Consider the following 113432-nt stretch of genomic DNA (forward strand, 5'->3'; position numbering starts at 1 on the left):
GCCGGTTTCAGTCATCAGCCAGTGATCGAGTTGTCCGAGCGCCTGGTGAAAATGACGCCGGAAGGCCTGACACGGTGCTTCTACGCCGATAACGGCTCGTCCTGCATCGAAGTCGCGCTGAAAATGAGCTTTCACTATTGGCTCAACCGCGGCCAGCCGGACAAGAAGCGCTTTGTCACCCTGACCAACAGCTACCACGGCGAGACCATGGCCGCGATGTCGGTGGGCGACGTGCCGCTGTTCACCGAAACCTACAAGGCCCTGTTGCTGGACACCATCAAGGTGCCGAGCCCCGATTGCTACCATCGTCCCGAGGGCATGAGCTGGGAAGAACACTCGCGCAACCTGTTCGCCGCCATGGAACAGACCCTGGCCGAGCATCATGACACCGTGGCCGCGGTGATCGTCGAGCCGCTGATCCAGGGCGCTGGCGGCATGCGCATGTACCACCCGGTGTATCTCAAACTGCTGCGCGAAGCCTGCGACCGCTATGGCGTGCACTTGATCCACGACGAAATCGCCGTCGGCTTCGGCCGCACCGGGACGATGTTCGCCTGCGAACAGGCCGGCATCCGCCCGGACTTCCTCTGCCTGTCCAAGGCCCTGACCGGTGGTTACTTGCCGCTGGCGGCCTGCGTGACGACGGAAGATGTCTACAGCGCGTTCTACGACGACTACCCGACCTTGCGCGCCTTCCTGCATTCCCACAGCTACACCGGCAATCCTCTGGCGTGCGCAGCAGCCTTGGCGACGCTGGATATCTTCGAAGAAGACAACGTCATCGAGAACAACAAGGCCCTGGCCCAGCGCATGGCCAGCGCCACCGCGCACCTGGCCGATCACCCGAACGTTTCGGAAGTGCGTCAGACCGGCATGGTGCTCGCCATCGAGATGGTCAAGGACAAGGCCAGCAAAGAAGCGTATCCGTGGCAGGAACGTCGCGGCTTGAAGGTGTTCCAGCATGCGTTGGAGCGTGGTGCTTTACTCCGACCGCTGGGCAGCGTGGTGTACTTCCTGCCGCCCTACGTGATCACGCCTGAACAGATCGACTTTCTGGCCGAAGTGGCCAGCGAAGGCATCGACATCGCGACCCGTGAAAGCGTCAGCGTGTCGGTGCCGAAGGATTTTCATCCGGGATTCCGCGATCCGGGCTGATTGAATAGCGCTCGTTCCCACGCTCTGCGTGGGAATGCAGCCAGGGACGCTCTGCGTCCCAAAAAGCGGACGCGGAGCGTCCTGTGAGGCATTCCCACGCAGAGCGTGGGAACGATCAAATTAAAGAGAATCCGCATGAGACTGTCCCGCTTCTATATCGACGCCCCCTTGAGCACTGGCGAACACGAGTTGCCCGAGGCCCAGGCCCATTACATCAGCCGCGTTCTGCGCATGGCCGAGGGCGATGCGCTGCAACTGTTCGACGGTTCGGGCCATGAGTTTCGCGCCACGCTGGTGGAGGTCGGCAAGAAGCGCGTGGTCGTGCAGATCGATGAAAGCTTCGCCGGGCAGGTCGAATCGCCCTTGCAGATCCATCTCGGCCAAGGCTTGTCCCGTGGCGAGCGGATGGATTGGGCGATTCAGAAAGCCACCGAACTGGGCGTCACAGAAATCACCCCGATCTTCAGCGACCGCTGCGAAGTCCGGCTGAAGGACGAGCGCGCCGACAAACGCCTGATGCACTGGCGCCAAGTGGCGATCAGCGCTTGCGAGCAATGCGGGCGTTCACGGGTGCCGGTGATTCATCCACCGCTGCTGCTGGCGGACTGGTTGAAGCAGACTCAAGCAGAATTGAAGTTGGTGCTGCACCCAGTGGCCGAGCCACTGGTGAGCCATGCGAAGCCAGAGACTTTGGCGTTCCTGATTGGCCCGGAAGGCGGGTTGTCAGATGCTGAGGTTGATCAGGCCAAAAGTGCCGGGTTCCATGCCGCCCGGCTCGGGCCTCGGGTGTTGCGCACCGAGACCGCGCCGGTGGTTGCATTAGCGGTTGCCCAACAGCTTTGGGGTGACTTCTAGGGCCCTGTGGCGAGGGGATTTATCCCCGTTGGACTGCGCAGCAGTTCTATTTTTGGGACCGCTTCGCAGTCCAACGGGGATGAATCCCCTCGCCACGGGTCTAGAGGACGTAGAACAAAATCGCCACAAAGTGCAGCAAACTCCCCGCAATCACGAACAGGTGCCAGATCCCGTGGGCATGCCGCAAACGATGATCGAGGGCAAAAAAGACAATCCCCACGGTGTACAACACGCCGCCCGACGCCAGCCAGGCGAAACCTGTGCTGCCCAATGCCGCCAGTAACGGCTGGACCGCCACCAGTACGATCCAGCCCATCACTGCGTAAATCACGATCGACAGAATCCGCGCTTCCGAACGCGGTTTGATCTCTTGCAGGATGCCGACCAGCGCCAATCCCCAGACAATCCCGAACAACGTCCACCCCCAAGGCCCGCGTAGCGTCACGAGACAGAATGGCGTGTAGCTGCCGGCAATCAGCAGGTAGATCGAAAAGTGATCGACCTTCTGCATGATCGCTTTCTTGCGCCCACGCACGCTGTGGTAAACGGTCGACGCGCTGTAAAGCACCAGCAAGGTGAACCCGTAAATCGCCACGCTGACGATCTTCCACGGGCTGCCGTCCATGCCGGCGATCACCAGCATCCACACCACCCCGACAACCGCTGCCACCGCCCCGACCAAATGCGTCCAGGCGTTCAGTCTTTCCCCGTGATACATGTGTTGCTCACCTCGAAATCCAATACAACAATGCGCAAGGCCACGCCCAGTTGTTGCAGCAAAAGCTCAACAGCAGGCTGCAGAGTCCCCGGGACGCTCCGCGTCCCATCCAAAGCCGAATGCGGAGCGTCCGTTGAGGCATCCCCACGCGACGGTTCGACGCCTCGACGTGGGAACGATCAGTTGGCTAACCCGGCCGTAACGAGCAACTCCTCCAACGCCAGCAAGTCAGGGACTTTGGCCACCTGCTCCCCCACCTGCACCGCCGCCTGTTCCAGCGAACACAACGGCACATCCACATAACTCAACTGGCTATCAAGCTTGTAAGACCGCGGAATCCCCTGCACCAGCAGTGCAATAAATTTCAAATCAGGCCGCCCGCCGAGAGCATTGAGGATGACAATCCGCGCCCGTTCACCGATGACGATTTTCTGCCCACACGCCGACTCAAAACACAGCAACGGGATCTGCCGGTTTCGCCACATCACCCGCCCCAGATACCAGGGCGGTGTGTCGAGGTCGAAAGCCCCCGGTTGATAGTCGATCAACTCCGCCACAGCGACGTTGGGCAGGATCAGGTTGCGGTCGGCCAAGGGCAGCAGCAGGCCGGTGAGGTTGCTGGTGCGGTGCTCACGCATGGGTTTTGCTCCACAGGGCAATGCTTTCGAGCAGCACCGATTCCTGGTACGGCTTGCCGAGGTAGTCGTTGACGCCAATGGCCATGGCACGGTCGCGGTGCTTCTGCCCGGTGCGGGAGGTGATCATAATGATCGGCAGGTGCTGCAGACGTTCGTCGGCGCGTACCTGGGTCGCCACCTCGAAGCCGTCCATGCGCGGCATTTCGATGTCCAGCAGCATCAGGTCAGGCCTGTGTTCTTCAAGCAGCAGCATGGCGTCGACACCGTCCTTGGCGGTCAGCACGTTCATGCCGTGGCGTTCCAGCAAACGGCTGGTGACCTTGCGCACGGTCACCGAATCGTCGACCACCAGCACCAGAAGCGGTTTATGCGGCTCGACCTCCGCCTCCTGAGTCACTGACTGTTGCGGCACACGGGCCTGCATGGCGCGGATCGGTGCCAGCAAATCGAGAATCAGCACCACCCGCCCATCGCCGAGAATCGTTGCGCCAGACAACCCCTGCACCGCCGCAAATTGCGGGCCGAGGCTTTTGACTACGATCTCGCGAGTGCCGGCCATGGAGTCGACTTGCACGGCAATGTGCCGCTCGTTGCACTGCACCAGCAATACCGGAAGCGGTAGGCTTTGGCCCAGCAGTTTCGGGCGGTGGCTGGTTTTCAGCAGTTCGCCGAGGTAGCACAGTTCATAGTGTTGCCCGGCGTATTTGTAAGTCGGCGGATCAAGCCGGTAATGCCCTTCAAGTTCGTTGGGCAGCACGCGAACGATGCCGTCGATGGTGTTCAGCGGGATCGCGTACTGATCGTCAAAGCACTGCACCATCAGCGCCCGGTTGACCGACACGGTGAACGGCAGGCGAATCCGGAAGTGCACGCCCTGCCCCGGCACAGAGTCGATGCTCATGCTGCCGCCGAGCTGCCGGACCTCTTCGTGAACCACATCCATGCCGACGCCGCGCCCGGAAATCTGGGTGATTTTTTCGGCGGTGGAGAACCCCGGTTGCAGGATGAATTGCAGCACATCGCGGTCGCTGATGTCGCTGTCCGGGGCCAGTAACCCGCGCTTGATCGCCTTGCGCCGCACCGCGTCCAGCGGCACGCCGGCACCGTCATCGCGGATGTCGAAAATGATGTCACCGCCCTCTCGCGACAGGTCGAGGGTGATTCGACCCGGAGCCGGTTTACCCGCGGCGATACGCACCTCGGCCGATTCCAGCCCATGATCCACCGCGTTGCGCAGCATGTGTTCCAATGGCGCGGCCATGCGTTCCAGGACGTTGCGGTCCATCTCGCCTTCGGCATTGCCGACGACGAACTCCACGTCCTTGCCCAGTTCGCTGGAGACCTGACGGACGATGCGCTTCAAACGCGGCAGCATCCGCTCGAACGGCACCATGCGCGTGCGCATCAGGCCTTCCTGCAATTCGGTGTTGATGCGGCCCTGCTGTTGCAGCAGGTTTTCCGCGTCCTGATTGCGTCGGTCGAGGGTTTCCTTGAGGTCGAGCAAGTCGGAGGCCGATTCGAACAGCGCGCGCGACAGTTGCTGCAACTGTGAGTGGCGGTCCATTTCCAGCGGATCGAATTCTTCGTAGCCCAGGCGTTCGGCGTCGACTTGCTGGCGGCTGAGAATTCGCCCCTGGGTTTCCGTGTCGAGACGACGCAACTGGTCGCGCATGCGCTCGATGGTGGTTTCCATCTCGCTCAGGGTCACGCGCGCATCATTGACCTGTTGTTCGATCCGGCCACGGAAGATCGACGTTTCGCCAGCCAGGTTTACCAGGTCGTCGAGCAGCTCAGCCGAGACCTTGACCATGTCACCGCCGGCATCGGGTTGCGGTGCGGACGTCTCGATTTTCGGCGTTGCGGACACCGTGACCGGTGCCGGTGTTTCGGGCACGGCCGGATGACTGAAATTCTTGATCGCGTCGATCAGTCGATCGGCCGGCGGCAAAGGATGACCGGCACGGGCCGCATCGAGCATCTGCGCCAGTCGATCGTGGCTGCTTTGCAACAAGTCGAACAACGCGGCGGTGGGTTGCAGTACGCCAGCCGAGAGGCCTTCGTAGAGGAATTCCAGCTCATGGGCGAGGTCGCCAATCGGTGCGATCTCCACCATCCGCGCACCACCCTTGAGGGTGTGCAGGTCACGCAGCAGGGTTTCCACTTCCTGACGATTCGAAGGCTCGGCCTGCCAGCGCACCAGCGCCGCGCCGGAGTTTTCGATGATGTCGAAACCTTCCTCGAGGAAGATATCCAGAAGTTCCGGATCATGGCCCGGTGAATCCTCGGGCCGGGCAGGTTCGACCGTTTCAACAGCGCTGACATTGCCCTGGCGAAACGCGCGAATGGCCACGATCAGCTCGTCCGGATCGCCCAATGGCTGCTGGTTCTGCAATTGATCAAGCAGCTCTGCGAGCCGTTCATGGCTTTGTTGCAGCAGTTGCGCCAACGCTTCGCTGTAGGCATAGCGGCGGTCCACCAGACCTTTATAAAGGCTTTCCAGTTCATGCGCCAGATCACCGACCGGCTCGACCTCGGCCATCCGCGCGCCACCCTTGAGGGTGTGTAGATCACGCTGTAGCGACAACAATGGTGCGGCGTTATCCGGGTCGCTCAGCCAGCGCTGCAAAGCCTGGCCAGCACTTTCGAGGATATCCACCGCCTCCTCGAGGAAGATCGAAACGATCTCATCGCCCAGTTCAACCTGGGTCGCGGTCTGTTCCAGTTCGGCCGTGGCGCTGCCCAGTTCTCGAATGCTCAGGGTACGGCTGCCGTCACTGCGAATCAGCCCCATCGCCGTCGGATCGAGACTCGCATCCAGCAAACCGCGCAAGGCCCGGACCCGCTCCGGTTGCGGGCTGACTTCCTGGCCCGCGGCCAGTTCGTCGAGCATGTTGATCAGCGCTTCGTGGGCACTTTGCGCCTCGTGGAAAAACGCCTCGCTGACCGCCAGGCTGCTTTCTTCCACGGCACCGTAGAGATCGAGCAACGCTTCGCAAAGCTCATCCACTGGATGCAGGTCAGCCAGGTGGGCGCCCTCGCCCAGGGTGGTTAATTCATCCAGCAGCGCGCTGAGTTCCTGACGCTCGCCGGGATGTTGCTGCCAGCGTTGCAACAGGCTTTCGGCGTCCAGCAGGATGTCCATGCCTTGCGCGAGGAAGTTATTGATCAGTTGCGGATCACGCTTGATGCGCAACCCGGTATTGGGTGCACTCAGGAGGGATTCCAGACGCTCGGCCAGCAATGCCTGGGTTCGCTCGATCAACGAGCGGGCGCCGGGAATCTCGGCCAGTGGATCAGTCTTGAGCTGGCGTAGCCCGAGACGGAACAGTCCTTCGGCTTCGAGCAACAGTTCGACTTCGTCCAGGTCCAGGGCGATCAGGTGCGCCTTGTACTCCCGGGCCAGATGATCCAGTGGGGTCGCCAGCTCGGCAATCGGCAATACGCCGGCCATGGAGGCGCTGCCCTTGAGGGTATGCAGTGCGCGCTGCAACTCGTCGCTGGCCTGCAACGGCACGTGCTCGGCGGCTTGATCCAGGAAGCGGTTGAGGCTGCCCAAGTGGGTTTCGGCTTCGTTGCGGAAGATCTCAAGCAGCAGCGGATCGAGGGCTGCGACGTCCTGTGCGTCTTCATCGAGTATCGATTCATCACCCTTGGCCAAGGCATGGGCGCGTGCGGCCAATTGGTCGACATCGTTGCGCTGGCGCTGGGCATTGGCCGCAAACTCGGCCACCAGTTCCGGTAGCAGATCCAGCGCGTCGCCCAGCAGTTGCTGCACCGCCGCCCCCGGTGGAACGCTGTGTTCCAGTACGCGGTTGAGCAGGTTTTCCATCGCCCAAGCCAGTTCGCCCAGCACCAAAGCGCGGACCATCCGGCCACTGCCTTTCAACGTATGGAACGCCCGGCGCAGTTCGCTCAAGGCGGACTTACTGTCGGGATTGGCCGACCAGCGCGGCAGGTATTCCCGGAGAATTTCCAGGACTTCATCGGTTTCTTCGAGGAAGACTTCCCGCAGCTCATCGTCCACCGGCTCTTCACCGGCGGGTGGCGGCAACAGGCTTCCCGGGGTGGTCAGGGCGGGCGGGTTGATGGAAGACACGGGGCTGGCCAAGACATCGGCCAGTGACTGGACGGTGTCAGGGTCGTCCAGTACCTGCAGGTCCTGCATGACCTGCGCTTCACTCGGGCTGAGCACATCCTCCAGCACCGGCACCTGCTGCTCGCTGGGGAAAAAGCCGAGTGATGCCAGGCTTTTTTCCGCGACGTCGAGCAACTGTTCACCCGGCGCCTCGGGGTCGTCGCTGAGACGCTCCAGGTAATACTCGATGCTGGTGACGACGTCGGCCAGGTTGTCCAGTTCCTGCCAGCCGGGGTGATCCGGATCCAGCAGCAGGTGCTCGCGGATAAAGTGGTTGCACGTTTCGATCAGGCTTGCCGCACGGCTCAACGGAATCATCGCCAGCGCACCGCGCACCTGGGTCAGCAAGGCCGGCAGTGGCTGCAAGTGCTGGCGATCCCAGTCGGCGTCGATGTAATCGACGATCATGTCCTTGGCCTGTTGCAGGCAGATGCGCGCTTCCTTGATCACGATCTGATGGATCTGTGTCAGGTCGATGGTCGGCAGGCGGCTTTCTTCCTGGCTTTCCGGTTCGACGGTGCCGACCATGCCGGCGAGGGTCGCCTCGACGTAGAGCAAGGCACCGGCGACGTCCATGAGGATCGCGTCATTGGGCTCACGCTGGCCCTGGACGAGGCTCAGCACCACCGCCAGTTGATCAATGATGACCTTGCGTGGCTGGCCGAAACCGAGCACCGCCAGGGTGTCGGCGATTTGCCGCAGTGGCGCCAGCAGGCTTTCGAGGTCCGAAGTGTGTTGGCGGTCACTGCGCACGAACAGGTCCAGGCGCTCCTTGACCCGCACCAGCTCTTCGCACAGCGCGGCCAGCACCGAACGCATGGCATCGCGGTCGGGACCGGCCAGCCGTGCTCGTTCTTCGTCGACCATCGCGCTGTCAGGCAGCGCGTCGTCCAATCCGTAGCGATCTTTCATGGTCAGCATCTGCCCGGTGGGATGTTCGGCCTTGGCAATGTAGAACAGCAAACTCTTGAGCAACTCTAGCGGCGCCGGCTGATTAAGTCCGGGCATGCCCTGCTCGAGCAGGCGCTTGAGCTCTTTGTCGGCGTCTTTGAACAAGCTGCGCAACGCCGGACTGTTGGCGATCGAGCCGCTGCGCAGGCCTTCGACCAGCGCCGAGGCGACTTGCCACAACGGGCTCAGGGGTGCGTTGCCGCACAGTCCTTCGAGGCGCGCAAAGACCTTGGTCAGGTAATCGAAGTTGGTTTCGCCATCCTGCTCACGCAGCAATCCGACCAGGGCCATCTGCAACATCTGACGCAACTTGCGCAGCACATTCGGTAAATCTGCCGGCTCGAGCAGCGCCAGCGACGCTTCGTCCAGTGGCGGCAGGTCCGGCAATTGCGGGCTGAACAGGCTGGTTTCCGACAACAGGCTTTCGCCACGGGCGCTGCGCAGATCGTTGATCAGCGGCAGCACCACCAACGGCAGGTCGCGACGGGCGCCTTGCACCCGATCGAGGTAAATCGGCAGCCGCCCAAGCGCCTGCAGCAACAGATGGATCGATTCATCGCGATGACTGACGCGATTCTGCTGCAAGGCGATGGTCAGCTGTTCCATCTCTTCGGCGAGCAGCGCCGCGCCGTAGAACTCGACCATTTGCAAACTGCCGTGAACCTGATGGACGCACGCCAGGCATTCACTGAGGGCGTGCGTCGCCTGCGGGTCATCAAGCAGGGTTTCGATGGCCTGATGAGCCACTTTCAGCGTTTCGGCAATTTCGCCTTTGACCCACTCGAGGGCCACATAGTCGTGCCGATCACCCATAACCACTCCGCTCACTGCTCTACTCAAAAAAAGCAAACGCCCGCGGGCGTTTTACACTTTATCCGCGGCCTGCGCCTTGGCGGCCGGCAAGGTGAAACCGGACACCGAACGCCGCAGCTGGCTGGCCATTTTCGCCAGGTTACCAATGCTCTCAGCGGTGGCGGTGGAGCCGGACGAAGTCTGCGTGGTGATCTGCTGGATCACGTTCATCGTCAGGGAAATCTGACCGGCCGAAGACGTCTGTTGCTGCGCTGCGTTGGAAATACTCTGGATCAACGCAGCGAGGGTCTTCGACACGCCTTCGATTTCTTCCAGGGCCACTCCGGCATCCTGCGCCAGTCGCGCGCCGCGCACCACTTCGGTGGTGGTCTGTTCCATGGAAATCACGGCTTCGTTGGTGTCGGTCTGAATCGCTCGCACCAGGGTTTCGATCTGTCGGGTGGCGGCGGACGAGCGCTCGGCCAGCCGCTGGACTTCATCAGCGACCACCGCAAAACCGCGCCCGGCATCACCAGCCATGGAGGCCTGGATCGCCGCGTTGAGCGCGAGGATGTTGGTCTGATCGGCAATGTCATCGATCAAGCTGACAATGTCGCCGATTTCCTGAGAAGACTCGCCGAGACGTTTGATGCGCTTGGCGGTGTCCTGAATCTGCTCGCGAATATTGTCCATGCCGTGGATGGTGTTGTGCACCACCTCATTGCCCTTGTTGGCGATTTCCACCGAACGCTCGGCCACTGCCGAGGACTCGGCGGCGTTCGCCGAGACCTGGTCGATAGACTGGGCCATGTCGTTGATCGCGGTAGAGGCTTCGGCAATCTGCTGCGCCTGATGTTCCGAAGCCTGCGCCAGGTGCATGGCGGTGGCCTGGGTTTCCTGCACCGCGGCAGCGACCTGGCCAGCGGTGAGGTTGATGGTTGCCACCAGATCGCGCAATTGGTCCACGGAATAGTTGATCGAGTCGGCGATGGTCCCGGTGAAGTCTTCAGTCACCGAGGCGGTCACGGTCAGGTCGCCGTCCGCCAGGTCTTCGATCTCGTCGAGCAGGCGCATGATCGCGTTCTGGTTGCGTTCATTTTTCTCGGCGGTTTCGCGCAACTGACGATTGGTTTCGCGAACCATCACCAGGCCAATGAGGATGATCGACATCAGTGCCAGCAGGCCCAGCACATACCCGCCAATGGTGTCGGTGTTGCGCCCGCCGGCCAGGTTTTCGAAACCGCTGGCCAGGTGCGAGGCTTCGTCGAGCAGGGTCTGCGACAGGGTGAAAATATGGGTCGCCGATTCGCGGACTTTGAACAGCTCCGGCGAGGTTTCGAGGATTTCATCCACCGAGCCCGAAACGAATTCGAACAGCTCGGAAATCTCGATCAATCGCGCGCGTGCGTCACGGTCTTCGACCTGGCTGACCTTAAGCGCCGCATTGCCTTGGAGCATGCCGGTGAGCACCTGACCGAATCGCGCAGCATCGCGACCGAAAGCGTCGGCGGCCTGCTGCGAATTTTCATCGCCGGACAGCACGGTGTTCACAGCACCGAGAATCCGCTCAGCCAAAAGCGTTTGTCGTTGGGCCACGGCGACCTGTGCGGCCGGGGCACCGCGCTGGAGGAGAATTTCGACGACTTTTTCGTACTCGACCTGCAACTGCGGCACAGTTTCGGCCAGGGTCGCGGCGACTTGATGCAACGATAGTACGGTCTGTTCGCTGGAGAGGATCGCGTCAGTGTTTTTCAGCAGGCGTTCCCAGTCCAGTTGCACGGCGCGCATTTCCGGGCGCACGGTGGAAGGCGCCGGCGGCAGGCCGGTGGAGGGATCGCCTTTCTTCAAATAGCCCCAGCGTTGGGCAAAGTCATTGCGCGCATCGCTCAGCAGTTTGAACGCCGCTGCCTTGCCGGCCGCGGCTTCGGTGGCATTCTTGGCAATGCGCTGGGACAGCACGCGCAGCTCACCGGCGTGGCCGATGTACTGTTTATCGTACGTGGCCTGGGTGTTGAGGTAAGCGAAGTTGGCGAACAGCAGCATGATGAAGACGATCAGCGCGATAAACAGCGCGATGATCTGTGACCGGCTGCGCGACCCTTCTGGCTTGCCTGTTTTTGCTTTTGTCATCGGTCCTCGCCTGTTAACCAACTACCTGTGAACCTTGCCGAGAACCCTGTGGGAGCGAGCTTGCTCGCGATTCAGGCGCCGCGGTGTATCAGCAAATACCCCGTTATCGTTCAATCGCGAGCAAGCTCGCTCCCACATGGATTACACCGCGACATGCATAAAGCTTTGTGACTGTGCCAATGCAAACGGGCTGAACACCTGCCAGTTCTGCTCGCGCTGAAACCAGCCTTTGATGAACGGTGCAATCGGGCCGCTCAAGGTATCTACCGGTTCCAGACTGTCCTGGGCAAAGTGCTGCAAGCCGAAAACCTCATCGACCATCAACCCGGCAAACACGTCGTTGTGCTCCACCACCAACACCCGCCGCTGCCTACGCACCGCCGACAGTTCATGGCCAAGCTCATGACCAGAAAAGAAGCCGCACAGATCGATGATCGGTAACAACCGCCCGCGCAAGTTGGCCACGCCCTTGACCCAGGTTCTGACCCCTGGCAGCTGGGTGAACCGCGGCTCATGCAAGACTTCGCTGACTTCGCCCATGGGCGCGACGTACCAGTGCTCGCCCAGCCGAAAGCCGATGCCGCTCCAACTGTCTTGACGGGTCGGCTGGGACGGCAAGTCCGCCGCCAGCACACGGCAACGCTGGTCAATCTGCAGCAGCAGTTCGAAGGCAGTCAGCGACTCGGTCATGGCCGGACGGTCAACCGGCCAGCACGTTGTTCAGGGTCTTGATCAGGGTTTCTTCGTCGACGGGTTTGGTCAGGTAATCCTTGGCGCCTTGGCGCGTGCCCCAGACTTTGTCGGTTTCCTGATCCTTGGTGGTGATGATGATCACCGGGATGTGCCCGGTTTCCGGGTCTTTGGTCAACTGGCGGGTCGCCTGGAAACCGTTGAGGCCGGGCATGACGATATCCATTAGCACCGCGTCGGGTTTTTCCTGACGGGCCAGCGCCACACCGTCGGCACCGTTTTCGGCTTTCAACACTTCATGACCGTGCTTTTCCAGCATGCCGGTCAGTTTGTACATTTCAGTCGGCGAATCATCGACGATCAGAATACGTGCCATGGTCTTCCCCATTCTTGTCGACGCCGGGCCCGCTGGCCGAGCGTCACTGTGCATGTCCTACTGCGGCAAAACGGCGGCGAAGCCCGGTACATGGGCCTGGATCGCGTTCAGCAGTTCTTCCTTGCTGAAAGGCTTGGTCAAAAACTGGTCGGAGCCGACGATGCGCCCCTTGGCCTTGTCGAACAGCCCGTCCTTGGACGACAGCATAATCACTGGCGTGGCTTTGAACGCACTGTTGTTCTTGATTAAAGCGCAGGTCTGATAGCCATCCAGACGCGGCATCATGATGTCGACAAAGATGATGCCGGGGTGATTGTCGGCAATCTTGGCCAGGGCATCGAAACCATCGATGGCCGTGATCACTTCACACCCCACGTTCTTCAACAGCGTTTCGGCGGTGCGGCGAATCGTCTTCGAATCGTCGATCACCATGACTTTCAAGGCGCTGGAATGCTGTTCCATAAATGCTCTGCCGTCGCCTTTGCGAATCAAATTGTCCATTTCCGATAACCGGAGGCTCGAAACCCTTGATGTTCAAGGGCCAGCACGATATGGCAGCCTTTTTAGCACAGTCTCCAAATCCAATCTATCGGGCGACTGGCGCAGTGGTTTTTCCTTGACCGGGAACACGCTCAGCGCCACTCTGACGCCACTTTTACGGGTCACTCCGACCCACCCAATTTCGAGGAAAAACCCATGAGCGTTCGCGTCGGGATTGTCATGGACCCTATCGCCAGCATTTCCTATAAAAAGGATAGCTCGCTGGCCATGCTGCTGGCCGCACAGAAGCGCGGCTGGGAACTGTTCTATATGGAACAGAGCGATGTGTACCAGGCCGAAGGTGAAGCGCGTGCGCGGATGCGTCCGCTGAAAGTCTTCGCCAACCCGCAAAAATGGTTCGAACTCGAAGCCGAGACCGACGCGCTGCTGAGCGACCTGGACGTGATCCTGATGCGCAAGGATCCGCCGTTCGACATGGAGTTCGTCTACTCCACGTACCTGCTGGAGCAAGCCGAACGCGCTGGCGTGCTGGTGGTCAACAAGCCGCAAAGTTTGCGTGACTGCAACGAAAAGCTGTTTGCCACGCTGTTTCCGCAGTGCACGCCGCCGACTATCGTCAGCCGTCGCCCGGATGTACTGCGTGAATTCGCCGATCATCACGGCGACGTGATCCTCAAGCCGTTGGACGGCATGGGCGGCTCGTCGATCTTCCGTCACACCGCTGGCCATCCGAACCTGTCGGTGATTCTCGAAACCCTGACCCTGCATGGCAAACAGCAGATCATGATTCAGGGTTATCTGCCGGCAATCGTTGATGGCGACAAGCGCATCCTGATGATCGACGGCGAGCCGGTGGATTACTGCCTGGCGCGAATTCCTGCCGCCGGTGAAACCCGTGGCAACCTCGCCGCCGGCGGCCGTGGCGAAGCCCGACCGCTGACCGAGAAAGATCGCTGGATCGCCGCACAAGTCGGCCCGACCCTGCGTGAAAAGGGCCTGCTGTTCGTCGGCCTTGACGTGATTGGCGAGCATCTGACGGAAATCAACGTCACCAGCCCGACCTGCATTCGCGAGATTGATAATGCGTTTGGCACCGACATCGGCGGCCTGCTGATGGATGCCATCGATCAGAAGCTCAAGGCCCGTTGATATAGAACAGCCAAGAAACGACCCACATTGCGTTATCATCCGCGGCCTGTGAAAAACGCGATGTTGGTTTTTTTATCATGACAATCCCGTCCGATCTGCCCGCTGAACTCGCCCACCGTGGCGTGCGCCCGGGCGATCGCCTCGGTTTTACCCTGTTTCTCGCGGCGCTGATTCACCTGGCCTTGCTATTGGGCGTCGGGTTTACCATGGTCGAACCCAAGCAAATCAGCAAAACCCTGGAAATCACCCTCGCCACCTTCAAGAGCGAAAAGAAGCCGGAAAAAGCCGATTTCCTCGCCCAGGAAAATCAGCAAGGCAGCGGCACCCTGGATAAAAAGGCGATTCCCAAGACCACCGAGGTCGCGCCGTTCCAGGACAATAAGGTGCAGAAAGTCACCCCACCGCCGGCGGCCAAGCCCGAAGTGAAGGAAGCGGCGCCCAAGGCAGCCGTGACGACCGTCGCGCCGAAGCCGAAAAAAGCCGCCGCCAAAACCGAAGAACCCAAGCCCGTCACCAAACCCGCAGTGGCCGCGCCGACGTTCGACAGTGAACAGCTGTCCAGCGACATCGCCAGCCTGGAAGCGGAACTGGCCAATGAACAGCAGCTGTACGCCAAGCGCCCGCGCATTCACCGCCTGAGCGCCGCGTCGACCATGCGCGACAAGGGCGCCTGGTATAAGGACGAGTGGCGCAAGAAGGTCGAGCGCATCGGCAACCTGAATTACCCGGACGAAGCCCGGCGCCAACAGATTTACGGCAATTTGCGCCTGTTGGTTTCGATCAACCGCGACGGCTCGCTCTATGAAGTGCTGGTGCTGGAGTCTTCCGGGCAGCCGCTGCTGGATCAGGCCGCCCAGCGCATCGTGCGGCTGGCGGCACCGTTTTCGCCGTTTACCGGGGATTTGTCGGATATCGACCGGTTGGAAATCATTCGGACCTGGAAGTTTGCTCGCGGGGACAAGCTCTCCAGCAATTGAACACCACAAATCCCTTGTGGGAGCGGGCTTGCTCGCGAATGCGGCAGCACATTCAGTATTCATGTAACAGACAGACCGCCATCGCGAGCAAGCTCGCTCCCACATTTAATCTATGTCGTTGCCGGGATTTGCGGCATTTCCAACGCATCCCCAGCTTGTCAGTTCGCCCCTCCAACGCCACACTAGCGCTCATGAAGAACGTCAGCCCCAGCTACCTCAAGCATCACTTCCTGATCGCCATGCCTCACATGGTCGACCCGAACTTTGCGCACACCTTGACCTACATTGTCGAGCACACGGCCAATGGTGCCATGGGGCTGGTGGTCAATCGTCCGCAAGACCTCAATCTGGCCGATATCCTCGAGCAACTGCGCCCCGACATCGAACCGCCGATGCTCTGCCAGCATGTGCCGATATTCATCGGCGGCCCGGTGCAGACCGATCGCGGTTTTGTCCTGCACCCCTCGGGCAAGAAGTTTCAGGCGACCGTTGATCTGGAAGGCGACCTGTCCTTGTCCACGTCCCAGGATGTGCTGTTCGCCATCGCCGACGGCGTCGGCCCGGCCAAGAGTGTAATCACCCTTGGCTATGCGGGCTGGGAAGCCGGGCAGCTTGAAGCCGAACTGGCCCAGAACGCCTGGCTGACCTGCCCGTTCAAAGCCGATATTTTGTTCAACACCAGCAGCGAACTGCGCCTGGAAGCAGCGGCCAAGCACCTGGGCGTCAATCTCAGCCTGCTGACCAGCCAGGCGGGGCACGCCTGATGGCCCTGCGCCTGATTTTGGGTTTCGACTACGGCACCAAACAGATCGGCGTTGCGGTGGGCCAGGTGATTACCGGCCAGGCCCGCGAGCTGTGCACCTTGAAGGCACAAAATGGTATTCCCGACTGGAATCAGGTCGAAGCCCTGATTAAAGAGTGGAAGCCCGACGCTGTGGTCGTCGGCCTGCCGCTGAACATGGACGGCACTCCGAGCGACATGTGCTTGCGCGCGGAGAAATTCGCCCGCCGCCTGAACGGCCGCTACAACCTGCCCTTCTATACCCACGACGAACGCCTCACCACCTTCGAAGCCAAGGGCGAACGGCGTGATCGTGGCGGACAAAAGGGCAGCTACCGCGACAACCCGGTCGATGCCATCGCCGCCGCCCTGCTGCTGCAAGGCTGGCTCGACGAAAATACCGCGTTGTTCGAGTCCTGACTGCATCTAATTCTAAAGAGCCGCTGCAAGCGACTCTCTATGCCGAAAACCCGAGCCACCCCTCAAGTGCTTTACCCCAAAAGCAGGGCTCGGGCCCAAGAAGGAGCAACCATGAGCCTGCCCAATCCCGCCGAACTGATCAGCCAGATGGCGATCCGTCTCAAGGCACATCTGGAACACCGTGGCATCAGCGAACCGCGTTACATCGGCATTCGTACCGGCGGCATCTGGGTCGCCCAAGCGTTGCTCGATGAACTGGGCAGCGATTCGCCGCTCGGCACCCTGGACGTATCCTTCTACCGCGACGACTTCAGCCAGAACGGCCTGCACCCGCAAGTACGCCCCTCGGCGCTGCCGTTCGAAATCGAAGGCCAGCACCTGGTGCTGATCGACGACGTGCTGATGAGCGGTCGGACCATCCGTGCCGCGATGAATGAACTGTTCGACTACGGTCGCCCGGCCAGCGTGACGCTGGTGTGCCTGCTGGACCTGGACGCCGGCGAGCTGCCGATCCGCCCGAATGTGGTCGGCGCGACCTTGTCGCTGGCGGCCCACGAGCGAGTGAAACTGTCCGGCCCGGAGCTTGCGCTCGAACTGCAAGACCTCGCCCTTTAATTCGACCTATTGAGAGTCCCCCTCGCGATGACGCCTCTAGATACCAAGCGCCAGCTGCAGCTCAATGATCAGGGCCAGCTGCGCCACTTCCTCTCGCTCGACGGATTGCGCCGCGAGCTGCTGACGGAAATCCTCGACACCGCCGACTCGTTCCTCGAAGTCGGCGCCCGGGCGGTGAAGAAAGTCCCGTTGTTGCGCGGCAAGACCGTGTGCAACGTGTTCTTCGAGAACTCCACCCGCACCCGCACCACCTTCGAGCTGGCGGCCCAGCGGTTGTCGGCGGACGTGATCACGCTGAACGTGTCCACCTCGTCCGCAAGCAAGGGTGAAACCCTGCTCGACACCCTGCGCAACCTGGAAGCCATGGCTGCTGACATGTTCGTCGTGCGTCACGGCGATTCCGGCGCGGCGCACTTCATCGCCGAACATGTCTGCCCGCAAGTGGCGATCATCAACGGTGGCGACGGCCGTCACGCCCACCCAACCCAAGGCATGCTCGACATGCTCACCATCCGTCGGCACAAGGGCGGCTTCGAAAATCTCTCGGTGGCCATCGTTGGCGACATCCTGCATTCGCGGGTTGCGCGCTCGAACATGCTGGCCCTGAAAACCCTCGGTTGCCCGGACATCCGCGTCATAGCGCCGAAAACCCTGCTGCCGATCGGCATCGAGCAATACGGCGTGAAGGTCTACACCGACATGACCGAAGGCCTGAAAGACGTCGACGTGGTGATCATGCTGCGCCTGCAACGCGAACGCATGACCGGCGGCCTGTTGCCAAGCGAAGGCGAGTTCTACCGCCTGTTCGGCCTGACCACCGCGCGCCTGGCCGGGGCCAAGCCGGATTGCATCGTCATGCACCCGGGGCCGATCAACCGCGGTGTGGAGATTGAGTCGGCGGTGGCCGACGGCCCGCACTCGGTGATTCTCAACCAGGTCACCTACGGCATCGCTATTCGTATGGCCGTGTTGTCCATGGCCATGAGCGGGCAGACTGCCCAGCGCCAATTCGAGCAGGAGAACGCCCAATGAAGCTCAGCATTCTCGGCGCCCGCGTCATCGATCCAAGCAGTGGCTTGGATCACGTTACCGATATTCATGTTGAAGCCTGCAAGATCGTCGCCCTTGGCGCGGCACCGGCCGGTTTTGTCCCGGTCGAGACCCTCGACGCCAAAGGCCTGGTGGCCGCGCCTGGCCTGGTTGACCTGAACGTCGCCCTGCGCGAGCCGGGTTACAGCCGCAAAGGCTCGATCGCCAGCGAAACCCGCGCAGCTGCCGCCGGAGGCGTGACCAGCCTGTGCTGCCCGCCGAAAACCAAACCGGTGCTGGACACCTCGGCCGTGGCCGAACTGATCCTCGACCGCGCCCGCGAAGCCGGCAACACCAAAGTCTTCCCGATCGGCGCCCTGAGCAAAGGCCTGGACGGCGAACAGCTTGCAGAGCTCGTTGCCCTGCGTGACGCCGGCTGCGTGGCCTTCGGCAACGGCCTGGAGAGCTTTCGCAACACCCGCACGCTGTGCCGGGCGCTGGAATACGCCGCCACATTCGACCTGACGGTGATTTTCAACTCTCAGGACCATGACCTGGCCGAAGGTGGCCTGGCCCACGAAGGCCCGACCGCCAGCTTCCTTGGTTTGCCGGGCATTCCGGAAACCGCTGAAACCGTGGCTCTGGCCCGGGATCTGCTGCTGGTCGAGCAAAGTGGCGTGCGCGCGCACTTCAGTCAGCTCACCAGCGCTCGTGGCGTGGCCCTGATCGCTCAGGCCCAGGCTCGCGGGCTGCCGGTGACTGCCGATGTGGCCTTGTATCAGCTGATCCTGACTGACGAAGCGCTGATCGACTTCAGCAGCCTCTATCACGTCCAGCCGCCGCTGCGCACCCGTGCGGACCGCGATGGCCTGCGGGCAGCGGTGAAATCCGGTGTGGTGTCAGCCATCTCCAGCCATCACCAGCCCCATGAACGCGATGCCAAACTGGCGCCGTTCGGTGCCACCGAGCCGGGCATCAGCAGTGTTGAACTGCTGCTGCCGTTGGCGATGACACTGGTGGAAGACGGTTTGCTGGACCTGCCAACGCTGTTGGCGCGCTTGAGCACCGGACCTGCCGAGGCATTGCGCCTGCCGGCGGGCAAACTGGCGGTGGGTGGACCGGCGGACATCGTGCTGTTCGATCCGGCGGCTTCGACCGTGGCCGGTGAAACCTGGCTGTCCAAGGGCGAAAACTGCCCGTTCATTGGCCATAGCCTGCCGGGCGTGGTGCGTTACACCCTGGTGGATGGGCGGATCAGTCACCAGGCGTAAAACCGCGTCGACTGCTTTCGCGAGCAAGCCCGCTCCCACATTATTTGGCCTTCAGCGAACACAGAATTTGTGTACGACCGAAATCACATGTGGGAGCGGGCTTGCTCGCGAAGGCTTACTGGAAGGCGCCTCTGTTCTGCGCATTGCGAATCGACACCTGATCATTCAGCGTCCAGAAGTCATACAGCACACCCAGAAAGAACAATCCGCCCGTCACCAGATACAGCAACCCGCTGATCCATTTGCCCTGATACATCCGATGTACGCCGAATACCCCAAGAAACGTCAGCAGAATCCACGCCACGTTGTACTCAATAGGTCCGGCGGTAAAACGCAGGTCTGCTTCGCGATCCATGGCTGGGATCAGAAACAAATCAATCAGCCAACCGATACCCAGCAAACCGAAGGTGAAGAACCAGATCGTCCCGGTCACCGGCTTGCCGAAATAGAAGCGGTGAGCGCCGGTAAAACCCAAAATCCACAGCAGATAACCAATCACTTTGCTGTGCGTGTCTTGCTGCGGAACGGGTTGTTGATAGGTGTTCATGAAGGACCTCGATTCATACGATAGATAAATATTCTTGAATTCTTTGTGACTTTTTTACAGGTGGCCGACATATGGCATCTGCTACCGTGTGTCACGTCAAAGCCTTGTAGTGCCTGACTTGTGTCCGACAATTGCGTCCATTTGCCGCTTATTTGGTTCCGTTGACCTCAAGTTGAATCGACCAACGGCCTCGGAAGGGGCAAAAAAGCTGTTATAAAGTTGCGCGCTAACTTATATGAGCCTTGCCTAATGCGTCCATTTTTCAAGACATGGCTAACCATTTGCCTTTTGATGCCACTGGCCGCCCACGCCACCAATCGTGAGCAACGTCTTCCTAACGTTAATGGTTACACCCAAAAATCCCATGTTTCTGCTCCTTTGAGCAAAAACAAACAGACCGTAAAACGCGCTCCCCAACTGAGCAGCAAAAGCAGCCTGGTTCCGCCGATGGCGACCAAGGAAAGCAGCAACGTGCTGAGCCGCGCAGTGAACGTCCTCGGTACTCCGTACCGTTGGGGTGGCAGCAGCCCAAGCAAAGGGTTCGACTGCAGTGGCCTGGTGAAATACGCGTTCAACGACGCCACGTTTGACCTGCCGCGCACCTCCAACGCCATGGCCAGCGGCCATGGGGAGAAAGTCGATCGCAAGGATCTGAAACCTGGCGACCTGATTTTCTTCAAGCTCAAGAGCCGTCGGGTCAATCACGTTGCCATCTACCTGGGCAATGACCGCTTCATCCACGCACCACGCCGTGGCAAGTCGGTGAGCATCGACACTCTGAAGAAACCTTACTGGGAAAGCCACTACGTGGTTGCCAAGCGGGTTCTCCCGAAAGAGAAGAACACCTTACAGGTTGTTCAGCGCTAACCCGATCGTTCCCGCGCTCTGCGTGGGAACGATTTACTCCCCCTCAGAAATTATCCGGCGAACGCGCCTTCTCCCGCGCTTGCTCGCGGCTGATCAACCCCTTGGTCACCAGCTCCTTCAAGCACATATCCAGCGTCTGCATTCCCAGGTTTCCCCCAGTCTGAATCGATGAGTACATCTGCGCCACCTTGTCTTCGCGGATCAGGTTACGGATTGCTGACGTACCGAGCATGATTTCGTGGGCTGCAATCCGCCCACCGCCGATCTTCTTGATCAGCGTCTGCGACACCACCGCCAGTAACGACTCGGAAAGCATCGAACGGACCATCGATTTCTCGTCCCCCGGAAACACGTCCACCACCCGGTCGATGGTTTTTGCCGCCGATGTCGTGTGCAGCGTGCCAAACACCAGGTGACCGGTTTCGGCGGCGGTCAACGCCAGGCGAATGGTCTCGAGATCGCGCATCTCACCGACCAGAATCACGTCCGGGTCCTCCCGCAGGGCCGAGCGCAGCGCCGTGGCGAAACTGCGAGTATCACGATGGACTTCACGCTGGTTGATCAAGCATTTGCGCGACTCGTGGACGAACTCGATCGGGTCTTCGATAGTGAGGATGTGCTGATGACGGTGGGTGTTGAGGTGATCGATCATCGCCGCCAGGGTGGTGGACTTGCCGGAACCGGTCGGGCCGGTCACCAGCACCAGCCCCCGCGGTGCTTCGGTAATCTTGCGAAATACTTCTCCCATACCGAGGTCGTCCATGCTCAGGACCTTGGACGGAATGGTCCGGAACACCGCGCCGGCACCACGATTCTGGTTGAACGCGTTAACCCGAAAGCGTGCCACGCCGGGCACCTCAAAGGAGAAGTCGGTTTCCAGGTGCTTTTCGAAGTCCACCCGCTGAGTGTCGTTCATGATGTCATAGATCAGCGCCTGAACCTGCTTGTGGTCCAAGGCCGGCAAATTGATGCGCCGCACATCGCCATCGACACGGATCATCGGCGGCAGGCCGGCGGACAGGTGCAGGTCGGACGCTCCTTGTTTAGCGCTGAAGGCCAGCAACTCAGTGATATCCATAGCGCTCCTCAATTCCAGTAGAATGCCGCCAACCTTCAGACCGCTGGCGCCTCTTGATGTCCACGATAGCAGACAACATTCTTCAGGTTAGTACACGCATCCATGCCGCTGCCGTCGCCGCAAAGCGCGATGAAGACAGCGTCCAGCTGCTGGCCGTGAGCAAGACCAAGCCGGCCGAGGCCGTGCGTGAAGCGCATGCCGCCGGGATCCGCGACTTTGGCGAGAACTACCTGCAGGAAGCCCTGAGCAAACAGCTCGAATTGACCGACCTGCCCTTGATCTGGCACTTCATCGGCCCCATTCAATCGAACAAGACTCGCGCTATCGCCGAGCATTTCGCCTGGGTGCATTCCGTGGATCGTTTGAAAATCGCACAACGCCTGTCCGAACAACGTCCTGCCGATTTGCCACCACTGAACATCTGCATCCAGGTCAACGTCAGCGGTGAAGCCAGCAAGTCCGGCTGCACCCCGGCCGACCTGCCAGCCTTGGCCAATGCCATCAGCGAACTGCCACGCATCAAGCTGCGTGGGTTGATGGCAATCCCCGAGCCGACTGAAGACCGCGCCGCCCAGGATGCCGCGTTTGCTGCCGTGCAGCGCCTGCAGGCCAGCCTGAACCTGCCGCTCGACACACTTTCCATGGGCATGAGCCACGACCTCGAGTCGGCCATCGCCATGGGCGCCACGTGGGTCCGTATTGGTACGGCCCTGTTTGGTGCTCGCGGCGCTCAACAAATGCACGGCCAGCCATAACGTGGCTGACGCCTCTCTTTATAAGGACCTGACATGAGCAAGACTCGTATTGCCTTTATCGGTGCCGGCAACATGGCCGCCAGCCTGATCGGCGGCCTGCGCGCCAAAGGTCTGGACGCCGCGCAGATCCGCGCCAGTGATCCGGGCGCTGAAACCCGCGCCAAAGTGAACGCTGAACACGGCGTTGAAGTATTCGCCGACAACAGCGAGGCCATCCAGGGCGCTGACGTCGTCGTACTGGCGGTCAAACCCCAAGCGATGAAAGCCGTCTGCGAAGCAATTCGCCCAAGCCTCAAGCCGAATCAACTGGTGGTCTCGATTGCTGCCGGCATCACCTGCGCCAGCATGAACAACTGGCTCGGCGCCCAGCCAATCGTGCGTTGCATGCCCAACACCCCGGCGCTGCTGCGGCAGGGCGTGAGCGGTTTGTTCGCCACCGCCGAAGTGAACGCCGAACAACGCCAACAAGCCGAAGAGCTGCTGTCGGCCGTCGGCATTGCTCTGTGGCTGAACGAAGAGCAACAACTGGACGCGGTCACCGCCGTTTCCGGCTCGGGCCCGGCGTACTTCTTCCTGCTGATCGAAGCCATGACCGCCGCGGGCGTGAAACTTGGCCTGCCGCCGGAAACCGCTGCACAACTGACACTGCAAACCGCTTTGGGCGCTGCTCAGATGGCGGTAGCCAGTGATGTCGACGCGGCTGAACTGCGCCGCCGCGTGACGTCGCCTGCGGGCACGACCGAAGCGGCGATCAAGTCGTTCCAGGCCGGCGGCTTCGAAGCCCTGGTAGAAAAAGCACTCGGCGCCGCTGCGCACCGCTCGGCCGAGATGGCCGAACAATTGGGTCAATAAGGAGCCTTACATGATTGGATTGAACACTGCAGCGGTCTACGTGCTGCAAACCCTCGGCAGCCTGTACCTGCTGATCGTGCTGCTGCGCTTTGTGCTGCAACTGGTACGCGCAAACTTCTACAACCCGCTCTGCCAGTTCGCCGTAAAAGCCACTCAGCCGCTGCTCAAGCCACTGCGCCGGATTATCCCGAGCATGTTCGGCCTGGACATGTCCTCGCTGGTGCTGGCGATCCTCGTGCAACTGGCGCTGATGGCCCTGACCCTGCTGCTGACTTACGGCACCATCGGCAACCCGCTGCAATTGCTGATCTGGTCGCTGATCGGCGTGACCGCGCTGTTCCTCAAGATTTTCTTCTTTGCCCTGATCATCAGCGTGATTCTGTCGTGGGTCGCACCGGGCAGCCATAACCCTGGTGCCGAACTGGTGAACCAGATCTGCGAGCCGGCCCTGGCGCCGTTCCGCAAGATCGTGCCGAACCTCGGTGGTCTGGATATCTCGCCAATCCTGGCGTTCATGGCGCTCAAGTTGATCGACATGCTGGTGATCAACAACCTCGCCGCCATGACGATGATGCCGGAAATCCTCCGTCTGCTGATCTGACTCTTGGCGCATGATCGTTCCCACGCTCTGCGTGGGAATGCAGCCCGGGACGCTCCGCGTCCCTGCCGAAGCGGACGCAGAGCGTCCATTGAGGCATTACCACGCAGAGCGTGGGAACGATCATGGGTAGTCGCTTGCTGCTAAAGGCAGCGGTCTTTAGACTTACGCCTCATTTCAACGAGAGCAGGGTCGATGCCAACTGCCTTTTCCCCCGATTCTGTTGGTCTGGTGACGCCGCAAGTGGCGCACTTCAGCGAACCCCTGGCCTTGGCCTGCGGCCGTTCGCTCCCAGCTTATGACCTGATCTATGAAACCTACGGCACGCTGAACGCCACGGCGAGCAATGCCGTGCTGATCTGCCACGCCTTGTCCGGGCACCACCACGCTGCCGGTTTCCACAGCCCCGACGACCGCAAGCCCGGTTGGTGGGACAGCTGCATCGGTCCCGGCAAGCCGATCGACACCCACAAGTTCTTCGTGGTCAGCCTGAACAACCTCGGCGGTTGCAACGGTTCGACCGGCCCGAGCAGCATCAACCCGGACACCGGCAAGCCGTTCGGCGCCGATTTCCCGGTACTGACCGTAGAAGACTGGGTTCACAGCCAGGCACGCCTGGCAGACCTGCTCGGCATCAGCCAATGGGCCGCCGTAATTGGCGGCAGTCTCGGTGGCATGCAGGCCATGCAGTGGAGCATCACTTACCCTGATCGCATTCGGCACTGCCTGGCTATCGCCTCGGCACCCAAGCTGTCGGCGCAGAACATTGCCTTCAACGAAGTGGCGCGCCAGGCGATCCTCACCGATCCCGAATTCCACGGCGGCTCGTTCCAGGAAGCGGGCGTTATTCCCAAGCGCGGTTTGATGCTGGCGCGGATGGTCGGGCACATCACGTACCTGTCCGACGACTCCATGGGCGAGAAATTCGGCCGGGGCCTGAAGAGCGAAAAGCTCAACTACGACTTCCACAGCGTCGAGTTCCAGGTCGAAAGCTACCTGCGTTATCAGGGCGAAGAGTTTTCCGGGCGTTTCGACGCCAACACGTACCTGCTGATGACCAAGGCGCTGGACTACTTCGATCCGGCGGCGAACTTCGACGATGACCTGGCGAAAACCTTCGCCAATGCCCAGGCCAAGTTCTGCGTGATGTCCTTTACCACCGACTGGCGCTTCTCACCTGCCCGCTCGCGGGAGCTGGTAGACGCGCTGATGGCGGCCAGGAAAGACGTCTGCTACCTGGAGATCGATGCTCCGCAAGGCCACGACGCCTTTCTGATTCCGATCCCGCGCTACCTGCAAGCATTCAGCAATTACATGAACCGTATTTCGCTTTGAGGAAGACATGAGAGCCGATCTGGAAATCATCCAGGAATGGATCCCCGCCGGCAGCCGCGTGCTCGACCTCGGTTGCGGTGATGGCGAATTGCTGACCTGGCTACGTGATAACAAGCAAGTCACCGGCTATGGCCTGGAAAACGACCCGGACAACATTGCCGAGTGTGTGGCCAAGGGCATCAACGTCATCGAGCAGGACCTGGACAAGGGCCTGGGCAACTTTGCCAGCAACAGCTTCGACGTCGTGGTCATGACCCAGGCACTGCAAGCCGTGCACTACCCGGACAAGATCCTCGACGAAATGCTGCGCGTCGGTCGCCAGTGCATCATCACCTTTCCCAACTTCGGTCACTGGCGCTGCCGCTGGTACCTGGCGAGCAAGGGCCGGATGCCGGTGTCCGATTTTCTCCCGTACACCTGGTACAACACACCGAACATCCACTTTTGCACGTTCGAAGACTTTGAAGCGTTGTGTCGCGAACGTGAAGCCAAGGTCATTGATCGGCTTGCAGTGGATCAACAGCACCGTCACGGGTGGGCCAGTAAGCTATGGCCTAATCTATTAGGTGAAATCGGTATTTACCGCGTCAGCAGCCCCGGGCTGCAAGACCACAAGGTCGCGGTCTGAGTCACGACACTTCGAGGAGAACGATAATGGGTCGTCTAGCGCTGTTTGTACTTACTGCCTGCCTGAGCATTACCACCATGGCCGCCGATGTTATCAAGGGCGAGCGCAAGCAAACCTTTGGCGACGTGACGGTGCATTACAACACCTTCAATTCCACCTTCCTGACACCGGATATCGCCAAAGCGGCCGAGCTGACCCGCAGCAAGAATCAGGGCGTGATCAACGTCTCGGTACTCAAGGAAGGGAAACCACAGACGGCTCAGGTCAGCGGCGCGGTCAAAGACCTGACCAGCCAAAGCATCCCGCTGAAGTTCAAACAAATCACTGAAACAGGCGCGGTGTACTACATCGCCCAGTTCCCGGTGGATCAGCAGGAAATTCGCACCTTTGACATCAAGGTGCAGACTGGCGACAAAACCAACACCATCAGTTTCCAACAAGAGCTTTTCCCCGGCCAATGATCAATTTCACGCAACTCGTACTGGCCAGCCATAACGCCGGCAAACTCAAGGAACTTCAGGCCATGCTCGGCGAATCGGTGCAACTGCGCTCGATCAGCGAGTTCAGCAGCGTCGAGCCTGAAGAAACCGGCTTGTCGTTCGTCGAGAACGCCATCCTCAAGGCCCGCAATGCCGCGCGCATCTGCGGCCTGCCGGCGCTGGCCGACGATTCCGGGCTGGCCGTGGATTTCCTCGGCGGTGCGCCGGGTATCTACTCGGCCCGTTACGCCGACGGCCAGGGCGATGCGGCGAACAACGCCAAACTGCTCGACGCGTTGAAAGACGTGCCGGAAGCCGAACGCGGCGCGCAATTCGTCTGTGTGCTGGCGCTGGTGCGTCATGCCGACGATCCGTTGCCGATCCTTTGCGAAGGCCTGTGGCACGGGCGTATCCTCACCCAAGCCAGCGGCGAACACGGTTTTGGTTACGATCCGCTGTTCTGGGTGCCGGAGCGCGATTGCTCGAGTGCCGAGCTGAGCCCCAGCGACAAGAACCTCATCAGCCACCGCGCCCGTGCAATGGATCTGCTGCGCCAGCGTCTGGGCCTGAAATGATCCACGACTCATCCGCATCGCCGCTGATCTTCGGCGGCGACGCACAATCGCCACGGGCCGCGCTGCCAACGCTGCCGCCCTTGGCGCTGTACATCCACATCCCGTGGTGTGTGCGCAAATGCCCTTATTGTGACTTCAACTCCCACACCGCCAGCCCAGTGCTGCCGGAAGAAGACTATGTGGACGCACTGCTCGCCGACCTCGATCAGGACCTGCATGCGGTCTATGGCCGTGATCTGAGTTCGATCTTCTTTGGTGGTGGCACGCCGAGCCTGTTCAGCGCCGAAGCCTTGGGCCGCTTACTCAAAGGCGTCGAGCAACGTATTCCGTTTGCCGGCGACATCGAAATTACCCTGGAAGCTAATCCGGGGACGTTCGAGCAAGAGAAGTTCGTCGCCTACCGGGCGCTGGGCATCAATCGCCTGTCGATCGGCATCCAGAGCTTTCAGGAAGAGAAACTCAAGGCCCTGGGGCGGATTCACAACGGTGACGAAGCGGTACGTGCCGCTGGCATGGCCCGTCAGGCCGGGTTCGACAACTTCAATCTGGACCTGATGCACGGTTTACCCGATCAGTCCCTGGACGACGCCCTGAGCGACCTGCGCCAAGCTATTTCCCTGAAGCCGACTCACTTGTCCTGGTATCAGCTGACCCTGGAACCGAACACGGTGTTCTGGAACCAGCCGCCGACGCTGCCGGAAGATGACACGCTGTGGGACATTCAGGAAGCCGGCCAGGCGTTGTTGGCCGAGCACGGTTACGCGCAATACGAAGTCTCGGCTTATGCCCAGCCAGGTCGCCCGGCGCGGCATAACCTCAATTACTGGAGTTTCGGCGACTTCATCGGCATCGGTGCCGGGGCTCACGGCAAGCTCAGCCATCCGGACGGACGCATCGTCCGTACCTGGAAAACCCGTCTGCCGAAGGACTACCTCAACCCGGCCAAAAGCTTCAAGGCCGGGGAGAAAGCCCTGACCAATGAAGAGCTGCCGTTCGAGTTCCTGATGAACGCCTTGCGCCTGACGGCTGGCGTTGAATCGCGGCTGTATGCGGAGCGCACCGGGCTTGCATTGGAAAGCCTCGCCGAAGGCCGCCGGGTCGCCGAACAAAGTGGCTTGTTGCAGGTCGAACCGTCACGTCTGGCGGCCACCGAGCGCGGACAACTCTTTCTCAATGACTTGCTGCAGACATTTCTGAGCTGATTTCAGCCTTAAGGGAAAACGAATGGATTTGATACTCGACCTGCTCGCCACCGTCTCCCGCTGGAGCCGCAGCAACCTCTCGGAAATCTCGCTGGCGCTGGTGGGTTGTTTGCTGGTGCTGTTCGGCGCGGACATCAAAGGCTGGGTCGACCAACGCCTGGGCAGCATCGCCGGCGCCTTGCGCGTCCCGCTGATGGCCCTGCTGTGCATGGTCGGCAGCGGCGTGGCGCTGATCTACGCCACACCGTGGATCATCAAAGGCCTGAGCCAGTTCAACAACTACAGCCTGGCGCCGGTGTTGTTGGTGGTGTTGGTACTTATCGGCGTAGTCGCTGACCGCCGCTGAGGGCTGATGATCGTTCCCACTCCGCGTGGGAACGATCAGTGACCGGTTAAGACTGTTTTTCGAACTTCAGGTCCCATACCCCATGCCCAAGTCGTTCGCCGCGGCGTTCGAACTTGGTGATCGGGCGTTCGGTCGGGCGCGGGACGCATTTGCCGTCTTCGGCCAGGTTGCGGTAACCCGGCGCAACGTTCATCACTTCCAGCATGTACTCGACGTACGGTTCCCAGTCGGTGGCCATGTGCAGCACACCGCCGACCTTCAACTTGCTGCGCACCAGTTCAGCGAACGACGCCTGAACGATACGACGCTTGTGGTGACGGCTCTTGTGCCATGGGTCCGGGAAAAACAGCATCAGGCGATCGAGGCTGTTGTCGGCTACGCAGCGGTTGAGCACTTCGATCGCATCGCAATCGTAGACGCGCAGGTTGGTCAGGCCTTGAGTCAGCACGCCATTGAGCAGCGCACCCACACCCGGACGGTGCACTTCCACGCCGATAAAGTCCTGTTCTGGCGAGGCCGCGGCCATTTCCAGCAGCGAATGGCCCATGCCGAAACCGATTTCCAGGGAGCGCGGCGCTGAACGGCCGAACACCTGATCGAAGTCCACCGGCGCATCGGCCAGCGGCAGGACGAACAGCGGCGTGCCTTGCTCCAGGCCTTTTTGCTGGCCTTCGGTCATGCGTCCGGCGCGCATCACGAAACTCTTGATGCGGCGGTGTTGGCGCTCTTCGCCTTCTTCCGTCTGGATAGGCGTGTCGTTTGATTCAGTCATCAATGGCTCTTACTTGATCAGACCATCCAGCGGCGAGGATGCGCTGGCATAGAGTTTTTTCGGCATGCGGCCGGCGAGGTAGGCCAGGCGGCCCGCGACGATGGCGTGTTTCATGGCTTCAGCCATCATGATCGGCTGCTGGGCATGGGCGATGGCCGAGTTCATCAGCACCGCTTCGCAACCCAGTTCCATCGCGATGGTGGCGTCGGAAGCGGTACCGACACCGGCATCCACCAGCACCGGAATCTTGGCTTCTTCGAGGATGATCTGCAGGTTGTACGGGTTGCAGATCCCAAGGCCTGTACCGATCAGACCGGCCAGCGGCATCACCGCGATGCAGCCGATTTCCGCCAGTTGACGGGCGATGATCGGGTCATCGCTGGTGTAAACCATCACGTCGAAACCTTCCTTGACCAACACTTCGGCGGCCTTGAGGGTTTCGATCACGTTGGGGAACAGGGTTTTCTGATCCGCCAGCACTTCCAGCTTCACCAGGTTGTGGCCGCCGAGCAGCTCACGGGCCAAGCGACAGGTGCGCACAGCCTCGGTAGCGTCGAAGCAACCGGCGGTGTTAGGCAGGAAGGTGTAGCGATCCGGCGACAGGACTTCGAGCAGGTTCGGTTCGCCCGGGTTCTGGCCGAGGTTGGTGCGGCGCACGGCGAAGGTGACGATCTCGGCACCCGAGGCTTCGATGGCCAGGCGGGTTTCTTCCATGTCGCGGTACTTGCCGGTACCTACCAGCAAACGCGACTGGTAAGTACGACCGGCCAGGACGAAGGGCTTGTCGCTACGAACGATGCTCATGGGAAATCCTCTGTAGGGGTGAGGTTCTTGCAGAATTCTGTGCCCTTGCGGGCCGGGCGACTAGCCGCCGCCGATGGCGTGTACCACTTCGACATTGTCGCCGTCGTTCAGCGTGGTGTCGGCATGCTGGCTGCGCGGGACGATGTCCAGATTGAGCTCGACCGCCACCCGGCGTCCGGTCAGATCCAGACGGGTCAGCAGGGCCGCAACGGTTTCGCCGTCGGGCAGTTCAAGGGATTCGCCGTTCAACTGAATGCGCATACCGAATGCCGCCATCATTTTTAGGGGCTGGCATTCTAGCCCGATCAGTCTTGGTGACCCAAGCCATTCGTCATGAAATGGACTGCTCGGTCAGCTCAACCGCCAGGCGGCGCTCGCAGGAAGGGCCAAGGGCGCACTTCAAGGGCACGGACTAACTCTGCAACAACTTCACAGTTCAAGCCGTCCCCTTACCTTCTATATTCCTCGTCTCGCGTCGAAGTCGCACCAAAAGTCTCACGCACGCAAGGAAGGTCTGTGTCCAGCGTCCAATCAACACCGAATATTCCCGCTATTGACGGCCTGCGCGCTGTCGCTGTCCTGAGCGTGATCATCTTTCACGCCGACTTCCTGAACGTACTTCCCGGCGGTTTTACCGGTGTAGACATCTTCTTCGTGATCTCGGGCTACGTCATCAGCCAGTCGCTTTCTGCTCGCTCCGACAGGGGCTTTGTAGCCTATCTGGCAGACTTCTATCGCCGGCGACTCCTGCGCATCGTGCCGGCACTGCTGCTGGTTCTACTGGTATGCAGCCTGCTCTCAACAATGTTCGTGCCGCAAGCCTGGCTCAGCATGCAAAATGACCGTACCGGCCTGGCCGCTTTTTTTGGTATGAGCAACTTTGTGCTGGCCTGGAACACCGACACCTATTTCTCGCCTTCCGCCCTGCTCAACCCTTATACCCACACCTGGACCCTGGCCATAGAAGAGCAGTTCTACCTGATATTCCCGCTTATCTACTTCGCCTGGTTGCGCTACAAGGAGCGAAGCCGGCTCATCTGGTCACTCCTGCCCCTGCTCGCGCTGATATCACTGGCGCTCAGCGCCCTTCAGACATGGAACAACCCGCTCGAAGCGTTTTACCTGCTGCCCAGTCGATTCTGGGAGCTGGCCGCAGGGGCAATCCTCTACCAGTTGATCGGAACAGGACGCTGCACACCGTATTCGGCTGCCGCAACCCGAACCATGCTTCTCGGCGGACTCGCATTGGTCATCGGCGGACTGTTCCTTGCCGACGAAAACCAGTTCCCTTTCCCTTGGGCACTCGTCACCGTTTCCGGCACCTTGCTGATCATCACCGCCCTGGTACAGAAAACTGACACTCCATCCCTACCCCAGCGCCTGCTGCAATCGTCACCCGCGACCTATATTGGCCGGCTGTCCTACTCGTTGTATCTCTGGCACTGGCCAGTCCTGGTGTTTCTTCGCTGGACCACCGGGCTGGAGCAGCTCGCCGTGCAATTGGCCTACCCCGTCATCGTCACCGCACTCGCTGCTGCCTCCTACCATGGGGTCGAGACACCGTTGCGCACCGGCAATTCGCTCCTTCAACGCCGTGCCTGGATCGCGATCGCCTCGTGCCTTGCGGCGATCGGCCTGTCTTGGTCAAGTGCGCAGTGGGTGTCCGAGAATCCCGAGGCGCTGTCGCTGAGCAAGACCAGCGATACCTATACCTGGTTTTCCAGACGGTTGCCGGTACGCTCGGCCAGCGAACCGATCAAGGACCTGCAATGGCAGGGCCGTCAGCTGTTTGTTATCGGCGATTCGCATGCAGCGGCCTATCGCACGATGTTAAGCCTCGCATCGCAGCAGCTGGGTATTAAGGTCGTGGAATACGAGCGCGGCGGCTGCGCGGTGGTCAATCTCATCACACCGGACCCGCAAGGTGCCTGCACTCGATCCCGGGAAAAAGCCCTGCGCAATATTGAAGCGCGGGCAAACCCGGGAGACATCGTCTTCCTCGCCTCATTGCGAATGCCAGAGCTGGCAGGGCGCGAGTGGGCACGTGGAGAAGAAGAAGTGTTCAACGAAGTGCTCGCTGAATTCACACCCGAGCAGATTGAAGGCGCCCAAGCCTCCGCTGAAGCGGTCCTGACGCGCTTGATGGCCGCCAGAGTGCAGGTGCTGATCGATGCTCCCAAGCCTCTATTCAAGGCTCCACCCTATCGCTGCTCGGACTGGTTCAACCAGATGAACCCGATCTGCAAGCCTGGGTTCACCATGGAACGAGAACAACTTGAGCAGCTACGCGCCCCACAAATGGCGCTGATCGACCGGTTAACCCGCCAGTATCCGATGCTTCAGGTCTGGGACCCGCTACCGCTTTTGTGCCCGGGCCGAACCTGTTCAGCCTTTGACGACGATAAACCGCTTTTCCGCGACGCCGACCACCTCAGCGGATACGGCAACCGCGTCCTTGCGCCGACTTTCACACAGGCACTGCTGAACGCCTTGAAAAACGCGGGCTGATGAAGCCAGAAAATCACTCGGCTTCATGATCACGACTGCGCGCCGTCAACTCAAGCGCCAAGCGGCAAGGCCTAGGCAGAACCAGCCGATCAGGAACGCTACACCGCCAAACGGCGTGATGATGCCCAGCTTGCTGACGCCGGTCATGGTCAACAGGTACAGACTGCCGGAGAACAGCAGTATGCCGATGACAAACGATGCACCCGCCCACGTGATCAGGCGACCGGGAATCTGCGTGACCAGCAATGCCACGCCCAGCAAGGCCAAGGTGTGCACCAATTGGTAGGTCACGCCGGTGTGGAAAATCGCCAGGTACTCAGGCGTCAGGCGGTTTTTCAGGCCGTGGGCGGCGAATGCGCCAAGGGCAACGCCGGTGAAGCCGAAAAAAGCGGCCAGCATCAGAAAGCCACGCAACATGAAGAACTCCAGTCAGACTCGATCAACAGGGTCTGTATAATGGCCCGCTCAACGGGTTCGGCCAAGCCATCTCTATGCTGCGTTTATTTTTGCGACGATTCACGAAGGCCCTTCTCTGGTTCGCGGGGGGCAGCGTATTGCTGGTTCTGATTTTTCGCGTGGTACCGCCACCGGGGACGGCCTTGATGGTCGAGCGCAAGGTCGAATCCTGGTTCGACGGCGAACCCATCGACCTGCAACGCACCTGGAAACCCTGGGATGAAATCTCCGACGACCTGAAAGTCGCGGTGATTGCCGGCGAAGATCAGAAATTCCCGGAGCATTGGGGTTTTGACTTTGGCGCGATCCAGGCCGCACTGACCCACAACGAGCTCGGCGGATCGATTCGCGGCGCCAGCACCCTGAGTCAGCAGGTCTCGAAGAATCTGTTTCTGTGGTCCGGCCGCAGCTGGTTACGCAAAGGCCTGGAAGCCTGGTTTACCGGGCTGATCGAAGTGCTCTGGCCCAAGCAGCGAATTCTCGAGGTGTACCTCAACAGCGTTGAGTGGGATGACGGTGTGTTTGGCGCCGAAGCAGCGGCCAGGCATCACTTTGGCGTCGGCGCTCGCTCGCTGTCCCGGCAGCAGGCCAGTTTGCTGGCTGCGGTACTGCCTAACCCGCGCGTTTGGAGTGCCGGTCATCCAACCAACTATGTCGCACGGCGAGCGGGATGGATTCGGCAGCAGATGAGTCAGTTGGGTGGCGACAGCTATCTGGTGGGGATCAACGATTCACGCCGGGCACCTTGGGCTCAGTAACGCCGCAAATCCCCTGTGGGAGCGGGCTTACTCGCGAAAGCGTCGTGTCAGTCAACATCATTGCTGGATGACACACTGCTTTCGCGAGCAAGCCCGCTCCCACATGGGTTATGTGTTGGGCATAAACAAAAACGCCCCGATCAATGATCGGGGCATTTTTTATTGCCGGTTCGCAGCTTATGCAGCAATCGATACCTTGAGCTTGTTCATCGCGCTCTTCTCGAGTTGACGGATACGCTCGGCCGACACGTTGTACTTCTGCGCCAGGTCGTGCAGCGTAGCTTTTTCTTCTGCCAGCCAGCGCTGGTAGAGGATGTCACGGCTGCGGTCGTCCAGCACTTCAAGCGCTTCGTGCAGGTTGTGGTTCGAGTTGTCGCTCCAGTCAGCATCTTCCAGTTGACGGGCCGGGTCGTACCGGTGGTCTTCCAGATAGTTGGCCGGCGATTGGAAAGCGCTGTCATCGTCCGCTTCCGCGGCCGGGTCGAAGGCCATGTCATGGCCAGTCAGGCGACTTTCCATCTCGCGCACTTCCCGAGGCTCTACACCGAGGCTTTCCGCCACACGGTGGACTTCCTCGTTGTTCAGCCACGCCAGACGCTTCTTCTGGCTGCGCAGGTTGAAAAACAGCTTGCGTTGAGCCTTGGTGGTCGCGACTTTCACAATGCGCCAGTTGCGCAGAATGAACTCGTGGATTTCCGCCTTGATCCAGTGCACGGCAAAGGACACCAGGCGTACACCCATTTCCGGGTTGAAGCGCTTCACGGCCTTCATCAGGCCGACGTTGCCTTCCTGGATCAGGTCGGCCTGAGCCAGACCGTAACCGGAATAGCTACGAGCGATATGGACAACAAAACGCAGGTGGGCGAGCACCATCTGCCGAGCCGCCCCCAAATCCTGCTCATAATAGAGACTCTCGGCCAGTTCACGCTCCTGCTCCGGTGTCAGCAATGGAATGCTGTTCACCGTGTGCACATAGGCCTCCAGGTTCGCACCCGGGACCAGAGCATATGCAGGTTGCAAAGAATTGGTCATATGAAAAAACCTCCGTTTTACATAACTCGTGCAGTTCAGCACTGCGAAAATTGACCGGAAACCGAAATACAAGTTCCCATAAACGCTGAAAGGTCAATACGAGCAAAATGAAACTACTTAGGCGCAAGCTCCCTCAGGTGGCGTGCGACTGCAATCCATGCACCGATATACCCCAACAGCACCGCGCCAAGCAAGAGCGACAGACCATCGGCAACTGGCACTCCGGCCAGCGCGAAATCACTGCCGTACAAACCGGCCAGCCCCACTACCGCGTCGTTCAGCCAATCAAGGCCAAACGCCAATACGCCCCAGGAAAGAATCCCCGCACCGAAGCCATAAAGCGCACCCATATACAGAAAGGGCCTACGCACATAGCTGTCAGTGCCGCCGACGAGTTTAATCACTTCTATCTCTGTGCGGCGGTTTTCAATATGAAGACGAATGGTATTGCCTATCACCAAAAGTAATGCAGAAACCAAAAGCACGGTCAGACCGAAGACAAAACGGTCGCCCAGCTTGAGGATCGCTGCCAGACGCTCGACCCAGACTAGATCAAGTTGTGCCTGTTGTACCTTGGGCAACTCGGAAAGTTTTTGTCGTAATGCTTCAAGGGCGGGCTTGTCGACTTCATTCGGCGTCACCAGAACCACGCCTGGCAGCGGGTTCTCCGGCAATTCCTTAAGTGCCTCGCCCAGACCGGACTGCTGCTGAAACTCTTCCAGCGCTTGATCGCGGCCGACATATTCAGCATCGGCAACGCCGGGCATCCCCTTGATCTGCTCGCGCAGCGACTCACCCTCAGCGGGGCTGGCCTCGATTTGCAGGTACAGGGAAATCTGCGCCGCACGCTGCCAGGAACCGCCGAGGCGCTCGACGTTACTTAGCAAAAGTGACAGGCCCATAGGCAAGCTCAGAGCCACCGCCATCACCATGCAGGTAAAGAAGCTACCGATTGGCTGCTTGCCCAAACGACGCAAGCTATCGAGCAGGCTGGCCCGATGACTCTCGACCCAGGCACGAAACAGCGTGGCGAAGTCCGGACCGTCATCATCGTCGCGTTTTTTCTTCTGCGGCTGCGGGTCGGCGGCCTTTGGGGCCACGCGCTCGGAAACCTTGGGGCTGCGTGTCGCACTCATACGCCAGCCTCCCCGTCGCCGATCAATCGGCCGCGCTGCAGCGTCAGCATGCGGTGACGCATACGGGCGATCAGCGCCAGGTCGTGACTGGCGATCAGCACGCTGGTGCCCAGACGGTTGATGTCTTCGAACACGCCCATGATTTCAGCCGCCAGACGCGGATCGAGGTTACCGGTCGGTTCATCTGCCAGCAGCAAGGCCGGACGGTGAACGATGGCGCGGGCGATGCCGACGCGCTGTTGCTGACCGGTGGACAAGTCGCCGGGGTACAAATCGGTCTTGTCCGAGAGCGCTACGCGCTCCAGGGCCGAATCCACGCGCTTGGCGATTTCGGCCTTGGACAGCCCAAGGATCTGCAAGGGCAGCGCGATATTGTTGAACACCGTGCGATCGAACAGCAACTGATGGTTCTGGAACACCACACCGATCTGCCGCCGCAGGTAAGGAATCTGCGCATTGCTGATGGTGCTCAGGTCTTGACCGGCCAACAGCAATTTTCCGGTGGTCGGGCGCTCCATCGCCAGCAGCAGGCGCAATAAGGTGCTTTTACCGGCGCCAGAGTGCCCGGTCACAAACAAAAACTCGCCCCGACGGACTCGAAAGCTCAGCTCATGCAAGCCGACGTGACCGTTCGGGTAGCGCTTACCGACTTGCTCGAAACGAATCATGAACGCTCCCGCTCGGCAAACAGTGCCTGGACAAAGGGTTCTGCTTCAAAAGTGCGCAAATCATCGATGCCTTCACCGACGCCGATGTAGCGAATGGGCAAGCCGAACTGCTTGGCGAGGGCGAAAATCACTCCACCTTTGGCGGTGCCGTCGAGCTTGGTCAGCGCCAGGCCAGTCAGTTCGACGGTCTGGTTGAATTGCTTGGCCTGGCTAATCGCGTTCTGCCCCGTACCGGCATCGAGCACCAATAGCACCTCGTGAGGCGCGTCGGCGTCGAGTTTGCTGATCACCCGGCGAACCTTCTTCAGCTCTTCCATCAAATTGTCTTTGGTGTGCAGACGACCGGCGGTGTCGGCGATCAGCACGTCGATGCCACGGGCCTTGGCCGCTTGCACGGCATCGAAGATAACCGAAGCCGAGTCAGCGCCGGTGTGCTGGGCGATGACCGGGATCTTGTTGCGTTCGCCCCAGACCTGCAATTGCTCGACGGCGGCGGCGCGGAAGGTATCGCCGGCCGCGAGCATGACTTTCTTGCCTTCAAGTTGCAGCTTTTTCGCCAGTTTGCCGATGGTGGTGGTCTTGCCGGCACCGTTGACGCCGACAACCAGAATCACGAACGGCTTGCTCTGCGAAATGATTTTCAGCGGTTGCTCGACCGGCTTGAGCATCGCCGCCAGTTCCGCTTGCAGGGATTTGTACAGCGCATCGGCATCGGCCAGTTCTTTACGGGCGACTTTCTGGGTCAGATGCTGAATGATCACCGACGTTGCCTCGACGCCAACGTCGGCGGTCAGCAGGCGGGTTTCGATGTCTTCGAGCAGCTCGTCATCGATGATCTTCCTGCCCAGAAACAGGCTGGCCATGCCTTCGCCGATGCTGGCGCTGGTCTTGGACAAGCCTTGTTTCAGGCGGGCGAAGAAACCGGCTTTGGTTTCTTCGGTACGCGCAGGCTCGGCAGGCGTTTCGACGGGAGCGACAGGTGCGGCGGCAACGGGAGCGACAACCGGTGCGGGTACGGGTGCTGGAGCAACCAGAGCGATAAATGCAGGAGCGACAGGCTCCGGGACCACCGGCGCAGGCTCGGCCATGATAACTGGCGCGACAACCGGCTCAACCACTGGCGCTTGAACGGGTTCAGGAGCAAACGCGGTCGGCGCTGGAATCGATGGCGCAACGTGCGGCGCCAGCTCATCTTCGACCAATGCCACCGGCTCTTCCGCCACAGGCAAGGTCAGCCACGGCTCTGCGGTTGGCGCCAGCGGCAGCTCAACCACGAGTTCAGTTTCAGGCTCAGCCTCGACTATCGGCTGCAGCACCGGCTCAGCGATCGGCAAGACAACCGGCGCGGGCTCTTCTTCTATGACCGGCGCAAGCGTTGGCTCAGGAAGTGGCTGTGGCTGTTCGACGACGGGTTCCTGCGGCTTTTTGCGCAGCCATCCGAACAGGCTTTTCTTCTCACCAGCCGCAGCTGGGGCTTTCTTGTCGTCGTTGGAACCAAACATGGAGGACGGCTATCTCACGGTAGCGACGCGCCAAAGGGCGCCTCGGCAAATAAATATTCGATGCAGAACAGACTGCGATTGACCCAGCTTGTTCACGCGCAACATTTTGTCGAGGTGCAAACAGCACCTCAAAGGTTGACTAATACGAAGGACTGGAACGACATCGTCGGCGAAAACGCAGAGTTTAGCTGACAAACTCAAAGTTTCCGCAGGTAACCCATGCAACCTTCCGACCCATCAAAGGCCTGATAGGCGTGGCCGCCAGTAAAACGGACCAGTATCCTAGGGCGTGTCATCAATCATTACCAGTACCGCGTGGCCGCCTGAAAACGGGCCAGGCAAGGCGCAGGCCGCAGGGAATGTGCTTTCCTTCCCAAGGACTGCAACGCAGCATGGCCCGTTTTCAGGCGCCACCCGGAGGGCCGGGCCTGATAGTGTGCAGGGCTGCGTTGCTCGGAGTTTATTTGGAATGACCAAACTACACTCCTCGCGCCTTGCCCTGCGCACTATCAGGCTCCGGCGCGGTACTGGTAATGATTGATGACACGCCCTACCTCTCGCCCGCCGACGCTAAGACCAAGCGGGCAGCTCAACAGGTTTAAAAACGAATGAATGCTTTAGCCCGCCGCGCTGCTGGCCTGCTGCTCAGCACAGTTTGTCTGCCCCTCTCGGCCCTGGCTGCCGATCCACAACCGACTCACGAATTCACCCTCGATAACGGCCTGAAGGTTGTCGTGCGCGAAGACCATCGTGCGCCGGTGGTGGTTTCCCAAGTCTGGTACAAGGTCGGCTCAAGCTACGAGACGCCGGGTCAGACCGGTTTGTCCCACGCCCTGGAACACATGATGTTCAAGGGCAGCGAAAAAGTCGGACCCGGCGAAGCCTCGCTGATCCTTCGCGACCTCGGCGCCGAAGAGAACGCGTTCACTAGCGACGACTTCACCGCTTATTACCAGGTGCTGGCCCGCGACCGTCTGGGCGTGGCCTTCGAGCTGGAAGCCGACCGCATGGCCAGCCTGCGTCTGCCGGCCGACGAGTTCGCCCGCGAGATCGAAGTCATTAAAGAAGAGCGTCGCCTGCGCACCGACGACAAGCCAATGTCCAAGGCCTACGAACGCTTCAAGGCCATGGCCTACCCGGCCAGCGGTTACCACACGCCGACCATCGGCTGGATGGCGGACCTCGACCGCATGAAAGTCGAGGAGCTGCGCCACTGGTATCAATCCTGGTACGTGCCGAACAACGCCACGCTGGTGGTGGTCGGCGACGTGACCCCGGACGAGGTCAAAACCTTGGCCCAGCGCTACTTCGGCCCGATCGCCAAACGTGATGTGCCACCGGCGAAAATCCCGCTGGAACTGGCCGAACCCGGCGAGCGGCAGATCACCCTGCACGTGCAGACCCAACTGCCAAGCCTGATGCTGGGTTTCAACGTGCCAAGCATCGCCACCGCTGAAGACAAACGCTCGGTCAACGCCTTGCGCCTGATCTCGGCCCTGCTCGACGGCGGCTACAGCGGACGCATCCCGACGCAACTGGAGCGCGGCGAAGAGCTGGTGTCCGGCGGTTCGTCGAGCTACGACGCCTACACCCGTGGCGACAGCCTGTTCACCTTGTCGGCAACGCCCAATACCCAGAAAAAGAAAACCATGGCCCAGGCCGAAGCCGGTTTGTGGAAGCTGCTTGAACAGCTGAAAACCACCGCGCCGTCCGCTGAAGAGCTGGAACGCGTCCGCGCACAGGTCATCGCAGGCCTGGTCTACGAGCGTGACTCGATCACCAGCCAGGCCACCGCCATTGGCCAACTGGAAACTGTTGGCCTGTCGTGGAAGCTGATGGACACCGAACTTGCCGACCTGGAAAGCGTAACCCCGCAAGACATCCAGAACGCCGCCAAGCTGTATTTCACCCGCGAACGTCTCAGCGTCGCCCATGTATTGCCAGAGGAGACGACTCATGAGTGAGCGTAAAAAACCGCGCCTGGCGCTGATTGGCCTGATCGCTGTCGCAGTGATCGGTTCTGCAGCTTTTTACTTCTCGAAGACCGACGAATCCAAGGCCAGCGAAGCCCTCGACAAGGCCAAGGCCAGCCAGAAGCTGCAATCGCTGGCAGAACTCGACGGCAAGGCGCCAAGTCACCGCACCCTGGACGTGCAGACCTGGAAAACCGCCGAAGGCGCCAAGGTGCTGTTTGTTGAAGCCCGGGAGCTGCCGATGTTCGACATGCGCCTGATCTTCGCCGCCGGCAGCAGCCAGGACGGCAACGCACCCGGTCTTTCCGTGCTGACCAATGCCATGCTCAACGAAGGTGTGGCCGGCAAAGACGTTGGCGTCATCGCTCAGGGCTTCGAAGGCCTGGGCGCTGACTTTGGCAACGGCGCGTTTAAAGACATGGCACTGGCGTCCCTGCGCAGCCTCAGCGCCGCGGACAAACGCGAACCGGCCCTGAAATTGTTCTCTGAAGTCGTTGGCAAACCGACCTTCCCTGCCGATTCCTTTGCGCGCATCAAGAACCAGATGCTCGCCGGTTTCGAATACCAGAAACAGAACCCCGGCAAACTGGCGAGCCTGGAACTGATGAACCGTCTGTACGGCGATCACCCGTATGCGCATTCCAGCGACGGCACGGCGAAAACCGTTCCGGCGATTACGGTGGCGCAGATGCGCGCGTTTCATGAGAAGGCCTATGCGGCGGGCAACGTGGTAATTGCGCTGGTGGGCGACCTGTCTCGCGCCGAGGCGCAGGCGATTGCTGCACAAGTCTCCAGCACGCTACCAAAAGGTCCTGAGCTGGCGAAAATCGCGCAACCGGAGGAACCGAAAGCCAGCATCGGCCACATCGAGTTCCCGTCCAAGCAGACCAACCTGATGCTCGCGCAACTGGGCATCGATCGTGACGACCCGGACTACGCGGCACTGTCCATGGGCAACCAGATACTCGGCGGCGGCGGCTTTGGCACCCGTCTGATGAGCGAAGTGCGCGAGAAGCGTGGCCTGGCTTACGGCGTGTATTCAGGTTTCAGCCCGATGCAGGCGCGCGGCCCGTTCATGATCAACCTGCAAACTCGCGCCGAGATGAGCGAAGGCACGCTGAAACTGGTGCAAGACGTGCTCGCCGACTACCTTAAAACCGGCCCGACCGCGAAAGAACTCGATGACGCCAAGCGTGAATTGGCCGGCAGCTTCCCGCTGTCCACTGCCAGCAACGCCGATATCGTTGGTCAGCTCGGCGCCATGGGTTTCTACAACCTGCCGCTGAGCTATCTGGATGACTTTATGCGTGAGTCCCAGAGCCTGACGGTCGAGCAGGTCAAAACCGCACTGAACAAACACTTGAGCACGGACAAAATGGTCATCGTCAGCGCTGGCCCGACCGTGCCGCAAAAGCCGTTACCGGCCCCTACTGATAAACCTGCCGAGCAACCGCTCGGGGTCCCGGAGCATTAATGGCCACTCGTCCTAAAAAACCCGTTCACAACGTGCACAACGGTGTGAACCAACTGCGCATCATCGGCGGTGAATGGGGCAGCCGAAAGCTGAGCTTCCCTGACGCACCGGGCTTGCGCCCGACCCCGGACCGGGTGCGTGAAACCTTGTTCAACTGGCTCGCGCCGTACGTTGCCGGGGCCAAAGTGTTTGATCCGTTCGCCGGCAGCGGCGCGTTGTTCCTCGAGGCGTTGTCCCGTGGCGCGGCCATGGGTCAGGCGCTGGACGCCAGCAACATCGCGGTCGCCAGCATCAAAGAGCATCTGGGCACGCTGCGCTGCACCACCGGCCAGATTCAGACCGCCGATGCCTTGCGCTACCTGGAAACCCAGACAGCGACCGCGTACGACGTAGTGTTCCTGGACCCGCCGTTCAACCAGAACCTGTTGCCGACCGTCTGCACGCTGCTTGAAGAGCGGCAATGGCTGGCCAACGAGGCCTGGATCTACACTGAAAGCGAAAACGCGCCATCGATACTCGGTCTGCCAGGCAACTGGCGCCTGCACCGGGAGCAGAAATCCGGGCGGGTTTACTACGCGTTGTGGCAACGTATGGCAGAGATCGCCGGTTAATCGACCGGCCTGAAAAAGGTGCGCGCCTCAAGCGAGGCTCGCACCGCTGCATCGAGAAATAAACGTGTCCTATCCGCCACAACGCTTCACCCCGGCCTTCGGCCTCGGCAATCCGCACTTGCAAACCTTGTGGGGACCGCTGTGGCGCAAAACCACGCACATCGAACGCCAACGCGAACGCCTGTGGCTTGAGGATGGTGACTTTCTCGATCTCGACTGGCATGGCCCGCACAGCGCCGATGCACCACTGGTGCTGGTGTTGCACGGCCTGACCGGCTCTTCAAATTCGCCTTACGTGGCCGGGGTGCAGAAAGCGCTGAGCGCGCAAGGCTGGGCCAGCGTCGCGCTGAACTGGCGCGGCTGCTCAGGCGAGCCGAATCTGTTGCCGCGCAGCTACCACTCCGGCGCCAGCGAAGACCTGGCCGAAACCATCAAGCACCTGCGGGCCAAACGCCCTCTGGCGCCACTGTATGCGATCGGCTATTCCCTGGGCGGCAATGTCTTGCTCAAGCACTTGGGCGAATCCGGCAGCGACAGCGGCGTGGTCGGTGCGGTGGCGGTGTCGGTGCCGTTTCGTCTTGATCAATGCGCCGACCGGATCGGCCAGGGTTTCTCCAAGGTCTATCAGGCGCATTTCATGCGCGAGATGCTGGCCTACATCAAGAACAAGCAGCGACAGTTCCAGCATGACGGGCGCGAGGATGGACTGGCGGCATTGGCTGCACTGGGCTCACTGGAGAACATGCGCACGTTCTGGGATTTCGATGGCCGGGTCACGGCGCCGCTGAATGGTTTTGCCGATGCCAAGGATTACTATCGCCAAGCCTCGAGTCGCTATTTCCTTGGCGAGATTCGTACGCCGACCCTGATCATTCAAGCGGCCGATGACCCGTTTGTCTTTCCTCATAGCCTGCCGCAAGCCGAGGAATTGTCCGCCTGCACTCAATTCGAACTACAGCCCAAGGGTGGGCATGTCGGCTTCATCGACGGCTCGTTCAGGCAACCGGGTTACTACCTGGAACGCCGCATCCCGCAGTGGTTGACCGGCAATGGTCGCGAGTAATGGGTTGCGAGCAAGCCCGCCTCCACATTTAGATGGGGGATTACTCGCCGATGGCGATGCCATGCGCAGGATCGTTGATCCACTCGCTCCACGACCCGGCATACAACGACCCCAACGGATACCCGGCCAGACATAACGCAAACAGGTTGTGGCACGCCGTCACGCCAGAACCGCAGTACGCCACCAGATCGGTCGGCGAACGATGACCGAGTTTCGCGGCAAAACGCTGCTTGAGCTGATCCGCCGGCAGAAAACGCCCGTCGCTGCCCAAGTTGTCAGTGAACGCCGCACATTGCGCGCCGGGGATGTGCCCGGCAATCGGATCGATCGGTTCTACTTCGCCTTTGAAGCGCGGCAAGGCGCGAGCATCGAGCAAGGTCAGCGCGGGCAGGCCGAGACGTTGCTGGAGCTGTTCGGCGCTCAAGATCAGCGCATTGTCCGGCGTTCCAGTGAAGGTGCCACGTTCAATCTGCGGCGCATCAAGACTCAGGGGCAAACCGGCCGCGTGCCAGGCCTTGAGCCCACCATCGAGTATGAACACGCTGTCACGTTTACCTAGCCAGGCCAGCAACCACCAGGCCCGCGCCGCGTAGGCACCCGGACCGTCGTCGTACAAAATCACCTCGCTGTCGGCGTTGATGCCCCACGATTGCAGACGTTCAATCACGTCTTCAGGTTCTGGCAACGGATGGCGCCCGGTCACACCCTTGACCACGGTCCCGCTCAAATCACGCTCAAGATCGGCAAAGCTCGACCCGGCGATATGCCCTTCGGCATAACTGCGCTGACCGTAATCCGGGTCTTCGAGGGCAAAACGACAATCCAGAATCACCAGCCCCGGCTGTTCCTTTTTCAGGTCCAACGCTTGTGGGCTGATCAGTTGCGCAATGGGCATAACGGACTCCTGTGATTTTGGCGATGTTTGATCCTACTTCACTTCTTCCAGCGCTTGGGCCAGCGGCACGTAAAACTCATCGAACAACGCATTCACCGCGGCGCGAGACTGATCCGTGACAAACCCGGCCTCAAGCACCAGCACCTGATACACGCCGCGTTTAATCGCCTGTTCGCTCAGGTGATTGGAGTTTTCACGCGTGGTGCACAGAAAACGCACCCAAGACGTCAGGATGATCCAGGCATTGAGCGTCAGGGATTCAATCTGAACCTTGTCCATTTGCAGGATGCCGGCCTCAACGAAGCCGGCGTAGATGTGCGTGCCATGGATCAGGCAGCGTTGGGAAAAACGCCGATAACGGGCGGCCAGCTCCGGATCGCTATCGAGCAAATGCTCCAGATCGCGGTGCAAAAACCGGTAGCGCCACATCGCGGCCAGCAACTCCTGGAGGTAGACGCGCTTGTCGTCAACCGTGGCGGCGCGACCCTGGGGCGGGCGCAGGAAGCTGTCCACCAGGCTTTCGTACTCACTGAACAGCACGGCGATGATCGCCTGCTTGTTGGGGAAGTGGTAGTACAGGTTGCCCGGGGAAATTTCCATGTGGGCAGCAATGTGGTTGGTGCTGATGCTTCGCTCACCCTGCTGATTGAACAGCTCCAGGCTGTTCTGCACGATGCGCTCGCTGGTTTTGATCCGAGGGGCCATGGCTTGGGCTTTAATTCAGAGTGCGTTGACGGGCATCTTACGACCTAACGGGGAGTGGATAAAACAACGCTGCACCAGGATGTCATTTGACTTTCTAGAGCATGGACTCTAAAAAGTCCCTTATTACAATAAAACCGGAGCCGACCATGACTGCTGACATCGCCTACCTGCAGAATCTTCTGCAGCCCCTGGAAGAGCTCCAGACCCTGTTCGACGCCCAACGCGCGGCGTATGCAGCCAACCCGATGCCGCCCGCTGCCCAGCGCCAGCAATGGCTAAAAGCCCTGCGAGATCTGTTGAGCAATGAGCGTCAGGCACTGATCGATGCCATCAGCCAGGATTTCAGTCATCGCAGCGCCGATGAAACCCTGCTCGCCGAACTGATGCCCAGCCTGCATGGCATTCACTACGCCAATCAGCACCTCAAAGGCTGGATGAAGGCGTCGAAGCGCAAGGTCGGGATTGCCTTTCAACCCGCGGCAGCCAAAGTCGTTTATCAACCTTTGGGTGTGGTCGGGGTGATCGTGCCGTGGAACTACCCCCTGTATCTGGCCATCGGACCATTGGTAGGCGCGTTGTCGGCGGGCAATCGGGTGATGCTCAAACTCAGTGAGTCGACCCCGGTCTTCGGTTTGTTGCTCAAAGAATTGCTGGGCCGAATCTTCCCGCAAGACCTGGTCTGCGTGGTGCTGGGCGAAGCCGATATCGGTGTAGCGTTCTCTAAACTGCGTTTCGATCACCTGCTGTTCACCGGTGCCACCAGCGTTGGCAAACACGTGATGCGTGCGGCGGCCGAGAACCTGACTCCGGTGACCCTCGAACTCGGCGGCAAATCCCCGGCCATCGTGTCTCGCGACGTGCCGCTCAAGGACGCTGCCGAACGCATCGCCTTCGGCAAGACGCTCAACGCCGGGCAGACCTGCGTGGCCCCGGACTATGTCCTGGTGCCGGAAGATCGCGTCGGTGCGTTCATTGAGGCCTATCGTCAGGCGGTTCGCGGTTTTTATCCGACCCTGACCGACAACCCGGACTACACCGCGATCATCAATGACCGACAATTGGCGCGCCTCAACGGCTACATCAGCGACGCCACCAGCAAGGGGGCGCTGCTGATTCCTCTGTTCGACCAGGGCCAGGGGCGCCGCATGAGCCATAGCCTGCTGCTCAATGTCAGCAACGACATGATGGTGATGCAGGACGAAATATTCGGCCCGCTGTTGCCGATCGTTCCGTACAAGGACCTGGATCAAGCCTTTGCCTACATCAACCAACGACCTCGTCCGCTGGCCCTGTATTACTTCGGCTACGACAAGCGTGAGCAAAACCGCGTACTTCACGAAACCCATTCCGGCGGCGTGTGCCTGAACGACACCCTGCTGCACGTCGCTCAGGACGACATGCCATTCGGCGGTATCGGCGCCTCGGGCATGGGCCATTACCACGGCCACGAAGGTTTCCTGACCTTCAGCAAAGCCAAAGGTGTGCTGATCAAACAGCGGTTCAATGCGGCGAAATTGATCTATCCGCCGTACGGCAAATCCATTCAGAAGCTGATTCAGAAGCTGTTTATCCGCTAACGATCACCACCACCGGGTAATAACAATAATGAGCCCAAGTCTGTCCAATGCACCCGCGCTGTCACGGCGCGGCTTGCTTAAATTCAGCCTGGGTGCCAGCGCCTTTCTCGCCACCGCGGGTTTGGGAGCGAGCCTCAGCGGCTGCTCGTCGAGCATTCCGGCCAGTGGTTTCGCGGTTCTGCGCAGCGGTGACTTGCTGTTTCTGCGGGCACTGATTCCGGTGCTGCTCGACGGCGCCGTGGCCGTCGAAAAAATGCCGACGGCCGTCGATGGCACCCTGCACTGTCTGGATAACAGCCTGAATCACCTGTCGCCGGAAATGCTCAAGCTGACCCAGCAGTTATTCGATGTGCTGGGAATGGCCGTGACTCGCGGGCCACTGACCGGGATCTGGGGCAGCTGGGAAAACGCCAGTAGCGAGGAGATTCGGCACTTTCTGGATCGCTGGGAAAACAGCTCGTTAAGTTTGCTGCGCATGGGCCACAGCTCGCTGCAGCAGTTGGTGATGATGGCGTGGTACAGCCGCGCGGAGTCGTGGGCGCATTGCGGGTATCCCGGACCGCCCGCCGTCTGAGATCAGCCCATTCACACCCCGAAAATAAAAAGAGAACCTGAACATGCCCGTACCCGATCCGTTCCGCGAAGGCCTGGCCCGTGGCTGGAAAACCTATAACGGTTCGCAACTGACCCAGGACCTGACCCTCGAAGCGGACGTGGCGATTATCGGCAGCGGCGCGGGTGGCGGGACCACCGCCGAAATTCTCAGCGCCGCGGGCTACAAGGTGTTGCTGATCGAGGAAGGCCCGCTCAAGACCAGCAGCGACTTCAAGATGCTCGAAGACCAGGCCTACACCAGCCTCTACCAGGAAGGCATCGGCCGCATGAGCAAGGACGGCGCGATCACCATTCTCCAGGGGCGGGCGGTGGGCGGCACCACGCTGATCAACTGGACCTCAAGCTTTCGCACGCCGGAACCGACCCTCGACCACTGGGCCAAAGAACACGACGTCAAAGGCCACACGCCGGCCGAGATGGCGCCGTGGTTCGAGAAAATGGAACAACGCCTGGGCGTCGCTCCCTGGATGATCCCACCCAACGCCAACAACGACGTGATCCGCAAAGGCTGCGAAAAACTTGGCTACGCCTGGCATGTGATCCCGCGCAACGTGCGTGGCTGCTGGAATCTCGGGTACTGCGGCATGGGTTGCCCGACCAACGCCAAGCAATCGATGCTGGTCACGACCATTCCGGCGACCCTGGAAAAAGGCGGTGAGCTGCTCTATCTGGCCCGCGCCGAAAAGCTCTTGATCAGCGGCGACAAGGTCACAGGTTTGCAATGCGTAGCGATGGATGACCGTTGCGTCGCTCCCATGGGCAAGACAATCACGGTCAAGGCCCGGCATTACGTGCTGGCTGGCGGCGGGATCAACAGCCCGGCGCTGCTCATGCGCTCCGAGGCGCCGGATCCTCACAAGCGGCTGGGTAAAAGGACTTTTCTACACTTGGTGAACATGTCGGCCGGGCTGTTCGACGAGGTGATCAACCCGTTCTATGGCGCGCCACAGTCGATCTATTCCGACCATTTCCAATGGCAGGACGGCACCACCGGGAAAATGTCTTACAAACTCGAAGTGCCGCCGCTGCACCCGGCGCTGGCGACCACGCTGCTCGGTGGCTTCGGTAAGGAAAACGCCCGGCACATGGAAAACTTGCCCCATACCCACGCTATGTTGGCGTTGCTGCGGGATGGTTTCCACCCGGACAGCCCGGGCGGTAGCGTCGAGTTGCGCGGTGACGGCACGCCAGTGCTCGACTATCAGGTTTCTCCCTATGCCTGGGACGGGTTGCGCCGGGCGTTCCACAGCATGGCCGAGATCCAGTTCGCTGGCGGTGCCAAGGCGGTGATGCCCATGCACGCCGACGCTCGCTACGTAAAAACCCTCGCCGAAGCGCGCACGCTGATCGACGGCCTGAGCCTTGAGCTGTATCGCACACGCCTTGGCAGTGCCCATGTGATGGGCGGGTGTGCCATGGGTGAAGAGTCAAAAAACGCCGTGACCGACAGCCTCGGCCGCCATCATCAGATAAGCAACCTGTCGATTCATGACGGCTCGCTGTTCCCCACCAGCATTGGCGCAAACCCGCAATTGTCGGTCTACGGGCTGACGGCGCAGTTGGCAACTTCTTTGGCCGAACGTTTGAAAAACCCATGAAAACGGAGAATATTCCAATCGTCTATAGTGCTTTCTTACCCAAAAGGCGACTTGGCCGACCGGGAAGGCTGCGATACCATCCGATTCCCCAACGGACTCCCGCCAGGACGACGCGATGAACCGAGTGTTGTACCCAGGTACCTTCGACCCTATTACCAAGGGCCATGGCGATCTAGTCGAACGCGCCGCGCGCCTGTTCGATCATGTGATCATCGCCGTCGCCGCCAGCCCGAAGAAAAACCCGATGTTTCCCCTGGAACAGCGTGTGGCGCTGGCCCGCGAGGTCACTAAACATCTGCCCAACGTTGAAGTCGTCGGCTTCTCGACGTTGCTGGCGCACTTCGCCAAAGAGAAGAACGCCAACGTGTTCCTGCGTGGTTTGCGTGCGGTGTCGGACTTCGAATACGAATTCCAGCTGGCCAACATGAACCGTCAGCTGGCGCCGGATGTGGAAAGTCTGTTTCTTACCCCGTCCGAGCGTTATTCGTACATTTCCTCGACGCTGGTTCGTGAAATCGCAGCCCTGGGCGGTGATATCACCAAGTTCGTCCACCCTGCGGTGGCGGATGCCCTGAACGAGCGCTTCAAGAAGTAACAACCGCTCAAGCGGCGCCCGCGTGCACTGCGGGCGCCAATGCGGCACAATTGTGCGCATTGGTTTATTGCGCCCGGGCCTTCCGCCCTGGCTGGAGTTAGCATGTCCCTGATCATCACCGACGATTGCATCAACTGCGACGTCTGCGAACCCGAGTGCCCGAACGCCGCCATTTCTCAAGGCGAAGAGATCTACGTGATCGACCCGAACCTGTGCACACAGTGTGTGGGCCACTACGACGAACCTCAGTGCCAGCAAGTTTGCCCGGTGGATTGCATTCCGCTGGACGAGGCGCATCCAGAGACTGAAGAGCAGTTGATGGCGAAGTATCTGGTGATTACTGGTAAGGCTTGATTCATTTGGCGCCCGTGATGGCGCTATCGCGAGCAAGCTCGCTCCCACAGTAGATCTTCGGTGTATGTCATAACGCAAATCCCCTGTGGGAGCGAGCTTGCTCGCGATAGCGCCATCAGCCACACCAACGAAGTAACTGACTTCACTCCCGCTGCTCAAACCCCTCCCCGATACACCCCAGACACCGCACGAACGCCGCTTTCGCCGGGTCGACCACCAACGCCTGCCCCGCATCGCCAACGCCGCCACCCAGCGCGGTAAACGGCAATGACACCACAAATGCCCCCGCACCGATCACCGTCGCCACGACCAGCAAGGGTCGGGCAATCAGCAAGTCGCCGAGCATGGCGTACGCTGGGGGATTCTGGATGGTGTAACGCGGGTCACCGCTGCCGGTGTTTGCCGCCAGCACTGGCGCGCCGACGCTCAGCAGCAACGCGACGACAAGGGTTCGAAACAGGTTCATGACACGGTCCTTCGGCTAGGCAGTGAGCACTGACTATAGACCGCGTGAGGTATCAGCTCTGACAGCGCGGGCAAAAGACGCTGGCGCGCTGCCCAAGCTTCACGTCCCGCAACTCCGTCCCACAGACCTTGCACGGCTTACCGCCGCGGCCATACACGAACAGTTCCTGCTGGAAATAACCCGGCTGACCATCACCGCCTATAAAGTCGCGCAGCGTGGTGCCGCCGCGTTCAATAGCGGCAACCAGGATGCGTTTGATCTCGATCGCCAATTTCAGATAACGCGCCCGAGAGATGCCCTTGGCCTCACGACGCGGGTCGATACCTGCCGCGAACAACGCTTCGGTTGCGTAGATATTACCCACGCCGACCACCACCGCGTTGTCCATGATGAACGGTTTGACCGCCATGGATCGACCGCGGGACTGCTGGAACAAGCGCTCACCGTCGAACAGGTCGGTCAATGGCTCCGGCCCCAGGCGAATCAACAACTCGTGGTTCAGCGGGTCGAGGCTCCAGAGCATCGCACCAAACCGTCGCGGGTCGGTGTAACGCAAGGCCAGGCCGGATTCCAGTTCGATGTCCACATGCTCATGCTTGGCCACCGGTGAGCCAACTTCCACCAGACGCAGATTTCCCGACATGCCTAGATGGCTGATCAGCGTGCCGACTTCGGCATTGATCAGCAGGTACTTCGCGCGTCTTTCCACCAGCACGATGCGCTGACCCGACAGCCGCACATCCAGATCTTCCGGAATCGGCCAGCGCAAGCGGCGGTCACGCACGATCACCCGGCTGACGCGCTGGCCTTCAAGGTGCGGCGCAATTCCTCGACGAGTGGTTTCGACTTCAGGCAGTTCCGGCATGGTGCTCTCTAGTCAGGCTGTGCAACGCTCAGCGGTGAGTGCCAAGGTCGCGAATCGTTTGTTTGAGGGTCTCGAAGTCGTAGTCCGAGAGGCCGACATAATCGAGAACCAAAGGCGCGATGCTGTTCCACTCGTGGTCCTCGGTCTGGTTGCCCAGTACCCGGTAGGACGCACAAATGTGCTCGGCCATCTTCAGGATCGCCAGCAGATTTTTCAGCTGACTGTTGCGCAACGACTCATCGCTGAAGATCGCCAACGCATTGTGGTGATTGGCGATGGCGGCGGTTACATGCTCCGGCAGGCGCCAGGATTTGGCGGTGTAATAACCCACCACCGCGTGATTGGTATTGAACACCCGATTCTCCGTATCCACCACCCGGCATTCAGCGCTGGCGCTGGCATAGGCCTCTTCCAGAACGGTCATGTAGGTGGGAAAACGCTGGAGCATCAGTGGCACGCCGCAGTCATGGAACAGACCCAAAGCGTACGCTTCATCGCCTGCCTGGGCGCCGATGCGCTTGGCCAGGGTCAGGCAGGTCATCGCCACGTCCTGAGCGGTGTCCCAGAAACGATTCAAGGTGACGATGGTGTCGTCGTTCATCTCGCCCTTGATCGACTGGGCGTTGATCAGGTTGATAATCGAACGGCTGCCCAGCAGATTCACCGCACGCTGAATCGAGGCAATCTTGTTGCTCAAGCCGTAATACGGCGAGTTGACGATTTTCAACAAAGCGCCAGAGAGGCCCGGGTCCTGGGAGATCAGCTTCGCGATCACCTCCAGATCCGGATCGGGCATGTACTGTTCCATCTGCAAATCCACCATGATCTGCGGCTGGGCCGGCACGCTGATGCCTTGCAGGGATTGTTGAATCTGTTCGCAAGTCAGCTCTTGGGCCATAAGTACACACTCTGGGACAGGCGGCGATTCTAACCCTTATAAAGTTGGATCCGACACACCGGCCGGTCTACCGGACAAAGTTTCATGTCGGCGTAGCATTCGAAATCCCTTTCGCGGGCAAGCCTCGCTCCTGCGTCATCAGCGTTTCATCGCCCTCCAAGCCCGCCGCAACCCTCAACACGCTATACTCCCGCTCTTTTTTCCGGAGCGACGTCATGTCCCTGCCTAGCCTGCGCCTCAAAGCCAACGCCGACCGTCGCCTGCGAAACGGCCATTTGTGGGTCTATAGCAACGAAATCGATGTAGCCGCCACCCCGTTACACGGTTTCAAGGCCGGCGACCAGGCGATCCTCGAAGCTGCCGGCGGCAAGCCGCTAGGCATCGTTGCCATGAGCCCGAACAACCTGATCTGCGCCCGTCTGCTGTCGCGCGACATTAAGTTGCCGCTGGACAAGTCACTGCTGGTGCATCGCCTGAACGTTGCCCTGTCCCTGCGCGATCGTCTGTTCGACAAGCCGTTCTATCGCCTGGTCTACGGTGACTCCGACCTGTTGCCAGGCCTGGTGGTTGACCGTTTTGGCGACATTCTGGTGGTACAGATCGCCTCGGCAACCATGGAAGCCCATAAAGAAGACGTGATCGCAGCGCTGACCCAAGTGCTCAAGCCAAGCGGCATCCTGTTCAAGAACGACTCCGCGGCCCGTGATGCCGAAGGCCTCAATCGCTACGTCGAAACCGTGTTCGGCCTGGTGCCGGAGTGGGTCGCGCTGGAAGAAAACGGCGTGAAATTCGAAGCACCGGTTATCCAGGGACAGAAAACCGGCTGGTTCTACGACCACCGCATGAATCGCGCGCGTCTGGCACCTTATGCCAAAGGCAAACGCGTGCTGGACCTGTACAGCTACATCGGTGGCTGGGGCGTGCAAGCGGCTGCTTTCGGCGCCAGTGAAGTGTTCTGCGTCGACGCGTCGGCCTTCGCCCTCGACGGCGTCGAGCGCAACGCCGCGCTGAACGGTTTTGCCGACAAAATGACCTGCATCGAAGGCGACGTGTTCGAAGCCCTGAAAGAGCTGAAAGCCAGCGAAGAACGCTTCGACGTGATCGTTGCCGACCCGCCGGCATTCATCAAACGCAAGAAAGACATGAAGAACGGTGAAGGCGCCTACCGTCGCCTGAACGAGCAAGCCATGCGCCTGCTCAGCAAGGACGGCATCCTGGTCAGCGCTTCTTGCTCGATGCACCTGCCCGAAGACGATCTGCAGAACATCCTGCTGACCAGCGCCCGTCACTTGGACCGCAACATCCAGATCCTGGAGCGCGGCGGTCAGGGCCCGGATCACCCGGTTCATCCAGCCATCGCCGAAACCCGCTACATCAAGAGCATCACCTGCCGTCTGCTGCCAAACAGCTGATGACGCCGGTTTGACGGGGGGCCAACCGGCTCCCCGTTCTATTATCTGTTGTTGAACTCTCCAACTTCCTACTCCCGCTGTCTTACTGACTTGCAGGACGTTTCGCGCTGTCTTTTATTTTAGCGGACAAAACTTACAAGATTCATCCATCCCCAAGATTGATCCGACAAAATTACTGGAACATTCCTACCCAATATCCCCTTGATAAGAACCCATTACAAACTATGCTTAAGTTGTCACAAAGGAGTGACACTCACTATCACTTACAAGGAGTTCAAAACATGAAAGCAATTACTCTGGAAGCAAACAAAATCGCCAACCTGTCTTTTCTGGTTGCTCCAAAAGCCCGCTAAGTAAATGAGACGCTGGGGAGTGCCGGCTACCCAGCGTTTTCTATAGCACGGACCAGAGTGAGTTGCCAAACATGCAGATTAACCCTTATATATTCATACTGCCTCGTTCGCCCGGCCAAATAGTCTGGGATTACAAAAACCACAAACAATTCGAATTGAATCTCGAATATTCAACCCGTCTCGCACACCTTATCGACAATCCCGAAAAATTTGATAAAAACAATACAATAGACAATCAATTTGTAAGCGCAGGAATACTAACACCCTTGATACAAAACCCTATTGAATGGGGCTGGGATGAACTGTCGAAAATATTTCACATCGGCACCAAGAACATTCCTTGTGAATATGTCCCCCAAGATATTAATGAATGGTCGAGACACTATCTGGACCATTGCGCCGAAGTACTGGCCACCCCTGCTCCAGAGAGCAGACTCACGGAGCGCCCGACAAGCGAGCGGATTACCCTGCCCCAACCTTCCTGCTTCCCGGTAAACGCTCTAGTAAAGACGTTGATCGAGCGAAAGACCTGTCGCACCTTCACGGGTGAAAGGGTTTCCCTCGATGATTTGAGCACGCTCCTGTATTTGTCCCTTGGCTAGCTGCGTGAGCGCGAAAACGATGTCGACGAAACCATCGCAGAAGGTCATGGCGCCCGGCGTAGCAGTCCGTCCGGTGGTGGACTGAATGCCTGCGAAGGTTTTCTTCATGTTCAGAACGTCAGCGGCCTGAATCCCGGTCTCTACGCCTACCACCCCACCGAACATGCGTTGAGCTTCCTCAATCCGCTGCCTGACTCGCCCTTGGGGCAGTTGTTGTGTGGGCAGCATTTCATCAACAACCTTCCAGTCGGCCTGTTCATCACCGCCCGCTTCGACAAACTGTGGTGGAAATATGAACACTCGCGGGCGTACCGAATGGCTTACGTCGAGGCAGGCCATATTTCCCAGACCTTTCAACTGGTGGCCACCGCACTTGGGTTGAGCACCTGGTTGACCGGTGCGTTGGCGGACGATCAGGTCGAAATGTTGCTGGGGATCGAGGACAGCGCCGAACAACCGTTGTTTTTTGTGGGCTGTGGCCAGAGTGACGGACAAGCAATGTGCAAAGAATTGAAAGCGCTGCTGAACAGCCGAGGCTCACACCAATGACCGAGCCCAGCACAGACGACCTTTCCCTTCCCGACGCCTGGGCCCAGCGCTTCACCCTCGGCGACTGGAACACTCGAGCCTCGGTACGAACCAGCGAGCACTGCTATCAATTGCCATCAGACCTGGAACGGCAACTGGAAACACGACACTGGTTCCCGCCGGCCTTCCTGCCCTACCTGAGCCACCCGGCAATCGAAGCAGCAGGCAGCGCGATCGTCCATCGATTATCGGCCAATCATCTGGTGTACTTCCTCGACTACACCACCCGGCTCGAGCATCGGATCGTCAACCGCTCCGTGGAAACCATCGTCCACGATGAGCTCGGTGCGTCCATCCCCCGACGAATGAAAACGGCCGCCCTCCAGCTCTATACCGATGAGGGTTATCACGCCCTGTTTTCCAATAGCCTCGCCGAGCAGATAGCCGACCTCTACGGCATGACCCAACGCCCAGTGATGCCGCACCGCATTACACGACTGAACGCCCTCATCGACCACACCCCCGACAGGCATAAGGCACTGGCCTGGTTTCTCGTCGGCTTCGTGTCCGAGACAATCATCGCCAGAGAACTGCTCGAGGTTTGCCGCAACGGGCTGGTGTCCAGCGTCCAGGAAATGCTCAGGGACCACCTCACCGACGAGGCCCGACACAGTCGCTACTTTTCCGAAGTGTTTCATTATCTGTGGCTGACACTGAACAGCAGCCAACGCACCTTCGCCGCAAAGTTGCTGGTAGACGTCATCCCGATGTTCTTTGGGGTCGATGAGCGATGGCTGAAGGAAAGCCTGAACAGTGTGGGACTCGGCGAGAATTGCGTCGCAGAAATCCTCAGTGCCCTGACAGGCTCGCAAGCCTGCCTTCAGCGCTCCCGATCGGGTGCAGGCGCGACGTTTCAGGCAATGGAAAAGGCAGGGTTCTTCGACTTGCCTTCCAACCAGCAGCTCTTCGTAAAGGCAGGACTGGTCGATGGATGAAGGAAAATCTGCGGTCAGTTTCAAAAACCGTCGGGCCACGGTCATTCTGTTGATGACCATGACACTGCTCGGTGTCTTCCCCCTTGATGTGGTGCTCCCGTCCTTTCCCGTTCTTTCTGACTACTTTCAGACTTCACCGTCCGAAATTGCCCTGTCCGTCAGCGTGTTCGCCATTGGTCTGGCGTTGTCCGTGGTGCTGGTCGGACCGTTGTCAGATTTGTGGGGGCGCAAGAAGCTGCTGCTGGCAGGTATCGCAATCGCAGTGGTCGGTGCGACGGGTTGCCTGGCGTCCAGCGAGTACAGCTGGTTTCTGTTCTTTCGCGTGATCCAGGCGGTTGGTTGCGGATCGTTCGTGCTGTCACAGGCACTGGTTCAGGATTTGTTCGTCGGCAAAGAACAGGAGCGAATCAGAATCTGGATGGTGACGGGCGGCGGGGTGTTCATATCGATTTCGCCCCTGCTGGGGGCCTGGTTGCAATCGCAGCTAGGCTGGCAGGGCAGCTTTTATGTGTTTATCACGCTGGCCGTCATTGTCTGGCTCAACGCCTGCTTTCTGCTCAAGGAAAACCCGCACCGTCATACGGCGTCGCACGGACGATTTTTCAGTGCCTATTGGCGGGTATGCTCGGATATACGCTTCATGGGTTACTGGCTAATTTCAGCGTTGGCCTTTGCCTGCCATTTTTCGTTCATCGTCATTTCACCGATTATTTTCATGGAGCGTCTGGCGCTTTCGTCGTACGAATTTGCCTGGACGTTATTGCTGTATGGCTTGGCCTATGTGCTCGGCGGGATTCTCGCCAGCGCCCTGCATCGGCACCTGCAAGCCAACACGCAGATAGCTATCGGTCTGGGTCTGATCGCTTTGTCAGGGTTGATCATGCTGTGGTTGGCGGATCAGTTCGGCCTCTCTGCTGCCGTGGTACTGATACCCATGCTGATTTGTACAGCAGGCACCACCATTGCCAGACCTATCGCCAACTCCAAAGCCATGAGTCTCTATCCACAGAACGCCGGAACGTCTACCTCGGTCGGCGGCGTGCTGATTTTCATGTTCGGTGGCGTGATCAGCGTGGTGATCAATCTTGCGTACGACGACCTGACCACGGCGCTTGCCTTGTGTTTCCTGACCTTAAGTGCCGCGGGTCTTGGCTTGAATGTATTGATCACACGGCGGAATCTGGCGCTGAAGGTGGGCTGATACCTGCCGGTCGTCATCCCGTACGTTGTGTCACCACTGGATCGACACTTCCCGGCATTCCCTCCTGACGCCAGCCGTGTAGAATCGCGACATTCATCGCCAGTCATCCCCCGGCGGGTTTATGAGCTCAAGCTGAAGCGCGCGGCGATCCCGCAAAGTTATCGGCAACTTCCGGACACACGGCCATTTCTGAGTGTTCCAGACGTCAATAGAAGCTCACTTCCCTTTTGATACCTGATTAGCCGCCCGGAGTGCTTCATGCCTGATTACCGCTCGAAAACATCCACCCATGGCCGCAATATGGCCGGCGCCCGCGCACTGTGGCGTGCCACGGGGATGAAAGATGACGACTTCAAAAAGCCGATCATCGCCATTGCCAACTCCTTCACCCAGTTCGTACCGGGCCACGTCCACCTCAAGGACCTGGGCCAACTGGTCGCCCGCGAAATCGAACGCGCCGGCGGTGTAGCGAAAGAATTCAACACCATTGCCGTGGATGACGGCATCGCCATGGGTCACGACGGCATGCTCTATTCGCTGCCGAGCCGCGAGATCATCGCCGACTCCGTCGAATACATGGTCAACGCCCATTGCGCCGATGCGATCGTCTGCATCTCCAACTGCGACAAGATCACCCCAGGCATGCTCATGGCAGCCCTGCGCCTGAACATCCCGGTGATCTTCGTTTCCGGCGGCCCGATGGAAGCCGGCAAGACCAAACTGGCAAGCCATGGCCTCGACCTCGTCGACGCCATGGTGATCGCCGCCGACTCCAGCGCTTCTGACGAGAAAGTCGCTGACTACGAGCGCAACGCCTGCCCGACCTGCGGTTCGTGCTCCGGCATGTTCACCGCCAACTCGATGAACTGCCTGGTCGAAGCCCTCGGTCTGGCATTGCCGGGCAACGGTTCGACCCTGGCCACCCACAGCGACCGCGAGCAGCTGTTCCTGCAGGCTGGTCGCACCATCGTAGAGCTGTGCAAGCGCTACTACGGCGAGAACGACGAGTCGGTGTTGCCGCGCAACATCGCCAACTTCAAGGCGTTCGAAAACGCTATGACCCTGGACATCGCCATGGGCGGTTCCACTAACACCATCCTGCACTTGCTGGCCGCGGCCCAGGAAGCCGAGATCGAGTTCGATCTGCGCGACATCGACCGTCTCTCCCGTCACGTGCCGCAACTGTGCAAAGTTGCGCCGAACATCCAGAAGTACCACATGGAAGACGTGCACCGTGCCGGCGGGATCTTCAGCATCCTCGGCTCGCTGGCCCGTGGCGGCCTGCTGCACACTGACCTGCCGACCGTGCACAGCAAAACCCTGGCCGAAGGCATCGCAAAGTGGGACATCACCCAGACCAGCGACGAAGCGGTGCATCACTTCTTCAAGGCCGGCCCTGGGGGCATCCCGACGCAAACCGCGTTCAGTCAGTCGACCCGCTGGGAAACCCTGGACGACGACCGTGAAAACGGCTGCATCCGCAGTGTCGAACACGCCTATTCGAAAGAAGGCGGCCTGGCCGTTCTGTACGGCAACATCGCGCTGGACGGCTGCGTGGTGAAAACCGCCGGCGTCGACGAGTCGATCCACGTCTTCGAAGGCAACGCGAAAATCTTCGAAAGCCAGGACAGCGCCGTACGCGGCATCCTCGCTGACGAAGTGAAGGCCGGCGACATCGTGATCATCCGTTACGAAGGCCCGAAAGGCGGCCCGGGCATGCAGGAAATGCTGTACCCGACGTCGTACCTGAAATCCAAAGGCCTGGGCAAAGATTGCGCCCTGCTCACCGACGGCCGTTTCTCCGGCGGCACTTCGGGCCTGTCCATCGGCCACGCTTCGCCAGAAGCGGCGGCGGGCGGCGCAATTGGTCTGGTGCAGGAGGGCGACAAAGTGCTGATCGACATTCCGAACCGCTCGATCAACCTGTTGATCAGCGACGAAGAAATGGCTGGGCGCCGTGCCGAGCAAGATCAGAAAGGTTGGAAGCCTGTGGAAAAACGTCCACGCAAAGTGACCACCGCACTGAAAGCCTACGCCCTGCTGGCGACCAGCGCCGACAAGGGTGCTGTGCGTAACAAGGCAATGCTCGACGGGCTGTAAGCGTCAATTGCAGAAACAAAAATGCCCCGCCAAGTGCGGGGCTGATCGTTCCCACGCTCCCGCGTGGGAACGATCATTTTCGCGTTACTGAATCTCTTCAGGCTTGACGATCACCCAGTTCTTGTCCGCCGTCACCGGCAACCCTTCCTTGGCCTGAGCCGCAGCGTTTTTGGCCATCATGCCGTTAATCTGGGTCATGTATTTGTCTTTGCGGTTGACCCACAAGTGGATGCCCCCCTTTGCCACGTCGACGCCGTGGAACAGCATGAAACCATCGCTGGTCGGTGTATCGCCGCCGACCAGAACCGGTTTTTTCCACTCATCGATGTAGGTCAGGATCGCCGCGTGCTTGCCGGCCATCCAGGTCGCCGGCGTCCACAGGTACGGCGTCAGTTCGAGGCCGAGGTTAGCCTTCTCGTCATACTTGCCAGCAGTGATTTGCTTGCGCGCGGTGGTCAACTCACCGGACTTGGGATCCTTGAGCAGCAAGCTTACGCCAATGACGTTTTGCGGTTTGACGTTGTAGCCGTACTTCGGATCGGAAGCGACCATGCGCACCAGCTCTTCGGAGGCGGCGGTCATCACGTAGACCTCGATGCCGTTCTCCATCAGTTTGTTGTAGAGCTCTTTCTGGCCGGTGAAGATTTTCGGCGGGTTGACGTCGAGGTTCTTCACCACGTCGCCTTCGTAATACGTCGCTGGCACCGGTTTACCGGAAGCCATCAACTCATCGACGTAGCCTTTGAGTTCCTGGAGGGTGAAGCCGGAGAACACTTGGGCGACCCATGGATAGCAGACCATGTCGTCGAGTTCGCAAAGGCGATAGTAGTAGCTGAACAGGCTTTCCTTATGGTCGGCGGTGTCTTTGAACGGCATCAGTTTCAAGGAAGGGTCGAGCTTCTCGCGGGTGATCAGGCCTTTGTTTTCCATGAACGGCAGCAACGACTCTTCGAGGTCGTAGCGGTAACTGGTGTTGTCCATGTCGAACACCGCGTAGTTACCTTTGTTGGCGTTGGCGGCGATCATCGCGTCCAGCGCCTTGGCCTGATCGGCTGGCCAGTGTTTCAAATCCGTAGCGAATACCTGGCCGGCGAGGCTCAGGCCCAAACCCAATCCCAGTGCAGCAACCAAAAATTTCCGTGCGAGCTTCATCGGCATGCTTCCCTTATTAAAAGACCCTGATTCAAAGATATCGACGCTAACAAATTAGTGTGACGGTTCCCGTCTGCCTGCGACCGCTCACGTCCCTATTGCGCCAGTTGCATCTCTGTCAGCGACACTCGCTTATTCCAAAAACGACAGTATTCAGATGTTTTTGGTATTAATTCATTAGATATCAAGCTGTTACGCTCACCGGTTCGCGGCTGCCCCGGAAGGTAGCCGGCACACGTCATTATCGGAGTTCCAATGAATCTGCCGCTGATCCTCAATCTGCTGGTGTTCCTCGCCCTGCTCTTTGGCTTGGCGCAAACCCGCCACACCACGTGGAGCCTGGCCAAAAAAGTCCTGCTCGCGTTGGTGCTGGGCGTGGTGTTCGGTGTTGCTCTGCACACCGTTTACGGTGCCGGCAACCCGGTACTGAAAACCTCGATCGGCTGGTTCGATCTGGTGGGCAACGGTTACGTGCAGTTGCTGCAAATGATCGTGATCCCGCTTGTATTCGCCTCGATCCTCAGCGCCGTGGCCCGTCTGCACAGTGCCTCGTCCCTGGGAAAGATCAGCTTCCTGACCATCGGCACGCTGCTGTTCACCACGGCCATTGCGGCGTTGATCGGTATCGGCTTGACCAACCTGTTTGGTCTGACCGCTGAAGGTCTGGTCGCCGGCACTCAGGAAATGGCCCGCCTGCAAACCATCCAGACTGACTACGCGGGCAAGGTCGCTGACCTGAATGTGCCGCAGTTGCTGCTGTCGTTCATTCCGCAAAACCCGTTCGCCGACCTCGCTCGGGCCAAGCCGACCTCGATCATCAGCGTGGTGATTTTTGCTGCGTTCCTGGGGGTCGCGGCGCTGCAACTGCTGAAAGATGACGTCGAGAAAGGTCAGAAAGTGATCAACGCCATCGACACCCTGCAAGCCTGGGTGATGCGTCTGGTGCGTCTGGTGATGAAGCTGACCCCGTACGGTGTATTGGCGCTGATGACCAAAGTGGTCGCCGGCTCCAACCTTCAGGACATCATCAAACTCGGCAGTTTCGTGGTGGTGTCCTACATCGGGCTGGGCCTGATGTTTGTGGCCCATGGCCTGCTGGTGTCGGCCGCAGGGATCAACCCGCTGCGCTTCTTCCGCAAGATCTGGCCGGTGCTGACATTTGCCTTCACCAGCCGCTCCAGCGCCGCGACGATTCCGCTGAGCATTGAAGCGCAGACCAGCCGTTTGGGTATTCCACAGTCCATCGCCAGTTTCGCCGCGTCGTTCGGCGCGACCATTGGCCAGAATGGCTGTGCCGGTCTGTACCCGGCGATGCTGGCAGTGATGGTCGCGCCAACAGTGGGCATCAATCCGCTGGACCCGTTGTGGATCGCGACATTGGTGGCAATTGTGACGCTGAGTTCGGCAGGGGTGGCCGGCGTCGGTGGTGGCGCGACGTTTGCCGCGTTGATCGTGCTGCCGGCGATGGGGTTGCCGGTGTCACTGGTGGCGTTGCTGATTTCGGTCGAGCCGCTGATCGACATGGGACGTACGGCGTTGAACGTGAGTGGTTCGATTACCGCCGGTGCAATCACCAGCCAGATCATGCAGCAGACGGATAAAGAACTGCTGGATGCGGCTGAGCATGCGCAGTTGGCTCACGCTTAACCCGTACTGATCGTTCCCACGCTCCCGCGTGGGAATGCCTCAAGGGACGCTCCGCGTCCAGTGACGCGGAGCGTCACGGGCTGCATTCCCACGCAGAGCGTGGGAACGATCTCAGGTGCGCTCCCAAACCTCGAAGTTGTACGCAGGCTTGTCGCCTTCCGCCGGATTTGGCACGTTCGACACCAGTTTCCACTGCCCCAAATCAAACGCCGGAAACCACGCATCCCCTTCCGGGCTCAGCGCCACGCGCGTCAAGTACAGCCGATCAGCCTGCGCCAACCCCTGCGCATACAACTGCGCCCCGCCAATCAGCATCACCTCATCGACGCCCTGCTCGTTCGCCCATTCCTGCGCCCGAACCACTGCCGCTTCAAGCGACGGATAAACCTCCGCGCCTTCGAGTTGCAGATCCGCCTGACGGCTGACCACGATGTTCAACCGGCCCGGCAGCGGGCGACCGAGGGAATCCCAGGTCTTGCGACCCATGATGATCGGCTTGCCGAGGGTGGTGGCCTTGAAGTATTTGAAGTCCCCCGGCAAGTGCCAGGGCATGCTGTTGTCGACGCCGATCACACGGTTTTCACCGAGGGCTGCGATCAGGCTGAGGGGGAGTGATTTAGTCATGCCGGCGAGGATACCAGAGCCTCCCGTACCCCGATAAGCGCCACAGCGGTTATGCTCACCGTTCAATTGATCGACGGGATGGCGCGTGACGGAACTGACTCCACTGCAAAACCTCTGGCTGACCGAGACGGTGCGCCTGCGTGAAGAACACGCCGGTCCCCTGGATGATCTGGAAGCCAACCGACTGGCCCGCAGCGCGGGCGGCGATCTGCCGACACGCATTCAACGCCGCGCCCTGTGGCTGGCCGAGCGCGATGGACTGAGCAGCGCCCTCAAGCATTGGCTGCAAGGTGCGCGGCTGGCACTGTTGGTGCTGGCTGTTCTCGCCGTCGCCAGCGGCGCCGGCCTGGCGTTTGCCGCACTGGGCGACGGACAAACGCCGGTCAATGTGTTCTGGGCCTTGGGCAGTTTGCTCGGACTGAACCTGATTCTATTGCTGAGCTGGGCATTGGGCCTGGTCTTCGCTGGCGAACACGGCGCCACCCTCGGACGCTTGTGGTTATGGCTCAGCGACAAATTCGCTCGCGATGCCAACGCCGCGCAACTCGCCCCGGCCCTGCTGCTATTGCTGCAACGACAGAAACTCAATCGCTGGGCGATCGGTGTACTGGTCAACGGTTTGTGGCTGCTGGCGATGCTCAGCGCCCTGGTGATCCTGTTGATGCTGATGGCGACCCGGCGTTATGGCTTCGTCTGGGAAACCACCCTCCTCAGCGCAGACACCTTCGTCGTCATGACCCAAGCCCTCGGCGCCCTGCCGGCCGTGCTGGGTTTCAACGTACCGACCGTGGAAATGATCCGCGCCAGTGGCGACGCCGCATTGAACATTGAAAGTGCCCGGCAAGCCTGGGCCACCTGGCTGGTCGGCGTGTTGGTGGTCTACGGCGTTTTGCCACGGCTGTTGCTGGCGCTGTTTTGCCTGTGGCGCTGGAAAACCGGCCAAGCAGCATTGCACCTGGATTTGAACCTGCCCGGTTACGCCCAGCTGCGTGAACGACTGATGCCGACCAGTGAACGCCTGGGCATCAGCGACGCTGCGCCAGAGCAACTGCATCGTATTGAAAACGGTGTCAGCGACCTGCCAAGCGATGGCGCGCTGCTGGTGGCCATCGAGCTCGACGGTCAACGCCCGTGGCCGCCGACACTGCCGAAAACCGTGAGTAACGCCGGCATTCTCGACACTCGCGAATCGCGGCACAAACTCCTCGAACAGCTGAGCCGTTTTCCTCCTGCCCGTCTGGCCATCGCCTGCGATCCGCGACGTTCGCCGGACCGCGGCAGTCTGGCACTGATCGCCGAACTGGCTCGCAGCGCCAGCGCCACTCGCGTCTGGCTACTGCAAGCACCGCCGGGCGAAGCGCTGGATGCCGAAAGGCTGGGTGACTGGCACGTGGCGCTGCAGCAGCTGGACTTGCCGTTCGCCGATTGCGCGCCGTTGAACTGGCTGGAGACCGGTCATGACTAATCCGTGGAAACCGCCCTTGAAGCTCGCCGTGGTCGGCCACACCAACGTTGGCAAAACTTCGTTGCTGCGCACCCTGACCCGCGATGTCGGTTTCGGTGAGGTGTCTCATCGCCCCAGCACCACACGACACGTCGAAGGCGCGCGGTTGTCGGTGGACGGCGAGCCTTTGCTCGATCTCTACGACACCCCCGGCCTGGAAGATGCCATCGCTCTGCTCGACTACCTCGAGCGTCTGGAACGGCCGGGTGAACGCCTCGACGGCCCGGCGCGTCTGGCGCGGTTTCTTGAGGGCAGCGAAGCACGGCAACGTTTCGAACAGGAAGCCAAGGTGCTGCGGCAACTGCTGACCTGCGACGCCGGTCTCTACGTGATCGACGCCCGGGAACCGGTGCTGGCCAAGTACCGCGACGAACTGGAAGTGTTGGCCAGCTGCGGCAAACCGTTGCTGCCGGTACTGAATTTTGTCAGCAGCGCCAACCACCGCGAACCGGAGTGGCGCGAAGCGTTGGCACGCCTCGGCTTGCATGCGCTGGTGCGTTTCGACAGCGTCGCACCGCCGGAGGACGGCGAACGTCGGCTCTATGAAAGCCTCGCGCTGCTGTTGGAAAACGCCCGCCCACAACTGGAACGCCTGATCGCCGATCAGCAAGCCCAACGCCAGGCCCGGCAACAAAGTGCGGCGCGGCTGATTGCAGAATTATTGATCGACTGTGCCGCCTACCGGCGCAGCGTGGTCAGTGAAGCCGAGCAAGAACAGCAGGCCATCAACGAACTGCGCAAAGCCGTTCGACAACGGGAGCAACGCTGCGTCGAAGCGCTGCTCAAGCTCTACGCCTTCCGTCCACAGGACGCGGCGGCCAGTGATCTGCCGCTGCTTGATGGCCGCTGGGGTGACGACCTGTTCAACCCGCAAACCCTGAAACTGCTGGGCGTGCGAGTCGGTGGCGGTATCGCTGCCGGCGCGGTAGCCGGGGCCGGCGTCGACCTGTTGGTGGGCGGGCTGACCCTTGGCGCAGCGGCACTGGCCGGGGCGATCGCTGGCGGAGCTCTGCAAACCGCCCGCAGTTATGGCAGTCGTTTGCTGGGCAAGATCAAAGGCCAGCGGGAGCTGACCGTCGATGACAGCGTGCTGCGGCTATTGGCATTGCGTCAGCGGCAACTGCTGCAAGCGCTCAATGCGCGAGGGCATGCGGCGATGGACAGCATTCAGGTGGCCACGCCCCAGGACAAAACCTGGCGCGAAGGTAAACTGCCCGAACCACTGAACAAGGCGCGGGCGCATCCGCAGTGGTCATCGCTTAATCCTCATCCGAAGTTGAATCAGGCGGAAAGGCAGGAGCAGGTTGAGGGGTTGGCGCAGCAGCTTTAGATCTGCGGTGTTGGGGCCCTTCGCGAGCAGGTTCGCGAAGGGCCGCGACTTGGTCGCGTGGAGTGATCGCTACCAACCAACCTTCAAAAATTCTCGCACCAGCGAAGCGACTCGTCGCCGATCCGTGCGATCCGACCGCCCGTCATTATCTACATCCGAACTTAATATCAACTCGAAATCCCCATCGTTATCAAGGTCACGGGCAGCTGCTTTATAGGCAATCGTCAGCCCTTCATGAAAATGCAGCCGCACCGTTTCCGGCGTGGCATCACCGTTGGGATTTTCCGAGAAGATCCGTAAATGGCGCTCCTCGCCTTGCCCCTCACTGAACCAGGCACACTTCAAATACGTCTTGCCGAAGTTCTTGAGCCATCGAAGTTCAGCGTCCGTTGCCGCGCGCTGCAAATGATCACTCTCAAAAAACTGGTAACGCACGATTCCGGCCTGCCCTTGACTGATAGGCTCCTGGGCGATCACTTTCAAGTAGCGCGTCCTCGCGCTCACTTCCATTTGAACTTCAGGTAAGTGGCGCTCAGCAACGATACCAACTCACGGTCCACGGCATCAGTATCGCCATCGTTATCCACATCAAAGTGGATCGTCCAGTCCAGTGTGCCGTTGTTATCCGTGTCGTAGGCAGACGCAGTGTAGGCCAGCGTCTTGTCAGTCGGTTTCCCATTGCCTTCGTGAAAGTGCAAACACACGGTATCCGGGCTGCCATCTTCGGCAAAATCCTCGACGAAGATTTTCAGATAACGTTTTGTGCCAGCACCAGGATTGAACCAATTGAGTTTAAGACAGGCATTGCCGAAGGTCTTCAGCAGACGCTGGTCAACACTGTTTTCCCTGCCGTCATTAGTGACGTCGCCCATCTTGTAATCGACGTTGCCATCGGCATCGAAATCCAATGCGAAGGCTTTGTTGACCAGGACATCTTCGCCTGGCGTACAAGCAGATTCATAGAACTGCAGCAAAATAGAATCCGGCCGACCGTTGCCGACTCGATCCTGAACGGTGACTTTCAAATAGCGCATGAGCATTCCCTGGCAATTAAAGAAGCTCAAACACTAGCGGCTGGAAAGCCCCGTAGCCATGGGCCGACTTCGCCGTGACAAGTAGGGCATTTCGCTAAACACCCGCCGCAAAAGATGTCTCCGTTGAAGGGGACGTGCTCTTGGCCAGCAACGCCGATGCTTTTGCCTTCAATATCTGAAGATCGATCACCGGCACCCACACCTCCTTGGCCAATTCATCCCAGTGGCGCATGCGCAAACTGACCGTATACAACGGATCTTGCTCGAAGGCTTCAGCCTCGGATTCGGTCATCACCCACCCTGATATTCCAAGGTCCGGCGACTGGCTTCGCTCAATCGCTCGTAGTACCCAGGCTCTTTTAGCGTCAGATAACGCTTGGCCTGAACGTGGTATTCCACCAGCCGCGCCATACGTTCGCTGAAACCTGCCCGACGCAGGTAATCGGCACCCAGCCGCTCGTGGCTGACCACGCCGAAGCCACCCATGTTTTCGGCACTGTCAGCGCAGATATGGCCGATGTCGTGGAAGAACGCTGCCAGCACCACTTCATCATCAAAGCCCTCAGCCATGGCCAGTTCGGCCGCCTGGGACATGTGTTCGATCTGCGACACCGGCTCGCCGATGTAATCGCTGTTGCCAAAGCGCTCGTACAAACCGAACACCTCGGCAATCACTTGTTCATGACGCGCCATCAATCTTCCCCCAACAATTGATCGACATTACGTTCAGCCATCGCCGGCCCGACGCTCATGCCGACGCCCGTGTGCATCAGTGCCACGCTCACTCCCGGCATTGGACGCAGGAACGAGAACGGCCCCGGCCCCCGAGAACCATAGACACCCTGCCAGCGCTCCACCACTTGCACCTTGCAACCCAGGGTGTGTTCCGCGAGCTCAATCATCCAATGGTCCACCTGCTCGGCATTGAACGGCGACGGATCGCGGCCGTAATGGTGGGAGTCGCCGATGATCAATTCACCGTGAGGCGTCGGGCTGATCAGCAGGTGAATGCCGTTTTCATGCAGATGCGGTTCCTCTCGCAGGATTTGCGCGTGCACCGCCGCCGCTTCCGGCAGATCGGCGAAGGCGCCGTAGTGCACGCAGCTCAAACCGGTGAGCAAGGCGTGTTGCAGGTTGAGGTTGATTTTCGGTCGGGCGCGGAGCATTTGCAGGCGACAGATTTGCGGGTTGAGTTCGGCGATCTGCTCGGCCAACAGCGTCTGATAATCGTGACCGGAACAGACGATGATCTGTTCGGCGCTGAAGGTTCCGGCGGTGCTGTGCAGGCGACCCGGCTCGATGTCGCGCACCAGAGTGGAGAAGTGAAACGCGACGCCAAGCTCGCGGCGCAGGTAGTCGATCAGCGCCGGAATCGCTTCGCGCGAATACAACTGCTGATCGTCCATCCCGTGCAATGCCGCGCGATGATGGCTGAACTGACCGCCGTAGACGTCGCGTAACGCAGCACCGCGCAGCAGGTCGACGCGGTAACCGTGTTCCACAGCGCGACCGGCGCAGAAGGCTTCCAGCAGGTGTTCTTCCGCTTCGGTGCGGGCAAACAGGTACGAGCCGTTGCGCTTGAGTTGCAGACCGGCGAGCTGCGCCCATTGGCCCCAGATCTCGCGGCTGGCCTTGGCCAGTTCGAGCATCGGACCGGGTGGTTGGCCGGTGACCAGTGCCTGGCCGAAGTTGCGTACCGAGGCGCCCAAAGGCGTTTCGCTGCGCTCGAAAACCGTGACCTTGAGACCGCGTTTGGCGGCGGCGTAGGCGTGGGACAGACCTAAAATGCCGGCGCCGACGATCAGCATGTCGTTGTGTTGTGTCATGAAGTTTTGTCCTGAACTCAGGACCGCTATCGCGAGCAAGCTCGCTCCCACATTGGATTTGTGATCGACGCACATCCCCTGTGGGAGCGAGCTTGCTCGCGATGAGGCCCTGTCAGCCTACGAAGATTTACTTGGCAACCACTTTCTCGGACTTGCCGTCATAGCGCTTGCGCCATTCGGTGAGGATTTCATCGCGATTCTTCGACGCCCAGGCGAAGTCGTTCTTGATCAAACGCTGCTCATAATCCGCCGGCAATTCGGTCTGCGGCTTGGCAATACCTGGCTGAGCGAGCACGGCGAAGTTCTCCTTATAAAGCTCCATTGCCGCCGGGCTGGCGGAGAAGTCAGCCAGTTTTTTCGCCGCGTCTTCATGCGGTGTGCCCTTGATCACAGCCGTCGCTTCGATCTCCCAGCCCAGGCCTTCTTTCGGCAGGATGATGTCCAGCGGCGCGCCTTGGCGTTTCAGCTGAACGGCGGGGTATTCAAAGGAAATACCGATCGGGAATTCACCCGCCGCCGCCAGCTTGCACGGCTTGGAACCGGAGTGAACGTACTGGCCAATGTTCTGGTGCAGGTCGTCCATGTACTGCCAGCCCTGCTTCTCGCCGAAGGTTTGCAGCCAGGCGCTGACGTCGAGGAAACCGGTGCCGGACGAGGCCGGGTTGGGCATGACGATCTTGCCTTTGTACTCAGGCTTGGTCAGGTCCTGCCAGCTCACGGGTTTGCTCAAACCCTGTTTCTCGGCCTCAACCGTGTTGAAGCAAATGGTCGCGGCCCAGACGTCCATGCCGACCCAGGCGGGTGGGTTAGCAGCGTCGCGGTAGTTGCCGCCGATCTTGCCCAGGTCTTTCGGCGCATAGCTTTGCAGCATGCCTTGCTCATCGAGGATCGCCAGGCTCGAGGCCGCCAGGCCCCAGACCGCGTCAGCCTGCGGTCGAGCTTTTTCGGCCAGCAGCTTGGCGGTGATGATGCCCGTGGAGTCGCGCACCCACTTGATCTCGACGTCCGGGTTGGCCTTTTCGAAGGCTGCTTTATAGGTCTTGAGTTGTTCGGCTTCGAGGGCGGTGTACACCGTCAACTCGGTTTTCGCAGCGTAAGCGTTCAGGCTGAAAGCGGTGAGAACAGCAGCGGCCAGGGCCAAGGGCTTGAACATGATCTTTTCCTGTTTGAGTTGAAGGCTTTTGGGTTGATGAGCAGGGAATCAATTGCCAGGCGCGGTCTGCCGCCAGGCCTGGGAGCGGCGCAGCAACCCGCGCGAAGCCCAGGCCAGCAGCAGGGACACGCCCGCCGAGGTGAACAGAATCAGGGTCGACATCGCCGCCGCGCCGCCGACATTGCCGGCGTCGTCCATGTTCAGCACCGCCACTGCCGCGAGGAGGGTGTCGGGGCTGTAGAGGAAGATCGCCGCCGAGACGGTGGTCATGGCCGAGACGAACAGGTAGCGCACGATGTCCAGCAGTGCCGGCAGGCAAATCGGCACGGTGACGCGCAGGTAGTGCCGATACAGCGGCGCCTTGAGCGACAGCGCGGCGGCTTCGAACTCGGCATCGAGCTGACGCAGCGCGGTGGTGGCGGTCATTTGCGCGGTGGTCAAATAGTGCGCAATGGTGCAGACCACCAGCAGGGTCATGGTCCCGTAGAGCACATGCAGCGGGTTGCCGGTGAGGTTGAAGAAGAAGACGTAACCCAGGCCCAGCACCAGACCCGGCACCGCCATCGGTACGAAACTGAGCATGCGCAGCGTCAGATTCAGCCCGCGCTGACCCTTGGTTTTTTCCATCAGGTAGGCGCCGGTGAAGATCAGCACGCTGCCGATCAACGCCGTGCACAGGGCCATCTTCACGCTGTTGCCGTAGGCCAGCCAGCCACCGCCCGCCGTGTCGTTGAACTGATAATGGTTGAGCGACAGCGACAGGTTGTACGGCCAGAATTTCACCAGCGACGAGTACACCGCCATGCCGAACACCAGCAGCAACACCGCGCAGATCAGCAACACGATGGCCAGGTAGCAGCCATCCCGCATCTTCGACGGCGCCGGTTGAAACACCTGCGCCCGACCGCTCATGGAATCGCCATGCCGCCGACGCAACCAGGCATCGACACCGAAGCTGAACAGCGCCGGCAGCAGCAGGACCATGCCGATCAACGCGCCGCGACCGAACTGTTGTTGGCCGACCACGGCTTTGTAGGCTTCCAGCGCCAGTACTTGATAGTCGCCACCGACCACCACGGGTACGCCGAAGTCGGTGATGGTCAGGGTGAACACCAGACAGAACGCCGCGAACACCGCCTGACGCGTCGCCGGCCAGGTGATGCTACGGAAAGCTTTCGCCGGACTGGCGCCCATGCTGGAGGCCGCATCGAAGAGTCGCGCATCCGCCAGGGACAACGCCGACAGCAGAATCATCAAAGCGTGTGGGAAGGTGTAGATGACCTCGCCCAGAACAATGCCCCAGAAGCCGTAGATATTGTCCGAGAGCAAACCGCGCAGCATGCCCTGGTTGCCGAACAGATAGACCAGCGCAATACCCGGCAGCATCGACGGTGCCATCAGCGGCAACAGCGACATCCCACGCCAGATGCCCTTACCCGGAATCAAGGTGCGTTGCAGGGCGTAGGCAAACAGGTAGGCCAGCGGTACGACAATGGCTGCGACGCTGAGGGAAACCTTCAGGCTATTGCCCAGCAACCAATGGAAATTCGCACTGGTGACCAGTTCTCGTGCAGCGACCAGGCCACCCCCCTGCCCGGCTTCAGAGCTGAAACCGCGCCAGAAGATCGCCAGCAACGGCATCAACACCGCAACACCGAGTAACACCAGCAAAAGGATTTTGCCGCCGACCACGAACACCCGGTCGCCGATCTCGGCACGGGAGGTCTGCCGAACCTGCTTGTGCGGTATCGGCAGCGCGATGTTCGCGCTCATCAGGCGAACACCTGCAGGCTGCGCGGTGGCAAGGCGACCATGATCTGCTGCGCGCCGAGACGCGGCATCGCTTCTGGCGCGAGTTCCGCCAGCAATGCGTGGCCTGGCAGTTGATCGAGTTCGAAGCTCATGCGGCAGCGGTTGCCGAGGAAGGTGATCTCGCGAACCTTGGCCGGGAACAGGTTCTCTTCATGCACCGGCGGGTTGACGTTGATCGCTTCGGGGCGACAGAACAAACGACCCGAGGCGGCGTTGCCCGAATCGGCGGCCAGGCGAATGTTCATCCCGCCGACCTGAGCGTGGCTGTCGCTGCTGCGGCGGAACGGCAGCCAATTGCCTTGGCCGACGAACTCGGCCACAAACGGTGTTGCCGGACGGTCGTAGATTTCCTGCGGCGTGGCGTACTGCTCAACCTTGCCGTTGTTCATCACGGCGATGCGGTCGGCCATTAGCATGGCTTCGTCCTGATTGTGGGTGACCATCAGGGTGGTGACGCCAAGGTTGCGCTGCAGTTGGCGCAGTTCTGTGCACAGATGCTCGCGGACCCGGGCGTCGAGGGCCGACATCGGTTCGTCGAGCAGCAGCAACGAAGGTGCCGGCGCCAATGCCCGAGCCAGCGCGACACGCTGCTGTTGGCCGCCAGACAATTGGCCGGGGTATTTTTTCTCACTGCCGATCAGGCCGACCAGTTCCAACATCTGACCGACGCGCTGGCGCACTTCTTCGCGACCACTGCCAGCGAGGCCGTAGGCGATGTTCGCTTCGACAGTGAGATTGGGGAACAGCGCGTAGGACTGAAACAGAATGCCGTAGTCCCGAGCCTGGGGTGCCAAGTGGGAAACGTCGCGATTGCCGAGGTACAACTCGCCGCTGTCTTGCTTCTCCAGACCGGCGATGCAGCGCAATAAGGTGGTTTTGCCGCAGCCCGACGGACCGAGCAAACACACCAGTTCACCGGCCGCCACGTCGAGGGAAACGTTATCCAGCGCGGTGAACGCGCCGAAGCGTTTCTGCACGCCGCGCACTTTCATCGGGGCGCCGGGGTTGGTCAGGGCAGTTGCGATCGAGTGGTTCATGGACAGGCCTCATCAAGCAGATGAAGGCCATCCTAGATTTGTAATGCGTCCGTCATGTGGCAGTGAGGCAAAAACGGCTGATAGTGGTATTCAAGGATTTGGGTTCACCGCCGATCGTTCCCACGCAGAGCGTGGGAACGATCATTTAGGCAGGGGCCATTTCCTGCGCCAAACCCAGAAACGCCGCCGGCAACCGCGCGCCTTTTCGTTCCTTGAGGCAGTACAAATACTCCGGAATCTGCGGCGCATTCTCGATGGTCAGCACGCGCAATTGCGGATCGTGCGGCACTTCCTGCCGGGCAATGATGCTGATGCCGATGTTGCGCAGCACCGCCTCACGGATCGACTCACGGCTGCCAATCTCCAGCAAAGGCCCGAAACTCACCCCGGCGCTGGCCAACAATTCTTCGGTCAAACGCCGAGTAGTCGAGCCCGACTCACGCATCAGCAAGGTATGCCCGGCCAACGCACTGAGCGGTACAGGGTCGTGGACCGCCAACGGATGATTGCGATGCACCGCCAGCACCAGCGGATCACTGCCGAGCACGCGGCGGATCAGCCGCGCATCGTCGAGCAACTGCGACGACGCCGCGATGTCCACACGGTACTCCTCGAGCGCCTCCAGCACTTGCTGAGAGTTGCCGATTTCTACCGACACCTCTACGTGCGGCAAGCGCTCGCGAAAGGTCTTCACCAGGTCGAGGATGTAGTAAGGCGCCGTGGCCGCAATGCGCAACGTGCCCTGGACCTGACCGCTGTTGCGCAGGAAAAACTCGATGTCGGCTTCCTGCTGCAACAGCGCCTTGACCATCGGCAACAACCGCGCGCCTTCATCGCTGACACTGAGACGGCGGCCGCCACGGTAGAACAACTCAACCGAGTACTGACTCTCCAGATGCCGAATCTGGGTCGTCACCGTGGGTTGACTCAGGCCGAGTTTTTTCGCCGCCAGGGTAATGCTGCCCAAGCGGGCCACCATGTAAAACGCCTTTAGCTCGGCACTCAGCACACCCGTCCCTCATCGTCTATTTGCGCAACAGGCGCAAACCGTTAAACACCACCAACAGGCTCACGCCCATGTCGGCGAACACCGCCATCCACATGGTGGCGATCCCGGCGAAGGTTACCCCAAGAAAGATCGCTTTGATGACCAATGCCAGGGCAATGTTCTGTTTGAGGATGCGGGAAGTCTGCCGTGACAGCCGGATAAAGGTCGGGATTTTGCGCAGATCGTCGTCCATCAGGGCGACATCGGCGGTTTCGATGGCGGTATCGGTGCCCGCCGCCGCCATGGCGAAACCAATCTCCGCGCGTGCCAGCGCCGGAGCGTCGTTGATGCCGTCGCCGACCATGCCGACGTGATGGCCCTGTGCATAAAGGGCTTCGATGGCTTGCAGCTTGTCGGTCGGCAACAGATCGCCCTTGGCCTCGTCGATGCCCACTTGCGCGGCAATCGCCTGAGCGGTGTGGACGTTATCGCCGGTGAGCATCAGGGTTTTGATGCCCAGGTCGTGCAGCTGCTGGATCGCCTCGCGGCTGGACTCTTTGACCGTATCGGCGACGGCGAACAGCGCCAACGGGCCGGACTTGTCGAGCAGCAGCACCACGGACTTGCCCTGTTTCTCCAGGGCAAACAGCTTCTCCTCCAGCGCTGGAGAGCACAGGCCCAGTTCTTCCACCAGGCGGTGGTTACCCAAGTGATACGTCTGACCGTTGATTTCGCCACGCACGCCACGGCCGGCCAGCGCCTCGAAGTTATCCACAACGAGCGGCGCGAATTGTTTATCCACAGCCGCATTGGCGATGGCCAATGACACTGGGTGATCCGAGCGACCAGCCAACGCCGCCGCAATCGCCGGGGCTGATTCATCGACGGTCGGATCGAGGGACAAGTAATCGGTCTGCACCGGTTTGCCGTGAGTGAGGGTGCCGGTCTTGTCTAGCGCCAGGTAATCAAGCTTGTACCCACCCTCCAGGTACACGCCGCCCTTGACCAGAATGCCTTTGCGCGCCGCGGCTGCCAGGCCGCTGACGATGGTGACTGGCGTAGAAATAACCAGTGCACATGGGCAGGCGACCACCAGCAACACCAACGCCCGGTAGATCCAGTCGAACCATACGGCGCCCATGAACAGTGGCGGAATCACTGCAACGGCGAGGGCCAGGATGAACACCGCCGGTGTGTAGATTTTCGAGAAACTATCGACGAAACGCTGGGTGGGTGCCCGCGCGCCCTGGGCTTGTTCCACGGCGTGGATGATCCGCGCCAGGGTCGAATTATTGGCCGCCGCGGTCACAGCATATTCCAGGGAGCCGGCCTGGTTGATGGTGCCGGCGAAGACTTTGTCTCCGACTGTTTTCTCAATCGGCAGGCTTTCACCGGTGATCGGTGCCTGATCGATGGTCGAACTGCCCGACACCACTTCACCGTCCAGACCAATCCGCTCACCGGGACGCACCCGCACTCGCGCGCCCAGCTCGATGGTTTTGACGTCCCGCTCGATCCAACTTCCGTCGGCCTGCTGCACCGTGGCCTGCTCCGGGGTCATCTGCATCAACCCGCCGATGGCGTTGCGCGCACGGTCCAGGGACTTGGCTTCGATCAACTCGGCCACGGTGAACAGGAACATCACCATCGCCGCTTCTGGCCACTGACCGATCAGGATCGCGCCGGTCACCGCGATGCTCATCAGCGCATTGATGTTCAAGTTGAGGTTCTTGAGCGCGATCCAGCCTTTCTTGTAGGTGGTCAGGCCACCGCTGAGGATCGAAATCAGCGCAATGATCGCCACCACCCAAGTCGGTGCGGCGTCAGTGAAGTGGATAACTTCGGCGGCCAGTGCGCCAACACCGGCCAGTGCCAAGGGCCACCAGTGCTTTTTCTCGGGGATTGGCGCGGGCGCTTCTGTGCCCTGCTCCATCGACTCGGCTTGCATGCCCAGGGATTTGATCGCGTCGATGATCGGCGCGGTGCTCGGCAGGTCATGGGTGACGCCCAACACGCGGTTGATCAGGTTGAATTCCAGTTGCTGCACGCCCACGAGTTTGCCGAGTTTGTTCTGGATCAGCGTCTGCTCGGTCGGGCAGTCCATCGCATCGATGCGGAAACTGCTCAGCCGCGTGCCGGCGGTCGGCTTGGCATTCAACTTGATCAGCGATGGCGCCGCCACTTTCGAAGAACAGCAGGAATCCCCGTGTCCGCCATGCTCGCGGCTTACATTGTCATGCTGGGGCACAGTTTGCAGCGTGTGGCTGTGATCGTGATCGTGATCGTGATCGTGATCGTGATCGTGATCGTGATCAGCCTCGGGTTTGTGCGTGTGAAGGGAATCGCTCATGGGGTCGCGTCCAGAAAAGTGCCTGTTGCCAAGTAAAGACCCTGTAGCCACTATAGGGTCAAGCACCCTTTTGGAGATTGCCGTCATGAAGATCGGAGAATTGGCCAGACTCACCGGCTGCGCCGTGGAAACTATCCGCTACTACGAGCGCGAAAACCTGCTGCCGGAACCGGCCCGCAGTGACGGCAACTACCGCGTCTACACCCAGGCCCACGCCGAGCGCCTGACCTTCATCCGCAACTGCCGCACCCTCGACATGACCCTGGAGGAGATCCGCAGCTTGCTGGCCCTGCGCGACAGTCCGCAGGATCAGTGTGAAAACGTGAACGCGTTGATCGACGAGCACATTCATCACGTGAAGGCGCGGATAGACGGCTTGCTGGCTTTGCAGACACAACTGCTCGACCTGCGCCAACGCTGTGGCGAAGGGCCGGAAATTGATCAGTGCGGGATTTTGCAGCGGCTTGAAGTGAGCGGCGGAGTGGTGGCGACGGAGGTTAAGCATTCCCATGTCGGCCGCAGTCACGGACATTAGCGGCCATGATCGTTCCCACGCTCTGCGTGGGAATGCAGCCATGGACGCTCCGCGTCCACTGTGACGCAGAGCGTCACGGGATTCATTCCCACGCAGAGCGTGGGAACGATCAGAGCGGTGTCAGACCGCCATCGGCGCGGTCATTGGGGCGTGGTGCTCGTAACCCTCAAGCGAGAAATCACTCGGCTCGATCAACTCCAGCCACTCCGGCTGGTAAACGCCAGTCTTGGCAAACTCTGGCACACGATCACTCATCACCAGTTTCGGCATCGGGAACGGCTCGCGCTTGAGCTGTTCGTTGAGCATGTCCAGGTGGTTTTCGTAGACGTGGGCATCACCGATGAAATAGGTGAACCAGCGTGGCGTGTAGCCGGTCAGGCGACCGATCAGGCTGAGCAGCGCGGCGCCTTCGGTGAGGTTGAACGGCGTGCCCAGGCCCAGATCGTTGGAGCGGATGTAAAGGGTCAAAGAAATCTCTTTGGTCTCGACATTCGGGTGGAACTGATACAGCAAGTGGCACGGCGGCAGGGCCATTTCATCGAGCTGGGCGACGTTCCAGCCGTGGAACAGGATGCGGCGGCTGCCCGGGTCTTTGATGATGGTGTCGACGCACTGGCGGATCTGGTCGATCGCCTTGTACAACACCACGTAAGCCTGACCGTCCTCTTCACCTTCGGCAATCTGGCGATAGCCTTGGCTCAGGGTCTGCTCGATGGCGGCCTTGTTGCTGACCGGGATCTGCTTGTACGCCGGCCATTTGCGCCATTGCACGCCGTAGATTTCGCCGAGGTCGTCTTCGCCCTGACGGAACGGATTGGCCAGCCACTGCGCGTTTTCATTAGCGTTCTGATCCCAGACCTTGCAGCCCAGCGCACGGAATTCGGCGGCGTTGTTCACCCCGCGCAGAAAACCACACATCTCGCCGATGGCCGATTTGAAGGCCATCTTGCGCGTGGTGATCGCCGGGAAACCTTCCTTCAGGTCATAACGCAGCATCGCACCAGGGAAACTGATGGTGTTCACGCCGGTGCGGTTGGCCTGCTTGGTGCCGTTCTTGATGACGTGGGCGACCAGTTCGAGATATTGCTTCATGAGTTACCTGTGTCCTTGAACCCGGGGCCGTCGCCCCGGGGTTCGAATTTAAAGCGCAGCGTTCGCCGGGGTAGCCGGAGCACGGTGGTATGCGAACCAGATCAGGAACAGCCCGCCAACGATCATCGGTACGCACAGTACCTGCCCCATGGTCAGCCAGTTCCAGGCCAGATAGCCCAGTTGCGCGTCCGGCACCCGGAAGAATTCGACGATGAAACGGAAGATGCCATAGAACAGCGCGAACATCCCGGACACCGCCATGGTCGGCCGCGGCTTGCGCGAGAACAACCAGAGAATGGCGAACAGCGCCACGCCTTCGAGCGCGAACTGATACAGCTGCGACGGGTGGCGCGCCAGTTGCGCCGGATCGGTCGGGAAGATCATCGCCCACGGCACGTCGGTCGCCTTGCCCCACAACTCGGCGTTGATGAAGTTACCGATGCGCCCGGCACCCAAGCCGATCGGCACCATCGGTGCGACGAAATCCATCAGCTGGAAGAACGACTTGCCGTTCTTTTTACCGAACCACAATGCTGCCAGCATCACCCCGATAAAGCCGCCGTGGAACGACATGCCGCCCTTCCAGACCTCGAATATCAGCGTCGGGTTGGCCAGATAAGCATTCAGATCGTAGAACAGCACGTAGCCCAGACGCCCGCCGACGATAACGCCCATCGACATCCAGAAGACCATGTCGGAGAGTTTCTCCTTGGTCCAGGTCGGGTCGAAGCGATTCAACCGGCGCGACGCCAGCAGCCAGGCACCGCCGATGCCGATCAGGTACATCAAGCCGTACCAGTGGATTTTCAGCGGACCGATGGCCAATGCCACCGGGTCGATCTGCGGGTAAGGCAGCATTGCGACTCCTTGTTAGAGTTGAAACCAAAATTCCCGGGCGACACTGCCACGCCAGGATTAAGCCAGGATTGCGGTACGCGTCAGAGCAAAAAGCTCAGGCCCACGCAGAACAGCAAAGCGGCAAACAGTCTTTTCAGCAACTTCGGCGACAGGCTGTGGGCCAGTCGCGCGCCGAGGCGGGCGAAGACCATGCTGGTCAGGGCGATCCCCAGCAGCGCCGGCAAATAAATAAAACCCAGACTATGGGCCGGCAGCAATGGATCGTGCCAGCCCAGAATCATGAAAAATAATGCACTGGACAAGGCGATCGGCAGACCGCAGGCAGATGAAGTCGCCACCGCTTGCTGCATCGGCACGCTGCGCCAGGTCAGGAACGGCACCGTCAGCGAACCGCCGCCAATCCCGAAAATCGCCGAGGCCCAGCCAATCACACTGCCGGCCACGGTCAGACCGACTTTACCGGGCACCGTTCGGCTGGCGTTTGGTTTGAAGTCCAAGGCGAGCTGAACGGCGATGATCAGTGCAAATACGCCGATGATTTTCTGCAAGTTTGGCCCGGAGATCGCCTCCGCCGTCAGCGCGCCGAAACCGGCACCGATGAGAATACCGAGGGTCATCCAGGCAAAAATCGGCCAACGCACAGCCCCGCGACGGTGATGTTCACGGATCGCATTGATCGAGGTAAATATGATTGTCGCCAGGGACGTGCCGACCGCCAGGTGCGTGAGGATGGACGCATCGAAACCCTGCAAGGTGAAACTGTACACCAGCACCGGAACGATAATGATCCCGCCGCCGACCCCGAACAGCCCGGCCAGCACACCTGCACAGGCGCCGAGCGCCAGATAGAGCAAAAATTCCATGCGCATCCCCAAATGAGAGCGGCATGGTAACGGATGCATGGCCTCAAGCTCCACTGGATGGCGATGGATACCCGCACGATGACTGAGTAGAGTGGGCAGAAAACACACAAGGACCACCTTATGTGCCTGATTGTTTTTGCTTGGCGACCGGGTCACGCCCAGCCGCTGATCGTGGCGGCCAACCGCGACGAGTTCTACGCCCGGCCCAGCCTGCCTCTGGCGCAATGGCCCGAAGCGCCGCACGTTCATGCCGGTCGCGATCTGGAGGCGGGAGGCACCTGGCTCGGTGTTGGCGCCAATGGACGCTTCGCCGCGCTGACCAATATCCGCGATCCGCATCAGCCACCCGCGCGCAAGTCACGAGGAGAGCTGGTGGCGCGATTTCTTAGCGGGGATTTGCCGATAGATGACTATTTGAGCGACGTTGTCGCACGTTCGCTGGAATATGCCGGATTTAATCTGCTGATCGGTAATGCCAACGAACTGTGGCACTTCAATGCCCGGGAGACTGAGGCGGTGATGCTGCCACCGGGGGCTTATGGGTTGTCGAACGCGGGGCTGGATACGCCGTGGCCGAAACTGCTCAAGGCACGGGCAGCGCTGGAGGAAGTGCTGGAAGATCCGCAGCCCCAGGCGCTCCTGGCGTTGCTGAATGATCCGCAGACGGCGACGTTTGCCGAACTGCCGGATACCGGGGTCGGGTTGGCCACCGAGACGTTGCTGTCGAGTGTGTTTATTGCCAGCCCGACTTATGGGACGCGGGCGAGTACGGCGTTGATTGTGCAGGCAGATGGGACGCGGTGGATGGTTGAACGGAGTTTCGGACCGTATGGGGGGCATCTTGGAGAGGTGGAGGTCAGGGTTTAGATCGTTGTCGTCAGATCGGGCCTCATCGCGAGCAAGCTCGCTCCCACAGGAGAACGCGGTCAACTGTGGGAGCGAGCTTGCTCGCGATGGGGCCATAAGCGTTTTAGAGGGTTTTAGCCGAAGCCGGATTGATCATCCGCGCCAACCCAAGGTTCTTCAGCGCCAATTGCAGCGAGCTGTGGATAACTTGCGGATTGTCGATGGTCATCAGCTCGGCCAGCAATTCCTTGGCCTTGCTCAGGTTGATCTGACGCAGCATCCACTTCACTTTCGGCAAGTTGGTGGCGTTCATCGACAGGCTGTCGAAACCCATCGCCATCAACAGCACCGCCGCCGCCGGATCGCCGGCCATCTCACCGCAGATACTCACTGGCTTGCCTTCGGCATGAGCGTCACGCACCACGCTCTGAAGGGCTTGCAGCACCGCTGGGTGCAGGTAGTCGTAGAGGTCGGCTACACGCGGGTTGTTTCGGTCCACCGCCAACAGGTACTGGGTCAGGTCGTTGGAGCCGACCGACAGGAAGTCCACTAGCCGCGCCAGTTCCTTGGTCTGATAAACCGCCGCCGGAATTTCGATCATCACGCCGATTGGCGGCATCGGCACATCGCAGCCTTCGTCGCGGACTTCACCCCAGGCCCGGTGAATCAGGTGCAGGGCTTCTTCCAGCTCGTGGGTGCCGGAGATCATCGGCAGCAGAATCCGCAGGTTATTCAGGCCTTCGCTGGCCTTGAGCATGGCGCGAGTCTGGACCAGAAAGATTTCCGGGTGGTCGAGCGTGACGCGAATACCGCGCCAGCCGAGGAACGGGTTGTCTTCCTTGATCGGGAAATACGACAGCGACTTGTCACCGCCGATGTCCAGGCTGCGCATGGTCACGGGCTGCGGGTGGAACGCGGCGAGTTGTTCGCGATAGATCGCCAGCTGCTCTTTTTCGCTCGGGAAGCGCTGGTTGATCATGAACGGCACTTCGGTGCGGTACAGACCGACGCCTTCAGCGCCACGCTTCTGCGCCCGTGCCACATCCGCCAGCAGACCGGTGTTGACCCACAGCGGCATGCGGTGACCATCGAGGGTCACGCACGGCAAGTCCCGCAGCTTATCCAGACCGAGGGACAGTTGTTTCTCTTCCTCGACCACCTCGGCGAACTGCTTGCGCAGCACTTCGCTGGGGTTGGTGTAGACCTCGCCGTGGTAGCCGTCGACGATCATCTGGATGCCGTCGACCTTGGAATACGGCAGGTCGACCAGGCCCATGACCGTCGGGATACCCATGGCGCGAGCCAGGATCGCGACGTGGGAGTTGCCGGAACCGAGGACTGACACCAGGCCCACCAGCTTGCCTTCCGGCACCTCGCCGAGCATCGCCGGCGTCAGTTCTTCGCTGATCAGAATGGTGTTGTCGGGGTAGACCAGGGTCTGCTGGCGTTCTTCCTGCAAGTAAGCCAGCAAGCGCCGACCGAGGTCCTTGACGTCGGAGGCGCGCTCACGCAGGTAGGCGTCGTCCATCAATTCGAAACGGTTGACGTGTTCGGTGACCACCTGACGCAATGCGCCCTGGGCCCACTGGCCGGTCTTGATCACGGTGGTGATCTCGCTGCCGAGCGAGGCATCGTCGAGCATCATCAGATAGACGTCGAACAGCGCGCGCTCTTCGGGACGCAACTGGTTCGCCAGCTTGGCGGACAAGGCGCGCATGTCGGCGCGCACGCCTTCGATGGCGGTCTTGAACAGCCCAAGTTCTGCGGCAATGTCGGTGATGGTTTTGTCGGGCACCACATCCAGATCGGCCGGCGGCAGCATGACCACCGCGGTACCGACCGCCGCACCCGGCGAACCCGGTACGCCGACGAACTTGGCTTCCTGGATGCCCTTGCCCTGACGGCCCAGCCCCCGGATCGAACCGGTGGCTTCGGCGTGGGCGATAACGCCGGCGAGCTGTGCGCTCATGGTCACGAGGAAGGCTTCTTCACCTTCATCGAACTGACGACGTTCTTTTTGCTGAATGACCAACACGCCGACGACGCGGCGGTGGTGAATGATCGGCGCCCCGAGGAACGAGGCGTAGCGTTCTTCACCGGTCTCGGCGAAGTAGCGGTAGCGCGGGTGATCCGCGGCGTTTTCGAGATTCAGGGGTTCTTCACGCGTGCCGACCAGGCCGACCAGACCTTCGTTGGGTGCCATGCTGACTTTGCCGATCGAGCGCTTGTTCAAGCCCTCGGTGGCCATCAGCACGAAGCGGTTGGTCTCAGGGTCAAGCAGGTAGACCGAGCAGACCTGGCTGCCCATGGCCTCTTTGACGCGCAACACAATAATCCCCAACGCCGCCTTGAGATCCTTGGCGGAGTTAACTTCCTGGACGATCTTGCGCAGCGTATTGAGCATGGCTCGGGGTCGAACTCCGTCGTCAGTCGCGCGTTAAAAGGCGCGGGGCAAGCTCTTTGAGAGCGCGTCGATACACCTCGCGCTTGAATGTCACCACCTGACCCAACGGATACCAATAGCTGACCCAGCGCCAGCCATCGAATTCCGGTTTACCGGTCAAATCCATCCGCACCCGCTGCTCGTTGGAGACCAGGCGCAGGAGAAACCATTTCTGTTTCTGGCCAATGCACAGCGGTTGGCTGTGTGTCCTGACCAGACGTTGCGGCAAACGATAGCGCAACCAGCCCCGGGTGCAGGCGAGAATTTCAACATCTTCGCGCTCAAGACCCACTTCTTCGTTCAACTCGCGGTACAAGGCGTCTTCCGGCGTCTCCTGGGGGTTGATCCCGCCCTGTGGAAACTGCCAGGCATCTTGATTGATACGGCGAGCCCATAGCACCTGCCCGGCATCATTCGTGAGAATGATCCCGACATTGGGGCGGAAACCATCGGGGTCGATCACGGCAACAACCTCGCAAACGCATGTCGGCGCATTGTTCCACAAAGGTTGTGATAGCAGCAACGAGCCGGCCTACCTTATGTGCACTCTTGTGAAAAGTCCGTATTCTGGACGCCTTTCTACAGACTTTTCAGCGAGTAACTGCAATGCGGCTGGCTTTATTCGACTTGGACAACACGCTCTTGGGCGGTGACAGTGACCACGCCTGGGGGGATTACCTGTGCGAACGCGGCTTCCTCGACGCCGTCGCCTACAAGGCGCGCAACGACGAGTTCTATCAGGATTACCTGGCCGGCAAGCTGGATAACGACGCCTACCTGAACTTCTGCCTGGAAGTGCTCGGCCGCACTGAAATGGCCACGCTGGATCAATGGCATCTGGATTACATGCGCGATTGCATTGAGCCGATTGTGTTGCCCAAGGCTATCGAACTGCTGGCCAAGCACCGTGCGGCCGGCGACAAACTGGTGATCATCACCGCCACCAACCGCTTTGTTACCGGACCGATTGCCGAGCGCTTGGGCGTTGAAACCCTGATCGCCACCGAATGTGAAATGGCTGATGGCCGCTACACCGGGCGCAGCACCGACGTGCCGTGCTTTCGTGAAGGCAAGGTGACGCGGCTGAACCGTTGGCTGGAAGAGACAGGGTATTCGTTGGAGGACAGCTATTTCTACAGCGACTCGATGAATGATTTGCCGTTGCTGGAGCAGGTGGCGCATCCGATCGCTGTCGATCCGGACCCGAATCTGCGCGCTGAAGCCGAGAAGCGTGGCTGGCCGGTGATGTCGTTGCGCGACTGAAATTGCCTTCGCGAGCAAGCTCGCTCCCACAGGGGATTTGCATCAATCACACATCCAATGTGGGAGCGAGCTTGCTCGCGATGGGGCCAACGAGGTCCAACGCCTTAAACCGGCTTGGCGCCCATCAACCCCGCAATCGCGATGAAACAGACGAAGCTGAACAGTGCGAGGGCAAAGGTGAACTTGCCGTTTCCACCAGGCGCCTTGCGCAACTTGTTAAGCCGCACCAGCAACCAGAACCAGCCCAACGCCGCGACGGTGTAAAGCACACTGGAGGCCAGCAACCAGGTCTGCCCCAGCGGCCAGCCCACCAGATGCACCATCCACCAGCCGGTAAACGGCATGCTCAGCAGCGCCAGCCCCATCACCAGCCAGATAAACACTCGTGGCCGTTGCAACGTGCGCGTGTGAGCCGTCGCATCACCGTTACGGCGCGTACGCCAGACCCAAATCGCCAGACCCAACGCGCTGATCAACAGCAGCACTGTTGCCACGATGTGAGCCATTTTCAGGGCGGTTAACGTTTCCATTGTTCGATCTCCTTATGGCTTGCCCATCAGCGTAGCCGCTCAGCCGAGAAACAACTGATAGGCCGGGTTGTCGCTTTCGTCCCAGTATGGGTAGCCGATTTCTTCCAGCGCAGCGGGCACCAGATGGCGTTCATCGTGAGGCACTTGCAGGCCCGCGACCACACGGCCATCCGCCGCGCCATGGTTGCGGTAGTGGAACATCGAGATGTTCCAGCGCCCGCCGAGCTTGTTGAGGAAGTTGAACAGCGCGCCCGGACGCTCCGGGAACTCGAAGCGCAGAATCACTTCATCGACCACGTGAGCCGCACGCCCGCCGACCATGTGGCGGATGTGCAGCTTGGCAAGTTCGTTGTCGGTCAGATCGAGCACCGGAAAACCCTGCTCGGTCAGGCTGGCAAGCAGCGCACTGCGCGGATCACTTTCCGGATGCGTCTGCACGCCAACGAAAATGTGCGCTTCGCTGCCCGTGTTGTAGCGGTAATTGAATTCGGTGATCTGGCGCTTGCCGATGGCTTCGCAGAACGCCTTGAAGCTGCCCGGTTTCTCGGGGATGGTCACGGCGATGATGGCCTCGCGACCTTCGCCCAGCTCGGCGCGTTCAGCGACGTGGCGCAGGCGGTCGAAGTTGACGTTGGCACCCGAATCGATGGCCACAAAAGTGTGACCGGTGACGCCGCGTTGCTCGACGTACTTCTTGATACCGGCCACGCCTAAAGCGCCGGCAGGTTCGGTGATCGAGCGGGTATCGTCGTAGATGTCCTTGATCGCCGCACAGATCTCATCAGTGCTGACGGTGATCACTTCATCAACATAGTCTTTGCAGATATCGAAGGTGTGCTGACCAATCTGCGCCACTGCGACGCCGTCGGCGAAGAGGCCTACGGTCGGCAAGATCACCCGCTCGCCAGCGGCCATCGCAGCTTGCAGGCAGTTGGAATCATCCGGCTCGACGCCGATGATTTTGATTTCCGGGCGCAGGTACTTCACGTACGCCGCGATCCCGGCAATCAGCCCGCCACCGCCCACCGGGACAAAAATCGCATCCAGACGCCCAGGGTGCTGACGCAGAATCTCCATCGCCACCGTACCCTGCCCGGCAATGGTGTGGGGATCGTCGTACGGATGGATGTAGACGTAGCCTTTTTCGTCGACCAGTTTCAGCGAGTAGGCCAGGGCTTCCGGGAACGAATCCCCGTGCAGCACCACTTTGCCGCCGCGCGAGCGCACGCCTTCGACTTTGATTTCCGGGGTGGTCTTGGGCATGACGATGGTCGCTTTCACGCCCAACACCTTTGCCGCCAGGGCCAGGCCTTGCGCGTGGTTGCCCGCCGACGCGGTCACGACACCGCGAGCGCGCTCTTCATCGCTCAGCTGGGTCAGCTTGTTGTAGGCGCCGCGAATCTTGAACGAGAACACGGGCTGCAAGTCTTCGCGCTTGAGCCAAATATGATTGCCCAGCCGCTCGGAGAGCTGGCGGGCAGTTTGCAATGGGGTTTCTACGGCAACGTCATAAACGCGCGAGGTGAGGATCTTTTTGACGTACTGTTCGAGCATCGGAAAGCATCACTGAGCGGGTTGGGCAGGGCCAAGGAGTCTAACCCGGCTTTTGCCTGAGCGACCACACGAATCAAGAGGTTTTAGCCCGGCATGGAGCTATAATGCCGGCCTTTCCGTTCTCCCCTTGCCCGCTTCGGAGCCCGCATGACCCAGGATCAACTCAAACAGGCAGTGGCTCAGGCCGCCGTCGACTTCATCCTCCCGAAACTCGACGACAAGAGCATTGTCGGGGTCGGCACCGGCTCCACCGCCAATTGCTTCATCGACGCACTGGCCCGGCACAAGGGCGCATTCGACGGCGCGGTTGCCAGCTCCGAAGCCACCGCCGCCCGCCTCAAGGGCCACGGCATCCCGGTGTATGAGCTGAACACCGTCAGCGACCTGGAGTTTTACGTCGACGGCGCCGATGAAAGTGACGAGCACCTGAACCTGATCAAGGGCGGCGGCGCAGCCCTGACCCGCGAGAAAATTGTGGCGGCCGTGGCCAAGACCTTCATCTGCATCGCCGACGCCAGCAAACTGGTGCCGGTGCTCGGGGCGTTCCCGCTGCCGGTCGAAGTCATCCCGATGGCCCGCAGCCACGTGGCCCGCGAGCTGGTGAAGCTCGGCGGCGACCCGGTCTACCGTGAAGGCGTGCTGACCGACAACGGCAACATCATCCTCGACGTGTTCAACATGCAGATCACCAACCCGGTGGAGCTGGAGACGCAGATCAACGCCATCGTCGGCGTGGTCACCAACGGTTTGTTCGCGGCACGTCCCGCGGACCTGTTGCTGCTGGGCACCAGCGAAGGCGTCAAGACCCTGCGCGCAAAGTAAGCCGTACACAAAACCTGTGGGAGCGAGCTTGCTCGCGATGGCGTCTTAACATTCAACATGGATGTTGGCTGTTAGATTGCTATCGCGAGCAAGCTCGCTCCCACAGTGTTTTGTGGTGTTATTTAGGGTTGTGCAGGTTTTTTGAAGACATAGAACAGGTTCGGCTCGCTCACCAGGTACATCGTACCGTCGTCATCCATGGCGATCCCCTCCGCTTGCGGCACCGTCTTCTGCAACCCCTGACGGCCCTTGCTCAGTGACAGGGTGCTCAGCGGACGCCCGTTTACATCCAGCTCCAGAATCAGCCGCGACTCATCCGACAACGCCAGCAAATGGCCGCTGCGCTCGTCGTATTGCAGGCTCGACAGGTCCGTCACGAACATCCCGGCATCGCGCTTGGGGTTGTTCACCACGTGCACCGCGTAGGATTTTTCCGGGTTGTAATGCGCAAAGCCCTGCACTTCATAGATCAGCATCGGGTCGCGTTCCTTGGCGACAAACAACCGCTTGCCCACCGAGTCGTAAGCCAGACCTTCGAAGCCCTTATTGCTGCTCATGTGCACGCCAAGGGTCATCTGCTCCGCATCCGCTGCGTCGAGAAACGTCGTGTCCTTCTCCAGATGGATCTTGATCAGCCGCTGCTCGCGCTCGTCAGTGATCACGTACGTGTCGGCGCTGATGAACTCCACGGCTTCCGGATCGCCAAACCCGACCAGCGCAATGCGGCGGATAACCTGACCGTCCAGAGACAGCTCGATCAGCTCAGAGTTTTTGTTGGTGACGGTGAACAGGCTTTTGCGCACTGGATCGAAGGTCAACGCCGAAACATCGTCATCCAGCCCTTCAATGACTCGCGCCTCGACCGTCACCTGATAGTGATCCAGAGCGATGGACTGATCGTTCGTCGGCTGCCAGAGCGTGTGCAGATTGAACCAGCCGCGCTCGAACAGGCGCAAGTACTGGCCGACCGCAATCAGCGCGATCAAGGCAATCACTGACAGGATCAAAATCAGGGGTTTGGGACGGGCAAGTCGGCGCATTCAGGCAAGCTCGAGAACAGAACAGGCGGATGAAATACCACGCCAGCCTGAATTGAAGCTTAATGGCCAGTGGCCGCGCAGGTTTACCCCAACAAGCGACCGCGCGCCACCCTCACGACGGTCTTATTTCTGTTTTTCGAAACGGTAGAACAGGTTCGGTTCGCTCACCATGTACAGCGTACCCGCATCGTCCATGGTCACGCCCTCGGCGCGAGGGATGGTTTTCTTCAGACCATTGAAGCCGCCCAGCAAAGTCATGAAGCTGACCTGCTCGCCCTTCTCGTCCAGCTCCAGCAGCAAGTGGGAGTCGGCGGACAACACCAGGGTATGACCGGTGCGCGGGTCGATGGCCAGGGCCGAGAGGTTGCGGATGTCCAGTTCGTCATTGGCGAGTTTCTGCTTGTCGCCGGTGAGTGTTTGGCCATCGTAGCTTTTCCAGGTGAACAACACCGGTGGACGCTCTTCACCCAACAACATTTGCTGATTGCGCAAGTCCCAGACGATGGCTTCGAAGGCCTTGTTCTGGTCTTTCGAAGGGCCGAGGTCGTATTTCGGGAAGTTGGCGATATTCAGCTCGCGGGTGTCGGCGTCAACCTTGACGATGGAGAGCATGTGCTCGCGCTCATCGACGATGGCCAGCAGGCCGTTGCCCATCACGGTCACACCTTCCGGGTTGCTCCAGCCCACCAGCGGCATTTTGCGCAGCACGTCGCCCTGCAAGGTCAGCTCGACCAGGAACGGGTGCTTGCCCATCACCGAGAACAGGGTTTTGGACTGCGGATCGTAGGCCAGGTCGGACGCTTCGTCCTTTTCCATCCCCGGCAATGGTTTGGCATCGATCACCGCCCGATAATCCGGTAGCCAGATGCTCTCCTGACGTTCGGCCGGGCTTTCGAAACGCTCCAGCACCCAGAGCACACCGCGGTCATCCCAATGCATGGCGAACGCGAGGCCATATGCGGCAGCGACCACCAGCAAAAGCCAGGAATACCAACGCATGACAAAGCGCGCGCGGTGGGCAGTTTTAAGTTTGGGCAGTGGTTGGGTGACCATCGAGGGATGCGTTCCAGAAATTCAGGCTATGGGTAATAGCACAATTGGGACCGGCTCAGACGCCGCAAGTCCCGGAATTATCCGGACGTGATGTGAAAAAAACGGCAAATGGCGCGATTGCCCTACACAGTGATCGTTCCCACCAGAGCGTGGGAACGATCATTTGGCGTGGACTAGCGGACGCTGCTGGTGAAGCTGCTGGCGCCTGGCAATTCCAGCACCAGTTCATCACCGACATTCAGCGGACCGACGCCAACCGGCGTACCCGTCAGGATCACGTCACCGGCCTGCAGCGAGAAGCAGCCGGCCATGTGCTGGATCATCGGCACGATCGGGTTGAGCATCGCGCTGCTGTTGCCGTCCTGGCGGACTTCACCATTGATGGTCAGGCGGATGCCGATGTCGGTCAGGTCAGCGAACGTGCTGCCGGACACGAAGGGCGCAATCACCGCCGCACCGTCGAAGGACTTGGCGATTTCCCACGGCAGGCCCTTGGATTTCAGCTCGGCCTGCTTGTCGCGCAGCGTCAGGTCCAGAGCCGGAGCGAAGCCGGAGATAGCATCGAGTACTTCTTCATGGTTTGGCTTGGTCGACAATGGCTTGCCGATCAACACCGCGATTTCCGCTTCGTAATGCACCGAGCCACGTTCGGTCGGAATGCTGAAACCGCCTTCCAGCGGCACTACGCAACTGCCCGGCTTAATGAACAACAGCGGTTCTGTAGGCACCGGGTTGTCCAGTTCCTTGGCGTGTTCGGCGTAGTTGCGGCCGATGCACACCACCTTCCCGAGCGGAAAGTGAATACGCGTACCGTCGACATACTGGTGCTGATAGCTCATTACCGACTCCTGTTTCGTAGCTCTTAAATTCAAAAGTCAAACAGCGAAAATCTTGCCCGGGTTCATGATGCCGTTCGGGTCGAACACCGCTTTGACGGCTTTCATGTACTCGATCTCAATCGGCGAGCGGCTATAGGTCAAGTAGTCACGCTTGGTCATGCCCACGCCGTGTTCGGCGGAAATCGAGCCGTTGTACTTCTCGACGGTTTCGAACACCCACTTGTTGACGGTCACGCACTTGGCAAAGAACTCGTCCTTGCTCAGGTTTTCCGGCTTGAGGATGTTCAAGTGCAGGTTGCCGTCGCCGATGTGGCCGAACCAGACGATTTCGAAATCGGGGTAGTGTTCGCCGACGATCGCGTCGATTTCCTTCAGGAACGCCGGGACTTTCGACACAGTGACCGAAATGTCGTTCTTGTACGGCGTCCAGTGCGAGATGGTCTCGGAGATGTATTCGCGCAGCTTCCAGAGGTTCTGCAGCTGGGTTTCGCTCTGGCTCATCACGCCGTCCAGCACCCAGCCCTGCTCGACGCAGTGCTCGAAGGTTTCCAGGGCGTGGTTGGCCACTTCTTCGGTGGTCGCTTCAAATTCCAGCAGCGCGTAGAACGGGCAATCGGTTTCAAACGCCGCCGGCACGTCGCCGCGAGCCATCACCTTGGCCAACGCTTTGTCGGAGAAGAATTCGAAGGCGGTCAGGTCGAGCTTGCTCTGGAACGCGTGCAACACCGGCATAATCGAGTCGAAATCGGCCGTGCCGAGGACCATGGCGGTGAGGTTTTTCGGCGCGCGGTCCAGTCGCATGGTGGCTTCGACCACAAAACCGAGGGTGCCTTCAGCGCCAATGAACAACTGACGCAGGTCGTAGCCGGTAGCGTTTTTGATCAGGTCTTTGTTCAGTTCCAGCAAATCGCCTTTGCCGGTCACTACTTTCATGCCCGCTACCCAATTGCGGGTCATGCCGTAGCGAATGACCTTGATCCCGCCGGCATTGGTGCCGATATTGCCGCCGATCTGGCTGGAACCTGCCGAAGCGAAGTCCACCGGGTAGTAAAGGCCTTTTTCTTCGGCGACGTTCTGCAGGTGTTCGGTGACCACGCCTGGCTGGCAGACCGCTGTGCGGTCGGTCAGGTTCACGTCGAGGATCTGGTTCATGTAGTCGAAGGACACGACGATTTCGCCATTGGCCGCCACGGCAGCAGCGGACAGACCGGTGCGACCGCCGGACGGCACCAGCGCAACGTTGTGCTCATTGGCCCAACGAACAATGGCCTGAACCTGTTCGGTGGTCTTGGGGAACACGATGGCGGTTGGGGCCGGGGCGAAATGCTTGGTCCAATCCTTACCGTAAGCATTCAGGGAGTCGGCATCGGTCAGCACCTTGCCAGGCTCAACCAGGGTCTTCAGCTCTTCAATCAGGGCAGGATTGGTCATCGACAGAACTCTCGAACAATTCATGGTCATCCTGAGAACGCTTCACGTCGCAGGAATGAGTGTTTAGCGGGGTGCATATGCTAGCATACCGACCCCGCAGCATAGTGCCCAACGGCTGTTCTGCGGCGACGGCCTTCTTGTCGTCCGGGTCAGCGTTCTGTGCCCTGCCTTATACGTACGTTCCTCTTTTGACGAGTGGCTGTTGTCGTCAAGCAAGGCGCCGCGACGAGCCATAGCCCGCTATGGCGAGGAGCGGCAACGCAGCATGACGGCAACAGACGCCGTCAAAAAGGAACAGTACGTGTAAGGCAGGGCACCCTGACTATTTCCTGCCATTTTTCTCCGGGATACAGGTTTACGCAGATGAGCAAGACTTCTCTCGATAAGAGCAAGATCAAGTTCCTTCTTCTCGAAGGCGTCCACCAATCGGCTGTCGACGTCCTCAAGTCGGCGGGCTACACCAGCATCGAGTACCTTACAGGTTCTCTGCCGGAAGCCCAGCTGAAGGAAAAGATCGCTGATGCGCACTTCATCGGCATTCGCTCGCGCACTCAACTGACCGAAGAAATCTTCGATCAGGCGAAGAAACTGGTGGCTGTCGGCTGTTTCTGCATCGGCACCAACCAGGTCGACCTCAACGCGGCTCGCGAACGCGGCATCGCGGTGTTCAACGCACCGTACTCCAACACGCGTTCCGTAGCGGAGCTGGTGCTGGCCGAAGCGATCCTGTTGTTGCGCGGCATTCCTGAGAAGAACGCTTCCTGCCACCGTGGCGGCTGGATCAAGAGCGCGGCCAATTCCTTCGAAATCCGCGGCAAGAAGTTGGGTATCGTTGGTTACGGTTCGATTGGCACGCAATTGTCGGTCCTGGCTGAAGGCTTGGGCATGCAGGTGTATTTCTACGACACCGTGACCAAGCTGCCATTGGGCAACGCAACGCAAGTTGCCAGCCTGACCGAGCTGCTGGGCATGTCCGACATCGTCACCCTGCACGTTCCGGAAACCGCTGCGACCCAGTGGATGATCGGCGAGAAGGAAATCCGCGCGATCAAGAAGGGCGGCATCCTGATCAACGCTGCTCGCGGCACCGTGGTCGAGCTGGACGCCCTGGCGGACGCGATCAAGGACAAGCATTTGATCGGCGCGGCCATCGACGTATTCCCGGTGGAGCCTCGCTCCAACGATGAAGAGTTCGCAAGCCCGCTGCGTGGCTTGGACAACGTGATCCTGACCCCGCACATCGGCGGTTCCACCGCTGAAGCGCAAGCCAACATCGGTCTGGAGGTGGCAGAGAAGCTGGTCAAGTACAGCGACAACGGTACGTCGGTATCGTCGGTGAACTTCCCGGAAGTAGCGCTGCCGGCTCACCCTGGCAAGCACCGTCTGCTGCACATCCACGAGAACATTCCGGGTGTGATGAGCGAGATCAACAAGGTCTTCGCCGAAAACGGCATCAACATTTCCGGTCAGTTCCTGCAGACCAACGAGAAAGTCGGCTACGTCGTGATCGACGTCGACGCCGAATACTCGGACCTCGCGCAAGAGAAACTGCAGCACATCAACGGCACCATTCGTTGCCGCGTGTTGTTCTGATAGCGACTTGAGCGACAAAAAAGGGAGACCCTCGGGTCTCCCTTTTTCATGCGCGCGACAACGTCACTTGACGTTGACGGTGATTTTTTTCGAAACGATTGGCGGATCGAACGGCAGGTGACCGCTGTCGCCCAGTTCGAGCTGCAAAGTATGCTTGCCTGGCGGCAGCTTGATGGTGGCCTCGGTTTGCGCCTTACCAAAATGCATATGGCTGGCATCCGTCGGAATCGGTTGCCCTGCAGCAGGCAGCTCTTTAACGTCAATCAGCAAGTGATGGTGGCCGGTATTTTTGGTGACATCGCCCGCCGGGGCCAATGAGATGTCCTTGACGCCAAATTTAACCTTGAATTCCTGTGGCACCGTGGCCCCGTCTTCCGGGGAAACAATGAACGCTTCTGCCCCCTCGGGAGCCGGCGTTGCAGCCGTCGCCAACATCGAAGCACCCAGCAACAGGCCAGCCAATGCTGCACGTGACATAAAGGTTTTCATTCTCTTCTCCAGTTTTTTCGTAAAATCCGCGTGTCCATGACAACTTCACGGCCATTCGTTGTCGAAAGCTTTCGACAACCATAGCAAAGCGAGCCTGAACCAGAGCATCGCGATAATGAATTCAAAGGAGTGACCATGCGTTTTTTGCCTGGCCTGATCTGCCTGCTACCCCTTTTGAGCCCTTTGGCTCATGCCGAACTGATTGACGATGTAAACGACCGTGGCGAATTGCGCATCGCTCTTGAGGCTAATACACCGCCGTTCAATTTCAAGGACGATGGCAATCTAACGGGCTTCGAGGTCGAATTGGGCCAACTGCTGGCCAACGAACTGGATGTACGGGCAGACTTCGTCATTACCGATTCCAGCGATTTGCTGCAAGGTGTTGAGACCGGCAAGTACGACGTCGCCATCAATCACATAGCAGTGACCCCGGACCTCAAGGATCGTTTCGACTTCAGCGAACCTTACAGCTACACCCATGCGCAATTGATCGCGCAGAAGGAAGAGCAACCGCGCTCGATGCTGCTAGTGCAAGCCTTGACGGAAGAGAAGCCGAAAGTCGGCCCGCCCGTGAGCCTGGCGATTCCGTTTCAGAAGGGTAACCCGGCGTTTCATGCCAGCCTGGAAAACGCGCTGCAGCGGATCAAGGCGGATGGACGACTGGAGGCGTTGTCGCAAAAGTGGTTGGGGGCGGATACGAGTGTGCCGCCCAAACCGTGATCTCAGGCTGACGACTACCCCTGTGGGCGCGAGCTTGCTCGCGATGGGGCCATACCAGCCAACATTGATGTTGAATGTTAGCCCGCTATCGCGAGCAAGCTCGCTCCCACAGTGGTTTTGTGTAGGGCGTTAATTCAGGGTTGCCAAGGCTGCCACCGCTTTTGGCAACTCCAACTCACTGAAGACTTGAACGCCATGGCGCTTGAGCAACGCCGCCGTCACCCCTTCACCACTCACCTTCACACCACTAAACGTCCCGTCATAGGTCAACAAGTTCCCGCAAGACGGGCTGTTGGCCTTGAGCACGGCGATCCTGATGCCGTGCTTTTGCACCCGTTCCAACGCCTGATAAGCACCCGAGAGAAACTCGGCGCTGACGTCCTCGCCCTCGGTGGTGATCACAGAGGCGTGGCCATCAAGCACTTCACCACCCTGCCCGCCCGGAATCTCCGCCGCTGCCCTCGGCGTCGGCAAGCCACCGGCAACCTCCGGACACAACGGCACCACCCGACCTTCATCAAGCCACTGCTGAAGTTGATCGAAAGGCCCGCTGGCCCCGCCGTCGTAACGTACGCGGTGGCCCAGCAGGCAGCGGCTTACCAGAATTTTCTGCATGATCAGAACGGCTCGTTGCCACGACGCCGGAACCAGCCGGTCAACGACAGGCGATCTCGGGTCGCGGGCAGGACTTCGTGGGGCACCTCGCCCGACAAGAACACCACCAGGCATCCGCCGGTAGGGACCACATCGTATTCGACGCCTTCATCAAGGTACATGCGCAACTGGCCGCCGTGCTCGGGCAGCCAGGCGTCATTGAGGTAAACCACCGCCGACACCGTGCGCCGGTCATCGTCACGAAAGCGGTCGACATGCTTGAGGTAGAAAGCGCCGGGGGGGTACAAGGCGAAATGACTTTCGAAATCTTCCAGGCCCAGAAACAAACCGCGATTCATCGCCTGGCGCAGGCTGTCCATCAATTCCAGATAGCGGTCGCAAGCATCGGCCTGGCCGGGCTCGATCCACTGGATATGGTCGCCGCGAATCCCCTCGCGAATTTCGGTTGTCGGCCCGCGCCCCACGGCGGCCGGGGTCAATTCGCCCTCGGCAGCACGTTTACGGCACTCAGCCGCCAGTTCCAGGGTCAGAGCCTTGGGCAGGAAAATATTCTGCTGCGACCAGCCGTGTTCTGCCAGGTCGTCGACGATACGTAACAGCAGCGGGTGATCAGAGGGTATTGGCATGGCGCGCATAGTATTCCTGTGCCCGAAAATCCGACAGAGCCGCGCAGCAGGTTGATACGAATTCTCGACAAGGACGAATGCCACACGGAGAATAGTCGCCTGCTGACAGGAGTCCCTATGCGCCGTTTGCTTTTCTCAATGCTGATGTTCTGCGTTATGCCCGCTTGGGCAGACGGCCACGACCAGTTGTACAAGGTCGCCGGCTGGCCAGAACAACGCGCGCATTTCAACGACGCTCTCTCGGCCGCTCAGCAGCGGTATCAGAACAGCCTGCCACCGGCCGTTTACCAGGCGTTGGTGAATAACAGCAATCAGCGCTTTGCCCCCCAGGCCGTGGACCAGCGCGCCGAAGCGCAATTGCGCAAGACCCTTGCCGATCCGAAACCCGCGCTGGCGTTCTTTCAATCGCCCTTGGGCAAGAAAATTGTCGCCGCCGAATTGCTCGCGACCCGTCGTGATCAACTGGCAAAAAACGCCAAGGGTTTACCCAAGATCCAGGCCAGCGACAGCCGCCTGTTGATCATCGGCCATCTGGCTCAGGCCCTGCCCGCTCGCGAGGCTGGCGCTGAAGTCAGCCTGGCGATTGCCGGTGTCGCGGCCGACAGCCTCAGTTCGATGATCCCCGGCCTGCTCGGCGGTGGTCAGGCTCAAGGCATGTTGAACGGTCAGCGTCAGCGCTTGATGGACCAGATAGGCAGCGATCTGAACAACACGCTGTTGTATGTCTATCGCGACCTGTCGGATAACGAACTGGAAGAGTTCGCCACGTTTGCCGAGTCTGATGAAGGCAAGGCTTATTATCAGGCAGCGTTGGCGGCGATTCGGGCGGGGTTGGCGGTGGGGCAGGATACTTCCAGTCTTCGGCAGTAATTTTCGGCGTCTTTAGGATCGCTTTCACGCCCTGAGCCTTTCCGTCAACACGGTTTTGCTGTGTCCGGCTCGCTGGTCAACCGTGAGCCGTGCCGGAGCAAGGCTTGTAAATAAACCTTTTCGTCGTACACGGTGCTGCTCTTCCAGCACCGATAAACGATCCGGATCCACTTGAACGCCAGAGCCCTGAGGGCTGCTTGGTAAGAGCTGCCTTTGGCCCTTTGCTGGCGATAATACGCCTCTGCCCACACCGATTGATTGATGCTGTGGGCAGCCCACTCAACAAAGGTCTGGCGCAAAAAAGTTGCGCATTGATAGCGCCAGTGGACGACTTTTTTCTTGCCACTGCGTTCGGTGACCGGGGCAATTCCGGCATATCGCTGCACCGCACTGGCATCCTTGAAGCGATCACGCTGCTCACCAAAGGCGACCATCAACCGTGGGGCAAGCTGTTGTCCCGCGCCGGGCAAGGCCTTGAAGAGTCGGTAGTCGGCCAGGGTGTTGGCAGTTTTTTCGATCTCCCGATCAAAGTCTTTGATCGCCGTGATAACCCCTTTCAGTTGCGAGACCAGGGCCAGCACATACAGCGCTGAAGGACTGACCACGCCTGGATCTTCAGTCAACGGCATGGCTTTGGCGATCAATGCCAAACGCCGCTGATTGAGCTCAGCATGGCGAACATTATGCGCGTGAAGGAACTTCAAAACGCTGGCTGGCCGAGCGTGCTTAAGCACTTCAAATGTCGACCAGCGCGCCAGAAATTCACAAAAAACCAGCGTGTCATGGTCATGAAACAGCTCCAGGGCCAACGGGTAGTACTGTTTGAGCATGCAGACCAGACGGTTGCTGATCTTGACCCGGTCATCGACCAACCCGCGGCGATGTTCGGTCAGGCTGGCGAGCGAACGCATGGCGGAGCTTTGCTGGACCAGTTGAGGAAACCGTTCGGGATGATTCAGCAACAGCTCAAGCGCCCATTGAGCATCCGTTGGATCATCCTTGGCGCCACTGGGGACGAAGGTTTTACGGTGCCGGGCCAAGGTGCTCGGATTGATCGGAAAGATACAAAAAAACTCATATTTTTGCAGAGCCGCTATCAGTGGGCCTTTGTTCAACTCCACGGCGATCGCGATCGGGCCACCGTAACGTTGATGCAGCGACCTGGCCCAGCGATCAATCGACTCGGGCTTGTGGTCGATGACCTCGAAACTCCGCTGAGCCTCTCCAGCTATCTGCAAACAGATGTCGTGCTTGGCGTCTGCCCAATCAATTCCGATATAAGCAGTGAAACTCTGAGACAGGAGCGTTTGCATGGAACACCTCCACAGACGCTAAAGTACATGCAGGGACATGCATGCTTGCGTCCAGCGAAGGCGATATAGAGAGCCGTGTCGGGCTTTCCCTGAGAATTCGTTAGAGGGCGCAAGCGCACCTGTGGACTCGAAGGTGAAAGCGTAATCATCGAGTGCTGCGCGAGCATATTCGTAGCCCGCAGGTGCATGTTCCTTCCTCGCCGACAACCGACTTCCAGCGAATATCAGTATGGAAGAGAAAGGAACGGACTACCTATATCGCGAGCAGGCTCGCGAAGAGGCCCTCACTACCGCTAAAGATTCCGGCCTTTAATTCGCTTGCTCAAAAACCCGAAATACTCCCGCCGCATCGCCAACGTCTCATTCGCCAAATGATGTCGAGCCTGCGGCAACATCAGCACCTGCGGTCGATCGAACTTGCCCCGCAACACCTCAAGGTTATGCTCCCAATCCACGGTCATGTCCGCCTTCCCCTGAACAATCAGCGGCCGCCGCGTGCTGTCCGGTGCGGCTTCGATGCGTTTGATCCAACGCGCCAATGCACCGACCCAAGCGGTCGGCAAACGTAGCGGCTGCAATGGATCGGCTTGCAGGAAGGGCAAAAAATCCGGGTCGTTGGAGTTTTCGTTGAAGCGCCGGGCGATGGCTTTGACGAAAGGCTTGAGCAGGTAATAGCTGAGCTGCGACCACCCCCAGGCCCGCGGTCTCACCAGCGGTGACAACAGGATTACCTGACCCTGGGCCGGACTGCTGGCGCCTTGATTGAGCACATGATCGATCACGATCGCGCCGCCAGTGCTTTGCCCGCACAGGTGCCACGGCTGCGGCAGATCAAGGGACAACGCCTCGGCGAACAATCCTTGCAGCGTGTCCTGATACTCGGCGAAATCCTTGATGCTCGCCCGTTCACCACTGGACAGCCCATGCCCCGGCAAGTCGCAGGCAATCACCGCAAAACCCTGGTCCAGCGCCCACTCGATCACATGCCGGTAAAGTCCGGTGTGATCGTAAAAGCCGTGGAACAAAAACAGCGTCGCGTTCGCCCGCTCGGGCCACCAGACCTGGCTGACCACGTCATAATCAGCGACCGCGAAACGCCCAAGGCTACTGCGCACATTGCGCCCCGCAAAATCCAGCCCGTAGAACCGCTGGTAAGCCAGCGCTTCCACCGACAGCGGCTGCCTGTCGGCCAGTGGCCGCAGGCTGGCGCGCAGATGATCGGGGTCGAAAGTGGCAGGCATGAGCAATTCCAAAACGCGAAACGGACTTTATGGACCTGCGATATTCATCTGTCGCGGCAAGCATGGCAAGCTAGCCGACCTTCGAGGATTGAAACCCATGCGTTCGCCCTACCGCGCCACACTGCTTGCCAGCCTGCTCGCCCTCGTGTGTGCCGGCGTGCTGTGGGTTGCTTACGACTGGTTTCAGGCCCGCTACCTGCGAGCGTTCAGCGAGCACACCGCGGTGTTCTCCGGTGACCCGCTGCGCCTGCCCGACAACCTCGCCGGCCCCGGCGCCATCCGCCTCGTGCACTTCTGGGACCCGGCCTGCCCGTGCAATGTCGGCAACCAACAACACCTGAGCGAACTGGTTGAGCACTATGCACCGCAAGGCGTGGAGTTTTATGCGGTACAAAAGCCTGGCAGCCACGGTCAGTTACCGAGCACTTTAAGCCGCCTGAAAAGCATCACCGTCCTCCCAGGTTCCGAACAGATCCCCGCCAGCCCGGCCGTGGCGATCTGGGATCGCAGCGGCAAGCTGGCGTATTTCGGCCCGTACAGCGAAGGCCTGACCTGCAATTCGAGCAACAGCTTTATCGAGCCGATTCTGCAAGCGTTGAACGAAGGGCGCGCGGTGAATGCCACGCACACGCTGGCGGTGGGTTGTTACTGCCCGTGGCCCGTCGACACAACGAAGTAAGGCTGACAGGAGACGCGAATACCTCCTAAGTGCGATGGCCTTATCGCCAAGCCGTGCTAAAACAGTGCCGCCAAGGAACTGCTGCCACCATAACAACAAGGAATCACCATGAAACGTAGCTTGACCGTTCTTGCCCTGCTGATTGTCGCGCTCGCTGCAGGGGCCGGCGGGTACGTCTTCAGCAAGCAGCCGACACGCCAGGGCATGGTGGAGCTGCAACACCTGCAAGGTTCGGTCACCGTGCGCTACGACGAGCGCGGCATCCCGCACATCCGCGCCGAGAACGAAACCGACCTGTACCGCGCCCTCGGGTACGTGCACGCCCAGGACCGGCTGTTTCAGATGGAAGTCCTGCGCCGCCTCGCCCGCGGAGAGCTGGCCGAGGTACTGGGCCCGAAACTGCTCGACACTGACAAGCTGATGCGCAGTCTGCGCATTCGTGAACGCGCCGACACCTACCTGGCGAGTCTGGACCAACAGTCGCCGACCTTTATCGCCATGCAAGCCTATCTGGACGGCATTAACCAGTATCAGGACAGCCATCCAAAACCCGCAGAGTTTGACGTTCTGGGCATCCCCAAACGCCCGTTCACTGCTCAGGACACCATCAGCATCGCCGGCTACATGGCTTACAGTTTTGCCGCGGCGTTTCGCACCGAACCGTTGCTGACCTACGTGCGCGATCAACTGGGCGCCAACTACCTGAACATCTTCGATCTCGACTGGCAGCCCAAAGGTGTGCTCAACGGCAGCACGCTGCCCCTGGCCAGTACCGACTGGAAAGACCTCAATACCCTCGCCCGCCTTAGCGAACACGCACTCGCCGACAACGGTTTGCCGCAGTTCGAGGGCAGCAACGCCTGGGTCGTCTCTGGCGGCCGAACCAAAAGCGGCAAACCGCTGTTGGCCGGCGACCCGCATATCCGTTTTTCCGCGCCGTCGGTGTGGTATGAAGCGCACCTCTCGGCGCCGGGCTTTGAACTCTACGGCCACTATCAGGCGTTGATGCCGTTCGCCTCCCTCGGGCTGAACCGCGATTTCGGCTGGAGCATCACCATGTTCCAGAACGACGACCTCGATCTGATCGCCGAGAAGGTCAACCCGGACAACCCCAATCAGGTCTGGTATCGCGGCAAGTGGGTGGACATGGTGACCAGCGAACAGCAGATCGCGGTCAAGGGCCAGGCGCCGGTGACACTGGTGCTGCGCCAGTCGCCCCACGGTCCGATCGTCAACGACGCGCTAAGCAGCAGCGTCGGCAAAACACCGATCGCCATGTGGTGGGGGTTTCTAGAAAGTCAGAATCCGATCCTTGAAGGCTTCTATCAGCTCAACCGCGCCGACACCCTGGCCAAGGCGCGCAGTGCCGCGGCGAAGGTTCAGGCGCCGGGGCTGAACATCGTCTGGGCTAACGCCAAGGGCGACATCGGCTGGTGGGCAGCAGCGCAATTGCCAAAACGACCGGCGGGTGTGCGTCCGGAGTTCATCCTCGACGGCAGCACCGCTGAAGCTGACAAGGAAGGCTTCTACCCGTTCAGCGCCAACCCACAGGAAGAGAACCCGGCACGCGGTTACATCGTCTCGGCCAACTTCCAGCCGGTATCGCCGACCGGCATGGAGATTCCCGGTTACTACAACCTGGCCGATCGAGGTGAGCAGCTTAATCGCCAGCTCAGCGACAAAACCATCAAGTGGGATCTGGACGCCAGCCAGAAGCTGCAACTGGGCACCACCACTGCCTACGGCCCGCGCCTGCTGGCGCCGTTGCTGCCGGTATTGCGTGAAGGGGTGAGCGATCCCGCCGAGCTCAAACTGGTCGAGCAACTGGCCCAGTGGAAAGGCGACTACCCGCTCGATTCCACCAGCGCCACGCTGTTCAACCAGTTGCTGTTCAACCTGGCTGACGCGACGATGCACGATGAGCTAGGCAATGACTTCTTCGAAACATTGCTGTCGACCCGGGTGATTGATGCGGCATTACCACGACTGGCCGCGACCTCCGATTCGCCGTGGTGGGACAACCGCAACACCCTCGGCAAGGAAACCCGCGCCGATACGGTCAAGGTTGCGTGGCAAGCCAGCATCGCCCACCTCAAGACCACCCTCGGCACCGATTTCGCGCAATGGCAGTGGGGCAAGGCGCACACGCTGACGCATGGCCATCCGCTGGGGCAACAAAAGCCCCTGGATCGTCTCTTCCATGTCGGCCCGTTCGCGGCGCCAGGCACCCACGAAGTGCCGAACAACCTTTCGGCGAAAATCGGTCCGGCGCCATGGCCAGTGACGTATGGTCCGTCGACCCGCCGCCTGATCGACTTCGCCGACCCCGCCCACAGCCTGACCGTCAACCCGGTCGGCCAGAGCGGCGTGCCGTTCGACAGCCACTATGACGACCAGGCTGAGGCGTTTATCGAAGGGATTTACTACCAGGCGCATCTCAATGAAGAAGAAGTCACGGCCAATACGCGGAGCACGTTGAAGCTGTTGCCGGCGCGGGCTACACCTTAAAAATCAAACCATCGCCGCAAAGTTCAGCCTGAACTGCTGCGGCGTCACCCCCAGCCTGCGGTTGAACACACTGCGCATGTGCTGGGCATCGCGAAACCCGCACTGATAAGCCACGGTTTTAAGCGGCGAATTTGTGCTTTCAAGCAGCACCCGCGCCGCATCCACCCTGGCCCGTTCGACGAATTCCGCCGGGGTGATTTTCGCTTCTTTGGCAAACACCCGTGAAAAGTTGCGGGCACTCATGTTGGCGGCGTTGGCCAGGTCGGCAATCGTCAAATCGCCCGTCAGGTTGGCCAACACGTAGAGCTTCGCCAGTGCCACAGCAGAAGTGGGTTCGGCGTGTGGCGTGAGGAATGGGCTGAACTGTGACTGCCCGCCGGAGCGCTGAGTGAACACCACCAATCGTTTTGCCACACTCAATGCGACTTCCGGCCCGTGATCCCTGGCCAGCAAGTACAGCGACAGGTCAATCCCCGCCGTGACACCCGCCGAGGTGTAGAGGTCGCCGTCCTCCACGTAAAGGCGATCAGCTTCGACCTGAGTCAACGGGCACAACTGCGCCAGCGCCGCGGCGTCGCCCCAATGGGTGGTCACCGTTCGCCCTTCCAGCAATCCGGCCCGGGCGAGCATGAACGCGCCGTTGCAGATCGAGCCAAAGCGTTGCGCCAGCGCGCAGGCATCGCGCAGCCAGGCATCGAATGCCGCACCGAAATCCATGAACGGCAACTGCGGCCCACCGGCCACCAACAGCAAGTCATAGGCCGCCAGCGCTTCGCTGAAATGCCGATGGGCATTGAGTGTCAAACCGTTGGAACACGGCATAACCCCGCGCTCGACGCCGATTACCTCCAGTCGATAGTGATCGTGCGGCTCGAGGAAACGGTTGGCTTCTGAAAACACATCCATGGGACCGGTGACGTCCAGGGACTGAACGCCTGTGAACACCACGATGGCAACGGTTTTACTCATGGCTCAACTGCCTCTATGGATCACACTTACCTGTGGCGAGGGGATTCATCCCCGTTGGGCTGCGAAGCGGCCCCAAAAAGCCTGGGAGCGCTGCGCACTCCAACGGGGATAAATCCCCTCGCCACAAAAGCTTATTCACCGAGACCAACCCTAGTCAATCCTCGCGCAACAAGCGAGGTTGGCGCGATGTGCCTGCTTATTGGCAGGGATCGCAGCCATGGATCGATTGTCCGGTTTCGGGTGCGCGGACAGACTGAACCCATCAGCGCCGCCACGGCGTTCCCCAAAGGAAAGCACCATGAGCAGCACCATCGCCGGTATCAAAATCCCCGACAGTGCGTTGGCCAAGGCCACCACGGAATACATTCGCGACGTCGAATCAGACCTGCTGTATCACCACTCGCGTCGGGTATTTCTGTTCGGCGCATTGAGCGGTGAACGCAAGCACCTGGCCTACAACCCCGAACTGTTGTACGTCGGCGCAATGTTCCATGACTTGGGTCTGGTGGAAGGTCATCGCACTGACGACGAGCGCTTCGAAGTCGATAGCGCCAACGCTGCCAAAGCGTTCCTCAAACCCTACGGTTTGTCCGACGACGATATCGAACAGGTCTGGTTGTCGATTGCTCTGCACACCACACCGGGTGTGCCGCAACATCTGCGGCCTAACGTAGCGCTGGTCACCGCCGGTGTCGAGATGGATGTGTTAGGCATCGATTACGCGGCGTTCCCCAGCGCGCAACGCGAAGAAGTGGTGCATGCCCACCCCCGTGGCGAAGGGTTCAAGGAGTGTATCCTGTGTGCGTTCGCCAACGGCTTCAAACACCGGCCGGACACCACGTTCGGTACTGTAAACGCTGATGTGCTGGTCGACAGCGAGCCAGGCTTCAAGCCGATGAACTTTGTCGAGATCATCCGCAAGTCGCCTTGGGTGGCTTGACCTGATCGTTCCCACGCTCCGCGTGGGAATGACTCTATGGACGCTCCGCGTCCACTGTGACGCGGAGCGTCACGGGCTGTATTCCCACGCGGAGCGTGGGAACGATCATCATGTGTTACTTAAGCCGCTTCCGGCGCCGGGGCGCGACGAGCGTCCGGTTGTTTCCAGGAGTCGGCAGCACCTTCTTCGATCGCCTGCTGAATCGCACGCTTGCGCGCTTCTTCGGCACGGCGACTGAAGAACCAGACCAGGAACGTCATCAGCGATACCGCCAGCAGAATCAGGCTGGCCACGGCGTTGATCTCGGGCTTCACGCCCAGACGCACCGCTGAGAACACTTCCATCGGCAGGGTCGTGGAACCCGGCCCCGAGACGAAGCTGGCCAACACCAGGTCGTCCAGGGACAGGGCGAAGGACATCATGCCGCCGGCACCCAGCGAGGGCGCGATCATCGGAATGGTGATCAGGAAAAACACCTTCCACGGCCGCGCACCGAGGTCCATGGCCGCTTCTTCAATGGATAGGTCCAGCTCACGCAAGCGCGCCGACACCACCACCGCCACATAGGCTGAACAAAAGGTCGTGTGGGCGATCCAGATGGTGACGAGGCCGCGTTCCTGCGGCCAGCCAATCATCTGCGCCATCGCCACGAACAGCAGCAACAGCGACAGACCGGTGATCACTTCGGGCATCACCAGCGGTGCGGTAACCAAGCCACCGAACAGCGTGCGACCCTTGAAGTGAGTGATCCTCGTCAGCACGAAGGCCGCCAATGTACCCAGCGCCACCGCCGCAATCGCCGTGTAGCAGGCAATTTCCAGCGAGCGCACCACCGAGCCCATCAGTTGCGTGTTGTCCATCAAGCCGACGTACCACTTGATCGACCAACCACCCCACACCGTCACCAGTTTCGAGGCGTTGAACGAGTAAATCACCAGGATCAGCATCGGCGCGTAGATGAACAGCAAGCCCGCTATCAGCATGAAACTCGAGAAACGGAAGCGCTTCATTATCTGCCCTCCATTTCTTTGGCCTGGCTACGGTTGAACAGGATGATTGGCACAATCAGGATCAGCAACATAACCACTGCCAGGGCAGACGCCACCGGCCAGTCGCGGTTGTTGAAGAATTCTTGCCAGAGCACTTTACCGATCATCAGGGTTTCCGGGCCGCCGAGCAGTTCCGGGATCACAAACTCGCCCACCACCGGGATGAACACCAGCATGCAGCCGGCGATGATGCCGTTCTTGGACAGCGGAATGGTGATCTTCCAGAAGCTGTTGAAGGTGCTCGAACCCAGGTCCGATGCAGCTTCCAGCAGACTGTTGTCGTGCTTCACCAGGTTGGCGTAGAGCGGCAGGATCATGAACGGCAGGTACGAATACACAACCCCGATATACACCGCGAGGTTGGTGTTGAGAATCTGCAGCGGCTCGTCGATCCAGCCCATGGTCATCAGGAAACCGTTGAGCAGGCCGTTGTTGCTGAGGATGCCCATCCACGCATACACACGGATCAGGATCGCGGTCCAGGTCGGCATCATGATCAGCAGCACCAGCACCGTTTGCATCTCTTTGCGGGCGCTGGCGATGGCGTAGGCCATCGGATAACCGATTGCGAGACAAAGGATGGTGCTGATCAGCGCCATCTTCAACGAGCCGAGGTAAGCGGCAATGTACAGTTCGTCGCCGGCCAGCATCGCGTAGTTGCCGAGGTTCAGCAGCAACTGCAGTTTCTGTTCGGCGAAGGTATAGATCTCGGTGTACGGCGGAATGGCCACGTCGGCTTCGGCGAAGCTGATCTTCAGGACGATGAAGAACGGCAGCATGAAAAACAGGAACAGCCAGATGAACGGAACGCCGATGACCAGCTGGCGACCACCGGGAATTAGTCGGTTGAGGCGGCGTTTGAATTTGCGCAGGTTCATGAGCGAAGTACCACGCCGCTGTCGTCTTCCCACCACACGTAAACCTGGTCACCCCAGGTCGGACGCGCGCCACGGCGCTCGGCGTTGGCGACGAAAGACTGGACGATCTTGCCGCTCGGCAGCTCGACGTGGAACACCGAGTGACCGCCGAGGTAGGCGATGTCATGCACCTTGCCACTGGACCAGTTGTACTCGCAAGTCGGCATGTCCGGGGTCACCAGCAGCTTTTCCGGACGGATCGCGTAGGTCACGGATTTGTCCTGCACCGAGGTGCTGATGCCGTGACCGACGTAGATGTTGCGGTCCAGATCCTTGCAGGTGATCAGCGCATGGCCTTCGGCGTCGTCCACCACTTCACCGTCGAAGATATTGACGTTGCCGATGAACTCGCAGACCAGACGGCTGGTCGGGGTTTCGTAGATGTCGATCGGGCTGCCGATCTGGGCGATCCAGCCCAGGTGCATGATCGCGATGCGCTCGGCCATGGTCATGGCCTCTTCCTGGTCGTGGGTCACCATGACGCAGGTCACCCCGACCCGCTCGATGATCTCGACCAGCTCCAGCTGCATTTGCGAACGCAGCTTCTTGTCCAGCGCACCCATCGGTTCATCGAGCAGCAGCAGCTTCGGTCGCTTGGCCAACGAACGCGCCAGGGCCACACGCTGACGCTGACCGCCGGACAATTGATGCGGCTTGCGCTTGGCGTACTGGCTCATCTGCACCAGTTTGAGCATGTCGGCCACGCGAGCATCGATTTCCGCGCCGGAAAGCTTGTCCTGCTTGAGGCCGAAGGCGATGTTCTGCGCCACGGTCATGTGCGGGAACAAGGCGTAGGACTGGAACATCATGTTGATCGGCCGCTCGTACGGCGGCATGTCCGTGATGTCGACACCATCGAGGAAAATGCGCCCCTCCGTGGGCCGTTCGAAACCTGCGAGCATGCGCAGCAAGGTGGATTTGCCCGATCCCGAACCGCCGAGCAGGGCGAAAATCTCGCCTTTCCTGATTTCCAGGGACACATCGTCCACGGCAATCGTCTCGTCGAACTTCTTCGTGACCCGGTCGATTTTGACCAGCACCTGTTTAGGTGACTGGCCGCCCTCGAGGGCTTTCTTATAGGCGCCGGAGGCAACTGCCATTTACGAAACTCCCAACAAAATTTGCAGTTCGCCCCAGGTGAGCGAACCTTGGATAGTTTGAGCCTTGCAGCTATTTACCCGACTTGACCTTGGTCCAGCTGCGGGTCATCAAACGTTGAATGTTTGGTGGTAACTCGATAGACACGTAAGTCTTGTCGAGGACTGCTTGCGGTGGATAAACCGATTCGTCAGTGCGAATGGACTGCTCCATCAATTTGTCCGACCCTGGGTTAGGGTTGGCGTAACCCACGTAATCACTGACTTGGGCGATCACCTCGGGTTTCAGCAAATAGTTGATGAAGGCGTGGGCCTCCTTGGCGTTGGCCGCATCCTTGGGGATCGCCAGCATGTCGAACCAGAGCGCGCCGCCCTCTTTCGGAATCGAGTAGGCGATGTTCATGCCTTTGCCGGCCTCGGCCGCGCGGGCCTTGGCCTGGAACATGTCGCCGGAAAAACCGATCGCCACGCAGATATCGCCGTTGGCCAGGTCCGCGATGTATTTGGAAGAGTGGAAGTAGGTCACGTAAGGCCGCACTGCCAGCAACTTGGCTTCGGCCTTTTTGTAGTCTTCGGGGTTGGTGCTGTTGGCGTTGAGGCCCATGTAGTTGAGGACCGTGGGCATCATTTCATCGGCGGAGTCAAGGAACGCCACGCCACAGCTGTGCAGCTTCTTGATGTTCTGCGGCTCGAACACCACATCCCAGGAATCGATCTTGTCCAGGCCAAGTACCGCCTTCACTTTGTCGACGTTGTAACCGATGCCGTTAGTGCCCCACAGATAGGGCACGGCGTACTGGTTACCCGGATCGTTTTGCTCCAGGCGCTTGAGCAGCACCGGGTCGAGGTTGGGATAGTGGGTCAACTTAGACTTGTCGAGCTTCTGGAAAGCGCCCGCCTTGATCTGCTTACCGAGGAAGTGGTTGGAGGGCACGACCACGTCGTAACCGGTACGCCCGGCCAGCAACTTGCCTTCCAGGGTTTCGTTGGAATCGAAGACGTCATACACCGGCTTGATGCCGGTCTCTTTCTGGAAGTCAGCCAGGGTGGTCGAACCGATGTAGTCCGACCAGTTATAAATATGCACAGTGCCAGCCGCCTGGACACTAACGGCAAGCGTCAGTCCGGCGCCGACCAGCAGTGCATTGCGCAATAAAGAAAAAATAGGCACGTGGAGGTCCTCTAAAATTAGTTGGGCCCAAGTTGCCCCGCGTTACATGACAGCCATGGCTGCTTGGCAACAAAACCGGCGCGCAACTTACTCTCGAAAAACCGTTCCAGCAAAACTTTTATGCAAAGACCTGTAGCAGCTGCCGAAGGCTGCGTTCAACGGCGAAGCCGTTGTGCTGTCGAAAAGCGGAGGTCCTCGGACCTCAACGCAGCCTTCGGCAGCTGCTACAGGGTTTTACTTATTTACCGGATTTAATCTTGGTCCAACTGCGAGTCATGATCCGCTGGGCGGCGGCCGGCAAGTCGGCAATCGCGTACAGCTTGGCCAGCACGTCCGCTGGCGGGTAGATGCCTGGGTCGGCGGTGATTTCTTTATCGACCAATGCGGTGGCGGCCGCGTTTCCGTTCGGGAAGCGTACGGCGTTGGTAATTTCAGCCATGATTTCCGGCTTCTGCAGGAAGGTCATGAACTTGTAGGCGCCTTCGACGTTTTCGGCATCTTTAGGGATGGCGACCATGTCGTAGAAGCTGCCCGCACCTTCTTTCGGAATGTTGTAGCTGACTTTCACCTTGTCACCGGCTTCAGCCGCGCGGGACTTGGCCTGGTAGATGTCGCCCGAGTAACCGACGGCGACGCAGATGTTACCGTTAGCCAGGTCAGAGATGTACTTGGACGAGTGGAAGTAGCCCACCGAAGGACGAATCTTCAGGAACAGTGCTTCGGCTTCGGCCAGTTGTTTTTTGTCCTGGCTGTCGGTTGGATAGCCCAGGTAGTGCAACGCCACCGGAATCATCTCGGTTGGCGAATCAAGGAAACTGATACCGCACGACTTCAACTTGGCGGCGTTTTCAGGTTTGAAGATCAGGTCCCAGGAATTGGTGGGCGCATCGGCACCCAGTGCAGCCTTGACCTTCTCGGCGTTGAAGCCGATACCGATCGAACCCCACATGTACGGGAACGCGTGTTCGTTGCCCGGGTCACTCACCGATACCGCTTTAAGCAGGTCAGGGTTCAGGTTCTTCCAGTTAGGCAGTTTGGACTTGTCCAGCTTCTGGTAAACACCGGCCTTGATCTGCTTGGCCAGGAAGTTGTTCGACGGTACGACGATGTCGTAGCCGGACTTGCCTGCCAGCAACTTGGCTTCCAGGGTTTCGTTACTGTCGAATACGTCGTAAACAACCTTGATCCCCGACTCGGCTTCGAACTTCTTGACGGTGTCCGGTGCGATGTAATCGGACCAGTTGTACACGTGAAGAACCTTGTCGTCCGCCTGAACTGCGCCCGCCATCACGCCCATCAGGGACATGGCGAGGAGGGTCTTGCCAGCTATCTTCATACCTAATGCCTTCATGGGTAATGCTCCAATTTTTCTTTTTAACCACGTTCTTGTTAACCAAGAGCCAGCGGCCTATTCCTGGGCAACTAAAACAACCGGTAGTCTGGCAAGATCCGAGGCAGGCTTTCAAGGAAAGACCCATCCTTTGTTTGCGCTGAGCGAAATGCGAACTTCGCACCCCGCTCAGAGCCTAGCACTTAGCCCTGCAACGCACTCAGGGTCAGGTCCAGACACTTGCGTGCCTTGGTCACCAACTCATCGATTTCAGCCGGTGTAATCACCAGTGGTGGAGCAATGATCATGGTGTCGCCGACGGCGCGCATGATCAGGCCGTTTTCGAAGCAGAACGTGCGGCAAATCATGCCGGCGCCCTTGCCTTCGTAACGCTTGCGCGTGGCCTTGTCCTGCACCAGTTCGATCGCCCCCAGCAGCCCCACGCCGCGGACTTCCCCCACCAACGGGTGATCGCTCAGTTCCCGTAGACGCTTTTGCAAGTAGGGTGCCGTTTCTGCATGAACGCGCTCGATAATTTTTTCTTCGCGCAGGATACGGATGTTTTCCAGTGCCACCGCGGCGGCCACCGGGTGCCCGGAATAGGTGAAACCGTGGTTGAAATCGCCGCCCTCGTTGAGCACCGCAACCACTTCGTCACGCACGATCAGGCCACCCATAGGGATGTAGCCGGACGTCAGGCCTTTGGCGATGGTCATCATGTCGGGTCTGAGGTCGAAGAAATCGCTACCGAACCACTCACCGGTACGGCCGAAACCACAGATCACTTCGTCAGCCACGAATAGGATGTCGTACTTGGCGAGGATTTCCTTGATGCGCGGCCAGTAGGTGTCTGGCGGAATGATCACGCCGCCGGCGCCCTGGATCGGCTCGGCGATAAAGGCACCGACGTTGTCCACGCCGACTTCCAGAATCTTCTCTTCCAGCTGATTGGCCGCCCAGGTACCGAACTCTTCCGGCGTCATGTCGCCGCCTTCAGCGAACCAGTACGGCTGCGCGATGTGGACGATGCCCGGGATCGGCAAATCGCCTTGTTCGTGCATGTACGTCATGCCGCCCAGGCTCGCGCCGGCCACGGTGGAACCGTGATAACCGTTCTTGCGGCTGATGATGACTTTTTTCTTCGGCTGGCCCTTGATCGCCCAGTAGTGACGAACCATCCGCAGCATGGTGTCGTTGCCTTCAGAGCCGGAACCGGTGAAGAACACGTGGTTCATGCCTTGCGGCGCGATGTCGGCGATGGCCTTGGCCAATTCCAGCACTGGCGGGTGAGCCGTCTGGAAGAACAGGTTGTAGTAAGGCAGTTCGCGCATTTGTTTGCTGGCGGCATCGGCCAGTTCATCGCGACCGTAACCGATCGCCACGCACCACAGGCCGGCCATGCCGTCGAGAATCTTGTTGCCTTCACTGTCCCAGAGGTAAACGCCCTTGGCGCTGGTGATGATCCGCGGGCCTTTCTCTTTCAGCTGCTTGAAGTCGCTGAACGGGGCCAGGTGGTGATCATTGCTCAGGGTTTGCCATTCACGGGTTTGCGGATTGTTGCTGGTCATGCGAATTCTCCTAAGATTTGCAGTGACGGCGCCGCCAAAATCAGCGGCGCCCGGCGTATCAGACGGCGAAGAGCAGGAATTCCCGCTCCCACGAACTGATCACGCGCTTGAAGTTTTCATGCTCGGCCCGCTTGACCGCGACGTAGCCAGTGATGAATTTCTTGCCCAGGTATTTCTCGATAGTCGCGCTGTGCTCCATGCGTTCCAGCGCGTCTTCGATAGTCAGCGGCAGGCGCAGGTTGCGGCGTTCATAGCCACGCCCCACCACCGGCGCACTCGGGTTCAAGCCTTCAACCATGCCGATGTAACCGCAGAGCAGGCTCGCGGCAATCGCCAGGTACGGGTTGGCGTCGGCGCCCGGCAGGCGGTTTTCCACCCGACGGTTTTGCGGCCCGGCATCCGGAACCCGCAGGCCCACGGTGCGGTTCTCTTCGCCCCACTCCACGTTTACCGGTGCCGAGGTGTCCGGCAGGAAGCGGCGGAACGAGTTGACGTTAGGCGCAAACAGCGGCAACAGCTCGGGGATCAGTTTCTGCAAACCACCAATGTGGTTCAGGAACAACTGGCTCATGCTCCCGTCTTCATTGGAGAAGACGTTCTTGCCGGTTTCGATGTCGATGATGCTCTGGTGCAAGTGCATCGCACTGCCCGGCTCGCCGGTCATGGGCTTGGCCATGAAGGTGGCTGCCACGTTGTGCTTGAGCGCGGCTTCGCGCATGGTGCGCTTGAACACCAGAATCTGGTCAGCCAGGGACAGGGCATCGCCGTGACGGAAGTTGATTTCCATCTGCGCCGTGCCGTCCTCGTGGATCAGCGTGTCGAGGTCCAGCTCCTGCAATTCGCACCAGTCGTAGACGTCTTCGAACAACGGATCGAATTCGTTAGCCGCTTCAATCGAGAAGGACTGGCGACCCGTTTCCGGGCGACCTGAGCGGCCAATCGGCGGTTGCAACGGGAAGTCCGGGTCTTCGCAACGCTTGGTCAGGTAGAACTCCATTTCTGGCGCCACGATCGGCTGCCAACCCCTGTCGGAATAGAGTTTCAGAACCTTTTTCAGCACGTTGCGCGGCGACAGCTCGATCGGGTTGCCTTGCTTATCGTAGGTGTCGTGAATCACTTGGGCAGTCGGTTCGATAGCCCAGGGCACCAGGAACACCGCGTTCTGGTCGGGACGGCAGATCATGTCGATGTCGGCCGGGTCGAGCAGTTCGTAATAGATGTCGTCTTCGACATAGTCGCCGGTCACGGTCTGCAACAGAACGCTCTCGGGCAGGCGCATGCCTTTTTCGGCAATGAACTTGTTGGTCGGCGAAATCTTGCCCCGGGTGATCCCGGTCAAGTCGGCGATCATGCATTCGACTTCTGTGATCTTGTGGTCTTTCAACCAATCGGTGAGCTGGTCGAGGTTGTTACTCATAAATGCCTCTTAGGCTTGGTTTCCTGACTCTTATAAGTCAGGCGTTGTTTGACGCATCGGCGTCGCGTGATACAGATTGCCACTGCAATTGCCGCGCACAAATACCCGCCCGGGCAGTGGCGCGGGTCAACGAGAGCATAGTGGTACGTGCAGAATCATGAGCAGGAACTGACGCATTGGCTGGGCCGTTACAGTGAAACAGTTCTATATTGGAAGGAGAGCGAGTAAAGAGAATGCAATCCGGGCCGTCCAGAATATCGGACGGGGCCAGCAGAACCGCCGGGGAAGGAAGAGTCAACGGCACGCCTTTGGCAATGAAGGCCCCAGCGTGAACGCAACGATCGCCACTGATGTGATAAGCATGCAGACCGATCTGCCTAGAGCAGATGGTGACGCCGATTAACGGCAGGCGAGACATGAAGCACCCCGGTATTATTGCTGTTATGGGTTTGAATCGAGCTTAGCCTTGTTCATTTTTTTACACAACACCCCCGTAAAAAATACAACACGGCCCGCTCAAACCCGCGGGCGCCAAAGCGCTCAAAGGCATAAAAACGCCCCAAACTGCCTCAAAAAAGCCCTACGGGCGCTTTTTTAGGGCAAAAAAGGCCTCGCTTGACTTCGGCATGCCGTTCGGGTTGACTGAAACCCGAAGAGATCAATGATTGATATTTTTAACAACAAAGGTGTTGCATCATGTCGGTACCCCCGCGTGCCGTTCAGCTTAACGAAGCGAACGCGTTCCTTAAGGAACATCCTGAGGTTCTGTACGTTGACCTTCTGATTGCGGATATGAATGGTGTGGTGCGCGGCAAGCGCATTGAACGCACCAGTCTCCACAAGGTTTACGAGAAAGGCATCAACCTGCCGGCCTCTCTATTTGCTCTGGATATCAATGGCTCGACGGTGGAAAGCACCGGTCTGGGCCTGGACATCGGCGATGCTGACCGAATCTGCTATCCAATCCCTGACACCCTCTGCAATGAGCCCTGGCAGAAGCGCCCTACCGCGCAACTGTTGATGACCATGCACGAACTCGAAGGCCAGCCGTTCTTTGCTGACCCGCGAGAAGTGCTGGCCAATGTAGTGCGCAAGTTCGACGACATGGGCCTGACCATCTGCGCCGCGTTCGAACTGGAGTTCTACCTGATCGACCAGGAGAACGTGAACGGTCGTCCGCAACCGCCACGCTCGCCGGTGTCCGGCAAACGCCCACACTCGACACAGGTTTACCTGATCGACGACCTCGACGAATACGTCGACTGCCTCCAGGACATTCTGGAAGGTGCGAAAGAGCAAGGCATCCCTGCCGACGCGATCGTCAAGGAAAGTGCCCCGGCGCAGTTCGAAGTGAACCTGCACCACGTGGCCGACCCGATCAAGGCCTGCGACTACGCAGTTCTGCTCAAGCGCCTGATCAAAAACATCGCCTACGACCATGAAATGGATACCACCTTCATGGCCAAGCCTTACCCGGGCCAGGCGGGTAACGGTCTGCACGTCCACATCTCGATTCTTGATAAAGACGGCAAAAACATTTTTGCCAGTGAGGATCCCGAGCAGAACGCCGCACTGCGTCACGCGATCGGCGGTGTGCTCGAGACCCTACCGGCGCAGATGGCTTTCCTCTGCCCGAACGTCAACTCCTACCGTCGTTTCGGCGCACAGTTTTACGTGCCGAATGCACCGTGCTGGGGTCTGGACAACCGTACTGTTGCGGTGCGCGTGCC

104 protein-coding genes and 3 pseudogenes (2 of these 107 cut by a window edge) are annotated in these 113432 nt (G+C 59.8%); 49 read left to right on the forward strand and 58 right to left on the reverse strand.

Annotated features, from left to right (window positions below):
- A protein-coding gene (locus ACYZTR_RS26450) for an adenosylmethionine--8-amino-7-oxononanoate transaminase (RefSeq protein ID WP_461975081.1) crosses the window boundary here: on the forward strand, positions 1-1155 show its 3' portion. 252 nt of this gene lie to the left of the window's left edge; 1155 of the gene's 1407 nt are visible here — the last part of the coding sequence; the start codon falls outside the window, past its left edge; it ends in the stop codon at positions 1153-1155.
- Between the two features lie 135 nt (positions 1156-1290).
- Positions 1291-2010 (forward strand): 16S rRNA (uracil(1498)-N(3))-methyltransferase, encoded by a 720-nt coding sequence (locus ACYZTR_RS26455; protein WP_461975083.1) that lies wholly within the window; start codon positions 1291-1293, stop codon positions 2008-2010.
- A gap of 100 nt (positions 2011-2110) precedes the next feature.
- Here ACYZTR_RS26455 and trhA read toward each other — a convergent pair whose 3' ends face one another.
- The 7 genes from trhA to pilG form a co-directional block, all read right to left on the reverse strand.
- Positions 2111-2728, reverse strand: a complete 618-nt coding sequence (gene trhA / locus ACYZTR_RS26460; RefSeq protein WP_461975085.1) for a PAQR family membrane homeostasis protein TrhA — start codon at positions 2726-2728, stop codon at positions 2111-2113.
- A 179-nt stretch (positions 2729-2907) separates the two neighbouring features.
- Positions 2908-3366, reverse strand: coding sequence for a chemotaxis protein CheW (locus ACYZTR_RS26465; RefSeq protein ID WP_461975087.1), 459 nt, complete (start codon positions 3364-3366; stop codon positions 2908-2910).
- Positions 3359-9265, reverse strand: coding sequence for an Hpt domain-containing protein (locus ACYZTR_RS26470; protein WP_461975089.1), 5907 nt, complete (start codon positions 9263-9265; stop codon positions 3359-3361). Before ACYZTR_RS26470 ends, ACYZTR_RS26465 begins: the two co-directional genes overlap by 8 nt.
- Before the next feature lie 51 nt (positions 9266-9316).
- Complete coding sequence (locus tag ACYZTR_RS26475; protein WP_461975091.1) at positions 9317-11374, reverse strand: methyl-accepting chemotaxis protein; 2058 nt, start codon at positions 11372-11374, stop codon at positions 9317-9319.
- 141 nt (positions 11375-11515) lie between these two features.
- On the reverse strand, positions 11516-12064 hold the full coding sequence (locus ACYZTR_RS26480) for a chemotaxis protein CheW (RefSeq protein ID WP_461975093.1): 549 nt from the start codon (positions 12062-12064) through the stop codon (positions 11516-11518).
- 10 nt (positions 12065-12074) lie between these two features.
- Entirely contained in the window at positions 12075-12440 is a 366-nt protein-coding gene (pilH, locus tag ACYZTR_RS26485) for a twitching motility response regulator PilH (protein WP_008068134.1), read from the reverse strand.
- 57 nt (positions 12441-12497) lie between these two features.
- Positions 12498-12902, reverse strand: a complete 405-nt coding sequence (pilG, locus tag ACYZTR_RS26490) for a twitching motility response regulator PilG (protein ID WP_461979897.1) — start codon at positions 12900-12902, stop codon at positions 12498-12500.
- A 234-nt stretch (positions 12903-13136) separates the two neighbouring features.
- On the opposite strand from pilG, the gene gshB reads away from it, so the two are divergent.
- The 7 genes from gshB to ACYZTR_RS26525 all read left to right on the forward strand — a co-directional run bounded on the left by gshB (position 13137) and on the right by ACYZTR_RS26525 (position 19183).
- Complete coding sequence (gene gshB, locus ACYZTR_RS26495; RefSeq protein ID WP_461975095.1) at positions 13137-14090, forward strand: glutathione synthase; 954 nt, start codon at positions 13137-13139, stop codon at positions 14088-14090.
- Between the two features lie 77 nt (positions 14091-14167).
- Positions 14168-15067 (forward strand): TonB family protein, encoded by a 900-nt coding sequence (locus tag ACYZTR_RS26500; RefSeq protein WP_461975097.1) that lies wholly within the window; start codon positions 14168-14170, stop codon positions 15065-15067.
- A 191-nt stretch (positions 15068-15258) separates the two neighbouring features.
- Complete coding sequence (locus ACYZTR_RS26505) at positions 15259-15831, forward strand: YqgE/AlgH family protein (RefSeq protein WP_461975099.1); 573 nt, start codon at positions 15259-15261, stop codon at positions 15829-15831.
- Complete coding sequence (gene ruvX, locus ACYZTR_RS26510; protein ID WP_005792259.1) at positions 15831-16268, forward strand: Holliday junction resolvase RuvX; 438 nt, start codon at positions 15831-15833, stop codon at positions 16266-16268. Before ACYZTR_RS26505 ends, ruvX begins: the two co-directional genes overlap by 1 nt.
- A 111-nt stretch (positions 16269-16379) precedes the next feature.
- A complete protein-coding gene (gene pyrR, locus ACYZTR_RS26515) occupies positions 16380-16883 on the forward strand; it encodes a bifunctional pyr operon transcriptional regulator/uracil phosphoribosyltransferase PyrR (RefSeq protein ID WP_461975102.1) in 504 nt (167 codons plus the stop codon).
- 27 nt (positions 16884-16910) lie between these two features.
- Positions 16911-17915: an aspartate carbamoyltransferase catalytic subunit gene (locus ACYZTR_RS26520; RefSeq protein WP_461975104.1), complete on the forward strand. Its 1005-nt coding sequence runs from the start codon at positions 16911-16913 to the stop codon at positions 17913-17915.
- Positions 17912-19183, forward strand: coding sequence for a dihydroorotase (locus tag ACYZTR_RS26525; protein WP_461975105.1), 1272 nt, complete (start codon positions 17912-17914; stop codon positions 19181-19183). The genes ACYZTR_RS26520 and ACYZTR_RS26525 overlap by 4 nt, the downstream gene beginning before the upstream one ends.
- Before the next feature lie 115 nt (positions 19184-19298).
- On the opposite strand, the gene ACYZTR_RS26530 is transcribed toward ACYZTR_RS26525, so the two are convergent.
- Positions 19299-19730: an NINE protein gene (locus ACYZTR_RS26530; RefSeq protein WP_461975107.1), complete on the reverse strand. Its 432-nt coding sequence runs from the start codon at positions 19728-19730 to the stop codon at positions 19299-19301.
- A 249-nt stretch (positions 19731-19979) separates the two neighbouring features.
- Here ACYZTR_RS26530 and ACYZTR_RS26535 point away from each other — a divergent pair, with 249 nt between their 5' ends.
- Positions 19980-20597, forward strand: a complete 618-nt coding sequence (locus tag ACYZTR_RS26535) for a C40 family peptidase (RefSeq protein ID WP_461975109.1) — start codon at positions 19980-19982, stop codon at positions 20595-20597.
- Positions 20598-20640: 43 nt separating this feature from the next.
- On the opposite strand, the gene ACYZTR_RS26540 is transcribed toward ACYZTR_RS26535, so the two are convergent.
- Positions 20641-21675: a type IV pilus twitching motility protein PilT gene (locus ACYZTR_RS26540; protein WP_461975111.1), complete on the reverse strand. Its 1035-nt coding sequence runs from the start codon at positions 21673-21675 to the stop codon at positions 20641-20643.
- 56 nt (positions 21676-21731) lie between these two features.
- Between ACYZTR_RS26540 and ACYZTR_RS26545 the strand changes: the two genes are divergently transcribed.
- From ACYZTR_RS26545 to ACYZTR_RS26585, 9 genes are all read left to right on the forward strand, one after another.
- Positions 21732-22430 carry a YggS family pyridoxal phosphate-dependent enzyme gene (locus ACYZTR_RS26545; protein ID WP_461975113.1) on the forward strand — a complete coding sequence of 233 codons (699 nt, stop codon included), beginning with the start codon at positions 21732-21734 and terminating at the stop codon, positions 22428-22430.
- 33 nt (positions 22431-22463) lie between these two features.
- On the forward strand, positions 22464-23282 hold the full coding sequence (gene proC / locus ACYZTR_RS26550; RefSeq protein WP_461975115.1) for a pyrroline-5-carboxylate reductase: 819 nt from the start codon (positions 22464-22466) through the stop codon (positions 23280-23282).
- A gap of 10 nt (positions 23283-23292) precedes the next feature.
- Positions 23293-23883, forward strand: a complete 591-nt coding sequence (locus tag ACYZTR_RS26555) for a YggT family protein (RefSeq protein ID WP_461975117.1) — start codon at positions 23293-23295, stop codon at positions 23881-23883.
- A 192-nt stretch (positions 23884-24075) separates the two neighbouring features.
- Entirely contained in the window at positions 24076-25215 is a 1140-nt protein-coding gene (metX, locus tag ACYZTR_RS26560) for a homoserine O-succinyltransferase MetX (RefSeq protein WP_461975119.1), read from the forward strand.
- A gap of 7 nt (positions 25216-25222) precedes the next feature.
- On the forward strand, positions 25223-25843 hold the full coding sequence (gene metW / locus ACYZTR_RS26565; protein WP_149628312.1) for a methionine biosynthesis protein MetW: 621 nt from the start codon (positions 25223-25225) through the stop codon (positions 25841-25843).
- A 26-nt stretch (positions 25844-25869) separates the two neighbouring features.
- Positions 25870-26304, forward strand: a complete 435-nt coding sequence (locus ACYZTR_RS26570) for a DUF4426 domain-containing protein (RefSeq protein ID WP_282382293.1) — start codon at positions 25870-25872, stop codon at positions 26302-26304.
- Entirely contained in the window at positions 26301-26897 is a 597-nt protein-coding gene (rdgB, locus tag ACYZTR_RS26575) for an RdgB/HAM1 family non-canonical purine NTP pyrophosphatase (protein WP_461975121.1), read from the forward strand. The genes ACYZTR_RS26570 and rdgB overlap by 4 nt, the downstream gene beginning before the upstream one ends.
- Positions 26894-28099 carry a radical SAM family heme chaperone HemW gene (gene hemW, locus ACYZTR_RS26580; RefSeq protein WP_461975123.1) on the forward strand — a complete coding sequence of 402 codons (1206 nt, stop codon included), beginning with the start codon at positions 26894-26896 and terminating at the stop codon, positions 28097-28099. The genes rdgB and hemW overlap by 4 nt, the downstream gene beginning before the upstream one ends.
- 22 nt (positions 28100-28121) lie before the next feature.
- The gene (locus ACYZTR_RS26585) at positions 28122-28445 is read left to right on the forward strand and encodes a DUF3392 domain-containing protein (RefSeq protein WP_084322429.1); all 324 of its coding nucleotides are present in this window, start codon (positions 28122-28124) and stop codon (positions 28443-28445) included.
- Positions 28446-28491: 46 nt separating this feature from the next.
- Here ACYZTR_RS26585 and trmB read toward each other — a convergent pair whose 3' ends face one another.
- Genes trmB through thiS form a run of 3 tightly spaced genes read right to left on the reverse strand, consistent with a single transcriptional unit; the run spans position 28492 to position 30282 of the window.
- The gene (gene trmB / locus ACYZTR_RS26590) at positions 28492-29217 is read right to left on the reverse strand and encodes a tRNA (guanosine(46)-N7)-methyltransferase TrmB (protein ID WP_461975126.1); all 726 of its coding nucleotides are present in this window, start codon (positions 29215-29217) and stop codon (positions 28492-28494) included.
- Between the two features lie 9 nt (positions 29218-29226).
- Positions 29227-30021: a thiazole synthase gene (locus ACYZTR_RS26595; RefSeq protein ID WP_007897902.1), complete on the reverse strand. Its 795-nt coding sequence runs from the start codon at positions 30019-30021 to the stop codon at positions 29227-29229.
- A 60-nt stretch (positions 30022-30081) separates the two neighbouring features.
- On the reverse strand, positions 30082-30282 hold the full coding sequence (gene thiS / locus ACYZTR_RS26600; protein WP_167394879.1) for a sulfur carrier protein ThiS: 201 nt from the start codon (positions 30280-30282) through the stop codon (positions 30082-30084).
- A gap of 255 nt (positions 30283-30537) precedes the next feature.
- Here thiS and ACYZTR_RS26605 point away from each other — a divergent pair, with 255 nt between their 5' ends.
- Positions 30538-32529 carry an acyltransferase family protein gene (locus ACYZTR_RS26605; protein WP_461975128.1) on the forward strand — a complete coding sequence of 664 codons (1992 nt, stop codon included), beginning with the start codon at positions 30538-30540 and terminating at the stop codon, positions 32527-32529.
- A gap of 45 nt (positions 32530-32574) precedes the next feature.
- Here ACYZTR_RS26605 and ACYZTR_RS26610 read toward each other — a convergent pair whose 3' ends face one another.
- A complete protein-coding gene (locus ACYZTR_RS26610) occupies positions 32575-32946 on the reverse strand; it encodes a DUF423 domain-containing protein (protein ID WP_461975130.1) in 372 nt (123 codons plus the stop codon).
- Positions 32947-33020: 74 nt separating this feature from the next.
- Here ACYZTR_RS26610 and mtgA point away from each other — a divergent pair, with 74 nt between their 5' ends.
- Entirely contained in the window at positions 33021-33743 is a 723-nt protein-coding gene (gene mtgA / locus ACYZTR_RS26615; RefSeq protein WP_461975132.1) for a monofunctional biosynthetic peptidoglycan transglycosylase, read from the forward strand.
- A gap of 177 nt (positions 33744-33920) precedes the next feature.
- Here mtgA and rpoH read toward each other — a convergent pair whose 3' ends face one another.
- The 4 genes from rpoH to ftsY form a co-directional block, all read right to left on the reverse strand.
- The gene (rpoH, locus tag ACYZTR_RS26620) at positions 33921-34775 is read right to left on the reverse strand and encodes an RNA polymerase sigma factor RpoH (protein ID WP_150746650.1); all 855 of its coding nucleotides are present in this window, start codon (positions 34773-34775) and stop codon (positions 33921-33923) included.
- A 113-nt stretch (positions 34776-34888) separates the two neighbouring features.
- Positions 34889-35911 (reverse strand): permease-like cell division protein FtsX, encoded by a 1023-nt coding sequence (gene ftsX / locus ACYZTR_RS26625; RefSeq protein WP_282383183.1) that lies wholly within the window; start codon positions 35909-35911, stop codon positions 34889-34891.
- Positions 35908-36579, reverse strand: coding sequence for a cell division ATP-binding protein FtsE (ftsE, locus tag ACYZTR_RS26630; RefSeq protein ID WP_008152655.1), 672 nt, complete (start codon positions 36577-36579; stop codon positions 35908-35910). Before ftsE ends, ftsX begins: the two co-directional genes overlap by 4 nt.
- A complete protein-coding gene (ftsY, locus tag ACYZTR_RS26635) occupies positions 36576-38081 on the reverse strand; it encodes a signal recognition particle-docking protein FtsY (protein WP_461975135.1) in 1506 nt (501 codons plus the stop codon). The genes ftsE and ftsY overlap by 4 nt, the downstream gene beginning before the upstream one ends.
- Before the next feature lie 608 nt (positions 38082-38689).
- On the opposite strand from ftsY, the gene ACYZTR_RS26640 reads away from it, so the two are divergent.
- The 4 genes from ACYZTR_RS26640 to ACYZTR_RS26655 all read left to right on the forward strand — a co-directional run bounded on the left by ACYZTR_RS26640 (position 38690) and on the right by ACYZTR_RS26655 (position 43202).
- On the forward strand, positions 38690-40045 hold the full coding sequence (locus ACYZTR_RS26640; protein ID WP_461975137.1) for a M16 family metallopeptidase: 1356 nt from the start codon (positions 38690-38692) through the stop codon (positions 40043-40045).
- Positions 40038-41528 carry a M16 family metallopeptidase gene (locus tag ACYZTR_RS26645; RefSeq protein ID WP_461975139.1) on the forward strand — a complete coding sequence of 497 codons (1491 nt, stop codon included), beginning with the start codon at positions 40038-40040 and terminating at the stop codon, positions 41526-41528. The genes ACYZTR_RS26640 and ACYZTR_RS26645 overlap by 8 nt, the downstream gene beginning before the upstream one ends.
- A complete protein-coding gene (gene rsmD, locus ACYZTR_RS26650; RefSeq protein WP_282383173.1) occupies positions 41528-42139 on the forward strand; it encodes a 16S rRNA (guanine(966)-N(2))-methyltransferase RsmD in 612 nt (203 codons plus the stop codon). The genes ACYZTR_RS26645 and rsmD overlap by 1 nt, the downstream gene beginning before the upstream one ends.
- A 64-nt stretch (positions 42140-42203) precedes the next feature.
- Positions 42204-43202: a hydrolase gene (locus ACYZTR_RS26655; protein ID WP_461975141.1), complete on the forward strand. Its 999-nt coding sequence runs from the start codon at positions 42204-42206 to the stop codon at positions 43200-43202.
- A 40-nt stretch (positions 43203-43242) separates the two neighbouring features.
- Here ACYZTR_RS26655 and ACYZTR_RS26660 read toward each other — a convergent pair whose 3' ends face one another.
- Positions 43243-44097: a sulfurtransferase gene (locus ACYZTR_RS26660; protein ID WP_461975142.1), complete on the reverse strand. Its 855-nt coding sequence runs from the start codon at positions 44095-44097 to the stop codon at positions 43243-43245.
- Positions 44098-44130: 33 nt separating this feature from the next.
- Complete coding sequence (locus tag ACYZTR_RS26665; protein WP_283189338.1) at positions 44131-44802, reverse strand: TetR/AcrR family transcriptional regulator; 672 nt, start codon at positions 44800-44802, stop codon at positions 44131-44133.
- Between the two features lie 146 nt (positions 44803-44948).
- Between ACYZTR_RS26665 and ACYZTR_RS26670 the strand changes: the two genes are divergently transcribed.
- The 5 genes from ACYZTR_RS26670 to ACYZTR_RS26690 all read left to right on the forward strand — a co-directional run bounded on the left by ACYZTR_RS26670 (position 44949) and on the right by ACYZTR_RS26690 (position 49541).
- A complete protein-coding gene (locus ACYZTR_RS26670) occupies positions 44949-46379 on the forward strand; it encodes a coniferyl aldehyde dehydrogenase (RefSeq protein ID WP_461975144.1) in 1431 nt (476 codons plus the stop codon).
- A gap of 28 nt (positions 46380-46407) precedes the next feature.
- Entirely contained in the window at positions 46408-46953 is a 546-nt protein-coding gene (locus ACYZTR_RS26675) for a twin-arginine translocation pathway signal protein (RefSeq protein ID WP_461975146.1), read from the forward strand.
- A gap of 43 nt (positions 46954-46996) precedes the next feature.
- Complete coding sequence (locus ACYZTR_RS26680) at positions 46997-48592, forward strand: GMC family oxidoreductase (protein ID WP_461975148.1); 1596 nt, start codon at positions 46997-46999, stop codon at positions 48590-48592.
- A 115-nt stretch (positions 48593-48707) separates the two neighbouring features.
- On the forward strand, positions 48708-49187 hold the full coding sequence (gene coaD, locus ACYZTR_RS26685; protein ID WP_461975150.1) for a pantetheine-phosphate adenylyltransferase: 480 nt from the start codon (positions 48708-48710) through the stop codon (positions 49185-49187).
- Between the two features lie 102 nt (positions 49188-49289).
- Positions 49290-49541, forward strand: a complete 252-nt coding sequence (locus ACYZTR_RS26690; protein WP_449645762.1) for a YfhL family 4Fe-4S dicluster ferredoxin — start codon at positions 49290-49292, stop codon at positions 49539-49541.
- Between the two features lie 142 nt (positions 49542-49683).
- Here ACYZTR_RS26690 and ACYZTR_RS26695 read toward each other — a convergent pair whose 3' ends face one another.
- The 3 genes from ACYZTR_RS26695 to ACYZTR_RS26705 are packed head-to-tail and all read right to left on the reverse strand — an operon-like array spanning position 49684 to position 51716.
- The gene (locus tag ACYZTR_RS26695; RefSeq protein WP_461975152.1) at positions 49684-50007 is read right to left on the reverse strand and encodes a multidrug transporter; all 324 of its coding nucleotides are present in this window, start codon (positions 50005-50007) and stop codon (positions 49684-49686) included.
- Positions 50008-50059: 52 nt separating this feature from the next.
- Positions 50060-50872, reverse strand: coding sequence for a bifunctional DNA-formamidopyrimidine glycosylase/DNA-(apurinic or apyrimidinic site) lyase (gene mutM, locus ACYZTR_RS26700; protein ID WP_461975154.1), 813 nt, complete (start codon positions 50870-50872; stop codon positions 50060-50062).
- A gap of 28 nt (positions 50873-50900) precedes the next feature.
- Positions 50901-51716, reverse strand: coding sequence for an HDOD domain-containing protein (locus ACYZTR_RS26705; RefSeq protein ID WP_461979899.1), 816 nt, complete (start codon positions 51714-51716; stop codon positions 50901-50903).
- A gap of 269 nt (positions 51717-51985) precedes the next feature.
- On the opposite strand from ACYZTR_RS26705, the gene ACYZTR_RS26710 reads away from it, so the two are divergent.
- From ACYZTR_RS26710 to ilvD, 5 genes and pseudogenes are all read left to right on the forward strand, one after another.
- Positions 51986-53182, forward strand: a complete 1197-nt coding sequence (locus ACYZTR_RS26710; RefSeq protein WP_282381575.1) for a class I SAM-dependent rRNA methyltransferase — start codon at positions 51986-51988, stop codon at positions 53180-53182.
- Positions 53183-53606: 424 nt separating this feature from the next.
- Positions 53607-54686: pseudogene (locus ACYZTR_RS26715) on the forward strand (SagB family peptide dehydrogenase).
- Positions 54683-55660, forward strand: a complete 978-nt coding sequence (locus ACYZTR_RS26720) for a diiron oxygenase (protein ID WP_461975156.1) — start codon at positions 54683-54685, stop codon at positions 55658-55660. Before ACYZTR_RS26715 ends, ACYZTR_RS26720 begins: the two are co-directional and overlap by 4 nt.
- Positions 55653-56861, forward strand: coding sequence for an MFS transporter (locus ACYZTR_RS26725; RefSeq protein ID WP_461975158.1), 1209 nt, complete (start codon positions 55653-55655; stop codon positions 56859-56861). The genes ACYZTR_RS26720 and ACYZTR_RS26725 overlap by 8 nt, the downstream gene beginning before the upstream one ends.
- Positions 56862-57119: 258 nt before the next feature.
- Positions 57120-58961 (forward strand): dihydroxy-acid dehydratase, encoded by a 1842-nt coding sequence (gene ilvD / locus ACYZTR_RS26730; protein WP_461975160.1) that lies wholly within the window; start codon positions 57120-57122, stop codon positions 58959-58961.
- 84 nt (positions 58962-59045) lie between these two features.
- On the opposite strand, the gene ACYZTR_RS26735 is transcribed toward ilvD, so the two are convergent.
- Positions 59046-60113, reverse strand: a complete 1068-nt coding sequence (locus ACYZTR_RS26735) for an HAD family hydrolase (protein ID WP_461975162.1) — start codon at positions 60111-60113, stop codon at positions 59046-59048.
- 255 nt (positions 60114-60368) lie between these two features.
- Between ACYZTR_RS26735 and ACYZTR_RS26740 the strand changes: the two genes are divergently transcribed.
- Positions 60369-61760, forward strand: a complete 1392-nt coding sequence (locus ACYZTR_RS26740) for an L-cystine transporter (protein ID WP_461975164.1) — start codon at positions 60369-60371, stop codon at positions 61758-61760.
- A gap of 111 nt (positions 61761-61871) precedes the next feature.
- Here the strand turns inward: ACYZTR_RS26740 and ACYZTR_RS26745 are convergent, their stop codons facing one another.
- Positions 61872-62384: a dihydrofolate reductase gene (locus ACYZTR_RS26745; RefSeq protein ID WP_461975166.1), complete on the reverse strand. Its 513-nt coding sequence runs from the start codon at positions 62382-62384 to the stop codon at positions 61872-61874.
- A gap of 85 nt (positions 62385-62469) precedes the next feature.
- Between ACYZTR_RS26745 and ACYZTR_RS26750 the strand changes: the two genes are divergently transcribed.
- Positions 62470-63849: a DUF2868 domain-containing protein gene (locus ACYZTR_RS26750; RefSeq protein WP_461975168.1), complete on the forward strand. Its 1380-nt coding sequence runs from the start codon at positions 62470-62472 to the stop codon at positions 63847-63849.
- The gene (locus ACYZTR_RS26755; RefSeq protein WP_461975170.1) at positions 63842-65218 is read left to right on the forward strand and encodes a GTPase/DUF3482 domain-containing protein; all 1377 of its coding nucleotides are present in this window, start codon (positions 63842-63844) and stop codon (positions 65216-65218) included. The genes ACYZTR_RS26750 and ACYZTR_RS26755 overlap by 8 nt, the downstream gene beginning before the upstream one ends.
- A 69-nt stretch (positions 65219-65287) precedes the next feature.
- On the opposite strand, the gene ACYZTR_RS26760 is transcribed toward ACYZTR_RS26755, so the two are convergent.
- The 9 genes and pseudogenes from ACYZTR_RS26760 to ACYZTR_RS26800 form a co-directional block, all read right to left on the reverse strand.
- Positions 65288-65695 (reverse strand): hypothetical protein, encoded by a 408-nt coding sequence (locus ACYZTR_RS26760; RefSeq protein WP_461979901.1) that lies wholly within the window; start codon positions 65693-65695, stop codon positions 65288-65290.
- A gap of 23 nt (positions 65696-65718) precedes the next feature.
- On the reverse strand, positions 65719-66252 hold the full coding sequence (locus tag ACYZTR_RS26765) for a hypothetical protein (protein WP_461975172.1): 534 nt from the start codon (positions 66250-66252) through the stop codon (positions 65719-65721).
- A 94-nt stretch (positions 66253-66346) separates the two neighbouring features.
- Positions 66347-66945 (reverse strand): annotated as a pseudogene (locus tag ACYZTR_RS26770) (phosphonate degradation HD-domain oxygenase).
- Positions 66945-68078 (reverse strand): TIGR03364 family FAD-dependent oxidoreductase, encoded by a 1134-nt coding sequence (locus tag ACYZTR_RS26775; RefSeq protein WP_461975174.1) that lies wholly within the window; start codon positions 68076-68078, stop codon positions 66945-66947. Before ACYZTR_RS26775 ends, ACYZTR_RS26770 begins: the two are co-directional and overlap by 1 nt.
- Positions 68079-68205: 127 nt before the next feature.
- A complete protein-coding gene (locus tag ACYZTR_RS26780) occupies positions 68206-69231 on the reverse strand; it encodes a putative 2-aminoethylphosphonate ABC transporter substrate-binding protein (RefSeq protein ID WP_461975176.1) in 1026 nt (341 codons plus the stop codon).
- 48 nt (positions 69232-69279) lie between these two features.
- A complete protein-coding gene (locus tag ACYZTR_RS26785; RefSeq protein ID WP_461975178.1) occupies positions 69280-71004 on the reverse strand; it encodes a putative 2-aminoethylphosphonate ABC transporter permease subunit in 1725 nt (574 codons plus the stop codon).
- Positions 71004-72080: a putative 2-aminoethylphosphonate ABC transporter ATP-binding protein gene (locus ACYZTR_RS26790; RefSeq protein ID WP_461975180.1), complete on the reverse strand. Its 1077-nt coding sequence runs from the start codon at positions 72078-72080 to the stop codon at positions 71004-71006. The genes ACYZTR_RS26785 and ACYZTR_RS26790 overlap by 1 nt, the downstream gene beginning before the upstream one ends.
- A gap of 145 nt (positions 72081-72225) precedes the next feature.
- On the reverse strand, positions 72226-73089 hold the full coding sequence (locus tag ACYZTR_RS26795; protein ID WP_461966952.1) for a LysR family transcriptional regulator: 864 nt from the start codon (positions 73087-73089) through the stop codon (positions 72226-72228).
- A gap of 16 nt (positions 73090-73105) precedes the next feature.
- Entirely contained in the window at positions 73106-75418 is a 2313-nt protein-coding gene (locus ACYZTR_RS26800; RefSeq protein ID WP_461975182.1) for a heavy metal translocating P-type ATPase, read from the reverse strand.
- An 85-nt stretch (positions 75419-75503) separates the two neighbouring features.
- Here ACYZTR_RS26800 and cadR point away from each other — a divergent pair, with 85 nt between their 5' ends.
- The gene (gene cadR, locus ACYZTR_RS26805; RefSeq protein ID WP_461975184.1) at positions 75504-75953 is read left to right on the forward strand and encodes a Cd(II)/Pb(II)-responsive transcriptional regulator; all 450 of its coding nucleotides are present in this window, start codon (positions 75504-75506) and stop codon (positions 75951-75953) included.
- Positions 75954-76073: 120 nt separating this feature from the next.
- On the opposite strand, the gene ACYZTR_RS26810 is transcribed toward cadR, so the two are convergent.
- The 3 genes from ACYZTR_RS26810 to ACYZTR_RS26820 all read right to left on the reverse strand — a co-directional run bounded on the left by ACYZTR_RS26810 (position 76074) and on the right by ACYZTR_RS26820 (position 78766).
- Positions 76074-77045, reverse strand: coding sequence for a thymidylate synthase (locus tag ACYZTR_RS26810; protein WP_461975186.1), 972 nt, complete (start codon positions 77043-77045; stop codon positions 76074-76076).
- Positions 77046-77093: 48 nt separating this feature from the next.
- Positions 77094-77903, reverse strand: coding sequence for a prolipoprotein diacylglyceryl transferase (gene lgt / locus ACYZTR_RS26815; protein ID WP_461975188.1), 810 nt, complete (start codon positions 77901-77903; stop codon positions 77094-77096).
- A gap of 80 nt (positions 77904-77983) precedes the next feature.
- The gene (locus ACYZTR_RS26820; protein WP_461975190.1) at positions 77984-78766 is read right to left on the reverse strand and encodes a sulfite exporter TauE/SafE family protein; all 783 of its coding nucleotides are present in this window, start codon (positions 78764-78766) and stop codon (positions 77984-77986) included.
- Positions 78767-78886: 120 nt separating this feature from the next.
- On the opposite strand from ACYZTR_RS26820, the gene ACYZTR_RS26825 reads away from it, so the two are divergent.
- Entirely contained in the window at positions 78887-79633 is a 747-nt protein-coding gene (locus ACYZTR_RS26825; protein ID WP_461975192.1) for an NRDE family protein, read from the forward strand.
- A 103-nt stretch (positions 79634-79736) separates the two neighbouring features.
- On the opposite strand, the gene ptsP is transcribed toward ACYZTR_RS26825, so the two are convergent.
- Both ptsP and ACYZTR_RS26835 read right to left on the reverse strand, forming a co-directional pair.
- Positions 79737-82016: a phosphoenolpyruvate--protein phosphotransferase gene (ptsP, locus tag ACYZTR_RS26830; protein ID WP_461975194.1), complete on the reverse strand. Its 2280-nt coding sequence runs from the start codon at positions 82014-82016 to the stop codon at positions 79737-79739.
- Between the two features lie 22 nt (positions 82017-82038).
- The gene (locus ACYZTR_RS26835) at positions 82039-82518 is read right to left on the reverse strand and encodes an RNA pyrophosphohydrolase (protein ID WP_095083604.1); all 480 of its coding nucleotides are present in this window, start codon (positions 82516-82518) and stop codon (positions 82039-82041) included.
- A 143-nt stretch (positions 82519-82661) separates the two neighbouring features.
- Between ACYZTR_RS26835 and ACYZTR_RS26840 the strand changes: the two genes are divergently transcribed.
- Positions 82662-83318 carry a histidinol-phosphatase gene (locus tag ACYZTR_RS26840; RefSeq protein WP_461975196.1) on the forward strand — a complete coding sequence of 219 codons (657 nt, stop codon included), beginning with the start codon at positions 82662-82664 and terminating at the stop codon, positions 83316-83318.
- Positions 83319-83422: 104 nt separating this feature from the next.
- On the opposite strand, the gene ACYZTR_RS26845 is transcribed toward ACYZTR_RS26840, so the two are convergent.
- Complete coding sequence (locus tag ACYZTR_RS26845; RefSeq protein WP_461975198.1) at positions 83423-83848, reverse strand: DUF2269 domain-containing protein; 426 nt, start codon at positions 83846-83848, stop codon at positions 83423-83425.
- Positions 83849-83887: 39 nt separating this feature from the next.
- Complete coding sequence (gene ilvA / locus ACYZTR_RS26850; protein ID WP_461975200.1) at positions 83888-85402, reverse strand: threonine ammonia-lyase, biosynthetic; 1515 nt, start codon at positions 85400-85402, stop codon at positions 83888-83890.
- A 147-nt stretch (positions 85403-85549) separates the two neighbouring features.
- Here ilvA and rpiA point away from each other — a divergent pair, with 147 nt between their 5' ends.
- Complete coding sequence (gene rpiA, locus ACYZTR_RS26855) at positions 85550-86224, forward strand: ribose-5-phosphate isomerase RpiA (RefSeq protein WP_461975202.1); 675 nt, start codon at positions 85550-85552, stop codon at positions 86222-86224.
- Between the two features lie 122 nt (positions 86225-86346).
- Here rpiA and ACYZTR_RS26860 read toward each other — a convergent pair whose 3' ends face one another.
- The 4 genes from ACYZTR_RS26860 to ACYZTR_RS26875 form a co-directional block, all read right to left on the reverse strand.
- Positions 86347-87264: an SdiA-regulated domain-containing protein gene (locus tag ACYZTR_RS26860; RefSeq protein ID WP_461975204.1), complete on the reverse strand. Its 918-nt coding sequence runs from the start codon at positions 87262-87264 to the stop codon at positions 86347-86349.
- Positions 87265-87387: 123 nt separating this feature from the next.
- Complete coding sequence (locus tag ACYZTR_RS26865) at positions 87388-88317, reverse strand: SdiA-regulated domain-containing protein (RefSeq protein WP_461975206.1); 930 nt, start codon at positions 88315-88317, stop codon at positions 87388-87390.
- A gap of 173 nt (positions 88318-88490) precedes the next feature.
- Positions 88491-89156, reverse strand: coding sequence for a fumarylacetoacetate hydrolase family protein (locus tag ACYZTR_RS26870; RefSeq protein ID WP_461975208.1), 666 nt, complete (start codon positions 89154-89156; stop codon positions 88491-88493).
- A gap of 36 nt (positions 89157-89192) precedes the next feature.
- Positions 89193-90587, reverse strand: a complete 1395-nt coding sequence (locus ACYZTR_RS26875; protein ID WP_461975210.1) for an FAD-binding oxidoreductase — start codon at positions 90585-90587, stop codon at positions 89193-89195.
- Positions 90588-90950: 363 nt separating this feature from the next.
- Between ACYZTR_RS26875 and serA the strand changes: the two genes are divergently transcribed.
- Positions 90951-92180 carry a phosphoglycerate dehydrogenase gene (serA, locus tag ACYZTR_RS26880; RefSeq protein WP_461975212.1) on the forward strand — a complete coding sequence of 410 codons (1230 nt, stop codon included), beginning with the start codon at positions 90951-90953 and terminating at the stop codon, positions 92178-92180.
- A 63-nt stretch (positions 92181-92243) separates the two neighbouring features.
- On the opposite strand, the gene ACYZTR_RS26885 is transcribed toward serA, so the two are convergent.
- Complete coding sequence (locus ACYZTR_RS26885) at positions 92244-92669, reverse strand: DUF4399 domain-containing protein (protein WP_461975214.1); 426 nt, start codon at positions 92667-92669, stop codon at positions 92244-92246.
- Between the two features lie 135 nt (positions 92670-92804).
- Here ACYZTR_RS26885 and ACYZTR_RS26890 point away from each other — a divergent pair, with 135 nt between their 5' ends.
- A complete protein-coding gene (locus ACYZTR_RS26890; protein WP_461975216.1) occupies positions 92805-93392 on the forward strand; it encodes a transporter substrate-binding domain-containing protein in 588 nt (195 codons plus the stop codon).
- A gap of 129 nt (positions 93393-93521) precedes the next feature.
- On the opposite strand, the gene ACYZTR_RS26895 is transcribed toward ACYZTR_RS26890, so the two are convergent.
- Both ACYZTR_RS26895 and ACYZTR_RS26900 read right to left on the reverse strand, forming a co-directional pair.
- On the reverse strand, positions 93522-94007 hold the full coding sequence (locus tag ACYZTR_RS26895; protein WP_461975218.1) for a 2-thiouracil desulfurase family protein: 486 nt from the start codon (positions 94005-94007) through the stop codon (positions 93522-93524).
- A gap of 2 nt (positions 94008-94009) precedes the next feature.
- On the reverse strand, positions 94010-94642 hold the full coding sequence (locus ACYZTR_RS26900) for a 2OG-Fe(II) oxygenase (RefSeq protein ID WP_461975220.1): 633 nt from the start codon (positions 94640-94642) through the stop codon (positions 94010-94012).
- A gap of 108 nt (positions 94643-94750) precedes the next feature.
- Between ACYZTR_RS26900 and ACYZTR_RS26905 the strand changes: the two genes are divergently transcribed.
- Positions 94751-95503 (forward strand): DUF2059 domain-containing protein, encoded by a 753-nt coding sequence (locus ACYZTR_RS26905; RefSeq protein WP_461975222.1) that lies wholly within the window; start codon positions 94751-94753, stop codon positions 95501-95503.
- A 44-nt stretch (positions 95504-95547) separates the two neighbouring features.
- Here the strand turns inward: ACYZTR_RS26905 and ACYZTR_RS26910 are convergent, their stop codons facing one another.
- Complete coding sequence (locus ACYZTR_RS26910) at positions 95548-96816, reverse strand: IS110 family RNA-guided transposase (protein ID WP_461975224.1); 1269 nt, start codon at positions 96814-96816, stop codon at positions 95548-95550.
- Between the two features lie 293 nt (positions 96817-97109).
- Complete coding sequence (gene bipL / locus ACYZTR_RS26915) at positions 97110-98057, reverse strand: phospholipase BipL (protein ID WP_461975226.1); 948 nt, start codon at positions 98055-98057, stop codon at positions 97110-97112.
- A 97-nt stretch (positions 98058-98154) separates the two neighbouring features.
- Here bipL and ACYZTR_RS26920 point away from each other — a divergent pair, with 97 nt between their 5' ends.
- Both ACYZTR_RS26920 and ACYZTR_RS26925 read left to right on the forward strand, forming a co-directional pair.
- Positions 98155-98736 (forward strand): DUF6436 domain-containing protein, encoded by a 582-nt coding sequence (locus ACYZTR_RS26920; RefSeq protein WP_461975228.1) that lies wholly within the window; start codon positions 98155-98157, stop codon positions 98734-98736.
- Positions 98737-98844: 108 nt separating this feature from the next.
- Entirely contained in the window at positions 98845-101244 is a 2400-nt protein-coding gene (locus tag ACYZTR_RS26925) for a penicillin acylase family protein (protein WP_461975230.1), read from the forward strand.
- A gap of 3 nt (positions 101245-101247) precedes the next feature.
- Here ACYZTR_RS26925 and ACYZTR_RS26930 read toward each other — a convergent pair whose 3' ends face one another.
- Entirely contained in the window at positions 101248-102213 is a 966-nt protein-coding gene (locus ACYZTR_RS26930) for a GlxA family transcriptional regulator (RefSeq protein WP_461975232.1), read from the reverse strand.
- Between the two features lie 298 nt (positions 102214-102511).
- Between ACYZTR_RS26930 and ACYZTR_RS26935 the strand changes: the two genes are divergently transcribed.
- Positions 102512-103153, forward strand: coding sequence for an HD domain-containing protein (locus ACYZTR_RS26935; protein WP_461975234.1), 642 nt, complete (start codon positions 102512-102514; stop codon positions 103151-103153).
- Between the two features lie 119 nt (positions 103154-103272).
- On the opposite strand, the gene ACYZTR_RS26940 is transcribed toward ACYZTR_RS26935, so the two are convergent.
- From ACYZTR_RS26940 to ACYZTR_RS26975, 8 genes and pseudogenes are all read right to left on the reverse strand, one after another.
- Entirely contained in the window at positions 103273-104163 is an 891-nt protein-coding gene (locus tag ACYZTR_RS26940) for an ABC transporter permease subunit (RefSeq protein WP_461975236.1), read from the reverse strand.
- Positions 104163-105041, reverse strand: coding sequence for an ABC transporter permease subunit (locus tag ACYZTR_RS26945; RefSeq protein WP_461979904.1), 879 nt, complete (start codon positions 105039-105041; stop codon positions 104163-104165). Before ACYZTR_RS26945 ends, ACYZTR_RS26940 begins: the two co-directional genes overlap by 1 nt.
- Before the next feature lie 35 nt (positions 105042-105076).
- A complete protein-coding gene (locus tag ACYZTR_RS26950) occupies positions 105077-106219 on the reverse strand; it encodes an ABC transporter ATP-binding protein (protein WP_461975238.1) in 1143 nt (380 codons plus the stop codon).
- Positions 106220-106289: 70 nt separating this feature from the next.
- On the reverse strand, positions 106290-107387 hold the full coding sequence (locus ACYZTR_RS26955; RefSeq protein ID WP_461975240.1) for a polyamine ABC transporter substrate-binding protein: 1098 nt from the start codon (positions 107385-107387) through the stop codon (positions 106290-106292).
- A gap of 238 nt (positions 107388-107625) precedes the next feature.
- A complete protein-coding gene (locus ACYZTR_RS26960) occupies positions 107626-108723 on the reverse strand; it encodes a polyamine ABC transporter substrate-binding protein (RefSeq protein ID WP_461979906.1) in 1098 nt (365 codons plus the stop codon).
- Between the two features lie 197 nt (positions 108724-108920).
- On the reverse strand, positions 108921-110285 hold the full coding sequence (locus ACYZTR_RS26965; protein ID WP_461975242.1) for an aspartate aminotransferase family protein: 1365 nt from the start codon (positions 110283-110285) through the stop codon (positions 108921-108923).
- A gap of 58 nt (positions 110286-110343) precedes the next feature.
- Positions 110344-111702: a glutamine synthetase family protein gene (locus tag ACYZTR_RS26970; RefSeq protein ID WP_461975244.1), complete on the reverse strand. Its 1359-nt coding sequence runs from the start codon at positions 111700-111702 to the stop codon at positions 110344-110346.
- Positions 111703-111802: 100 nt separating this feature from the next.
- Positions 111803-112120, reverse strand: a pseudogene (locus tag ACYZTR_RS26975) (gamma-glutamyl-gamma-aminobutyrate hydrolase family protein); the annotation flags it as partial.
- Positions 112121-112398: 278 nt separating this feature from the next.
- Here ACYZTR_RS26975 and ACYZTR_RS26980 point away from each other — a divergent pair.
- Positions 112399-113432 carry the 5' portion of a glutamine synthetase family protein gene (locus ACYZTR_RS26980; protein ID WP_283182097.1) on the forward strand. Its footprint extends 343 nt past the window's final position, so the window shows 1034 of its 1377 coding nt (coding positions 1-1034); it begins with the start codon at positions 112399-112401; its stop codon lies off the right edge, out of view.

The organism is Pseudomonas sp. Hz4, from assembly GCF_054898165.1.

What these genes read in the sequence shown, in the direction of transcription:
- ACYZTR_RS26455 (WP_461975083.1), top strand. Translation starts at nt 1,291, where the DNA reads ATGAGACTGTCCCGCTTCTATATCGACGCCCCCTTGAGCACTGGCGAA.
- trhA (WP_461975085.1), bottom strand. Translation starts at nt 2,728, where the DNA reads ATGTATCACGGGGAAAGACTGAACGCCTGGACGCATTTGGTCGGGGCG.
- ACYZTR_RS26465 (WP_461975087.1), bottom strand. Translation starts at nt 3,366, where the DNA reads ATGCGTGAGCACCGCACCAGCAACCTCACCGGCCTGCTGCTGCCCTTG.
- ACYZTR_RS26470 (WP_461975089.1), bottom strand. Translation starts at nt 9,265, where the DNA reads ATGGGTGATCGGCACGACTATGTGGCCCTCGAGTGGGTCAAAGGCGAA.
- ACYZTR_RS26475 (WP_461975091.1), bottom strand. Translation starts at nt 11,374, where the DNA reads ATGACAAAAGCAAAAACAGGCAAGCCAGAAGGGTCGCGCAGCCGGTCA.
- ACYZTR_RS26480 (WP_461975093.1), bottom strand. Translation starts at nt 12,064, where the DNA reads ATGACCGAGTCGCTGACTGCCTTCGAACTGCTGCTGCAGATTGACCAG.
- pilH (WP_008068134.1), bottom strand. Translation starts at nt 12,440, where the DNA reads ATGGCACGTATTCTGATCGTCGATGATTCGCCGACTGAAATGTACAAA.
- pilG (WP_461979897.1), bottom strand. Translation starts at nt 12,902, where the DNA reads ATGGAACAGCATTCCAGCGCCTTGAAAGTCATGGTGATCGACGATTCG.
- gshB (WP_461975095.1), top strand. Translation starts at nt 13,137, where the DNA reads ATGAGCGTTCGCGTCGGGATTGTCATGGACCCTATCGCCAGCATTTCC.
- ACYZTR_RS26500 (WP_461975097.1), top strand. Translation starts at nt 14,168, where the DNA reads ATGACAATCCCGTCCGATCTGCCCGCTGAACTCGCCCACCGTGGCGTG.
- ACYZTR_RS26505 (WP_461975099.1), top strand. Translation starts at nt 15,259, where the DNA reads ATGAAGAACGTCAGCCCCAGCTACCTCAAGCATCACTTCCTGATCGCC.
- ruvX (WP_005792259.1), top strand. Translation starts at nt 15,831, where the DNA reads ATGGCCCTGCGCCTGATTTTGGGTTTCGACTACGGCACCAAACAGATC.
- pyrR (WP_461975102.1), top strand. Translation starts at nt 16,380, where the DNA reads ATGAGCCTGCCCAATCCCGCCGAACTGATCAGCCAGATGGCGATCCGT.
- ACYZTR_RS26520 (WP_461975104.1), top strand. Translation starts at nt 16,911, where the DNA reads ATGACGCCTCTAGATACCAAGCGCCAGCTGCAGCTCAATGATCAGGGC.
- ACYZTR_RS26525 (WP_461975105.1), top strand. Translation starts at nt 17,912, where the DNA reads ATGAAGCTCAGCATTCTCGGCGCCCGCGTCATCGATCCAAGCAGTGGC.
- ACYZTR_RS26530 (WP_461975107.1), bottom strand. Translation starts at nt 19,730, where the DNA reads ATGAACACCTATCAACAACCCGTTCCGCAGCAAGACACGCACAGCAAA.
- ACYZTR_RS26535 (WP_461975109.1), top strand. Translation starts at nt 19,980, where the DNA reads ATGCGTCCATTTTTCAAGACATGGCTAACCATTTGCCTTTTGATGCCA.
- ACYZTR_RS26540 (WP_461975111.1), bottom strand. Translation starts at nt 21,675, where the DNA reads ATGGATATCACTGAGTTGCTGGCCTTCAGCGCTAAACAAGGAGCGTCC.
- ACYZTR_RS26545 (WP_461975113.1), top strand. Translation starts at nt 21,732, where the DNA reads ATGTCCACGATAGCAGACAACATTCTTCAGGTTAGTACACGCATCCAT.
- proC (WP_461975115.1), top strand. Translation starts at nt 22,464, where the DNA reads ATGAGCAAGACTCGTATTGCCTTTATCGGTGCCGGCAACATGGCCGCC.
- ACYZTR_RS26555 (WP_461975117.1), top strand. Translation starts at nt 23,293, where the DNA reads ATGATTGGATTGAACACTGCAGCGGTCTACGTGCTGCAAACCCTCGGC.
- metX (WP_461975119.1), top strand. Translation starts at nt 24,076, where the DNA reads ATGCCAACTGCCTTTTCCCCCGATTCTGTTGGTCTGGTGACGCCGCAA.
- metW (WP_149628312.1), top strand. Translation starts at nt 25,223, where the DNA reads ATGAGAGCCGATCTGGAAATCATCCAGGAATGGATCCCCGCCGGCAGC.
- ACYZTR_RS26570 (WP_282382293.1), top strand. Translation starts at nt 25,870, where the DNA reads ATGGGTCGTCTAGCGCTGTTTGTACTTACTGCCTGCCTGAGCATTACC.
- rdgB (WP_461975121.1), top strand. Translation starts at nt 26,301, where the DNA reads ATGATCAATTTCACGCAACTCGTACTGGCCAGCCATAACGCCGGCAAA.
- hemW (WP_461975123.1), top strand. Translation starts at nt 26,894, where the DNA reads ATGATCCACGACTCATCCGCATCGCCGCTGATCTTCGGCGGCGACGCA.
- ACYZTR_RS26585 (WP_084322429.1), top strand. Translation starts at nt 28,122, where the DNA reads ATGGATTTGATACTCGACCTGCTCGCCACCGTCTCCCGCTGGAGCCGC.
- trmB (WP_461975126.1), bottom strand. Translation starts at nt 29,217, where the DNA reads ATGACTGAATCAAACGACACGCCTATCCAGACGGAAGAAGGCGAAGAG.
- ACYZTR_RS26595 (WP_007897902.1), bottom strand. Translation starts at nt 30,021, where the DNA reads ATGAGCATCGTTCGTAGCGACAAGCCCTTCGTCCTGGCCGGTCGTACT.
- thiS (WP_167394879.1), bottom strand. Translation starts at nt 30,282, where the DNA reads ATGCGCATTCAGTTGAACGGCGAATCCCTTGAACTGCCCGACGGCGAA.
- ACYZTR_RS26610 (WP_461975130.1), bottom strand. Translation starts at nt 32,946, where the DNA reads ATGTTGCGTGGCTTTCTGATGCTGGCCGCTTTTTTCGGCTTCACCGGC.
- mtgA (WP_461975132.1), top strand. Translation starts at nt 33,021, where the DNA reads ATGCTGCGTTTATTTTTGCGACGATTCACGAAGGCCCTTCTCTGGTTC.
- rpoH (WP_150746650.1), bottom strand. Translation starts at nt 34,775, where the DNA reads ATGACCAATTCTTTGCAACCTGCATATGCTCTGGTCCCGGGTGCGAAC.
- ftsX (WP_282383183.1), bottom strand. Translation starts at nt 35,911, where the DNA reads ATGAGTGCGACACGCAGCCCCAAGGTTTCCGAGCGCGTGGCCCCAAAG.
- ftsE (WP_008152655.1), bottom strand. Translation starts at nt 36,579, where the DNA reads ATGATTCGTTTCGAGCAAGTCGGTAAGCGCTACCCGAACGGTCACGTC.
- ftsY (WP_461975135.1), bottom strand. Translation starts at nt 38,081, where the DNA reads ATGTTTGGTTCCAACGACGACAAGAAAGCCCCAGCTGCGGCTGGTGAG.
- ACYZTR_RS26640 (WP_461975137.1), top strand. Translation starts at nt 38,690, where the DNA reads ATGAATGCTTTAGCCCGCCGCGCTGCTGGCCTGCTGCTCAGCACAGTT.
- ACYZTR_RS26645 (WP_461975139.1), top strand. Translation starts at nt 40,038, where the DNA reads ATGAGTGAGCGTAAAAAACCGCGCCTGGCGCTGATTGGCCTGATCGCT.
- rsmD (WP_282383173.1), top strand. Translation starts at nt 41,528, where the DNA reads ATGGCCACTCGTCCTAAAAAACCCGTTCACAACGTGCACAACGGTGTG.
- ACYZTR_RS26660 (WP_461975142.1), bottom strand. Translation starts at nt 44,097, where the DNA reads ATGCCCATTGCGCAACTGATCAGCCCACAAGCGTTGGACCTGAAAAAG.
- ACYZTR_RS26665 (WP_283189338.1), bottom strand. Translation starts at nt 44,802, where the DNA reads ATGGCCCCTCGGATCAAAACCAGCGAGCGCATCGTGCAGAACAGCCTG.
- ACYZTR_RS26670 (WP_461975144.1), top strand. Translation starts at nt 44,949, where the DNA reads ATGACTGCTGACATCGCCTACCTGCAGAATCTTCTGCAGCCCCTGGAA.
- ACYZTR_RS26675 (WP_461975146.1), top strand. Translation starts at nt 46,408, where the DNA reads ATGAGCCCAAGTCTGTCCAATGCACCCGCGCTGTCACGGCGCGGCTTG.
- ACYZTR_RS26680 (WP_461975148.1), top strand. Translation starts at nt 46,997, where the DNA reads ATGCCCGTACCCGATCCGTTCCGCGAAGGCCTGGCCCGTGGCTGGAAA.
- coaD (WP_461975150.1), top strand. Translation starts at nt 48,708, where the DNA reads ATGAACCGAGTGTTGTACCCAGGTACCTTCGACCCTATTACCAAGGGC.
- ACYZTR_RS26690 (WP_449645762.1), top strand. Translation starts at nt 49,290, where the DNA reads ATGTCCCTGATCATCACCGACGATTGCATCAACTGCGACGTCTGCGAA.
- ACYZTR_RS26695 (WP_461975152.1), bottom strand. Translation starts at nt 50,007, where the DNA reads ATGAACCTGTTTCGAACCCTTGTCGTCGCGTTGCTGCTGAGCGTCGGC.
- mutM (WP_461975154.1), bottom strand. Translation starts at nt 50,872, where the DNA reads ATGCCGGAACTGCCTGAAGTCGAAACCACTCGTCGAGGAATTGCGCCG.
- ACYZTR_RS26710 (WP_282381575.1), top strand. Translation starts at nt 51,986, where the DNA reads ATGTCCCTGCCTAGCCTGCGCCTCAAAGCCAACGCCGACCGTCGCCTG.
- ACYZTR_RS26720 (WP_461975156.1), top strand. Translation starts at nt 54,683, where the DNA reads ATGACCGAGCCCAGCACAGACGACCTTTCCCTTCCCGACGCCTGGGCC.
- ACYZTR_RS26725 (WP_461975158.1), top strand. Translation starts at nt 55,653, where the DNA reads ATGGATGAAGGAAAATCTGCGGTCAGTTTCAAAAACCGTCGGGCCACG.
- ilvD (WP_461975160.1), top strand. Translation starts at nt 57,120, where the DNA reads ATGCCTGATTACCGCTCGAAAACATCCACCCATGGCCGCAATATGGCC.
- ACYZTR_RS26735 (WP_461975162.1), bottom strand. Translation starts at nt 60,113, where the DNA reads ATGAAGCTCGCACGGAAATTTTTGGTTGCTGCACTGGGATTGGGTTTG.
- ACYZTR_RS26740 (WP_461975164.1), top strand. Translation starts at nt 60,369, where the DNA reads ATGAATCTGCCGCTGATCCTCAATCTGCTGGTGTTCCTCGCCCTGCTC.
- ACYZTR_RS26745 (WP_461975166.1), bottom strand. Translation starts at nt 62,384, where the DNA reads ATGACTAAATCACTCCCCCTCAGCCTGATCGCAGCCCTCGGTGAAAAC.
- ACYZTR_RS26755 (WP_461975170.1), top strand. Translation starts at nt 63,842, where the DNA reads ATGACTAATCCGTGGAAACCGCCCTTGAAGCTCGCCGTGGTCGGCCAC.
- ACYZTR_RS26765 (WP_461975172.1), bottom strand. Translation starts at nt 66,252, where the DNA reads ATGCGCTATTTGAAAGTCACCGTTCAGGATCGAGTCGGCAACGGTCGG.
- ACYZTR_RS26775 (WP_461975174.1), bottom strand. Translation starts at nt 68,078, where the DNA reads ATGACACAACACAACGACATGCTGATCGTCGGCGCCGGCATTTTAGGT.
- ACYZTR_RS26780 (WP_461975176.1), bottom strand. Translation starts at nt 69,231, where the DNA reads ATGTTCAAGCCCTTGGCCCTGGCCGCTGCTGTTCTCACCGCTTTCAGC.
- ACYZTR_RS26785 (WP_461975178.1), bottom strand. Translation starts at nt 71,004, where the DNA reads ATGAGCGCGAACATCGCGCTGCCGATACCGCACAAGCAGGTTCGGCAG.
- ACYZTR_RS26790 (WP_461975180.1), bottom strand. Translation starts at nt 72,080, where the DNA reads ATGAACCACTCGATCGCAACTGCCCTGACCAACCCCGGCGCCCCGATG.
- ACYZTR_RS26800 (WP_461975182.1), bottom strand. Translation starts at nt 75,418, where the DNA reads ATGAGCGATTCCCTTCACACGCACAAACCCGAGGCTGATCACGATCAC.
- cadR (WP_461975184.1), top strand. Translation starts at nt 75,504, where the DNA reads ATGAAGATCGGAGAATTGGCCAGACTCACCGGCTGCGCCGTGGAAACT.
- ACYZTR_RS26810 (WP_461975186.1), bottom strand. Translation starts at nt 77,045, where the DNA reads ATGAAGCAATATCTCGAACTGGTCGCCCACGTCATCAAGAACGGCACC.
- lgt (WP_461975188.1), bottom strand. Translation starts at nt 77,903, where the DNA reads ATGCTGCCTTACCCGCAGATCGACCCGGTGGCATTGGCCATCGGTCCG.
- ACYZTR_RS26820 (WP_461975190.1), bottom strand. Translation starts at nt 78,766, where the DNA reads ATGGAATTTTTGCTCTATCTGGCGCTCGGCGCCTGTGCAGGTGTGCTG.
- ACYZTR_RS26825 (WP_461975192.1), top strand. Translation starts at nt 78,887, where the DNA reads ATGTGCCTGATTGTTTTTGCTTGGCGACCGGGTCACGCCCAGCCGCTG.
- ptsP (WP_461975194.1), bottom strand. Translation starts at nt 82,016, where the DNA reads ATGCTCAATACGCTGCGCAAGATCGTCCAGGAAGTTAACTCCGCCAAG.
- ACYZTR_RS26840 (WP_461975196.1), top strand. Translation starts at nt 82,662, where the DNA reads ATGCGGCTGGCTTTATTCGACTTGGACAACACGCTCTTGGGCGGTGAC.
- ACYZTR_RS26845 (WP_461975198.1), bottom strand. Translation starts at nt 83,848, where the DNA reads ATGGAAACGTTAACCGCCCTGAAAATGGCTCACATCGTGGCAACAGTG.
- ilvA (WP_461975200.1), bottom strand. Translation starts at nt 85,402, where the DNA reads ATGCTCGAACAGTACGTCAAAAAGATCCTCACCTCGCGCGTTTATGAC.
- rpiA (WP_461975202.1), top strand. Translation starts at nt 85,550, where the DNA reads ATGACCCAGGATCAACTCAAACAGGCAGTGGCTCAGGCCGCCGTCGAC.
- ACYZTR_RS26860 (WP_461975204.1), bottom strand. Translation starts at nt 87,264, where the DNA reads ATGCGCCGACTTGCCCGTCCCAAACCCCTGATTTTGATCCTGTCAGTG.
- ACYZTR_RS26865 (WP_461975206.1), bottom strand. Translation starts at nt 88,317, where the DNA reads ATGGTCACCCAACCACTGCCCAAACTTAAAACTGCCCACCGCGCGCGC.
- ACYZTR_RS26870 (WP_461975208.1), bottom strand. Translation starts at nt 89,156, where the DNA reads ATGAGCTATCAGCACCAGTATGTCGACGGTACGCGTATTCACTTTCCG.
- ACYZTR_RS26875 (WP_461975210.1), bottom strand. Translation starts at nt 90,587, where the DNA reads ATGACCAATCCTGCCCTGATTGAAGAGCTGAAGACCCTGGTTGAGCCT.
- serA (WP_461975212.1), top strand. Translation starts at nt 90,951, where the DNA reads ATGAGCAAGACTTCTCTCGATAAGAGCAAGATCAAGTTCCTTCTTCTC.
- ACYZTR_RS26885 (WP_461975214.1), bottom strand. Translation starts at nt 92,669, where the DNA reads ATGAAAACCTTTATGTCACGTGCAGCATTGGCTGGCCTGTTGCTGGGT.
- ACYZTR_RS26890 (WP_461975216.1), top strand. Translation starts at nt 92,805, where the DNA reads ATGCGTTTTTTGCCTGGCCTGATCTGCCTGCTACCCCTTTTGAGCCCT.
- ACYZTR_RS26895 (WP_461975218.1), bottom strand. Translation starts at nt 94,007, where the DNA reads ATGCAGAAAATTCTGGTAAGCCGCTGCCTGCTGGGCCACCGCGTACGT.
- ACYZTR_RS26900 (WP_461975220.1), bottom strand. Translation starts at nt 94,642, where the DNA reads ATGCGCGCCATGCCAATACCCTCTGATCACCCGCTGCTGTTACGTATC.
- ACYZTR_RS26905 (WP_461975222.1), top strand. Translation starts at nt 94,751, where the DNA reads ATGCGCCGTTTGCTTTTCTCAATGCTGATGTTCTGCGTTATGCCCGCT.
- ACYZTR_RS26910 (WP_461975224.1), bottom strand. Translation starts at nt 96,816, where the DNA reads ATGCAAACGCTCCTGTCTCAGAGTTTCACTGCTTATATCGGAATTGAT.
- bipL (WP_461975226.1), bottom strand. Translation starts at nt 98,057, where the DNA reads ATGCCTGCCACTTTCGACCCCGATCATCTGCGCGCCAGCCTGCGGCCA.
- ACYZTR_RS26920 (WP_461975228.1), top strand. Translation starts at nt 98,155, where the DNA reads ATGCGTTCGCCCTACCGCGCCACACTGCTTGCCAGCCTGCTCGCCCTC.
- ACYZTR_RS26925 (WP_461975230.1), top strand. Translation starts at nt 98,845, where the DNA reads ATGAAACGTAGCTTGACCGTTCTTGCCCTGCTGATTGTCGCGCTCGCT.
- ACYZTR_RS26930 (WP_461975232.1), bottom strand. Translation starts at nt 102,213, where the DNA reads ATGAGTAAAACCGTTGCCATCGTGGTGTTCACAGGCGTTCAGTCCCTG.
- ACYZTR_RS26935 (WP_461975234.1), top strand. Translation starts at nt 102,512, where the DNA reads ATGAGCAGCACCATCGCCGGTATCAAAATCCCCGACAGTGCGTTGGCC.
- ACYZTR_RS26940 (WP_461975236.1), bottom strand. Translation starts at nt 104,163, where the DNA reads ATGAAGCGCTTCCGTTTCTCGAGTTTCATGCTGATAGCGGGCTTGCTG.
- ACYZTR_RS26950 (WP_461975238.1), bottom strand. Translation starts at nt 106,219, where the DNA reads ATGGCAGTTGCCTCCGGCGCCTATAAGAAAGCCCTCGAGGGCGGCCAG.
- ACYZTR_RS26960 (WP_461979906.1), bottom strand. Translation starts at nt 108,723, where the DNA reads ATGAAGATAGCTGGCAAGACCCTCCTCGCCATGTCCCTGATGGGCGTG.
- ACYZTR_RS26965 (WP_461975242.1), bottom strand. Translation starts at nt 110,285, where the DNA reads ATGACCAGCAACAATCCGCAAACCCGTGAATGGCAAACCCTGAGCAAT.
- ACYZTR_RS26970 (WP_461975244.1), bottom strand. Translation starts at nt 111,702, where the DNA reads ATGAGTAACAACCTCGACCAGCTCACCGATTGGTTGAAAGACCACAAG.